This window comes from Xanthobacter albus (assembly GCF_043194895.2).
Taxonomy (GTDB): domain Bacteria; phylum Pseudomonadota; class Alphaproteobacteria; order Rhizobiales; family Xanthobacteraceae; genus Xanthobacter.
Genome location: NZ_CM195532.1, coordinates 3,686,889 through 3,798,524, shown reverse-complemented (window position 1 = coordinate 3,798,524; position 111,636 = coordinate 3,686,889). Strand labels below are relative to the sequence as shown.

General features: G+C 67.7%; 108 protein-coding genes, 2 tRNA genes and 2 riboswitches (2 of these 112 running past the window's edge). Of the genes, 57 read left to right on the top strand and 53 right to left on the bottom strand.

Going from position 1 to position 111,636, the window contains the following annotated elements; genetic code table 11:
* The 3 genes in view from V5F75_RS17110 to motA are tightly spaced (at most 4 nt apart) and all read right to left on the bottom strand, a layout consistent with a single transcriptional unit that may run on beyond the window.
* Positions 1 to 30, bottom strand: partial view of a hypothetical protein gene (locus tag V5F75_RS17110; RefSeq protein ID WP_394033989.1) — the beginning only. It extends 270 nt beyond the left edge of the window; 30 of the gene's 300 nt are visible here — the first part of the coding sequence; its start codon is at positions 28 to 30; the stop codon falls past the left edge of the window.
* Positions 11 to 937 carry a flagellar motor switch protein FliM gene (locus V5F75_RS17105; RefSeq protein ID WP_394033988.1) on the bottom strand — a complete coding sequence of 309 codons (927 nt, stop codon included), beginning with the start codon at positions 935 to 937 and terminating at the stop codon, positions 11 to 13. Before V5F75_RS17105 ends, V5F75_RS17110 begins: the two co-directional genes overlap by 20 nt.
* Before the next feature lie 4 nt (positions 938 to 941).
* A complete protein-coding gene (gene motA / locus V5F75_RS17100) occupies positions 942 to 1,832 on the bottom strand; it encodes a flagellar motor stator protein MotA (protein ID WP_394033987.1) in 891 nt (296 codons plus the stop codon).
* A gap of 198 nt (positions 1,833 to 2,030) precedes the next feature.
* On the opposite strand from motA, the gene flgF reads away from it, so the two are divergent.
* From flgF to V5F75_RS16995, 21 genes are all read left to right on the top strand, one after another.
* Complete coding sequence (gene flgF / locus V5F75_RS17095) at positions 2,031 to 2,756, top strand: flagellar basal-body rod protein FlgF (protein WP_394033986.1); 726 nt, start codon at positions 2,031 to 2,033, stop codon at positions 2,754 to 2,756.
* 32 nt (positions 2,757 to 2,788) lie between these two features.
* Positions 2,789 to 4,111, top strand: coding sequence for a flagellar protein export ATPase FliI (gene fliI / locus V5F75_RS17090; protein WP_394033985.1), 1,323 nt, complete (start codon positions 2,789 to 2,791; stop codon positions 4,109 to 4,111).
* Positions 4,112 to 4,198: 87 nt separating this feature from the next.
* Complete coding sequence (locus V5F75_RS17085) at positions 4,199 to 5,401, top strand: flagellar hook protein FlgE (RefSeq protein WP_394033984.1); 1,203 nt, start codon at positions 4,199 to 4,201, stop codon at positions 5,399 to 5,401.
* 25 nt (positions 5,402 to 5,426) lie between these two features.
* Positions 5,427 to 6,881, top strand: a complete 1,455-nt coding sequence (flgK, locus tag V5F75_RS17080; RefSeq protein WP_394033983.1) for a flagellar hook-associated protein FlgK — start codon at positions 5,427 to 5,429, stop codon at positions 6,879 to 6,881.
* 5 nt (positions 6,882 to 6,886) lie between these two features.
* Entirely contained in the window at positions 6,887 to 7,936 is a 1,050-nt protein-coding gene (locus V5F75_RS17075; RefSeq protein ID WP_394033982.1) for a flagellar hook-associated family protein, read from the top strand.
* Between the two features lie 20 nt (positions 7,937 to 7,956).
* A complete protein-coding gene (gene flaF / locus V5F75_RS17070) occupies positions 7,957 to 8,304 on the top strand; it encodes a flagellar biosynthesis regulator FlaF (protein WP_394033981.1) in 348 nt (115 codons plus the stop codon).
* An 8-nt stretch (positions 8,305 to 8,312) separates the two neighbouring features.
* Positions 8,313 to 8,720 (top strand): flagellar biosynthesis repressor FlbT, encoded by a 408-nt coding sequence (gene flbT / locus V5F75_RS17065; protein ID WP_394033980.1) that lies wholly within the window; start codon positions 8,313 to 8,315, stop codon positions 8,718 to 8,720.
* A 54-nt stretch (positions 8,721 to 8,774) separates the two neighbouring features.
* Positions 8,775 to 9,185: a flagellar hook assembly protein FlgD gene (gene flgD, locus V5F75_RS17060; protein ID WP_394033979.1), complete on the top strand. Its 411-nt coding sequence runs from the start codon at positions 8,775 to 8,777 to the stop codon at positions 9,183 to 9,185.
* On the top strand, positions 9,182 to 9,448 hold the full coding sequence (gene fliQ, locus V5F75_RS17055; RefSeq protein WP_394033978.1) for a flagellar biosynthesis protein FliQ: 267 nt from the start codon (positions 9,182 to 9,184) through the stop codon (positions 9,446 to 9,448). Before flgD ends, fliQ begins: the two co-directional genes overlap by 4 nt.
* 130 nt (positions 9,449 to 9,578) lie before the next feature.
* A complete protein-coding gene (gene flhA, locus V5F75_RS17050; protein WP_394033977.1) occupies positions 9,579 to 11,663 on the top strand; it encodes a flagellar biosynthesis protein FlhA in 2,085 nt (694 codons plus the stop codon).
* Positions 11,660 to 12,415, top strand: coding sequence for a flagellar biosynthetic protein FliR (locus V5F75_RS17045; RefSeq protein WP_394033976.1), 756 nt, complete (start codon positions 11,660 to 11,662; stop codon positions 12,413 to 12,415). The genes flhA and V5F75_RS17045 overlap by 4 nt, the downstream gene beginning before the upstream one ends.
* Before the next feature lie 7 nt (positions 12,416 to 12,422).
* Positions 12,423 to 12,821: a hypothetical protein gene (locus V5F75_RS17040; RefSeq protein WP_394033975.1), complete on the top strand. Its 399-nt coding sequence runs from the start codon at positions 12,423 to 12,425 to the stop codon at positions 12,819 to 12,821.
* Between the two features lie 50 nt (positions 12,822 to 12,871).
* Positions 12,872 to 13,447 (top strand): rod-binding protein, encoded by a 576-nt coding sequence (locus V5F75_RS17035; RefSeq protein WP_394033974.1) that lies wholly within the window; start codon positions 12,872 to 12,874, stop codon positions 13,445 to 13,447.
* Complete coding sequence (locus V5F75_RS17030) at positions 13,444 to 13,827, top strand: hypothetical protein (protein WP_394033973.1); 384 nt, start codon at positions 13,444 to 13,446, stop codon at positions 13,825 to 13,827. Before V5F75_RS17035 ends, V5F75_RS17030 begins: the two co-directional genes overlap by 4 nt.
* Entirely contained in the window at positions 13,824 to 14,318 is a 495-nt protein-coding gene (locus tag V5F75_RS17025; protein WP_394033972.1) for a hypothetical protein, read from the top strand. The genes V5F75_RS17030 and V5F75_RS17025 overlap by 4 nt, the downstream gene beginning before the upstream one ends.
* A gap of 33 nt (positions 14,319 to 14,351) precedes the next feature.
* Complete coding sequence (locus tag V5F75_RS17020) at positions 14,352 to 16,028, top strand: methyl-accepting chemotaxis protein (protein ID WP_394033971.1); 1,677 nt, start codon at positions 14,352 to 14,354, stop codon at positions 16,026 to 16,028.
* Between the two features lie 100 nt (positions 16,029 to 16,128).
* Positions 16,129 to 19,080 carry a hybrid sensor histidine kinase/response regulator gene (locus tag V5F75_RS17015; RefSeq protein ID WP_394033970.1) on the top strand — a complete coding sequence of 984 codons (2,952 nt, stop codon included), beginning with the start codon at positions 16,129 to 16,131 and terminating at the stop codon, positions 19,078 to 19,080.
* The gene (locus tag V5F75_RS17010) at positions 19,077 to 19,568 is read left to right on the top strand and encodes a chemotaxis protein CheW (protein ID WP_394033969.1); all 492 of its coding nucleotides are present in this window, start codon (positions 19,077 to 19,079) and stop codon (positions 19,566 to 19,568) included. Before V5F75_RS17015 ends, V5F75_RS17010 begins: the two co-directional genes overlap by 4 nt.
* Before the next feature lie 178 nt (positions 19,569 to 19,746).
* The gene (locus tag V5F75_RS17005; protein ID WP_394033968.1) at positions 19,747 to 20,127 is read left to right on the top strand and encodes a response regulator; all 381 of its coding nucleotides are present in this window, start codon (positions 19,747 to 19,749) and stop codon (positions 20,125 to 20,127) included.
* Positions 20,128 to 20,180: 53 nt separating this feature from the next.
* Positions 20,181 to 21,320, top strand: a complete 1,140-nt coding sequence (locus V5F75_RS17000) for a protein-glutamate methylesterase/protein-glutamine glutaminase (RefSeq protein WP_394034092.1) — start codon at positions 20,181 to 20,183, stop codon at positions 21,318 to 21,320.
* Entirely contained in the window at positions 21,320 to 22,180 is an 861-nt protein-coding gene (locus tag V5F75_RS16995) for a CheR family methyltransferase (RefSeq protein WP_394034091.1), read from the top strand. The genes V5F75_RS17000 and V5F75_RS16995 overlap by 1 nt, the downstream gene beginning before the upstream one ends.
* A gap of 225 nt (positions 22,181 to 22,405) precedes the next feature.
* On the opposite strand, the gene V5F75_RS16990 is transcribed toward V5F75_RS16995, so the two are convergent.
* On the bottom strand, positions 22,406 to 23,110 hold the full coding sequence (locus V5F75_RS16990) for a protein phosphatase CheZ (RefSeq protein ID WP_394033967.1): 705 nt from the start codon (positions 23,108 to 23,110) through the stop codon (positions 22,406 to 22,408).
* A 181-nt stretch (positions 23,111 to 23,291) separates the two neighbouring features.
* Here V5F75_RS16990 and V5F75_RS16985 point away from each other — a divergent pair, with 181 nt between their 5' ends.
* Together V5F75_RS16985 and V5F75_RS16980 are read left to right on the top strand one after the other, a co-directional pair.
* Positions 23,292 to 23,678 carry a response regulator gene (locus tag V5F75_RS16985; RefSeq protein ID WP_394033966.1) on the top strand — a complete coding sequence of 129 codons (387 nt, stop codon included), beginning with the start codon at positions 23,292 to 23,294 and terminating at the stop codon, positions 23,676 to 23,678.
* Between the two features lie 695 nt (positions 23,679 to 24,373).
* Positions 24,374 to 25,045: a response regulator transcription factor gene (locus tag V5F75_RS16980; RefSeq protein WP_394033965.1), complete on the top strand. Its 672-nt coding sequence runs from the start codon at positions 24,374 to 24,376 to the stop codon at positions 25,043 to 25,045.
* Between the two features lie 506 nt (positions 25,046 to 25,551).
* On the opposite strand, the gene V5F75_RS16975 is transcribed toward V5F75_RS16980, so the two are convergent.
* On the bottom strand, positions 25,552 to 27,627 hold the full coding sequence (locus V5F75_RS16975; protein WP_394033964.1) for an ATP-binding protein: 2,076 nt from the start codon (positions 27,625 to 27,627) through the stop codon (positions 25,552 to 25,554).
* A gap of 668 nt (positions 27,628 to 28,295) precedes the next feature.
* On the opposite strand from V5F75_RS16975, the gene V5F75_RS16970 reads away from it, so the two are divergent.
* Together V5F75_RS16970 and V5F75_RS16965 are read left to right on the top strand one after the other, a co-directional pair.
* Positions 28,296 to 29,078, top strand: coding sequence for a response regulator (locus V5F75_RS16970; protein ID WP_394033963.1), 783 nt, complete (start codon positions 28,296 to 28,298; stop codon positions 29,076 to 29,078).
* Positions 29,079 to 29,232: 154 nt separating this feature from the next.
* Complete coding sequence (locus V5F75_RS16965) at positions 29,233 to 30,051, top strand: DUF1217 domain-containing protein (RefSeq protein WP_394033962.1); 819 nt, start codon at positions 29,233 to 29,235, stop codon at positions 30,049 to 30,051.
* Here the strand turns inward: V5F75_RS16965 and V5F75_RS16960 are convergent.
* Positions 30,048 to 31,130 carry an AraC family transcriptional regulator gene (locus V5F75_RS16960; RefSeq protein ID WP_394033961.1) on the bottom strand — a complete coding sequence of 361 codons (1,083 nt, stop codon included), beginning with the start codon at positions 31,128 to 31,130 and terminating at the stop codon, positions 30,048 to 30,050. The genes V5F75_RS16965 and V5F75_RS16960 overlap by 4 nt on opposite strands.
* A 244-nt stretch (positions 31,131 to 31,374) precedes the next feature.
* Between V5F75_RS16960 and V5F75_RS16955 the strand changes: the two genes are divergently transcribed.
* Both V5F75_RS16955 and V5F75_RS16950 read left to right on the top strand, forming a co-directional pair.
* Positions 31,375 to 34,026: an arylsulfatase gene (locus V5F75_RS16955; RefSeq protein WP_394033960.1), complete on the top strand. Its 2,652-nt coding sequence runs from the start codon at positions 31,375 to 31,377 to the stop codon at positions 34,024 to 34,026.
* A gap of 198 nt (positions 34,027 to 34,224) precedes the next feature.
* Complete coding sequence (locus tag V5F75_RS16950; protein WP_394033959.1) at positions 34,225 to 35,094, top strand: hypothetical protein; 870 nt, start codon at positions 34,225 to 34,227, stop codon at positions 35,092 to 35,094.
* An 18-nt stretch (positions 35,095 to 35,112) separates the two neighbouring features.
* Here V5F75_RS16950 and scpB read toward each other — a convergent pair whose 3' ends face one another.
* Together scpB and V5F75_RS16940 are read right to left on the bottom strand one after the other, a co-directional pair.
* Positions 35,113 to 35,925, bottom strand: coding sequence for a methylmalonyl-CoA decarboxylase (scpB, locus tag V5F75_RS16945; RefSeq protein ID WP_394033958.1), 813 nt, complete (start codon positions 35,923 to 35,925; stop codon positions 35,113 to 35,115).
* A gap of 118 nt (positions 35,926 to 36,043) precedes the next feature.
* Entirely contained in the window at positions 36,044 to 37,231 is a 1,188-nt protein-coding gene (locus V5F75_RS16940; RefSeq protein WP_394033957.1) for a helix-turn-helix transcriptional regulator, read from the bottom strand.
* A 673-nt stretch (positions 37,232 to 37,904) separates the two neighbouring features.
* On the opposite strand from V5F75_RS16940, the gene V5F75_RS16935 reads away from it, so the two are divergent.
* The 7 genes from V5F75_RS16935 (at position 37,905) to V5F75_RS16905 (ending at position 51,031) form a co-directional block, all read left to right on the top strand.
* Positions 37,905 to 40,256 carry a DUF3141 domain-containing protein gene (locus tag V5F75_RS16935; RefSeq protein WP_394033956.1) on the top strand — a complete coding sequence of 784 codons (2,352 nt, stop codon included), beginning with the start codon at positions 37,905 to 37,907 and terminating at the stop codon, positions 40,254 to 40,256.
* Positions 40,257 to 40,484: 228 nt separating this feature from the next.
* On the top strand, positions 40,485 to 41,846 hold the full coding sequence (locus V5F75_RS16930; protein WP_394033955.1) for a bifunctional enoyl-CoA hydratase/phosphate acetyltransferase: 1,362 nt from the start codon (positions 40,485 to 40,487) through the stop codon (positions 41,844 to 41,846).
* Between the two features lie 60 nt (positions 41,847 to 41,906).
* Entirely contained in the window at positions 41,907 to 43,082 is a 1,176-nt protein-coding gene (locus V5F75_RS16925) for an acetate/propionate family kinase (RefSeq protein ID WP_394033954.1), read from the top strand.
* 73 nt (positions 43,083 to 43,155) lie between these two features.
* The gene (locus V5F75_RS16920) at positions 43,156 to 45,744 is read left to right on the top strand and encodes a plasma-membrane proton-efflux P-type ATPase (protein WP_394033953.1); all 2,589 of its coding nucleotides are present in this window, start codon (positions 43,156 to 43,158) and stop codon (positions 45,742 to 45,744) included.
* Positions 45,745 to 45,923: 179 nt separating this feature from the next.
* Entirely contained in the window at positions 45,924 to 46,769 is an 846-nt protein-coding gene (locus tag V5F75_RS16915) for a polyphosphate kinase 2 family protein (protein ID WP_394033952.1), read from the top strand.
* A gap of 219 nt (positions 46,770 to 46,988) precedes the next feature.
* Positions 46,989 to 48,239, top strand: a complete 1,251-nt coding sequence (locus V5F75_RS16910; RefSeq protein WP_394033951.1) for an ArsB/NhaD family transporter — start codon at positions 46,989 to 46,991, stop codon at positions 48,237 to 48,239.
* Between the two features lie 182 nt (positions 48,240 to 48,421).
* Positions 48,422 to 51,031 carry a plasma-membrane proton-efflux P-type ATPase gene (locus tag V5F75_RS16905; RefSeq protein WP_394033950.1) on the top strand — a complete coding sequence of 870 codons (2,610 nt, stop codon included), beginning with the start codon at positions 48,422 to 48,424 and terminating at the stop codon, positions 51,029 to 51,031.
* Between the two features lie 105 nt (positions 51,032 to 51,136).
* Here V5F75_RS16905 and V5F75_RS16900 read toward each other — a convergent pair whose 3' ends face one another.
* Entirely contained in the window at positions 51,137 to 53,377 is a 2,241-nt protein-coding gene (locus tag V5F75_RS16900; RefSeq protein ID WP_394033949.1) for a heavy metal translocating P-type ATPase, read from the bottom strand.
* A 78-nt stretch (positions 53,378 to 53,455) separates the two neighbouring features.
* Here V5F75_RS16900 and V5F75_RS16895 point away from each other — a divergent pair, with 78 nt between their 5' ends.
* Together V5F75_RS16895 and chrA are read left to right on the top strand one after the other, a co-directional pair.
* Positions 53,456 to 53,911 carry a MerR family transcriptional regulator gene (locus V5F75_RS16895; protein ID WP_394033948.1) on the top strand — a complete coding sequence of 152 codons (456 nt, stop codon included), beginning with the start codon at positions 53,456 to 53,458 and terminating at the stop codon, positions 53,909 to 53,911.
* Between the two features lie 138 nt (positions 53,912 to 54,049).
* Complete coding sequence (gene chrA, locus V5F75_RS16890; RefSeq protein ID WP_394033947.1) at positions 54,050 to 55,258, top strand: chromate efflux transporter; 1,209 nt, start codon at positions 54,050 to 54,052, stop codon at positions 55,256 to 55,258.
* Positions 55,259 to 55,397: 139 nt separating this feature from the next.
* Here chrA and V5F75_RS16885 read toward each other — a convergent pair whose 3' ends face one another.
* The 8 genes from V5F75_RS16885 to V5F75_RS16850 form a co-directional block, all read right to left on the bottom strand.
* Positions 55,398 to 56,108 (bottom strand): nitroreductase, encoded by a 711-nt coding sequence (locus V5F75_RS16885; protein ID WP_394033946.1) that lies wholly within the window; start codon positions 56,106 to 56,108, stop codon positions 55,398 to 55,400.
* Positions 56,109 to 56,233: 125 nt separating this feature from the next.
* Positions 56,234 to 57,070 carry a TrmB family transcriptional regulator gene (locus V5F75_RS16880; RefSeq protein ID WP_394033945.1) on the bottom strand — a complete coding sequence of 279 codons (837 nt, stop codon included), beginning with the start codon at positions 57,068 to 57,070 and terminating at the stop codon, positions 56,234 to 56,236.
* A 172-nt stretch (positions 57,071 to 57,242) separates the two neighbouring features.
* A complete protein-coding gene (locus V5F75_RS16875) occupies positions 57,243 to 58,169 on the bottom strand; it encodes a carbon-nitrogen hydrolase family protein (RefSeq protein WP_394033944.1) in 927 nt (308 codons plus the stop codon).
* 33 nt (positions 58,170 to 58,202) lie between these two features.
* On the bottom strand, positions 58,203 to 58,907 hold the full coding sequence (locus V5F75_RS16870) for an ABC transporter ATP-binding protein (protein ID WP_394033943.1): 705 nt from the start codon (positions 58,905 to 58,907) through the stop codon (positions 58,203 to 58,205).
* Positions 58,900 to 59,640 carry an ABC transporter ATP-binding protein gene (locus tag V5F75_RS16865; RefSeq protein ID WP_394033942.1) on the bottom strand — a complete coding sequence of 247 codons (741 nt, stop codon included), beginning with the start codon at positions 59,638 to 59,640 and terminating at the stop codon, positions 58,900 to 58,902. Before V5F75_RS16865 ends, V5F75_RS16870 begins: the two co-directional genes overlap by 8 nt.
* Before the next feature lie 3 nt (positions 59,641 to 59,643).
* Positions 59,644 to 60,624: a branched-chain amino acid ABC transporter permease gene (locus tag V5F75_RS16860; RefSeq protein WP_394033941.1), complete on the bottom strand. Its 981-nt coding sequence runs from the start codon at positions 60,622 to 60,624 to the stop codon at positions 59,644 to 59,646.
* A 2-nt stretch (positions 60,625 to 60,626) separates the two neighbouring features.
* Positions 60,627 to 61,478, bottom strand: coding sequence for a branched-chain amino acid ABC transporter permease (locus tag V5F75_RS16855; protein ID WP_394033940.1), 852 nt, complete (start codon positions 61,476 to 61,478; stop codon positions 60,627 to 60,629).
* 176 nt (positions 61,479 to 61,654) lie between these two features.
* Complete coding sequence (locus tag V5F75_RS16850) at positions 61,655 to 62,872, bottom strand: ABC transporter substrate-binding protein (protein ID WP_394033939.1); 1,218 nt, start codon at positions 62,870 to 62,872, stop codon at positions 61,655 to 61,657.
* A gap of 502 nt (positions 62,873 to 63,374) precedes the next feature.
* Here V5F75_RS16850 and zigA point away from each other — a divergent pair.
* Positions 63,375 to 64,595, top strand: coding sequence for a zinc metallochaperone GTPase ZigA (gene zigA, locus V5F75_RS16845; RefSeq protein WP_394033938.1), 1,221 nt, complete (start codon positions 63,375 to 63,377; stop codon positions 64,593 to 64,595).
* A 90-nt stretch (positions 64,596 to 64,685) separates the two neighbouring features.
* Here the strand turns inward: zigA and V5F75_RS16840 are convergent, their stop codons facing one another.
* The 4 genes from V5F75_RS16840 to V5F75_RS16825 form a co-directional block, all read right to left on the bottom strand.
* Positions 64,686 to 65,828, bottom strand: a complete 1,143-nt coding sequence (locus tag V5F75_RS16840; RefSeq protein WP_394033937.1) for a ribonucleotide-diphosphate reductase subunit beta — start codon at positions 65,826 to 65,828, stop codon at positions 64,686 to 64,688.
* Positions 65,829 to 65,848: 20 nt separating this feature from the next.
* Complete coding sequence (locus V5F75_RS16835) at positions 65,849 to 68,701, bottom strand: ribonucleoside-diphosphate reductase subunit alpha (RefSeq protein WP_394033936.1); 2,853 nt, start codon at positions 68,699 to 68,701, stop codon at positions 65,849 to 65,851.
* A gap of 108 nt (positions 68,702 to 68,809) precedes the next feature.
* A riboswitch (cobalamin riboswitch) is annotated at positions 68,810 to 69,004 on the bottom strand.
* Between the two features lie 121 nt (positions 69,005 to 69,125).
* Positions 69,126 to 71,474 (bottom strand): 5-methyltetrahydropteroyltriglutamate--homocysteine S-methyltransferase, encoded by a 2,349-nt coding sequence (gene metE / locus V5F75_RS16830; protein ID WP_394033935.1) that lies wholly within the window; start codon positions 71,472 to 71,474, stop codon positions 69,126 to 69,128.
* 106 nt (positions 71,475 to 71,580) lie between these two features.
* A riboswitch (cobalamin riboswitch) is annotated at positions 71,581 to 71,780 on the bottom strand.
* A 106-nt stretch (positions 71,781 to 71,886) separates the two neighbouring features.
* On the bottom strand, positions 71,887 to 73,296 hold the full coding sequence (locus V5F75_RS16825; protein WP_394033934.1) for a short-chain fatty acyl-CoA regulator family protein: 1,410 nt from the start codon (positions 73,294 to 73,296) through the stop codon (positions 71,887 to 71,889).
* Between the two features lie 171 nt (positions 73,297 to 73,467).
* On the opposite strand from V5F75_RS16825, the gene V5F75_RS16820 reads away from it, so the two are divergent.
* The 6 genes from V5F75_RS16820 (at position 73,468) to prpB (ending at position 79,895) form a co-directional block, all read left to right on the top strand.
* Positions 73,468 to 75,087: an isocitrate lyase gene (locus tag V5F75_RS16820; protein ID WP_394033933.1), complete on the top strand. Its 1,620-nt coding sequence runs from the start codon at positions 73,468 to 73,470 to the stop codon at positions 75,085 to 75,087.
* 197 nt (positions 75,088 to 75,284) lie between these two features.
* The gene (locus tag V5F75_RS16815) at positions 75,285 to 75,515 is read left to right on the top strand and encodes a hypothetical protein (RefSeq protein WP_394033932.1); all 231 of its coding nucleotides are present in this window, start codon (positions 75,285 to 75,287) and stop codon (positions 75,513 to 75,515) included.
* A gap of 1 nt (position 75,516) precedes the next feature.
* Entirely contained in the window at positions 75,517 to 75,966 is a 450-nt protein-coding gene (locus V5F75_RS16810) for an acyl-CoA thioesterase (RefSeq protein WP_394033931.1), read from the top strand.
* The gene (locus tag V5F75_RS16805) at positions 75,963 to 77,522 is read left to right on the top strand and encodes an MmgE/PrpD family protein (RefSeq protein ID WP_394033930.1); all 1,560 of its coding nucleotides are present in this window, start codon (positions 75,963 to 75,965) and stop codon (positions 77,520 to 77,522) included. The genes V5F75_RS16810 and V5F75_RS16805 overlap by 4 nt, the downstream gene beginning before the upstream one ends.
* 262 nt (positions 77,523 to 77,784) lie before the next feature.
* Positions 77,785 to 78,966, top strand: a complete 1,182-nt coding sequence (gene prpC / locus V5F75_RS16800) for a bifunctional 2-methylcitrate synthase/citrate synthase (protein ID WP_394033929.1) — start codon at positions 77,785 to 77,787, stop codon at positions 78,964 to 78,966.
* An 11-nt stretch (positions 78,967 to 78,977) separates the two neighbouring features.
* Positions 78,978 to 79,895: a methylisocitrate lyase gene (gene prpB / locus V5F75_RS16795; protein ID WP_394033928.1), complete on the top strand. Its 918-nt coding sequence runs from the start codon at positions 78,978 to 78,980 to the stop codon at positions 79,893 to 79,895.
* Positions 79,896 to 79,957: 62 nt separating this feature from the next.
* On the opposite strand, the gene V5F75_RS16790 is transcribed toward prpB, so the two are convergent.
* Entirely contained in the window at positions 79,958 to 81,415 is a 1,458-nt protein-coding gene (locus tag V5F75_RS16790; protein WP_509212101.1) for a diguanylate cyclase, read from the bottom strand.
* A gap of 1,177 nt (positions 81,416 to 82,592) precedes the next feature.
* Here V5F75_RS16790 and V5F75_RS16785 point away from each other — a divergent pair.
* Entirely contained in the window at positions 82,593 to 84,374 is a 1,782-nt protein-coding gene (locus V5F75_RS16785) for a methyl-accepting chemotaxis protein (protein WP_394033926.1), read from the top strand.
* A gap of 855 nt (positions 84,375 to 85,229) precedes the next feature.
* Here the strand turns inward: V5F75_RS16785 and V5F75_RS16780 are convergent.
* The 29 genes from V5F75_RS16780 to V5F75_RS16640 form a co-directional block, all read right to left on the bottom strand.
* Positions 85,230 to 85,305, bottom strand: a tRNA-Asn gene (locus V5F75_RS16780).
* Between the two features lie 125 nt (positions 85,306 to 85,430).
* Positions 85,431 to 87,260 (bottom strand): ABC transporter ATP-binding protein, encoded by a 1,830-nt coding sequence (locus V5F75_RS16775; protein WP_394033925.1) that lies wholly within the window; start codon positions 87,258 to 87,260, stop codon positions 85,431 to 85,433.
* 167 nt (positions 87,261 to 87,427) lie between these two features.
* Positions 87,428 to 87,501, bottom strand: a tRNA-Cys gene (locus tag V5F75_RS16770).
* Positions 87,502 to 87,608: 107 nt separating this feature from the next.
* Positions 87,609 to 88,760: a site-specific integrase gene (locus V5F75_RS16765; protein WP_394033924.1), complete on the bottom strand. Its 1,152-nt coding sequence runs from the start codon at positions 88,758 to 88,760 to the stop codon at positions 87,609 to 87,611.
* Positions 88,761 to 89,049: 289 nt separating this feature from the next.
* Positions 89,050 to 89,244, bottom strand: coding sequence for a hypothetical protein (locus V5F75_RS16760; protein WP_394033922.1), 195 nt, complete (start codon positions 89,242 to 89,244; stop codon positions 89,050 to 89,052).
* The gene (locus tag V5F75_RS16755; RefSeq protein WP_394033921.1) at positions 89,234 to 89,506 is read right to left on the bottom strand and encodes a hypothetical protein; all 273 of its coding nucleotides are present in this window, start codon (positions 89,504 to 89,506) and stop codon (positions 89,234 to 89,236) included. The genes V5F75_RS16760 and V5F75_RS16755 overlap by 11 nt, the downstream gene beginning before the upstream one ends.
* Positions 89,496 to 89,729 carry a hypothetical protein gene (locus V5F75_RS16750; protein WP_394033920.1) on the bottom strand — a complete coding sequence of 78 codons (234 nt, stop codon included), beginning with the start codon at positions 89,727 to 89,729 and terminating at the stop codon, positions 89,496 to 89,498. Before V5F75_RS16750 ends, V5F75_RS16755 begins: the two co-directional genes overlap by 11 nt.
* 2 nt (positions 89,730 to 89,731) lie before the next feature.
* On the bottom strand, positions 89,732 to 89,998 hold the full coding sequence (locus V5F75_RS16745) for a hypothetical protein (protein ID WP_394033919.1): 267 nt from the start codon (positions 89,996 to 89,998) through the stop codon (positions 89,732 to 89,734).
* 2 nt (positions 89,999 to 90,000) lie between these two features.
* The gene (locus V5F75_RS16740) at positions 90,001 to 90,645 is read right to left on the bottom strand and encodes a hypothetical protein (protein WP_394033918.1); all 645 of its coding nucleotides are present in this window, start codon (positions 90,643 to 90,645) and stop codon (positions 90,001 to 90,003) included.
* Complete coding sequence (locus tag V5F75_RS16735) at positions 90,642 to 91,463, bottom strand: hypothetical protein (protein ID WP_394033917.1); 822 nt, start codon at positions 91,461 to 91,463, stop codon at positions 90,642 to 90,644. The genes V5F75_RS16740 and V5F75_RS16735 overlap by 4 nt, the downstream gene beginning before the upstream one ends.
* Positions 91,456 to 91,683, bottom strand: coding sequence for a hypothetical protein (locus V5F75_RS16730; protein ID WP_394033916.1), 228 nt, complete (start codon positions 91,681 to 91,683; stop codon positions 91,456 to 91,458). Before V5F75_RS16730 ends, V5F75_RS16735 begins: the two co-directional genes overlap by 8 nt.
* Positions 91,676 to 92,092 carry a DUF968 domain-containing protein gene (locus tag V5F75_RS16725; protein WP_394033915.1) on the bottom strand — a complete coding sequence of 139 codons (417 nt, stop codon included), beginning with the start codon at positions 92,090 to 92,092 and terminating at the stop codon, positions 91,676 to 91,678. The genes V5F75_RS16730 and V5F75_RS16725 overlap by 8 nt, the downstream gene beginning before the upstream one ends.
* 8 nt (positions 92,093 to 92,100) lie before the next feature.
* On the bottom strand, positions 92,101 to 92,304 hold the full coding sequence (locus tag V5F75_RS16720) for a hypothetical protein (RefSeq protein WP_394033914.1): 204 nt from the start codon (positions 92,302 to 92,304) through the stop codon (positions 92,101 to 92,103).
* A complete protein-coding gene (locus tag V5F75_RS16715; RefSeq protein WP_394033913.1) occupies positions 92,301 to 92,894 on the bottom strand; it encodes a 3'-5' exonuclease in 594 nt (197 codons plus the stop codon). Before V5F75_RS16715 ends, V5F75_RS16720 begins: the two co-directional genes overlap by 4 nt.
* On the bottom strand, positions 92,891 to 93,190 hold the full coding sequence (locus tag V5F75_RS16710; protein WP_394033912.1) for a hypothetical protein: 300 nt from the start codon (positions 93,188 to 93,190) through the stop codon (positions 92,891 to 92,893). The genes V5F75_RS16715 and V5F75_RS16710 overlap by 4 nt, the downstream gene beginning before the upstream one ends.
* The gene (locus tag V5F75_RS16705) at positions 93,183 to 93,506 is read right to left on the bottom strand and encodes an XkdD/Y8K6 family phage-associated protein (protein WP_394033911.1); all 324 of its coding nucleotides are present in this window, start codon (positions 93,504 to 93,506) and stop codon (positions 93,183 to 93,185) included. Before V5F75_RS16705 ends, V5F75_RS16710 begins: the two co-directional genes overlap by 8 nt.
* Positions 93,503 to 94,753: a recombinase RecT gene (locus tag V5F75_RS16700; protein WP_394033910.1), complete on the bottom strand. Its 1,251-nt coding sequence runs from the start codon at positions 94,751 to 94,753 to the stop codon at positions 93,503 to 93,505. Before V5F75_RS16700 ends, V5F75_RS16705 begins: the two co-directional genes overlap by 4 nt.
* The gene (locus tag V5F75_RS16695; protein WP_394033909.1) at positions 94,750 to 95,664 is read right to left on the bottom strand and encodes a PD-(D/E)XK nuclease-like domain-containing protein; all 915 of its coding nucleotides are present in this window, start codon (positions 95,662 to 95,664) and stop codon (positions 94,750 to 94,752) included. The genes V5F75_RS16700 and V5F75_RS16695 overlap by 4 nt, the downstream gene beginning before the upstream one ends.
* Positions 95,664 to 96,419 (bottom strand): 3'-5' exonuclease, encoded by a 756-nt coding sequence (locus V5F75_RS16690; RefSeq protein WP_394033908.1) that lies wholly within the window; start codon positions 96,417 to 96,419, stop codon positions 95,664 to 95,666. The genes V5F75_RS16695 and V5F75_RS16690 overlap by 1 nt, the downstream gene beginning before the upstream one ends.
* On the bottom strand, positions 96,419 to 96,619 hold the full coding sequence (locus V5F75_RS16685; RefSeq protein WP_394033907.1) for a hypothetical protein: 201 nt from the start codon (positions 96,617 to 96,619) through the stop codon (positions 96,419 to 96,421). The genes V5F75_RS16690 and V5F75_RS16685 overlap by 1 nt, the downstream gene beginning before the upstream one ends.
* A 7-nt stretch (positions 96,620 to 96,626) precedes the next feature.
* Entirely contained in the window at positions 96,627 to 97,634 is a 1,008-nt protein-coding gene (locus V5F75_RS16680; RefSeq protein ID WP_394033906.1) for a hypothetical protein, read from the bottom strand.
* A 312-nt stretch (positions 97,635 to 97,946) separates the two neighbouring features.
* The gene (locus tag V5F75_RS16675; RefSeq protein WP_394033905.1) at positions 97,947 to 98,462 is read right to left on the bottom strand and encodes a hypothetical protein; all 516 of its coding nucleotides are present in this window, start codon (positions 98,460 to 98,462) and stop codon (positions 97,947 to 97,949) included.
* Positions 98,463 to 98,549: 87 nt separating this feature from the next.
* Positions 98,550 to 98,858 (bottom strand): XkdD/Y8K6 family phage-associated protein, encoded by a 309-nt coding sequence (locus V5F75_RS16670; RefSeq protein WP_394033904.1) that lies wholly within the window; start codon positions 98,856 to 98,858, stop codon positions 98,550 to 98,552.
* Positions 98,855 to 99,115: a hypothetical protein gene (locus tag V5F75_RS16665; RefSeq protein ID WP_394033903.1), complete on the bottom strand. Its 261-nt coding sequence runs from the start codon at positions 99,113 to 99,115 to the stop codon at positions 98,855 to 98,857. The genes V5F75_RS16670 and V5F75_RS16665 overlap by 4 nt, the downstream gene beginning before the upstream one ends.
* Positions 99,112 to 99,507, bottom strand: coding sequence for a hypothetical protein (locus tag V5F75_RS16660; RefSeq protein ID WP_394033902.1), 396 nt, complete (start codon positions 99,505 to 99,507; stop codon positions 99,112 to 99,114). Before V5F75_RS16660 ends, V5F75_RS16665 begins: the two co-directional genes overlap by 4 nt.
* Before the next feature lie 49 nt (positions 99,508 to 99,556).
* Positions 99,557 to 99,745, bottom strand: a complete 189-nt coding sequence (locus V5F75_RS16655; RefSeq protein ID WP_394033901.1) for a hypothetical protein — start codon at positions 99,743 to 99,745, stop codon at positions 99,557 to 99,559.
* Positions 99,729 to 100,019 (bottom strand): DUF6948 domain-containing protein, encoded by a 291-nt coding sequence (locus tag V5F75_RS16650; RefSeq protein ID WP_394033900.1) that lies wholly within the window; start codon positions 100,017 to 100,019, stop codon positions 99,729 to 99,731. The genes V5F75_RS16655 and V5F75_RS16650 overlap by 17 nt, the downstream gene beginning before the upstream one ends.
* An 894-nt stretch (positions 100,020 to 100,913) precedes the next feature.
* Entirely contained in the window at positions 100,914 to 101,174 is a 261-nt protein-coding gene (locus tag V5F75_RS16645; RefSeq protein ID WP_394033899.1) for a hypothetical protein, read from the bottom strand.
* Positions 101,175 to 101,507: 333 nt separating this feature from the next.
* Positions 101,508 to 102,218, bottom strand: a complete 711-nt coding sequence (locus V5F75_RS16640; RefSeq protein ID WP_394033898.1) for a helix-turn-helix domain-containing protein — start codon at positions 102,216 to 102,218, stop codon at positions 101,508 to 101,510.
* A gap of 85 nt (positions 102,219 to 102,303) precedes the next feature.
* Here V5F75_RS16640 and V5F75_RS16635 point away from each other — a divergent pair, with 85 nt between their 5' ends.
* A complete protein-coding gene (locus tag V5F75_RS16635; RefSeq protein ID WP_394033897.1) occupies positions 102,304 to 102,567 on the top strand; it encodes a YdaS family helix-turn-helix protein in 264 nt (87 codons plus the stop codon).
* Positions 102,564 to 102,923 carry a hypothetical protein gene (locus V5F75_RS16630; protein ID WP_394033896.1) on the top strand — a complete coding sequence of 120 codons (360 nt, stop codon included), beginning with the start codon at positions 102,564 to 102,566 and terminating at the stop codon, positions 102,921 to 102,923. Before V5F75_RS16635 ends, V5F75_RS16630 begins: the two co-directional genes overlap by 4 nt.
* Positions 102,924 to 102,927: 4 nt before the next feature.
* On the opposite strand, the gene V5F75_RS16625 is transcribed toward V5F75_RS16630, so the two are convergent.
* A complete protein-coding gene (locus V5F75_RS16625; protein WP_394033895.1) occupies positions 102,928 to 103,221 on the bottom strand; it encodes a hypothetical protein in 294 nt (97 codons plus the stop codon).
* 180 nt (positions 103,222 to 103,401) lie between these two features.
* Here V5F75_RS16625 and V5F75_RS16620 point away from each other — a divergent pair, with 180 nt between their 5' ends.
* The 10 genes from V5F75_RS16620 (at position 103,402) to V5F75_RS16575 (ending at position 110,850) form a co-directional block, all read left to right on the top strand.
* Positions 103,402 to 103,785 (top strand): hypothetical protein, encoded by a 384-nt coding sequence (locus V5F75_RS16620; RefSeq protein ID WP_394033894.1) that lies wholly within the window; start codon positions 103,402 to 103,404, stop codon positions 103,783 to 103,785.
* Between the two features lie 175 nt (positions 103,786 to 103,960).
* Positions 103,961 to 104,335 (top strand): LexA family protein, encoded by a 375-nt coding sequence (locus tag V5F75_RS16615; protein WP_394033893.1) that lies wholly within the window; start codon positions 103,961 to 103,963, stop codon positions 104,333 to 104,335.
* A complete protein-coding gene (locus V5F75_RS16610) occupies positions 104,332 to 104,847 on the top strand; it encodes a GcrA family cell cycle regulator (protein ID WP_394033892.1) in 516 nt (171 codons plus the stop codon). Before V5F75_RS16615 ends, V5F75_RS16610 begins: the two co-directional genes overlap by 4 nt.
* The gene (locus tag V5F75_RS16605; protein ID WP_394033891.1) at positions 104,844 to 105,410 is read left to right on the top strand and encodes an MT-A70 family methyltransferase; all 567 of its coding nucleotides are present in this window, start codon (positions 104,844 to 104,846) and stop codon (positions 105,408 to 105,410) included. The genes V5F75_RS16610 and V5F75_RS16605 overlap by 4 nt, the downstream gene beginning before the upstream one ends.
* Positions 105,411 to 105,420: 10 nt before the next feature.
* A complete protein-coding gene (locus V5F75_RS16600; RefSeq protein ID WP_394033890.1) occupies positions 105,421 to 106,029 on the top strand; it encodes a hypothetical protein in 609 nt (202 codons plus the stop codon).
* 3 nt (positions 106,030 to 106,032) lie between these two features.
* Entirely contained in the window at positions 106,033 to 106,656 is a 624-nt protein-coding gene (locus V5F75_RS16595; RefSeq protein ID WP_394033889.1) for a hypothetical protein, read from the top strand.
* A gap of 6 nt (positions 106,657 to 106,662) precedes the next feature.
* Positions 106,663 to 107,025, top strand: coding sequence for a winged helix-turn-helix domain-containing protein (locus tag V5F75_RS16590; protein ID WP_394033888.1), 363 nt, complete (start codon positions 106,663 to 106,665; stop codon positions 107,023 to 107,025).
* On the top strand, positions 107,022 to 108,134 hold the full coding sequence (locus tag V5F75_RS16585; RefSeq protein WP_394033887.1) for a DUF7146 domain-containing protein: 1,113 nt from the start codon (positions 107,022 to 107,024) through the stop codon (positions 108,132 to 108,134). The genes V5F75_RS16590 and V5F75_RS16585 overlap by 4 nt, the downstream gene beginning before the upstream one ends.
* Positions 108,131 to 109,936, top strand: coding sequence for a DNA cytosine methyltransferase (locus V5F75_RS16580; protein WP_394034090.1), 1,806 nt, complete (start codon positions 108,131 to 108,133; stop codon positions 109,934 to 109,936). The genes V5F75_RS16585 and V5F75_RS16580 overlap by 4 nt, the downstream gene beginning before the upstream one ends.
* A complete protein-coding gene (locus tag V5F75_RS16575) occupies positions 109,933 to 110,850 on the top strand; it encodes a hypothetical protein (protein WP_394033886.1) in 918 nt (305 codons plus the stop codon). The genes V5F75_RS16580 and V5F75_RS16575 overlap by 4 nt, the downstream gene beginning before the upstream one ends.
* A gap of 35 nt (positions 110,851 to 110,885) precedes the next feature.
* Here the strand turns inward: V5F75_RS16575 and V5F75_RS16570 are convergent, their stop codons facing one another.
* The gene (locus V5F75_RS16570) at positions 110,886 to 111,356 is read right to left on the bottom strand and encodes a hypothetical protein (protein WP_394033885.1); all 471 of its coding nucleotides are present in this window, start codon (positions 111,354 to 111,356) and stop codon (positions 110,886 to 110,888) included.
* Between the two features lie 107 nt (positions 111,357 to 111,463).
* Between V5F75_RS16570 and V5F75_RS16565 the strand changes: the two genes are divergently transcribed.
* On the top strand, positions 111,464 to 111,636 hold the beginning of the coding sequence (locus V5F75_RS16565; protein ID WP_394033884.1) for a replicative DNA helicase. 1,186 nt of this gene lie beyond the right edge of the window; the window shows 173 of its 1,359 coding nt (coding positions 1-173); the start codon lies at positions 111,464 to 111,466; its stop codon lies beyond the right edge, outside the window.

Here is a 111,636-nt window from a genome sequence, read left to right as displayed (position 1 = left end):
CAGGAGGATATCAACGGGGGAGGATATCATCGATGAAGTCCTGGTTCTGGCTGATCTGTTCCTCGACGCGGACGACATAGGCGCCGTCCGCCTGGCCCAGGCGGCACCAGAAAAGGGGCTGGGCCGCGCTTTCGAGCTTCACCCGGCTCGACGGCGTGGCGTTCAGCTTGATGACCTGGCCCACCTTGAAGTCCGCGACCTCGCCGAGGCTCACCTCGCGCTCCTCCAGGATGGCGCGCAGCTTGACCTCGGTGCGGTTGATCTCCTGCCGGATCTTCTGCGCCCACTGGGGATCGCGGTTGCTGGATTCGGTCACGGTGGTGTGGGCGAGCGCGCGGCGCAGCGGCGTCAGCGCCGACTGCGGGATGATGACGAACATCTCGCCGCCGCGGTTGAGGGCCTGGAGCAGGAACTTCGCCACCACGGCGAGGTTGTTGCGCCGGCCGATGACCGCGAAGTCCATGCGCGTTTCCTGGCGCTCGAACTGGAACGAGGTGTCGCTGACCAGCGCGAACGAGGCCCGCAGCGCCTTCGCCATCTGCTCGAACAGGAGCTGGGCCACCCGGCCCTCGATGTTGGTGAAGCTGCGCTCGTCCTCCACCGGCGGCTCGGAGCCGTCGGAGCCGAACAGCACCTCCACCATGGTGAAGATGAAGTCGCGGTCGAAGCCGACGATGAGCTGGCTGTCCCAAGAGGGCGCGCGGAAGATGCCGGCGATGGCCATGCCCTCGTAGGCTTCCAGCACTTCGCCGATGCGGCCGTTCTCGATGCTGAGGAACGAATAATAGGCCTGGGAGGCCGCGAACTGCCGCAGCCCGTCCGCGCAGGCGGTGGCCATGCGGTCGAACAGGACGTGGAGCATGGGCAGGCGGTCGAGCGAGAGCCCGGCCGCGTCCAGCAGCATGTCGCGGATGTCTTGGTGCTTGTGGCTATGCATGGGATCAGGCGGCCTGCTGCACGGGAGCGCCGGAGCTCGCCGGCGACGAATGGATGGCCTCGCTCTCCACCTCGTCGATGGTGGGGCGCTCGGCCGCCGCGATGGTCTTGCGCCCATGCTCCAGGGCGATGGGCGGGAGCGCGCCGTTCATGAAGGCGATCAGGGTCTGCTTGACGATGATGAAGGGCTGGCACTGCTTCTCGCGCGTCGTCTTAATCTTGGCGGCGAGCGGCCCGATGATGGCGTACGAGGAATAGATGCCGAGGAAGGTGCCGATGAGGGCCGAGCCGATGTAATGGCCGAGCACCTCCGGCGACTGGTCGATCGCGCCCATGGCCTTCACGATGCCGAGCACCGCCGCGCAGATGCCGAGCGCCGGCAGCGCCTCCGCCACCGTGCTCATGGCGCTGGACGGCTTGGTCTTGTGCTTCCTGATGGTGGAGATCTCCTGCTCCATCAGGCCCTCGATCTCATGGGACTTGGCGTTGCCGATGAGGATCAGGCGCGCGTAGTCGCAGATGTACTGCGTGAGCTCCTTGTCCCGCAGGATGGTGGGGAACTGCCCGAACAGCGGCGAGTTCTGCGGGTCGTCGATGTGCGCCTCCACCTCGTTGCGGGGCTTCTGCCGCATGTCGCGCATCAGCGCGTAGAGCAGGCTGAGGAGGGCGAGGAAATCCTTGCGCTTGGGCGCCACCCCGGTGGCCGCCTGCACGATCGCGGCCCCGGTGTCCTTGATGACCGCAAGGGGGTTCGCGATGATGAAGGTCGAGAAGGCGATGCCGCCGATGATCAGGTATTCGAACGGCTGCCACACCACGCTCAGGTGGCCGCCCATGGCGACGAAGCCCCCGAACGTGGCGCCGAGGCCGAGAATGATTCCAATGATGACCACCAAGGCGCCGTCCTCCGTCCGGGTAGAGGGGTATCCTTACTCAATTAGGTCAGCAGGATTGCGCGAGGCTGAAGTCGGAGCGCCGCTCACAGGCGCGAGAGCGGCGGGAGGCGGCAGGTTCACGCAAGCCTCGGCTGTGCATAGTCAGGGCCGCGATGGCGTAAGCCCGCCAATCCCCACCGGACAAGCTCGGGAGCTGACGTGTCGTCGAATCTCTACGTGGCCCTGTCGGCGCAAATGGCTGCGGACAAGCGTCTCGCCACCGTGGCCAACAACCTCGCCAACATGAACACGCCGGGGTACCGGGCCGAGCAGGTGCGCTTTGCCGAGCTGCTCTCGCAGGCCACCGCCGACAAGACCTCCTACGTGTCCGAGGGCGAGACCTTCACCTCCCTGCGGCCCGGCGCCATCTCGCAGACCGGCAACCCGCTCGACCTCGCGGTGGACGGCGGCGGCTGGTTCGCGGTGCGGACCGACGCCGGGGTCGGCTACACCCGCGACGGCCGCCTGCGCATGACCGCAGACGGCGCGCTGCAGACCATGAACGGGCGCGCCATGCTCGACGCCGGTGGTGCGCCGCTGATGGTCAATCCCAATGGCGGCGCGGTGCGGGTGGGGTCGGACGGCTCCATCTACCAGAACGGGCAGGTGGCCGGGCGCGTGGGCGTCTATGCCATGCCCGCGGGCGCCAACCTGACGCGCTATGACGGCTCCACCATGACCACCAACATGCCCCCGGCCCTGATCCAGGATTTCACCCGCAACAAGGTGCTCCAGGGCTATGTGGAGGGTGCCAATGTGGACCCGGTGATGGAGATGACCCGCCTCATCACCTTGCAGCGGGCCTTCGAGCAGGCGGCCAACGCCGTTTCCCAGAACGAGGATCTCACCACCAGCGCCATCCGGCAGCTGGGTCCGTCGAGCTGATCCGGCGCGGCGTCTTCCGGGGGTATTGAGGCATGAACGCGCTGGAGCGGCTGGCGGCCGCGGTGGAGGCGGGGCTCGAGGAGTGCCCTCCCGTGCGCGTGGGCGGCGTGGTGCGCCAGGTGACGCCGACTCATTTCGAGGTGTCCGGTCTGTCCCATGTTCTGCGGCTGGGAGAGCGCGTGGGGGTCGAGAGCGAGGGCGGGATGCGGCTCGGCGAAGTCGTGCGCATCGATGGCGCGGCGGCGGTGGTGAAGCCCTACGACGGCAACATGCAGGTGGGCCTGGGCGAGCGGGCGTTCCGCGTCGGTCCGCTCATGCTTCATCCGAGCGCGCAATGGCGGGGGCGCGTGATGAACGCGCTGGGCCAGCCGCTGGACGGGCAGGGGCCGCTGCCGCGCGGGCCGCAACCGATGCCGCTCGATCGCGACCCGCCGCCGGCCATGGCGCGGGCGCGGGTGGAGAAGCCGCTGCGCACCGGCGTGCGCGCCGTGGATATCTTCACGCCCCTCTGCCAGGGCCAGCGCATGGGCATCTTCGCCGGCTCCGGCGTCGGCAAGTCCACCCTTCTCTCCATGCTGGCGGGCTGCACCGGCTTCGATACCGTGGTGGTGGCCCTGGTGGGCGAGCGCGGGCGTGAGGTGCGCGAGTTTCTCGAAGGGCCCCTGGCGCCCAACCGGGACCGCTCGGTCGTGGTGGTCTCCACCTCCGACGAAAGCCCCATGATGCGGCGCATGGCACCCCAGGCGGCGCTGGCGGTGGCCGAGCATTTCCGCGACGCGGGCGAAAGCGTGCTGCTGATCGTCGATTCGGTGACCCGCTATGCCCATGCGGCGCGCGACGTGGCGCTGGCGGCGGGCGAGCCGGCGGTGGCGCGGGGCTATGCGCCGAGCGTGTTCTCCACTCTGCCCAAGCTGCTGGAGCGGGCGGGGCCGGGGGTGGAAGGCACGGGCTCCATCACCGGCGTGTTCTCGGTGCTGGTGGACGGCGACGACCACAACGATCCGGTGGCCGATGCCATCCGCGGCACCCTCGACGGCCATATCGTGCTCGACCGGGCCATCGCCGACCAGGGGCGTTTTCCGGCCATCAACGTGCTGCGCTCCATTTCCCGCCTGTCGGGCCTCGTCTGGAACGAGGGCGAGCAGGAACTGGTGCGGCGGCTGCGGGCCATGATCGCCCGCTTCGAGGACACGCGCGACCTGCGGCTCATGGGGGGCTATCAGGCCGGCAGCGACCCGGATCTGGACCAGTCCATCGCCGCGGTGCCGCGCATCTACGATGCCCTGCGGCAGGGGCCGGGAGGGCCGCCGAGCCGCGATCCTTTCGCGGATCTCGCCGCGGCGCTGCGGGCCTAATTCCGGCAGCTTCGCACAAGCCATTTCGAGTCAAATGTCACACCATGGGTCGCCTGACGCGGCCGCTGCCCTCGGGAGCCTAGCGAAATGAGCCTTTACGGTATGATGCGCACGAGCGTGTCCGGCATGGGCGCGCAGTCGAATCTCCTCAGCACGGTCGGCGACAACATCGCCAATGCGAGCACTACCGGCTACAAGGCGGCCGACGCCGAGTTCTCCTCGGTCATGCTCCAGTCGCAGGCGGGCAGCGGCGACTATCAGTCCGGCTCGGTGAAGACCACGGTGCGCTATGCCATCGATGCGCGCGGCGCGCTCGACTACGTGGGCAAGAGCAATACCGACCTCGCCGTCCAGGGTAACGGCTTCTTCCTGGTGACCGATACCTCGGGCCAGATCGCGATGACCCGCGCCGGTGACTTCCGAAAGGACGCCTCCACCGGCAACCTCGTGAACGGGGCGGGCTATACCCTCATGGGCTATCCTGTGCCGAGCACCGGCGCCGGCGGCACCGCCGCGCTCGTGCCCGTGAACATCAACAACGCGACCGTGACCGCCGCGGCGACCACGAGCGGGGTGTTCTCCGCCAACCTGCCGATCTCCGCCACCAGCACCACCGCCCCCTATGTGGTGTCGAAGACAGTCTATGACGCTGTCGGCGCGGAGCGGACCGTCAATCTCTCCTTCCAGAAGACGACGAACACCGGCGAGTGGACGTTGACCGTGAGCGGCGACGTGACCACGACCACCCAGACCTTGCAGTTCGACAGCTCCGGCAACATGACCTTGCCCGCTGCTCCGGCGAAGCTGTCGATCCCGGTGGTGAACTCGCAGGATCCGACCGTCACCACCACCATGTCGCTCGACCTGTCCGGCATGAAGCAGAAGGACATGGGCTTCACCATCCTCACGAACACGGAGGACGGGACTGCTGCCTCGGTGCTCACGGACGTGTCCATCGACACCGACGGCACCGTCTATGCGGTGAACGCCGATGGCGACAAGTTCGCGATCTTCACCGTCCCGCTCGGCTATGTGTCGAGCCCGAACAACCTGACGCCGCTGACCGGCAACGCCTACACCACCAACACCAAGTCCGGCGCCCTGCAGATCGCCAATGCGGAGCAGAACGGGCAGGGCTCCGTGATTTCCGGCGCGACCGAGAACTCGACGGTGGACACCGCCAACGAGCTCACCACCATGATCGTGGCGCAGCGCGACTACACGGCGAACTCCAAGGTCTTCCAGACCGGCGCGGAGCTTCTCGACGTGCTCATGAACCTCAAGCGTTGATCGACGAAGGTTTCGGGGGATCGCCATGAGCCTGAGCGCCGCGTTCAATACCGCCCGGACGTCGTTGCAGACGACGTCCACGCGGCTGTCGGTGTCGGCGAGCAACATCGCCGCGGCGGACAATTCTTCCGCGTCCAGGAAGATCGCCGTGGTGACGACCGCGAGCGACGGCAGCACGCGGGTGGTCAACATCACGCGTGCCTCAGATTCCGCTCTGTTCGACCGGATGCTATCCGCCACTTCGTCGAGTGCTCAGCTTTCGGCCGTCAACGACGGTCTCAAGACGCTTCACGAAACCGTTGGCGATACGAAGAGCGAATCGTCTCCGGCGGCGCTTCTCGGGGCCTTCTCCACGGCTCTGTCGGCGTCGGCCAACGCGCCCGACGATCAGGCGCTGGCGGGGGCCGCGGTAAGTGCCGCGCAGGATCTCGCGCAGTCCCTCAATGACGCGACCGACACGGTTCAGCAGGTGCGCGCGGATGCCGACACCGGCATCGCCACCTCGGTCTCCCACGTGAACGAGCTGCTGACGAAGTTCCAGGCGGCGAACGATGCCGTGGTGAGGGGCACCGCCACCGGCGCGGACGTCACCGGCTCCCTCGACGAGCGTGACGCCATCCTCGCCCAGTTGTCGCAGGAGATGGGGATCTCCACCCTCACCCGCGGCAACAACGATGTGGCCATCTACACGGACAGCGGCGTCACCCTGTTCGACAAGTCGGCGCGGACTGTGACCTTCTCGGCCACGCCCTCGTTCGATACGTCCACTTCCGGCAATGCCGTCTATGTGGATGGCGTCGCGGTGGCCGGGCCCGGCGCCAGCACCTCCATGGCGCTGAAGTCGGGCGCGATCGTCGGCTATGCCACGCTGCGCGACGATGTCGCCGTCACCTACCAGTCCCAGCTCGACGCGGTGGCCGGGGGGCTTGTTGACGCGTTCAAGGAAACCGACCAGAGCGGCGGTGGCCTGCCGGCGATGAACGGCCTGTTCACGGTCGATTCCGGGGCCAGCACCGGTTCCGGTGTCGCCGGCCGCATCATGGTGAATGCCGCGGCTGTCCCGAGCGAGGGCGGTTCCGCCTTCGCGCTGCGCGATGGCGGCATGAATGGCAGCAACTACCTCTATAATACTAATTCCGAGGCGAGCTATGCCGTGCGCCTTTCCGGCTTGGTCAGCAATCTGGCGGCGCCGCGGACCTACGCCGCGAGCACGCAGCTCGAGAGCGGCACGAGCCTCAAGAGCTTCGCATCGAACTCCGTGAGCTGGCTCGAAGGGCAGCGTTCGGCGACGTCCACCAAGCTCGACGCACAGAGCGCCATTCTTTCGCAGACCTCCACCGCTCTTTCGTCAGCCACCGGCGTCAATCTCGATAACGAGTATGCGCTGCAGCTCGAATTGGAGCGCAGCTACACGGCGTCCTCGAAGCTGATCGGCGTCGTGGACAATCTCTACAATCAGTTGTTCAGCGCGATTGGGTGACGCCGATGAAGAGCTCCTACATCTCCACCTTGTCCTGGACGACGAGCGCGCTGAGCACGATGTCGCGCCTTCAGGGCGAGATTTCCAAGACCACAGCCGAAGTCGCGACCGGTCGCCACGCGGATGTGGGCCTGACGCTCGGCCTCAAGACGGGCCAGAGCGTATCGCTATACGCCACCAAGGCGGCCATCGATGCGCAGCAGAATAGCAATACCTTCGCGTCCACGGTTGTGAAGGGCTCGCAGACCGTGCTCTCGCAGGTGCGGACCAATGCCAACAGCATCCTGCAGGAGCTCGTTACGGCCACGTCGTCCAGCGGAGACAACAAGAACGTCGTCTCGCAGGCGGGAGATGCCCTGTCGACCTTGATCGACAATTTGAACACCTCCGATGGTCAGCGTTACCTGTTCGCCGGCACGAACAGCTCCGTGGCGCCCATGGTGTCCTATGAGAATGGGCCGGAAGCGGCGGTCAAGGCGGCGTTCGCGACCGCTTTCGGCCTCAATCCCACGGACCCAGCGTCGGATCCCGCCGTCGTGAATATCACGGCGGACCAGATGAACACGTTCCTGGACGGGGCGTTCGCGAACCTGTTCGCGGATCCGGCCTGGGGCACGACCTGGTCGAATGCCTCGGACCAGCCGCTGACGAGCCAGGTTTCCAGCACCCAGCGGGCGAACATCTCCACCACCACGAACATCGATGCCGTCCGCAACCTCACCATGGCGCTTACCATGGTGTCGAAGCTGGGCCTGACCGGCATGGCGGCGGAGACGCAGCAGGCGGTGATCGAAAAGGCCAGGACCCTGACGGGCGCGTCGGTTTCGCAGCTCACGAGGGAGAGCGCCAGTCTGGGCGTGACTCAGAACCGCATTACCCAGTCGAATGAAGTTCTATCGAGCGCGAGCACGTTGGTCGACTCGAAAATAACTTCCCTCGAAGGTGTCGATACGGCTGAGGCCAAGACCAGGCTCGACAATATGACGACGCAGCTGCAGATGTCCTATTCGACGACAGCGAAGCTGATGCAGCTGTCCCTTCTCAATTACGTTTGATCCCACGCAAGAGGGTCGCCATGTACAAATTTGCATATGCGGAAATCCTCGACGAAGCTGGAACCGCGGGGCGCGATCGCGAACGCATGGCGTTCGATCAGGCGATCGATATGGTGCTCCAGGCGAAGGCGGGCGTGCCGAATTCGCCGGAAATGCGCTCCGCGCTGCTCGACATGCAGAAGCTCTGGCGCTTCTTCATCGCCGATCTTGCCGATTCCCAGAACGAGCTGCCGCAGGCGCTGAAGGTCAATCTGGCCTCGCTCGGACTCTGGATCATTCAGGAGGCGGACCGGATCCTCGTTGATCCTTCGCGGGACGTCTCCCTTCTGATCGATGTCAACCGCACCATCAGGGACGGGCTGAAATGAACAAGCCGATGCATATCTCGTTGAAGGCCGGCGAGCGGATGTACCTTAACGGCGCGGTGTTCTGCGCCGACCGCAAGGTCACCCTGGAACTGCTGAACGACGCGGTGTTCCTTCTTGAAGGCCACGTGATGCAGGTGCAGGACACCACCACGCCGCTGCGCCAGCTCTACTTCATCGTCCAGTCGGTCCTGACGGATCCGGTGAGCGCGGCCGAGGCACGGCGCTTGGCCGTGAACCATCTCACCGCGGTGATGCTCGCCTATTCCAACCAGGAAATGCTGGCGCACCTGAAGGCGCTGGACGGGCTGCTCCGCGAGGACCGCTGCTTCGACGCGCTGCGCCAGCTGCGCCAGCTGTTCGAGCTGGAAGACGCCATCATCGGCGGCGCTGCCGCGCCGCAGTCCGAAGTGGCCTGAGATGATCGAGTCCGATCTTCATGGTGCATGTGCGACGACGGGAAGGATGCCGCAATGACCACTGTCTCGAGCACCACCAGCACGACGAATACCTCCTCCACGACGAAGTCGTCGGCGGCGTCCGCGACCACGGTGGACTACAACGCCTTCCTGAAGCTCCTGGTGGCCCAGCTTCAGAATCAGGACCCGACGAATCCCATGGATTCCACGGCCTATCTGTCGCAGCTCGCCTCCTTCTCGCAGGTGGAGCAGCAGATCACCACCAACAGCAAGCTTGATGCGATGTTCACCGCCTCGGCTTTGCAGACGGCGGATTCCGCCATCGGCAAGACGCTCACGTCCGCTGACGGGACCGTGTCCGGGACCGTGTCCTCGGTGCAGATCACCAGCGACGGCGTGGTGGCGACGCTGAGCAGCGGCAAGACCGTGACCATCGAGTCCGGCGTGAAGCTGAGCGGATCGTGAACGAAGCGGACGCGCTGGATCTCGTCAACAGCGCCATCTGGACGGTGCTGGTCGCGGCCGGCCCGTCGGTCGCGATCGCGATGGCGGTCGGCCTGTTCGTGGCGCTGTTCCAGGCACTGACGCAGATCCAGGAAATGACGCTGACGTTCATTCCCAAGATCCTCGCGGTGCTGGCCGTCGCGGCGCTGACCGCCTCCTTCATGGGTTCGCATATCATGGCCTTCACGGAGGAGGTCTATGCCCGTATCGCGACGGGCTATTAAGGGCCTCGGCTTAGCCTGGGTCGCCCGGGGTCCCGGGTTTTCGCTTTGATTCATTCTCTCCGGCGCGAACAGGTGTTTATGCCGCGCAAGGACGTTTCAGGGGCCCCGGTTCCGGGCGGAGCTTGATCGCATGGCCGATATCCCCGCTTCCAACACTGCCGAGGTCAGGTCGCGCCGCGATATCGGGTTCGCCATGGGCATCGTGGCGATCCTCGGCGTTCTGTTCCTGCCGATTCCGCCGGTGCTCATCGACATCGGCCTCGCCATGTCCATCGCGCTGTCCGTGCTCATCCTCATGGTCGCGCTCTGGATCACGAAGCCGCTGGAATTCTCCGCCTTCCCCACGGTGCTGCTGATCGCGACGATGCTGCGCCTTGGTCTGGGCGTGGCGACCACGCGCCTCATCCTCGCGCACGGCAGCGACGGCGTGCATGCGGCGGGAGCTATCATCGCCGGCTTCTCGCAGCTCGTGATGAGCGGCGATTTCGTCATCGGCATCGTGGTGTTCACCATCCTCATCACGGTGAACTTCCTCGTCATCACCAAGGGCGCGACCCGTATCGCCGAGGTGGGCGCGCGCTTCACCCTCGATGCCATCCCCGGCAAGCAGATGGCCATCGACGCCGACCTCAACGCCGGCCTCATCGATGACCGCGAGGCGCAGCGCCGCCGCGCGGAGCTGGAGGAGGAAAGCGCCTTCTTCGGCTCCATGGACGGTGCGTCGAAGTTCGTGCGCGGCGAGGCGGTGGCGAGCCTCATCATCATCGCCGTGAACATTTTCGGCGGCATCATCATCGGCGTCACGCGCCATGGCATGCCCATCGGCGACGCGGCCAACATCTTCACCCGCCTGTCCGTGGGCGATGGCCTCGTGGCGCAGATTCCGGCGCTGATCGTCTCGCTCTCGGCGGGTCTTCTGGTGTCGAAGGGCGGCACGCGCGGGCGCGCCGAGGCGGCCGTGCTCGGCCAGCTCGGGGCGTATCCGCGCGCGTTGTTCGTGGCGGCGGGCCTCATGTTCTGCATGGCGGTGGTGCCGGGACTGCCGCTTCTGCCGTTCGCGCTGCTGGGCGGCATCATGGCGTTCGTGGGCTATTCCATCCCCAAGCAGCTCGCCAAGAAGCAGGCCGTCGAGGCGCAGAAGGCGGAGGCGGAGCGCCAGCAGAAGGAGCGGGAGGCGCGCGAATCCGTGAAGGAGAGCCTGCGTACCCCGGAGATCGAGGTGTGCGTGGGCAAGCAGCTCGCCGGACAAGTGCTGCGCACGCCCACCGAGCTCACCAACCGCATCGGCAAGATGCGGCGCAAGTTCGCCATGCGCTACGGCTTCGTGGTGCCGGAAATCCGCATGAGCGAGAGCCTGCAGGTTTCCACCAAGGGCTACCAGATCAAGATCCACGGCACGGTGGTGGCGGCGCAGGAGATGCGCATCGGCGAATCGCTCGTTGTGGTGGGCGACGGGCCCAAGCCCGACGTGCCGGGCGAGGAGGTGCGCGAGCCGGCCTTCGGCATGAAGGCGGTGTGGGTGGCCGAGGCCTACGGCGCGGAGGTGAGGCGCGAGGGCTTCACGCCGGTGGACAACCTCACCGTCATCCTCACCCACCTGTCCGAGGTGATCGCCAACAACCTGCCGCAGCTCCTCTCCTACAAGGACATGCGCGCGCTGCTGGATCGGCTCGACCCCGAGTACAAGAAGCTCATCGACGACATCTGCCCCTCGCAGATCTCCTCCTCCGGCCTGCAGGCGGTGCTGAAGCTGCTGCTGGCGGAGCGCGTCTCCATCCGCAACCTCAACCTCATCATGGAGGCGATCGCGGAGATCGTGCCCCATGCGCGGCGTTCGGAGCAGGTGGCCGAGCATGTGCGCATGCGCATGGCGCAGCAGATCTGCGGCGACCTTTCGGAGAACGGCGTGCTGAGCGTGCTGCGCCTCGGCAGCAAGTGGGATCTCGCCTTCCACCAGAGCCTCAAGCGCGACGCCAAGGGCGAGGTGGTGGAGTTCGACATCGATCCGCGCCTGGTGGAGCAGTTCGGAGCCGAGGCGGGCGCCGCCATCCGCGAGCGCATGAAGGCCGGCGGCTCCTTCGTGCTGGTGACGGCGCCGGACGCGCGGCCCTATGTGCGCATGATCGTGGAGCGCATGTTCCCGGCGCTGCCGGTGCTGTCCCATGTGGAGATCGCCCGCGGCGTCGAGATCAAGTCGCTCGGAACCATCTCATGAACGAGGCGGCGAGCCTCGCTGTGCTCGTCGCCGTGCTGGTCTTCTGCCGCATCGGCGCCTGCCTCATGATGCTGCCCGGCATCAGCGGCCGCAACATGCCGGCCCAGGTGCGCCTGTTCCTGGCGGTGGCGCTCAGCCTCGCCTTCGTGCCGGTGATGTATGGCACGGTGGCGCCCAGGGTGGCGCACGCCACGGTGGCGGGGCTTCTCGCGGCCATCTGCGCCGAGCTCCTCATGGGGGCGCTGCTGGGCTTCCTGGTGCGCATCTACGTCGCGGCGCTGGAGACGCTCATGAACTTCGCCGCCCAGGCGGTGGGCGTGGCGGGCATCGCGGGCATGTCGGTGGACGATGGCAACTCGCTGCCCTCGCTCACCACCTTCTTCACCTTCTGCGCCGTCGCCCTTTTCTTCATCTCCGACCTGCACCTGGAGCTGGTGCGCGGGCTGCTCGAAAGCTATCGCCGCCTGCCGCCGGGGGAGCTGTTCAGCTTCGGCGTGGCGCTGGCCAATGTGGTGGATCAGTTCACGCAGAGCTTCGTGGTGGCGCTTCGCATCGCCAGTCCGTTCGTGCTCTATTCGATCGGGATCAACATCGCGATCGGGCTCGTCAACAAGTTCACGCCGCAGATCGCCGTGTATTTCATCGCCACGCCGTTCATCACGGGGGCCGGGCTGTTCCTGCTGTACATGACCGTATCGCAGCTGCTCGCGCTGTTCATGATGGCATTCGGCACATGGCTGCGCTCGCAGTGAGGTGAGCATGCAGGAGCGTCTGAGGAAGGCCGAGCGGATCCGCGCCGTGCGCGAGCAGCTCCAGCGCGCCGCGGAGTGGCGGCTGGCGGCGGTCACGCGGGAGCGCGAGGTGCTCGAGGAGCAGCGCCGCGCGCTGCTGGCGACCCTCACCGACGACCTGTTCGGGCCCCTGCTGCTGGAGCAGGCGGCGCGTCACCTGAACCGGGTGGCAGTCCAGGCGGAGCAGGTGGAAGCCGCCCGGCAGGCGCAGGAGCAGCGGGTGAAGGAGGAGGCGCTGGCCGTGAAGCGGGCCGAGCACATGGAGGAAGGCGCGCGCCGCGACGCCCACGCCGCCGAGGAACGCAGCCTCACCGCCGAGATCGCGGAGACGAGCGCGCTGCGGCGGCGGGATGCAAGCCTCACATAAGCATAGCGCTTCAGCATTATTCAGTTCACGGTTCTACGGGAGCGGCCGTCATGGGCATCAGCCCGCCCACCGATCTTGTCGTCGATGTCATGAAGAACGCGGACACCTCGCGGGTCCGCCAGGTCGTCAACAAGCTGCAGGCGCTTTCCGCCGGCGGCGCGGCCGAGTTCAGCGCGACGATGACGAAGACGGGGGCCTCGGGCGGCGCCTCGAACGCCGGGGCGGCCGACAAGCCCGAAGGCGTCTCGGTGAGCGACGACGAGCAGGCGCGTGCGCGCGCTCTCTCCATGATTCCCGCTGGCCTCTCCTTTTCCGGCACCAGCCTGACGACGCTGCGCAATGCCCACGCCCTCAGCGGCCGTTCCGTGGACCAGTTCGCGACCGCGCAGCCGCAGGCGGCGGCGCTGAAGAAGTTCGAGGGCATGGTGCTCGCCAAGTTCCTCGACACCATGATGCCGGCCACCACCAGCGTGTTCGGCAAGGGCACCGCCGGCTCCACATGGAAGACCATGCTGACCGAGAAGATGGGTGAATCCATCGCCAATGCAGGCGGCATCGGCATCGCCGCCAACCTTGCCCGCGCCGCCGCCCGCAGGTCCGGCGGAGCGACCGGGGAGGGGTCATGAGCGTTTCGTCCCGCGACGCGGTGAGTCCCGCGGTCGCTACTCTGCTCAGTGCCATCGACCATCTGGAGGAAACCCTCGACGAGGAGATTTCAGCATTCGAGGCGCATGCGCCGTTCGACATGGCTGAGATCAACCGCCGCAAGAGCCGGTGTCTTCTGGAGCTGAGCCGCGCCGTCCGCGCGCTGCCGCCGGGCGGTGATCCCGACCTGGCCGAGCGGGTTGCGGGCCTGAAGAAGAAGCTGGAGCGCAACAGCTATCTCCTGTCCGTCCAGCTCTCGGCGGCGCAGGAGGTTGCGGCCATTCTCGATCGCGCCATGCGCGAGGCGGAGTCTGACGGCACCTATTCCGCAGCCCTCGGCTACGGTGAGAAGCGGACATGATTCGCTTCATCATCATCGGCGTGTGGGTGTGTGTCGTCGCGCTGGCCTCGACCTATGCCGCCGCCTATTGGGTGACGGGTACGGAGCATGGCAAGGCGGATGAGTCCTATCTCTCCGGCCTCGAATATCGCCGCCTCCCGGTGATCACGGTGCCGATGGTGATCGATGGGCAGGTGAAGGGCTACGTGCTCGCGAAATTGGTGTTCACGGCGGACGCCAGCCTCTTGCGCAAGATGTCCGTGGACCCGAGCATCTTCGCCGTGAACGCGGCGTTTCAGGACATTTACGTGAACGGTCGCATCGAGAGCGGCAAGATGTCCAAGTACAACCTGCCGGAGATGCTGGAGCGCATCCGGCAGGCCACCAACGCGCGGCTGAACGGGGATGTGGTGCGCGAGGTGCTGGTGGACTCCCTGAACTATGTCGACAAGACCGACCTGCGCAGCGGCCCGCCGCCGGGCGCGGCGGATGGGGAGCGCCAACGCAAATAGTACACAGACATAAAATATAAGGGGCGGGGGCAGATGAAGATCGCTGGGAAGATCCATTCCATCGTCGCGGTGCTGGGCGTGACGGCGGTGGCCATTTGCGCGGTGTCGATCATCGGGGTGCTGGCGGTGTCCAATGTCGCCGAGCGCCTCGATGCCGTGTGGCAGCGGGCGTTCCTCACGGAGCGGCTCAGCAAGGATGTGGCGATGACCACCGTGAACATTCGCGGGACCTATATCGCCAGATCCGACGCGGACGTGCGCGTGGCCGCGAACGAGGCCGAGAAGGCGTTCACCCAGCTCAGCAACGACCTCAACGCGCTGAAGGGCGTCACGCCGCCCGAGGCGATGGCGGACGTGCAGAAGCTGAGTGACGATATCCAGGCCTTCGTCGATCTTTGCCGGACCATCCTGCGCACGGTGCAGTCCGAGGGGCCGCAGGCGGCCTACACCGCAGGCGGCGGCCTCGCCGCCAACGTCGCGGTGCGCACCGCGCTCCAGAAGAGCCTCGAGCGGGTGACCTCGACGGTGCGCAACCAGCTCGAGCCGCTGCGCGAGGAACAGGCGCAGACCCGGCAGTGGACGCTCACCATGCTGCTCGCCTTCACGGTGGTCGGGCTGCTGGCGGGCGTGGGCGTCGCCCTCTACATCGGCACGCTGAAGCTCAGCCGCCCGATCCAGCAGGTGTCGACCGCCATCCAGAATCTCGCCGCCGGCGATCTCGGCGTCGCCCTCGCGCAGAAGCGCTCCAAGGACGAGATCGGCGACCTGTGGAATTCCACCGAGCGCCTGCGCGACGAGCTGCGCGCGGCCGAGGATCTGCGCAGCGAGCAGCAGGTGGCCGCCACCCGCTCGGGCGAGGAGAAGCGGGCGAGCATGCACCGTCTCGCGGAGGAGTTCGACCGCGCCGTGACCGGCGTCGTCCGGACGGTGTCGGACGCGGTGGGCGTGCTGGAGCGCAATGCCGGCTCCATGCGTGATTCGGCGGAGGAGACCTCTCGCCAGTCCACCGTGGTGGCGGCGGCCGCGGAGCAGGCCACCAGCAATGTGCAGACGGCGGCCTCGGCCGCCGAGGAGCTCGCGGCGTCGGTGCGGGAGATCTCCAGCCAGGTGACCACGTCGGCCAAGGTGGCCCGCGAGGCCACCTCCCAGGCCAACGGCACGGTGGAAGTGGTGCGCGGGCTCGCCACCAGCGCCGGGCGCATCGGCCAGGTGGTGAACCTCATCACCGACATTGCCTCGCAGACCAACCTGCTCGCCCTCAACGCCACCATCGAGGCGGCGCGGGCCGGGGATGCCGGCCGCGGTTTCGCGGTGGTGGCCCAGGAGGTGAAGAGCCTCGCCGAGCAGACCTCGAAGGCGACCGAGGAAATCTCCGGCCAGATCGGCGAGGTCCAGCGCGCCACCGACGAGGTGGTCCACGCCATCGAGGCGATCAGCGGCACCATCCGCAAGATCGACGAGATCTCGAGCGCCATCGCCGCCGCCATCGAGGAGCAGGGCACTGCCACCGGTGAAATCGCGCAGAACGTGCATCAGGCGGCGCAGGGCACGCAGGAGGTTTCCGCGTCCATCTCCGGCGTGAGCAGCGCGGCGGCGGATACGGGACGGGCTTCTGGCGATATCGTTAACGCGGCAAGCGACCTCTCGTCTCAGGCCACGCATTTGCGCAGTCAGGTCACGGCCTTTATCGAGAGAGTGCGCGCCGCCTGATCGGCGCGGACCTAGGGAACATGGCCTGCGCCGCGGGGGGCGGCGCAGGAAAATCGGCAAAGAGCGGGCAGGCCCCACCTGTCTTCCCGGAGTTGAGGCGATGGACGACCTGTTGCAGGAATTCCTGACGGAGACGAACGAAAGTCTCGACGTGGCCGACATGGAGCTGGTCAAGTTCGAGCAGGATCCGAACAATGCGGAAATCCTGAACAACATCTTCCGACTGGTGCACACCATCAAGGGCACCTGCGGCTTCATCGGCCTCTCGCGCCTTGCCACCTTGGCCCACGCCGCCGAGACCTTGATGGGCAAGTTCCGCGACGGCCGTCCGGTGACGTCCGAGGCGGTGAGCCTCGTGCTGGCCACCATCGATCGCATCAAGTGGATGCTGGGCGCCATCGAAGAGGCGAACGGACAGGAGCCGGAGGGCCACGACACCGACCTGATCGGTGAGCTGGAGGCCATGGCCGCGGCCGAGGTGCCGCCGCCGGAGCCGGAACCCGCGCCCGAGCCGCCGGTGTCCACGGTGGAAGCCGCGCCCCAGCAGCTCGAGCGGGAGCTGCTTCCCGGCGAGATTTCCCTCGACGAGCTGGAGCGCCTCTTCCAGGAGACGAAGGTGGAGCTGCCGGCGCGCGGCAAGGACAAGCCGAAGAAGGCTGCGTCGAAGCCCGCGGCTTCCGCGAAGCCCACCGCGCCTGCCAAGGCCGAGAGCGCCAAGGCCGAAGCGCCCAAGGCGGATGAGCCCAGGGCGGAGGTCACGAAGTCCGACGCCGCGAAGTCGGAGGGCGCCAAATCCTCCGGCGGCAAGTCGGCCGGAGCCGATGCGGGCGCGGCCCAGCCTACCGCATCGTCCGGCACCGCATCCGTCCCCGCGCCGGTGTCGGCCTCGGGCGCGGTCGCGGTGAAGGAAACCCATCCGCCGGCTGCGCCGCAGGGCGCGGCGGCGCGCCCGACCGGCGTTCCCACGGGCGCGGAGGAGGCACATGCCTCCGCTTTGTCGAACCAGACCATCCGCGTCAGCGTCGGGGTGCTGGAACAGCTCATGACCATGGTGTCGGAGCTGGTCCTGACCCGCAACCAGCTGATGGAGATCGCCCGGCAGGAGGGTGATTCGGAGTACAAGGTTTCCCTGCAGCGCCTCTCCAATGTCACCGGCGAGCTGCAGGACGCGGTGATGCGCGCCCGCATGCAGCCCATCGGCAACGCCTGGCAGAAGCTGCCGCGCATCGTGCGCGACCTCGGCCAGGAGCTGGGCAAGCACATCGAGCTGGAGCTGGTGGGCGCGGACACCGAGCTGGACCGGCAGGTGCTGGACCAGATCAAGGATCCGCTCACCCACATGGTCCGCAACTCTGCGGACCATGGCCTGGAGACCGCCGAGGAGCGCCGCGCCGCCGGCAAATCCGAGAAGGGCACGATCCGCCTGTCCGCCTATCACGAGGGCGGGCACGTGATCGTGGAGATCGCGGACGACGGGCGCGGCCTCAACGTGGCCCGCATCAAGTCCAAGATCGTGGAGAAGCGCCTGGCCACCGAGGCCGAGGTCGCGAAGATGACGGACGTCCAGGCGTTCCGCTACATCTTCCAGGCGGGCTTCTCCACCGCCGAGAAGGTGACGAGCGTGTCCGGCCGAGGCGTCGGCATGGATGTCGTGCGCACCAACATCGAGGCCATCGGCGGCACCATCGAGGTTCACTCGAAGGTGGGGCAGGGCTCCGCCTTCGTCATCAAGATCCCGCTCACCCTGGCCATCGTTCCCGCCCTCATCGTGCGGGCGGCGGAGGAGCGGTTCGCGCTGCCGCAGAGCGCGGTGGTGGAGCTGGTGCGGGTGCAGCCCGGCACCGACCATGCCGTGACCTGGTTCAACGACGTGCCGGTGCTGTGCCTGCGCGACAAGCTGCTGCCCATCGTCGCCCTCGGCTCGCTGCTCGGCCTCGCGACCGAGCGCGACGGCAAGCAGAACGACCAGTGGACGGACGCCCTGATCGTGGTGCTGCGCGTGGGCGGCGAGACCTTCGGCGTGGTGGTGGATGCGGTCTCCCACACGGAGGAGATCGTGGTGAAGCCCATGTCCTCCATCCTGCGGCAGGTGCCCATGGTTTCCGGCTGCACCATCCTGGGTGACGGGCGGGTGATCATGATCGTCGATCCGGCGGGCCTTGCCCAGGGCGCGGCCGCCCGCGGCGCGGAGACGTCGGAGATGGAGCTCAAGGCGACCGAGGAAACCCACCCCAAGGCGGTGGAGGAACGCACGTCGCTGCTGCTGTTCCGCGCCGGCTCGCGCGAGCCGAAGGCGGTGCCGCTGGGCCTCGTCACCCGCATCGAGGAGCTGGATGTGGCGGGCATCGAGCGGGTGAAGGGCTATCCGGTTATCCAGTATCGCGGCGCGCTCATCCCCGTGCTCTACGCCAACGAGGAGGTGGGCCGCGTGAAGGACGGCACCCAGCCCATGCTGGTGTTCTCGGCGGATGGCCGGGTCATGGGCCTTCTGGTGGACGAGATCGTCGACATCGTGGAAACGCCGCTCGACATGGAGCTCTCGCCTTCCGGCATGCCGGAGGTGCTCGGGGCGGCCGTGGTGGCCGGCCAGGCCACCGAGATCCTCGACGTGGGCTTCTACATCAATGTCGCCTTCGGCGAGCGGTTCGAGCAGCTCACGCGGGCGACCGCACGGCCGAAGCTGCTGCTGGTGGACGACAGCGCCTTCCACCGAGACCTGCTGGCGCCGGTGCTGAAGGGCAACGGCTACGACGTCACCACCTGCAGCTCGGCGCGTGAGGCGCTCGACCGTCTCAGCGACGAGCAGGACTTCGACGCCATCGTCAGCGACCTGGAGCTGCCGGACATGGACGGCTTCGCCCTCGCCGCCGCGGTGCGCGACGACCCGCGCAACCGCGACCTGCCCATCATCGCGGTCAGCGCGGCCCGCGACCGGGACACCATCGAGCGCGGACGCGCGGCGGGCTTCACCGATTATGTCGCGCGCTATGACCGTGCCGGCCTCATCGAGGCCCTGAAGGAATTCGCCGGACGACAGGGAGCCGCCGCATGAGCGAGCATGTTCCAGCCCTGGTCGGTGCCTCCGTGGGCACCCATCAGCAGTACGTCACGGTCCGGATCGCCTCGCAGCTGTTCGGGCTTCCCATCCAGATGGTGCACGAGGTGTTCGCTCCGGACGCCATCACCCGCGTGCCGCTGACGCCGCCCGCCATCGCCGGGGTGCTCAACCTGCGCGGGCGCATCGTCACCATGCTGAACATGCGCTCCCTGCTCGGCCTGCCGGCGGCGGAGGGCAAAGGCATGGCCGTTGGTATCGAGCATGACGGCGAGGCCTTCGGCCTCATGATCGACAATGTGGGCGAGGTGCTGGGGCTGGACGCCGCCAAGCGCGAGCCGAACCCCTCAAACCTCGATGCGCGCTGGGCGGCGGTGGCCGCCGGCGTCCACCGCCTGTCGGGGGAGCTGATGCTGATCCTGAACGTGGATTCCGTGCTGCGCGGCGCGGGCACCGTGCGGCCGGCGCTGGCCGCCAGCTACTGAGGTGACTGGCGACCCCGCGTCGCGCCGGGCGAGGGCGCGCGCGGGCTGGATGAGTTGGGAATAATTGTCTGTCTTCGGTTTCGGTCCGGCCCGCGGGGGGCGATCCATGCGGGCCGCCGTGTGTTCCCGCCGGCGGGTGGGGGCGCTCTCGCTCGAAGACGCTCGGGGAGCTTCACGCATGAAGACCTGTCTCGTGGTGGATGATTCCGGCCTCGTGCGAAAGATCGCGCGGCGGATCCTGGAACGTCTCGGGTTCCAGGTGGAGGAGGCGGTGGACGGCCAGAATGCCATCGACACCTGCGCCAAGGCGATGCCGGACGTCATCCTGCTCGACTGGGAAATGCCCGTGGTCAGCGGGATCGAGTTCCTGCGCCTGCTCCGGGCGCGCGAGGGCGGCGATGTTCCGAAGGTGATCTTCTGCACCAGCCTGAACGACATGGCCCATATCGCCGAGGCCCTGGAGGCCGGGGCGGACGAATACATCATGAAGCCGTTCGACGACGACATCCTGCATGAAAAGCTGGAAGCGGTGGGGATGGCGGAGAAGGATCTTCTGTGACTCCTGCGTCCTCTGCTCCCGAAACGCCGTCCTCCGGCCCCACCATCCGCGTCATGGTGGTGGATGATTCCGTGTTCGTGCGGGGCATCGTCTCACGCTGGCTCGGGGAGGATCCCACGCTCGACGTGGTGGCAACCCACGCCAATGGGCGGCGCGCGGTCGACGACCTCGATCGCTCCCGTCCCGATGTGGTCATTCTCGACCTCGAGATGCCCGAGATGGATGGGCTCACCGCCCTTCCGCTGATCCTGAAGCTGCGGCCCGGAACCATGGTGGTGGTGGCCTCCACCCTCACGCGGCGCGGGGCGGAGGTGAGCCTGAAGGCCCTGACCCTCGGTGCGGCGGACTATTTGCCGAAGCCCGAGGCCGGCGCGGGCATGTTCAACGCCGATGACTTCAAGCGCGAGCTTCTCGCGAAGGTCCGTAGCCTCGGGGCGAAAGCCCTGCGCCGGCGCGGCACGAGCGAGACGGCGCGGGCCACGGCGGCACCTGCGCCACGCCCGGTGGCGCGCCCGGCGCGCGCCGCATCCGGCGACGCGCCGGCAGCGGCGGCTGCGTCCTCGGCCTCTTCGGCGGCGCCTGCGCGCCTTCGGTCTTATTCCATGGCGCCGGTCACGGTGCTGGCGGTGGGCAGCTCCACCGGCGGGCCGCAGGCGCTCACCCGGCTGTTCACGGAAATCGGCCCCCATCTCAAGCACATTCCGGTTTTCATCACCCAGCACATGCCGCCCACCTTCACGGCGATTCTCGCGGAACACGTGGGCCGCGCGTCGGGCTTGCCGGCCGCCGAGGGCACGGATGGCGCGCAGGTGCTGCCCGGCCACATCTATGTGGCGCCGGGCGGGCTGCACATGCTGGTGGAGAAGACGGCGAGCGGGCCGGTCATCCGGCTTTCGGATGCTCCGCCCGTCAACTTCTGCAAGCCGGCGGTGGACCCCATGTTCGGCGCCATTTCCGCGGTTTACCGCCAGGGCGTGCTCGCGGTGGTGCTGACGGGAATGGGCAGCGACGGGGCGAAGGGCTCCGGCGTGGTGGCGGATGCCGGCGGCAGCGTGATCGTTCAGGACGAGGAAACCAGCGTGGTGTGGGGCATGCCCGGCGCCACCGCCGCGGCCGGAAACGCCTGTGAGGTCTTGCCCCTGGATGGCATCGGCCGCAAGGTGATCCGCTTGGTGGAGGGGGGACGGCGGTGATCAGCGCATCGGACTACGAGTTTTTCGCGCGCTTCCTGAAGCAGAAATCGGGCCTGCTGCTCACCGACGACAAGCATTACCTGCTCGAAAGTCGCCTGATGCCGCTGCTGCGGAAGTTCGATCTTCCGGATTTCGCCCGCCTCGCGGCTGTGCTGAAGGATGGTTCCGCGTCCCTCATCGCTGCGGCGGTGGTGGAGGCGATGACCACCAACGAGACCCTGTTCTTCCGCGACAAGGCGCCGTTCGAGGATTTCACGCGCACCATGCTGCCGACGCTCTGCGCCGCGCGGCCGACGGGGCATCGTCTGCGAATCTGGTGCGCCGCCGCTTCCAGCGGGCAGGAGCCCTATTCCCTCGCCATCCTGCTGCTGGAAAATCCCGGCATCGTGGGTCGCCGCGAGGTGGAGATCATCGGCACCGATCTGTCGAACGACGTGCTCGAACGGGCGCGCGCCGGGCGCTACAACCAGTTCGAAGTGCAGCGCGGCATGAGCGTGCAGATGCTGATGAAGTATTTCACCAAGGCGGGTGACCTGTGGGAGGTGAAAGAGCAGGTCCGCAAGATGGTGCAGTACCGCAAGTTCAATCTGCTCGATTCCTATGCCAGCATGGGCACCTTCGATATCGTCTTCTGCCGGAACGTGCTGATCTATTTCGATCCGCCGACAAAGGCGGACATTCTCTCGCGGCTTTCGCGCGCGCTCGCGCCCGATGGCTATCTCGTGCTCGGCGCGGCGGAGACGGTGATTGGTGTTGGCGATGCGTTCAAGCCGCTGCCCCAGCACCGCTGCACCTATGTGCCGAACGTTTCGACGCCGGACAAGGCAACGAAGGCACCTTCATTCGGCGTGCGGATCTGAGCTGCCGATTTAGAGATCTTTCCGCTTCCACGACTTGGCGGAAAGATCTCCAGGTTTTTGCATGAGCGCGCCTTTTCGCGACGACTGCCGGCTCTGCAGGAGGCCGGTCAAGGGCGATGCGAGGCTATGCGCACGCAGCCAGCCTCGCATCTTCGCCGCCATTTCAGCCTTCGCCATCAGAGCAGGGATGCCCGCGGCGCGGCTGGGCCGCGGGAGAAATGCTGCTCAGCTGAAGAGGCTGTCGATGTCGTCCTGGGACACGACATTGGTGTCGTGGGAAAGGGCCGGGCCGTTCAGCAGCGCGGTATCACCCTCGCGCTGCTCCATCTGCTTGGCGCGCTCGACCAGCTCGGAGCCACCCCAGATCTCCGTCATGCGCGTCACGCGCTCCTCGATGAAGACGAGCAGCTTCACCACCTTGCGGATGCGCTGGCCGGTGATGTCCTGGAAATTGCAGGCCTCGAACAGGCGCACCACCTCGTTCTGGATATTGCTCGCGAGCTCCAGGTCGCCCTCGGACAGCCGGTCCACCAGCTTCTGTGACAGATTGTCGATGGTTTCGGCAGCGGAGAGGATGGTCTCGGTGGCGCTTTCCGTGTCGTTCACCACGGCTTCGAGCTCGCTCGTGGCGTTGACGAGGCGCTCGCCGCGGGAGCCTTCCGTATGGATCGTCGCGATCTCGTGGCGGGTGTTGCGGATGGCGTCCTGAATCGTCTCGATCCCGGACCACAGAACGCTGCGGTCGCGCTCGCGGGCGAGGGCGGGATCGCGCTCCTGGAACTTGCGGATCTCCTCCCGCACTTCGCCGAGCTGGGTCAGGATGCTGTTGATCTGACTGTCAAATGTCGTCAGGGTATTCATCCCATCGGCGTCGCCGCTGCCGTTGCCTGTGGCGGTTTCGATGCGGAATGGACGACGCGCACCCGACATGCGACTCTCCCGGAACGCTGCACTATGGACCGCCGGTTTCTATACGGCGGATGGTGTCACCCCGGAAGCCCCCGTCGCGGTGGACTGCAAGCTTCGTGCAAGCTCCTGATTGCACAAGGACTTTGAAGAGGGCAAAGTCCGTCCCTGGCGAAGAGTTGCCTGTCCGTGTGCGGAGTGTGAGATGGCGATTGATCTTTCGATGCCGGTCCTCGTGGTTGACGATTACAAGACGATGGTTCGCATCATCCGCAATCTCCTGAAGCAGATCGGATTCGAGGATGTGGACGAGGCCGCTGACGGAACGGAAGCCCTCGCCAAACTGCGGGAGCGCAAGTACGGCCTCGTGATCTCCGACTGGAACATGGAGCCGATGACGGGATACGAGCTGCTCAAGCAGGTGCGCGGCGACGACGCCCTCAGCGAGATCCCCTTCATCATGATCACCGCCGAAGCGAAGTCGGAAAACGTGATCGCCGCCAAGAAGGCCGGCGTGAACAACTATATCGTCAAGCCGTTCAACGCCCAGACCCTGAAGGGCAAGATCGACACGGTGTTCGAGGGCGCCTGATCCGGCGCGATTCCCGCCGTGTGCGGCCTGCGCAGGTGGTCATTCTCGAAGCGGCGCGAGGGGCGGCTTTCCTGGAGGGGAGGGCTGCGGCGCGGCGCGTTTCGCCATGTGGAGCGCATCGTCGCGAGGCGCGGCGCACTTTCTTTCCGCGCCCGCAGTAAGGGGCGAAAGGCTCTCTTCGGGACGTGCGGTTGCTCCGAAGGCGGATTCAATAACGCGAATTCGCACATGCTCCTCGGTCTGTCCGCCGGTGGAGCCGCGAGGCGCTGTATTGGGAGGCTTGCGTAGCGGGATTCGCCAGCGGCAATGGGGCTTTGCCGTTCGGCGGGGCGTTTCGCGTGGCGTCAGGGCATGTGGCTGGCTAACCAGCCTGCGATGGGCGCGTCATAAGCACGAATCGCAGGTCTTGTCGAGATGGAAAAACGGCGGTTTTTAAAACCGCAGACCCGTCATCTCCTTGATCCAGATCAATAATGTCGCTCCGTTTGTTGCTTGTTCGCTCCATTTCCTGAGCAGTTTTGTGCAATGCGCACCAGTATGGAATTATTAATATCAGGTTAACGTATATGTGCGGATTGCCGCTGCGGGAATCGCGAATATGCTACCTTTCATCGTTGACGCCTCTGGGGGAACCGCCCCCTGCGCATAGCGCCGGGAGCGGGCAGAGCGCGTCGGACGTGAGTATGGAGGGTGGCATGTACGTGGTGGTGGACGAGCGAGCGTCCGTCGTCGAAAGCTATGTTGGGGCGTTTTCGCGCGAGGGGGTCGCTTCCCAGGGATTTACGCACAACGAGTTTCGCGACTGGATTCTGACGACCTGCGAGGAAGACCTGTGCGCGGTCGAGAGTTTCGTGGTGGGGGATGTGCACGACCGGGTCGGCTACCCTGATCTCATCCGCAGCTATTCGAGCGCACCCATTATCGCGCTCGAGGATGTCAAGTCGTTGACACACACCCTGGAGTTGTTCACTGCGGGCATCGACGACGTGGTGCGCAAGCCGGTCCACGTGAAGGAGATCATGGCGCGCGCGGATGCCGTTTGGCGTCGGGTGCGTGCCGGAGAGCCCCAGGCGGTGGAATGCGAGCGGCTGAAGGTGTTCTTCGACGGGCGCGACCCAGAGATCGACGGTGATCCGCTGGCCTTGCCGCGACGGGAGCGCCACATCCTCGAATACCTCGTGAAGAACAGTAAGCGCCGCGTGACGAAGACGCAGATTTTCAACACCATCTACGGCATCTTCAATGACGACGTGGACGAAAGCGTGATCGAAGGCCATATGAGCAAGCTGCGCAAGAAGCTGCGGCTGAAGCTCGGCTACGACGTGATCGACGCGAAGCGCTATCTCGGCTACCAGTTCGTCGCCTGAGTTCGTTCCCGATTTTCATCAAAATCCCCGCGACCGGCGTTGCGTCGGGTCGCGGGGAAGGGCCAGTGGCTCTGTGAGCCCGTCTGGCAGTGTGGACATTTTCCTGGCATCCATCGGACGCGTCGATCGTCCCTGTGTGGTGTCTCGCGCCTTGCGGTTCAGACGGCCCCCGGTTCTCGCGCCCTCTCAGCGCAGGCAGCTTTCGTCCGCTCATTATGCCGTCGCGCAGCGCTGCGTTGAAATCTCCAACCCTCTGACCTGATCGATCGCGGGCCGCCATCCAGGTCCCTGTGCGGTCGCATGCGCCATGTCGCCGACGGGGTTGGGCATGCTTTTCGCCCTTTCGCTGCGCGCCGCCAGAGCAATTTCGAGCAAAGTGGATTCCGGTCCGCATGAAGAAGGGGCTCGGTTTCAAGCACCGACGGCGATTGCCGCGCGTAAATGCGAGCGGCAATCGTTCAGGGCGAGCGGAACGGCTTCTGCGCGCGCGGCCTGCGCCCGTGCCCTCAGGCCCCGGCCGCGCGGCGTCGCTCCCTGGCCCGCGCCTCGGCGGGCAGGCGGATGGAGAAGACGGCCCCCTCACGATCATTGCGCACGCTGAGGCCGCCGCCGTGGTTGCGGATGATGCCGAAGCTGACCGAAAGCCCGAGCCCGGTGCCCTGACCCGGCGGCTTCGTGGTGAAAAACGGCTCGAAGACCCGGTCGATGATGGCGGGGGAGACGCCGCCGCCCTCGTCTCGCACGTCGATGCGCACGCAGGGCGGCGCGCCGGGCAGGTGCTCGGCGCTGGCGTCGATCCAGACGCGCCGGGCGTCGTCGCCCTCTGTTCCGGGCGCGGCGATCACCGCGTCGCGGGCGTTCTGCAGCAGGTTGATGAGGACCTGCTCGAGCTGGTCCTGGTGGCACAGCACCTGCGGCAGATCGGGTTCGATGCGGGTAATCACGCGGACGCCGTCGCGCCGGAAGAGGGGCCCCACCACCTCGAGCGCGCCTTCGACCGCCTCCGCCGGCGCGCAGGGCTGCATGTGCGCGTCGCTCTTGCGCCCGAACAGCCGCATGTGATCGACGATGCGTCGCATGCGCATCGCCTGCTGGACGATGCGCTCCAGCCTGATGACGAGCTGCTGGGCGGGCTGGCCGCGCTGGGCCGCCGTGAGCGCATTGGAGGCGGCGAGGCGGATGACGCTGAGCGGCTGGTTGATCTCATGGGCGAGACCGGTCGCGAGCTCGCCGAGGGAGGCGAGCTTCAGCACCTGGTGGAGCTTGTTTTCCTCCATGCGGCGGGCCGTCTGGTCCACAGCGAAGATGACGAGCTCGCGTCCGCTCCCGCCTGTGTCCACGTTCCAGAGCGGAGCGATCACCATTTCCACTTCCAGCGCCTCGGCCCCCTCCGCCAGTTGCTCGGAACGCACCACCGGCGCCGTGATCTCCCCGGCGATGGCCTGGAACCGCGCGCCCGCGAGGTAGCAGCCCATCATCCGCGCCAGCCGCGCGTCTCCCGGCGTGCCGATGGCGACGGGCCCGGCGGCCGTGAGATGCATGACGCTCACCCCCGGCACGCGGCTGATGGCGTTCAGCATCTCCGTCTCGCGGCGGCGCGCGGCCGCCTCCAGCTCGCGGGCCTCAAGGCGCTTCCTGATGCGCAGGTGCCGGCTGGCGAGAAGCCCCAGCAGCAGCAGCACGATGCCGAGCGCGGCGCCGGTGCCGAGAATGGCCGCCCTGAACTCGTCGCTGTGGGCGCGGACGAAGGCGAGAGAATAGGCGACCGTGACGTAGAACGGGTAGCGATCCGACTGGACCATGTAGCCCACGCGTTCGACACCATCGAGCGGGCTGGTGAACTCGTAGATGGACTGCTTGTTGTCCACCGCGCGCCGGAAGGCGGGGCTGCGGGAGACGTCGTCGCCGAAGCTGGTGTGCCTCGCCGCACGGGCGCGGATGATGCCGTCGAAGCCGACAAGGCTGATGAGCATGTCGTCGTCGGTCCGCAGGTTTCGATAGAAGTCGACGAAATCGGTGACCGCGTAGGAGGCCACCACCACGCCGAAGAAGCGCCCCTCCGCGTCCGTCAGCGGGCGCGTGAGCTGGACGGTCCACTGCCCGGAAACGCGGCCAAGCACGGGCTTGCTGATGAAGAGCCCGCCGGCGGGCGCGCCGCGATCGGCATGGACGCGGACATGCTCGCGGTCCGAGAGGTCCACAGCGGTGCCGGCCCCGCCCGCGTTGCTCGCGACCATGATGCCGTTCCGCCCCACCACCGCGAGCTGCACGATGGAGCGCGGCAGGCTGAAGGTGTTGAGGGAATGCTGGGTCTGCTCCGGGGTCCAGTCGCTGTCGAAGGCGCTGGCGAAGTTGAGCAGCAGCGCGTCGGCGGCGTCCACCGTCTGCTCGAAGTTCTTCAGCAGCAGCTCTGCCACCTTTTTGGCATTCGCTTCCTGCTGCTGCATGATCTGCCGGCTGTACATGGCATAGAGGCCAAGTGTCGCCAGGAAGGGCAGGCAGGCCATGAGGACCAGGAGCGCCGCCAGCAGCAGCGTGACCGGTCCGCTTCTTGCGCGCGCCGGCGTCGGTTCAGCTGCCATGCGCGCCCGTCTTCCTGCGTGCAGGCCCGGCGCGACAGGCAAGAGTGGGGCGGGGCCTCATCCCGCGTGCGCGCCTCTCCCCGGCGGCGGGGGGTGTGGAGCCCGTAACTCCGGTTCGCGCGTCGAGGCACCGCGGTTCGTCTTCAGCCATCAGCAAGCGACACGTTCTCCTACCGATATCGCCAGTGCCCCGCCTTCGCCTTGTGCGTGGAATTGGCGGTAATGGCGGCGGAAATGTCAAGGATGCGGAAGCCGGGGGCCTCTTGCCGCCGGGATCGGCCTGGCCCGGATCCGCCCTCCGCGCCTTGCGAAGCATTGAGGGACATAGCGAAAGGAGAAGCGGCGCGATTCGCAGCGTGTGGACGTATTTCGCTCTATTTCGTCTAGTGGTTGTTCTTTTGCGCGTAGACATGGCGGGCGCCAGATGCAATTTCGCCGCACTTGCAGCTTCCCGGGTCCGTATGGACGCCAAGGTGGTTGCGGAGGCTGTCAATGCCATGGCAGACGTGGGTTTTATGGGGCGTTGATTTCATCGGATGCGTGGGTCGATCTCGTTCGCAGCCGCCCGCTCGGGCTCGGGTCGGCGCGTGCTGGACGTATTTTTCGGCTGCGCGCGTCGGATGGCGCTTCGTGATGGACGCCCGGGGGGGGCGCTGGGGGAGTGGGGAATGGATGGGCAGGCGCAGGGCGGCCCTCGCGTGTTGCTGGTGGACGATGATCCCGATCTCCTGATCGAGCTGCAGGATGGCCTGGAGGTGATGGGCATTCCCGCGCTGACCGCGAGCACGGCGGCCGAGGCGCTGGGGCTGGTGCAGGAGCACGAGAGCATCCAGGTGGTGGTGACGGATCTTCAGCTCCCGCGCATCGACGGCATAGAGCTGCTGCAGAAACTCGCGTTGCGCCGGCGGCGGCGGCGCATCGCCGCCATCGTGGTGACGGGTCACGCCTCCCTCGACCGGGTGGTCGGGGCGCTGCGGCTTCAGGCCGTGGATTTCCTGCAGAAGCCGGTGAGCCCGGAGGAGGTGGCGAGCGCCATCGGCCGCGCCTTCGCCGTGGTGGATGGCGCCGGCCCGCAGGCCGCCACCGAGGCGCCCGGCACGGTCGACAGGGGTGACTACCTGCGAGCGCTGGTGGCGGCGCGCGCCGACCGTGCGGCGATCTTCGACGCCAACCTTTTTTCAGATCCCGCCTGGGAGATGATGCTGGACCTCGCGGTGGCCGAGGTCAGCAACCGCCCGATCTCGGTGACGAGCCTCTGCATTGCTTCCGGCGCGCCCACGACCACGGCGCTGCGGCGGATCGACGACCTGCGGGAGGCGGGGCTGGTGGACAAGATGCCCGACGCGCGGGACAAGCGGCGCATCGTCGTGCGGCTGACCCCGCTCGGCCGCGAGCGCATGGACACGTTCGTGCAGCGCCAGGCGGATCGCATCGGCCTCAAGCTCGATTGAACGGCCCGGCGCCTTCACCGCGCCGCGGCGTTCGCCTTGAACCGTTGGTGGTACTGGTCTATGCTCCGGCAACGGATCGGTCCACGTCGCCCATGTCAGATTCTGACGTGTCAGGCGCGCGGTGATCGACCTCGAAGCTGGACGGTGTTTCGCCATGGCCATCTATCTCGGTTCCACGTTCGCGACCTACAATTATTACGCGAACAACAGTGCCAAGGCCCTGGAAGTCCAGGCCGCCGATGGGCAGACGAAGACCGAGACGGCTTATTACGAAGCCAACATCGGCAAGGTGAAGACGGTCGACGATCTCGTCAGCAATTATCGCCTGTTTAACTATGCGATGACGGCCTACGGCCTCAGCGACATGGTCTACGCCAAGGCGTTCATGACCAAGGTGCTTACCAGCGACACCACGGACAAGACCAGCTTCGCCAACAAGCTCGCCGACAACCGTTTCACCAATTTCGCCAAGGCGTTCGCGAATCTGAATACGGACAGCGCGACGACGACCGACACGACGGCAAGCAGCGGCAGCACGGATACCAGCACCACGACCACCACCGGCGCTTCGACCGAGACCGTGGTGAACGCTTATCTTCAGCAGTCCATGGAAACCGAGCTGGGCCAGAGCGACCAGGGCGTTCAGCTGGCGCTCTACTTCAAGCGTAACGCCGCTTCGGTTTCGAGCGCTTACGGCCTGCTCGGCGACAGCGCCATGTGGAAGGTGATCTCCACCGTCTACGGCCTGCCGGCATCGCTCGGCAGCATGGATACCGATACGCAGAAGTCGGTGGTCGAATCCAAGATGGACATCACCGACCTGCAGGATTCCACGAAGGTGGACAAGCTGCTGCAGCGCTTCACCGCCATCTGGGATGCCACGGAGAACGTGGGTACCGATCCCATCCTCACACTGTTCGGCGGCGGCTCCAGCAACAGCAGCGCCGACGGTACCCTCGCGCTGTTCCTCTAGCACTCTGTCGGGGGTGGGCGGTACTCCGCTGTACACCCGGAGAGGGGCTCTGGCGGATTTTTGACGGGAGCCATCGAGGCGGGTGGGCCCGTCAGTCGCGTTCTGTTTGCTTCCATCCGCTGCTGCGCGCGCCTTGGGCCGCGCGCCATTCCGGCCGCGCGCCATTCCGGAGGGCTGGTGCCGGCCCAGCGCTGGAAGGCGTGGTTGAACGCGCTCGGCGTCGCGTAGGAAGGGGCGGTGGATATCTGCCCGACGGGCAGGCCCGTAAGGGACAGGAGGTCCCTGGCCACCGCAAAGCGCACGTCATCCTTGATGTCCTCGAAGGAGGTCTCCGCGACCGCGAGCCGGCGCGCGCAGGTGCGCCCATTCAGCCCCAGCTCGCGCGCCACTTCCGCCCTGTCGCCCTCGCCCAGCAGAAGGCGGGGCCGCAGGATGTGCTGGACCCGCGGGGCGATGTCGTCGATGTCGCTGCCCATCAGCTCGCGAATCCAGGCGATGAGGCGCCGGTGCTCGGCCGCATTCGCGCCCGGCGGGGGGCTGGTGGTCATGTCCGCGGCGGAGATCACGACGCCGGTTTGCTCCTGCTCGAAGGCGACCGGCACCTTGAGCAGGGAGAGGTCGGGCGCGGTTTCCGGCGGCGTGCTCGGCGAGAGCTGGCCGCGCGCGGCCAGCGCTCGGCCGCCCGTGAGGCTCCGCACGAAATTGCAGCCGGCCGCAGCGCCGAGGTCATAGAGCTGGAGCGAGTCGGGCGCGGCGCGGTCATACAGTCCGTAGCCGAGGATGTCGTCCGCGCCCATGGGCTGCAGGTAGACGGTGGCCCCACGCGAATAGCCGAGCTGCACCGCCACATAGTCGCGCAGGGCGTCGCCGAGGGTTTGGGCGTGGCTCATCATGGTGCCCACGAGGCCGAGCACGCGGTGGTCGCTCCTTGCGCCGACCAGCAGGCCGAGGTGAGGGCAGCCGGAAAGAGTGGCCGCGCGCTCCAAAAGTCGGAGCGCAGCGGAAACGGGCACGCGCGCCTCAGTCGTGAGGTCGTCCCGCCGGACCCCGGTGCCATCCAGGGCATCGCCCAAGCTCATGCCGAGTTCCCCGAGGATGTCCGGTAGCAGGGCGAGTGGGCCTATTCTTTGCATTGCGTGATTTTCGTTCAATAATGTCCTCTGTGTCCTCAAAAGGCAAGATTTCGCCGTCTTGGTGCGTTATGCGCGTGTGGTCCGGATGTTATCTGCCCCGTTGTGCCGGCACCGCAAGTCTACAATGAGGCGCGGAACGCGCCCAGGGTGCTACCTATATTCCTACCTCTCGCAATCGAGGAGGCAGATGATGTTCCGCGCGATAGCATTGAGGTTGGCGGTTGGAGGATTAATTCTCTCCGCGGGGCCGACACTTGCACAGCAGGTCGATGGAACGCCCGGCGCGCCGGATTCGACCATGGTGATCGACGGGCGGCAGCTGCCGGCGCCGCCGCAGCCCTTCGGCGGTGTCATCCGGGATCTGGCGCAGGATTCGAAGCCGTTCTGGCCGGCGCGCATTGTGCCGCCGCAGGGCGCGCCCAATGTCCTGCTCATCATGACCGACGACGTGGGCTTCGGCGCGCCCTCCACCTTCGGCGGCGTCATTCCCACGCCCAGCCTCGACCGCATCGCCAACAGCGGCCTGCGCTATACCAATTTTCACTCCACTTCCCTGTGCTCGCCCACGCGCGCCGCCTTGCTGACGGGGCGGAACCACCATTCGGCGGGCTTCGGCGTGGTCGCGGAAATGGCCACCGGCTTTCCGGGATATGACAGCGTCATCACGAAGGACAGGGCCACCATCGGCCGCATCCTGCTGGACAATGGCTACCGCACCTCCTGGTTCGGCAAGAACCACAACACGCCCGCCTTCGAGGCGCTCGCCACCGGCCCGTTCGACCAGTGGCCCACGGGCATGGGCTTCGAGTATTTCTATGGCTTCATGGGCGGCGACACCAACCAGTGGGAGCCCGGCAACCTCGCCCGCAACACCACCTACATCTACCCCTTCGTGGGCAAGCCCGGCTGGAACCTCACCACAGCCATGGCCGACGAGGCGGTGAACTACATCAACCAGGTGACCACCCTTCTGCCGGGCCGCCCGTTCCTCGTCTATTACGCGCCGGGCGGCACCCACGCGCCGCACCACCCCACGCCTGAATGGATCGAGAAGGCAGCCGGCCTGCATCTCTTCGACAAGGGCTGGAACGCACTGCGCGAGCAGATCTTCGAGAATCAGAAGGGGCTGGGCGTGATTCCGCCGAATGCGCGGCTCACGCCCTGGCCGGACGACCTGCTGAAGCGCTGGGAGCAGCTCTCGGACGACGAAAAGAAGATGTTCAAGCGGCAGGTTGAGGTCTACGCCGCCTACCTGATGTATACGGACCATGAGATCGGCCGGGTCATCCAGGCGGTGGCGGATGCCGGCCAGCTCGACAACACGCTCATCATCTACATCAGCGGCGACAACGGCTCCAGCGCCGAGGGCACGCTGATCGGCACCCCCAACGAGGTGGCCATGTTCAATGGCGTGGATGTGCCGGTGGAGGACCAGCTCAGGTATTTCTACGACGCATGGGGTTCCGACCGGACCTACAACCACATGGCCGTGGGCTGGACCTGGGCTTTCGACACGCCGTTCTCCTGGACCAAGCAGGTGGCCTCCCATTTCGGCGGCACCAGGCAGGGCATGGCCATCTCCTGGCCCAGGGTCATCACCGACAAGGGCGGCATCCGCACCCAGTTCCACCACGTCATAGACGTCCTGCCGACGGTGCTGGAGGCGGCCGGCATCCAGGCGCCGGAGGAGGTGGACGGCATTCGCCAGAAGCCCATCGAAGGCGTGAGCATGGTCTACACCTTCGATCAGGCCCACGCGAACGCGCCCTCGCGCCATGTCACCCAGTATTTCGAGATGATGGGCGATCATGCGCTCTATCACGACGGCTGGATGCTCTCCACCAAGGTCATGCGGCCGCCGTGGGTGACGCAGGGCGCGCTGCTGTTCGATCCCACAAAGTATCCCTGGGAGCTCTACAACATCGCGGACGACTGGACGCAGTATGAGGATGTGGCGGCCAAAAATCCGGACAAGGTGAAGGAGATGGCCGCCCTGTTCTGGGAAGAGGCGCGGAAATACCAGGTGCTGCCACTCGACTCGACCGTCGCCACCCGCCTCGTCACGCCGCGGCCCAGCGTCACCGCCGGACGGAACGTCTTCACCTGGACCGCGCCACTGGCCGGCACCCCCAATGGCGACGCCCCCTCGGTGCTGAACACCTCCTACACCTTCACGGCCGAGGTGGAGGTGCCCGAGGGCGGCGGCGAAGGTATGCTCATCACCCAGGGCGGGCGCTTCGCCGGCTACGGCTTCTACGTGCTGAATGGCCGGCCCACCTTCACCTGGAATCTCGTGGACCTGAAGCGCGTGAAGTGGCAGGGCGCGGAGGCGCTCTCGCCCGGCCGGCACACGCTGGTGTTCGATTTCAAGTATGACGGCCTCGGCGCCGGCACCCTGGCCTTCGGCTCCACCAGCGGCCTCGGCCGCGGTGGCACCGGCACGCTGAGCGTGGACGGCAAGGTGGTGGCGTCACAGAAGATGGAGCACACCATCCCCCTCATCCTGGCCTGGGACGAGAACCTGGACGTGGGCTCCGACACCGGCACGCCGGTGGACGACGCCGATTATCAGGTGCCCTTCGCCTTCACCGGGAAGATCGGCAGGATCACCCTCGCCATCGACCACCCCGAGCTGACGCCGGCGGACATCGCCCGGCTGCGCGACGCCCAGGCCAAGGCCGCAGACGGCCCGGCGCCGGGAGAAGCGGCGCTGAACCCGGTGGGCGGCGTCAGCCCGGTGGCGTCCCGCCTCGAAAAGCTCAAGGCCTGCCGCGAGCAGGCGCTCGCGAAGAATCTCGAGCTGTTCGACCGGATCAAGTTCATCGAGGGTTGCGCGCGCTGATCGGGCTGCGGGCCGGCGCGCGGGCGGCGGACCCGCTCCGGCCGTGGCGGCGGGCGCGGCATCGGCCCCGTCAGGGCGGGCGCCGGTGCCGCGCCCTGCTGCTCCAACGGCCGCCGACGGGGCTGAAGCCGACGACGAAGTCGCGCGGGGATCGTTCCACGGTGCGGCACCCGGCTTGGGGAGGGAGGTATGAAAGGCATGACCTGTCGCGATCCGAAGGCCCACGGCGGGCCGACTTTCGCCCGCGCGCGGCGGGCGCGCCACGCATCGGCGGCGGTGCTGGCGTGGGCGGGCCTCGCCTTCGTTTCCGTCGCCCACGCGGCCGATCTCCCGCCGCCCGTGCCCGTGCCCGTGCCGGTGCCGACGCCCGAGGCTCCTTGGCAGTTCGAGGCGGCCCTCTATGGCTGGGCGACGGGCATCAACGGCGACATCGGCATCCGCCGCCTGCCCACCTTCCCGGTCGATGCCTCCTTCGCCGACATCGTCTCCCACCTGGACGGCGCCTTCATGGGCAGCTTCCTGGCGAAGAAGGATGGCTGGCTTCTGCTCGGCGATATCGTCTGGTCCCGGCTCTCCGACGACGCGAACCTGAGCTGGGCTGGCCGGCCGCAGGTGGACGTCACGCAGAAGCTGCTCATCGTCAACGGCATCGCCGGCTATCGGCTCCCCATCGGCGGGCCGGGCTTCGACCTCAGCGCCACCGCCGGCTTCCGCTACCAGCGCCTCACCCTCGACGCGGCGCTCACCTCATTCCAGCCGCCGTTCGCCTATGCGGAGAGCGACGTCAAGGCATGGCTGGACCCGGTGTTCGGCCTCGCCCTGCAATACCGCATCGATGAGAAGTGGTTCGTGAACGCGCTGGCGGATATCGGCGGGTTCGGGGTGGGCTCCAAGCTCACCTCCCAGGGCTTCGTGGCGGTGGGTTACAATTGGAGCGCGGCCTGGTCCACCGCGCTCGGCTACCGGGCGCTCTACACGGATTACCAGTCGGTGACGGGGCCGGACGCGGATTTCCGCTACACCACCACCATCCACGGGCCGTTTCTCAGCGTGGCCTACCACTTCTGACGCGGCGGGGCCGGGGCCTTACACCCCCCGGAACACGGGCTTGCGCTTCTCCAGGAAGGCGGTGATCCCCTCCTCGTAATCGGCGCTTTCGAACACTTGCCGGCGCATGTCCTGGATGCGCTCGAACACCTGGGCGGGCACCGGCTGGTCATCGGTGAGCACGCGCAGCTGCTCCTTCACCACGGCGATGGCGAGCGGCGCCTTGGAGGCGATGAGTTCCGCGAGCGCGAAGGTCTCGGCCTCGATCTCGGCGGCGGGCACGAGCCGGTTGATGATGCCCCAGCGCGCGGCGGCGTCGGCTGCCAGCGGCTGGGCGGAGAAGAACATCTCCTTGATGAGGTTGACCGGCACCCGGTGGAGGAAGTGCAGCAGGCCGGTGGTGTTGTAGGGCAGGCTGAGGTTGGCGGGGGTGATGGCGAAGGAAGAGCTTTCGTCGGCGATGATCATGTCGCACGAGAGCACGAGGTCGAAGGCGCCGCCCCACACCGCGCCCTGCACCATGGCGATGACCGCCCCCGGATAGGTGCGGACGGCGCGCAGCACGCGTTCCAGCGGGTCGCGATAGGAGAGGGGGTCCTCGTGGCCGCGTGGCAGCTCGCGGATGTCGTGGCCGGCGGACCACGCCTTCGCGCCGGGCGCGGCCCGCAGCACCACTGCCCGCACGCCCTGGGCGCGGAAGGTGTCGAGGGCGGCGAGCAGCCCTTCCGTCAGCTCCCGGCTCAGGGCGTTGCACCTGGCGGGGTTGTCGAGGGTCAGGGTGCCCACCTGCCCCTCGGTGTGGCAGCCGACGAGAGGGGCCGGCGCGATTTTCTGCTGCTGGGAAACGCTCATGCCACCACTCCTGCGGGCCTCCGCCGCGGAACGCCCCGCGGCGGGCCTATCATCTTCCCGTTGCGTTCAGGAGACGGGGACGCCCGGCGCGGCGTTGCGCCGCTGCCCGTGCCGCCGCTCAGCCGGCGTGGCGGGCGAACAGGACGAGCTTGGACACCAGCTCCGCCTGCCGGCTCACTCCCAGCTTCTGGAACACGCGCTTCAGCACCACCCGCGCCGTGCCCTCGGTGATGCCGAGGGTGGAGGCGGCGTCCTTCAGGCTGTGGCCGGCGCCGAGCAGGGCGGCCAGCCGGGCCTCGCCGAGGGTGAGGTTGAAGGTATTGCGCAGCACGGCGGGATCGATGACGCGATCCTGCTCCAGCGGCTGCGCCAGCACCAGCACGTGGGCCTTGGAATCGGCGTTGTCCCGTGGGGCACCGGCGGGGGCGGCCGAGGCCGCGTTCGCGTCCGGGGTGGCGGGCAGGCCGAGCTGGTCCGCCGAGGCGCCGACCACGGGCAGGGTCCACACCACCAGCCGCGAGGAGCCGTCCTGGGCGGAGACGGTGGTGGGCTGGGGGGTGGCGCTGTCGTCCGGCGCGGTGGCGTGGGCATTCTGCACGGCCGCGCCGAAGGCGTCCTGCTCGTGGCGCTGCGCCGGCGCGAGACGCCCGTCGTCATGGGTGAAGTAGCGCCCGATCAGGCCCTGGGCCGGGCGGTTGATGAGCAGCGGCCGCTGCTGCCGGTCGAGCACGAAGGCGGCCCGGTCCAGGCTGTCGAACGCGGCGGCGGTGGAGCCGAGTTCCGTCCGCACGCCGGTGAAGCGGGAGGAGATGCGCAGCGATTGCTCCACATGGCGGGAGACGAGGCGCAGGGTGTTCATCTCCGGGGGCGCGTAGGGTCCCTTCGCCTTGGCCCGTTGCACCACCAGGGCGGTGGGCACGCCGAGATCGGACTGGATGGCGGCCGCCATCTGCCAGCCGAGACCCACCCGCGGCAGGAAGTCGGTGTAGTAGGGGGAGCCGTCCATCTCGTCTTCGGCGATGACATCCTGGTCGCAATAGACATCGCCGGCCCGGTAGCCCACCTCAACCGAGCGTTCGAGCCAGGGGTTCTGCTGCCACCACTGCTCGCTCCGGGAGACGCGGATGAACGCGTCGAGCTGCGGCGAGTGGGCGTCGACCTCCCATCGGCCGGTGGCGCTCTTCGCGCAGACGAAGGCGCCTTCCGAGCCCGAAAGGGCGGCGACGGCGTCCATCGCTTTCGGCCAGTGCTCCGGGCTGAGGGTCGCCTCATAGATGCGGTAGACCACGTCACTGAATTTCAGCAAGATTTACACTCGCTCAATGAGGATCAGCAAAGGAGGCGCAGGCGCGCGCATGTCGTCGTGTATAGCGGCGTCGAACCGAATAGTTCAAGCACACAGATGGTGCAATCATGCCGTAGAATATCTTGTTTGGGATATGACGCGGCGGCGCTTTCCGTGCGACACAGGAGAGGCATGAAGCGGGGAAAGGTGCAGGACGCTCCGTCACTTGCCGCATGGCGGCGGCGCGAGGATCGAGATGAAGGCGTCATGAAATGTGCGGTAGCATGAATAGTCTTCGTGAAGTGCTTCCGCCGGAACAATGCCCCTGTGCACGGGGCGGCGGCGTGCTTTCTGGCCTTTAGTTCCCTCTCCCCTCTCTCGCGCGGATGACGCGGACAAGAGGTGGTCCGCAGCCGAGGCTTCGCTGAGGGCGTCGTCGTGCGCGAGGGAGATGTGGATGCGTCACGCCATGCAGATCGAGGGCGGCGGAAGTGCTGCCGCTCGAAGCCGGGGCGTTTCCTTTCAGTCGAGTGGTGCTTGCCTTCCAAAGTCATCGAGCACGTGAAGATACGGGCTTGACGGGCAAGAGTTGTGGTTCCAGTTGTGCTTCTGCGAGAGTGCAACGCATCACGGGTGCTGGCAGTCTGGCTTGCGCGCCGTGGGCATCGGTCGGGTCGAGCTGAGCGAGGTATCCATGAGCAGCGAATCCACCACCTCCACGCCGTCGCCGTTCCTCGATCCGCGCGCCTGGGGCGCGGCGCCGCTGCCCTGGGCGAAGGCCATCGGCGCGGGCCCCGCCTCCGCTTCCGCCGCCACGGGGGCTTCGCCCTGGTGGCCGGCCGCGGGCGCGGCGGGCGGCCCGCTCGGCGAGTATCTGCTGGATTCCTGGCAGCGCTCGGTGCTGTTCCTCGACCTTCTGCGCAAGCGCGGCAACGAGCAGGAGGAGATCACCTCCCGCCCGCAGGCGACCGTCCTCAGCTTCGAGCACGAGGTGCTGGTGAGCGGGCGCGCCCTGCCGCGGCCCATCAACTACTCCCTGTCACGCATCGTGCCGCCGGCCGGCGTGGAGGTGGACCCGCGCAAGCGCCCGGTGGTGGTGGTGGACCCGCGGGCCGGGCAGGGGCCCGGCATCGGCGGCTTCAAGACCGAGAGCGAGATCGGCGAGGCGCTGCGCAACGGCCACCCGGTCTATTTCATCGGCTTCGCGGCGCAGCCCGAGCCGGGGCAGACCTTCCTCGACGTGGTGGAGGGGCAGGTCTCCTTCTTCGAGCGCATCGTGGAGATGCACCCGGAGGCGCCGCGCCCGTTCGCCATCGGCAATTGCCAGGCCGGCTACCAGACGCTGATGGTGGCCATGCTGCGGCCGGAGCTGTTCGGCCCCTGCATGGTGGCGGGCTCGCCCATGTCCTACTGGCAGGGCGAGCATGGCAAGAACCCCATGCGCTATTCCGGCGGCCTCCTGGGCGGCTCCTGGCTCACCGCTTTGGTCAGCGACCTCGGCCAGGGCAAGTTCGACGGTACCTGGCTGATCCTGAACTTCGACAACCTGAACCCCTCCAACTGGCTGTGGGGCAAGCAGTACGACGTGTATTCCAGCATCGACACCGGCGGTGAGCGCTATCTCGAGTTCGAGAAGTGGTGGGGCGACTTCATCACCCTCAACGGAGCCGAGATCCAGTTCCTGGTGGACGAGCTGTTCATCGGTGACAAGCTCACCCGCAACGAGGTGCGCTCCACCGACGGCAAGGTGTTCGACCTGCGCAACATCGCCTCTCCGGTGATCGTCTTCACCTCGCAGGGCGACAACATCTCTCCCCCGCCGCAGACGCTGGGCTGGATCCTCGATCTCTACAAGGACGTGGACGACATCCGCGCCGAGGGGCGCACCATCGTCTACTGCATGAACCAGAAGGTGGGGCATCTCGCCATCTTCGTGTCCTCCAAGGTGGGCGCGAAGGAGGATGAGGAGATGGTCCGCCTGATGGACCTCATCGATTGCCTGCCGCCCGGCCTCTACGAGCTGGTGATCGAGCCGGCCACCGCGGACGAGCTGAAGGCCGAGGGGGCCGAGGGCAAGACCCCCTGGCACAGCCGCTTCGAGGCGCGCTCGCTCGACGACATCCGTGCCTATGGCCGCAACAGCGTGGAGGACGACCGCGCCTTCGCCGCCGTGCGCCGGCTCTCGGAGATCAACCATTCCCTCTACCGCACCTTCCTTCAGCCCACGGTGCGCGCGCTCGCCACGCCGCAGCTCGCCGAGCTGATGTTCAAGGCCAATCCGCTGCGGACGAGCTACACCATCTTCGCGGACACCAACCCCTTCATGAAGGGCGTGGCCAAGGCGGCGGAAGAGGTGGCCAGTGCCCGCAAGGCGGCGGCGCCCACCAACCCCTTCCTGGTGGCCGAGAAGCTCATCTCCGACCAGCTCAACACCAGCCTCGACGCCTTCCGCGACGCGCGCGACCAGTGGGTGGAGAAGGCCTTCTTCGCCATCTACGGCTCGCCGGTGCTGCAGGGGGCGCTGGGCCTCAACATCGACGAGAAGGTGCGCCAGCTCCCCGCCAACAGCCCGCAGAAGGAGGCCTTCCGCGCCCGCCGGATCGAGGAGTTCCGCGCGCGCACGGCCGAGGGCGGCTTCAATGCGGCGCTGGTGCGGGCGGCGCTCTACGTCATCTCCGCGGTCCGCACCATGGACGAGAACGTGGCGCGCTCCCTCAACGACGCCCGCAAGCGCCTCACCCAGCTCTCCCTGGAGGAGTTCAAGGCCCTCGTCCGCGAGCAGTTCTACATCCTGCTGCTGGAGCGGGAGGCGGCGGTGGAGGCGATCGCCGGGCTGGTGAGCGATCCGGCGCAGCGCCAGGAGCTGACCAATGTGGTGGCGGCCATCGCCGCCGCCGACGGCGCCTACACCCTCGCCGAGCGGCAGCGGGTGGAGCGGCTTGCCGACATCCTCTCCGTGGCGGTGCCCAAGGCGCCGGCGCTGACCCTCGCGGCCGACAACACCGCGCCGGAGAACATCCGCCAGATCGGCCCCGCCACCCATTGAGGGGGCGCGGGCGGCCCCTCCGCCCACGCCCGCCACCCGTCGCGCCGTGCCCCCGGTCCGGACGGCAGCGACGGAAGCGCGCCGCGCGCGGGGGCCATGCCCCCGCTTTGTTCCCCCTAATCTTCGTGCCTCGCCGGACCCAAGCCGTTCTCCACCCGTGCCGCCCCTGCTCCGCGCAGGAGGTGCCTGCACTCCCACTTTCGATTTCCAGCACGGAGGCCGCGTTCGATGCCGATCATCGCGAACCGCCTGTTCGAGGACATCAAGCCGGGCGATGCCGCCTCGGCGGAGCGCACGGTCCACGCCACCGACCTTCGCGCGTGGGCCAGCGCCTTCGGCGATGCCGGGCTGGTGGCCGGCGCGGGCGCGGGGCAGGCGGCGGCCGGGGTCGCCGCCTCGCTGTTCGCGGCGCTGGTGGGCTCCGCCCTGCCGGGGCCGGGCGCGGCCATCCGGTCCAGCACCGTCGATCTCGCCGGCCCCCTGCCCACGGACGTGCCGCTCACCGTCGCCCTCACCGTGCGCGAGACGCGGGCGGCCGAGCGCGCCCTGGTGCTCGACGGCCGCCTTTCCGGGCCGGGCGGGAGCCTCGTCGCCACGGCGCAGATCACGGTTTCGGCCCCCGCCACGGCGGTGAAGGTGGATGTGCCGGAGCACCGGCTGGAGGGGCTGCTGGAGCGCTGCCGGGGCCTGAAGCCCCTGCCCACGGCGGTGGTGCATCCCCTGAGCCTCGACGCCTTGGAGGGCGCGCTCGACGCGGCGGCGGCGGGCCTCATCCTGCCCGTCCTGTTCGGCCCGGAGGCCGAGATCCGCCGCATCGCGGCGGTGGGCGGGCTCGACCTTTCGGGTGCGCGCATCGTCTCCACGGCGAACGAGGAGGAGGCCGCCGCCAAGGCCGCCGCCGCCGCCGGGGCGGGGGAGGTGGGGGCGCTCATGAAAGGCAGCCTCCACACGGATGTGCTGCTGCACGCGGTGGTGCAGAAGGAGGCGGGCCTGCGCACCGGCCGGCTGCTAAGCCATTGCGCCATGATGTCGGTGCCCACCTATGCCCGCCGGGTGGTGGTGACGGACGTCGCCCTCAACATCGCGCCCGACACCGATCAGAAGCGGGACATCTGCCAGAACGCCATCGGTTTCGCGCGGGCGCTGGGGGTGGAGACGCCCAAGGTGGCGGTGCTGGCGGCGGTGGAGATGGTGCGCACCCGCATGGCCGCGACCCTCGACGGGGCTATCCTCGCCAAGATGGCCGACCGGCGGCAGATCGTGGGCGGCATCGTCGACGGGCCGCTCGACCTCGACGCGGCGGTGGACGCCGAGGCGGCGAAGGTGAAGCACATCGTCTCGCCCGTGGCCGGCGCGGCGGATGTGCTGCTGGTGCCGAACATCGAGGCCGGCAACATGGTCTACAAGAACCTCGCCTTCATGTCCGATGCCCAGACCGCCGGCCTGGTGGTGGGCGCGCGGGTGCCGGTGATGCTGACGAGCCGCGCCGACAGCGCCGCCGCGCGGCGCTTCTCCGCCGCCGCCGCCGTGCTCTACGCCGATGCGCTGAAGCGCGAGCCCGAGGCCATCCTTCCCGTCACCGCCGACTGACCCCCGCCCGCGCGCCGGCGGCGCCCAGGCGCCGAAGCCGAGACAGGAGCAGACAGAGCCATGACCGATGCCGTTCTCGTGGTGAATTCCGGGTCCACCAGCCTCAAGTTCGCCGCCTACACCGCCGATGCGGCGGCGACCCTGCTGTGCCGCGGCGTGGTGGACGGCATGTCCTCCGATCCACACTTCGTGGCCAAGCAGCCCGACGGCAAGCCTATCGACGCCCACGAGTGGGGCGAGGGGCAGGTGCTGCACCACCGGGACGCGCTCAACTACATCATCACCTGGCTGGAGCAGCACGAGGCAAACATCAAGGTGGTGTCCGCCGGCCACCGCGTGGTGCTGGGCGGCAGCCGCTTCGACGGGCCGGCGCGCATCACCCCCGAGGTGCTCGACTATCTGGACGGGCTCGCCGTGATGGAGCCCTCCCATCAGGCCTACAATGTGCGCGGGGCGCGGGCCATCGCCGAGGATTTCCCCGGCCTGCCGCAGGTGGCGGTGTTCGACACCTCCTTCCACCGCACCATGCCCGAGGTGGCGCAGGTCTATGCCCTGCCCAGGGCGGCCCGCGACACCGGCGTGCGCCACTGGGGCTACCACGGCATTTCCTATGACTACATCAGCCGGCAGGTGCCGAAGCTCGCGCCCGATGCGCGGCGGGTGATCGCCTGCCACCTCGGCGGCGGGGCCTCGGTCTGCGCCATGCTCGATGGCAGGAGCATCGAGACCTCCATGGCGTTCGCCGGCCTCACCGGCCTGCCCATGGCCTCCCGCTCCGGCGACGTGCCGGCGGATGTGATCTTCTACCTGCTGCGCACCGGGGCCTACACCGAGGAGACCCTGGAAAAGGCGCTCTACGGCCAGTCCGGCCTGCTCGGCCTCTCCGGCATCAGCTCCGACATGAAGGTGCTGCAGGACAGCGCCGACCCGCGGGCGAAGCTTGCGGTGGATTATTTCGTCTACGCCTTGGTGAAGTTCATCGGCGCCTACACGGCGCTGCTGGGCGGGCTCGATGCGCTCGTTTTCACCGCCGGCATCGGCGAGAACTCGGCCGTGGTGCGCGCCAGGGTGCTGGAACGCCTGGAGTGGCTGGGGCTGACGCTCGACCCCGCCGCAAACGCCGCCAACGGCCCGCGCATCTCCACCGCGGACGGCAGGGCGGCGGCGTTCGTCATCCCCACCAACGAGGAACTGATGATCGCGCGCCACACCCTGGCGCTCGTCCCCCACGCCTGAGCGGGGACGGCGGGGGGCGCGCCGCCCCGGCCGTCCCATGTCGCGTCCGCATCGCTGAAAGGAGCAGTCCGCCGTGTCATCCACCTCTTCCACCCCAAGCCAGGACGCCGCCGCCAAGGCCGGCCCGGACCTGGAGAAGATGCCGCTGGACCAGGTGTTCCGCACCCTGGGCGTGAAGACCGACATGGGCCTTACCGCTCAGGAGGCGCAGAAGCGCCTCGAAACCTACGGGCCGAACGCCATCATCGCCAAGGAGCGCAGCCTCATCTCGCGGCTGTTCGGCTATTTCTCCGGGCCCATCGCCTACATGATCGAGGCGGCGGCCATCGTCTCGGCCATCCTTGGCCACTGGCAGGATTTCACGGTCATCGCGGCGCTGCTCGTCTTCAACGCGGCGCTCGACTTCTGGCAGGACAGCAAGGCCTCCAATGCGCTGGCGGCGCTGAAGAAGGGCCTCGCGCCCGAGGCCACGGCGCTGCGCGACGGCAAGTGGGCGAACGTGGACGCGGCCAAGCTCGTGCCCGGCGACGTGGTGAAGGTGCGCCTCGGCGCGGTGGTGCCGGCGGACCTGCGGCTGTTCGGCGCCGGCTTCGCGGCCATCGACCAGTCCGCGCTCACCGGTGAATCCCTGCCGGTGGCGAAGAAGGAGGGCGACGGGGCCTATTCCGGCTCGGTGGTGAAGCAGGGCGAGATGGCGGGCGTCGTCATCGGCACCGGCGGCAACACCTTCTTCGGCCGCACCGCCAAGCTGGTGGCCGGCGCGGGCGCGGTGAGCCACGCCCAGAAGGCCATGTTCGACATCGGCAACTTCCTTATCGCCGTGGCGGTGGTGCTGGCCCTCATCCTGGTGGCCGCCGAGGTGTGGCAGAAGGCGGTGGTGGCGCAGGACTGGAAGTGGGACGATGCCCTCGGCATCCTCCAGTTCGTGCTCATCCTGCTGGTGGCGTCCATTCCGGTGGCCATGCCGGCGGTGTTCTCGGTCACCATGGCGCTGGGCGCGCTGGCGCTCTCCAAGCAGAAGGCCATCGTCTCCCGCCTCGAATCCATCGAGGAGATGGCGGGCGTGGACGTGCTGTGCTCGGACAAGACGGGCACGCTGACCAAGAACCAGCTCAAGCTCGGCGAGCCCATCCTCATCGCCGCCACCGACGGGCAGGATGTGATCCTCGCCGGCGCCCTCGCCTCGCGGGCGGAGGACCACGACGCCATCGACACCGCCGTCATCGAGGGCCTGAAGGACCCGGCGGTGGTGAAGACCTACACCCAGACCGCCTTCGTGCCCTTCGATCCCGTCACCAAGCGCACCCAGGCGACCGTGAAGGACGCCAAGGGCAACCTCGTCAGCGTCGCCAAGGGCGCGCCGCAGGCCATCGTCGATCTCGCCAAGCCGGCCGCCGACATCGCCGCCAAGGTGAACGACACGGTGGCGGCGCTCGCCGCCAAGGGCAACCGCGCGCTCGCCGTCGCCCGTTCGGAGGATGGCGGCAACACCTGGTCGCTGCTCGGCATCCTGCCCATGTTCGACCCCCCGCGCGACGACAGCCGCGCCACGCTGGAGGCGGTGGGCGTCAAGGGCGTCCGGGTGAAGATGATCACCGGCGACGACACCGCCATCGCCATCGAGACCGCCCGCCAGCTCGGCATGGGCACCAACATCCTCACCGCCTCCGACGTGTTCCCGAAGGACATGGACCCGGACCACGTGCCGGCCAACATCTCCGACGCCATCGAGCGCGCGGACGGCTTCGCCCGCGTGTTCCCGGAGCACAAATACGCCATCGTGAAGTCGCTGCAGGCGCGCGGCCACATCGTCGCCATGACCGGCGACGGGGTGAACGACGCCCCCGCCCTGAAGCAGGCCGATTGCGGCACCGCGGTCTCGGGCGCCACCGATGCCGCCCGCGGCGCGGCGGCGCTCATCCTCACGGCGCCGGGCCTCTCGGTCATCAACAGCGCCATCGACGAGGCGCGCCGCATCTTCGGGCGCATCACCACCTACACCATCTACCGCGTGGCGCTGACCATGGACATCATGTTCCTGGTGGTGCTCTCGACCATCCTGCTCGGGTTCCAGCCGCTCACGGCGATCATGATCGTCATCATCTCGCTCCTGGACGACATCCCGATCATGACCATCGCCTACGACAACACGCCGGTGAGCCAGCAACCCATACGCTGGAAGATGCCGCGCATCCTCTCGGTCTCGGCGGCGCTGGGCTTCTTCTCTGTGGTGCAGTCGTTCGGGCTTCTGCTGGCCGGCATGTGGGCCATCAACAGCGCGGCGGGGCACGTCTACGGGCAGATGCTGGGCCTTGCGGACACCACCCACCTGCAGACGGTGATGTTCCTCCAGCTCGTCACCGGTGGCCACCTGCTGCTGTTCGTCACGCGCTCGGAGAAGTGGTTCTTCCTGCCGCCGTTCCCGGCCATGCCGCTGGTGGCGGCGCTGCTCTCCACCCAGGTGCTGGCCATGCTGATGTGCGCCTACGGCTGGTTCGTGCCGGCCATCTCGTGGGAGGCCGTCGGCGTCGTCATCGCCTATTGCGTGGTGTGGACCTTCATCCTGAGCGCGCTGCGCATCATGGTGGAGCGGCTCGTCAGCCATCGCACCGCTTCGCGCCTGCGGGCCATCCACTTCGTCACCCAGCGGCTGCGGGCCTGACCCCCGGCTTGGGGAAGCAATATTGACGCGAAAGCAGGGGCGCCTCGGTATTTCCGTGTATTGGAGCGGTGCCCTAAAGTGTTGAATCCGAGTTGGCCTCGTCCGCTTGCGTGGGCGAGGCCGTTTCCAGTGTCGCCCTCCGGCGCGGGTGGCGGCGTGTCACACAAGAGGAGAGCAGGATGGGCCTGCGCAAGAAGCTCGTCGTCGAACCCGGCACCCGCATTCGGCTGAAGGACGTGGACGCCGCCTTCCATGGCGATTACGCGTCCTCCGAACAGGCCAAGGAGGACCTCGCCAAGAACGTCGCGCGCCTCGCCGAGCTCCAGCAGAAGCTTTACGGCGAGAAGAAGCACGCGCTGCTGGTGGTGCTGCAGGGCATCGACGCCGCCGGCAAGGACGGCACCTGCTGGCACGTGATGGCGGCCATGAACCCGCAGGGCACCTATGTGCAGGGCTTCAAGCAGCCCACCGAGGAGGAGCGCCTGCACGACTTCCTGTGGCGGGTGCATCCCCACACGCCCGGCCTCGGCCAGGTGGGGGTGTTCAACCGCTCCCACTACGAGGACGTGCTGGTGGTGCGCGTGCACGATCTGGTGCCGCAGGAGGTGTGGTCCAAGCGCTACGACCTCATCAACGTCTTCGAGAAGATGCTGACCGACTCCGGCGTCACCATCCTCAAGTTCTTCCTCTACATCACGCCCGAGGAGCAGCTTGCCCGCTTCGCCCAGCGGCTGGACGACCCGGCGCGCCAGTGGAAGATCTCGGACGCCGACTACAAGGAACGCGCCTTCTGGGACAAGTACACCGCGGCCTATGAGGACATGCTGGAGAAATGCTCCACCAAGCATGCGCCGTGGTATGTGATCCCCTCCAACCACAAGTGGTTCCGCAACCTCGCCGTCTCCAAGATCATCGAGGAGACGCTGGACGAGATGAAGCTGAAGCTGCCCGCGCCGACCGTGGATCTCGACCAGATCCGGCGGGAGTATCACCAGGCCGTGCAGGCGGAGAAGGGCAAGGCCTGAGGGCGGCGCCCGCCGCCGGAGCGGCATTTCCGGCTCTGGCGAATCGTGAAACTGTCGCCCGCCCGCGGCGCCCGGCTAGAGCATTTTCAAGCGAAGTGGCTACCGGTTCGCGTGAAGAAAATGCGTAGTCTCGATAACCTGGAGCGGAAAATGCTCCAGGTGCCGCCGGCGGGCGTTTTTCGGTGCGGCCCGGAGCCCGCACCATCAGTGGCGGGGTCCATGGGCATCACCCTTCTCATCTTCCTCGTGGTCTATGTGGCGATGGGCTTCGGCAAGCTGCCGGGGTTCAAGGTGGACCGCACGGGCGCCGCCATCGTCGGCGCGCTGGCCATGATGGTGGCGGGCAGCATCAGCGCCAAGGCGGCGTGGGATTCCATCGATTACAGCTCGGTCGGCATGCTGTTCGGGCTGATGGTGGTGTCGGCGGCGTTCGTGGTCTCGGGCTTCTACGGCTGGACCGCGCAGAAGGTGGCGATGCTGCCCGTCAGCGCCCCCGCGCTTCTGGCGGTGCTGATCGCGGTGGGCGGCCTGCTCTCGGCGGTGCTCACCAACGACGTGGTGGTGGTGGCGATGACGCCGCTTCTGGTCTCGGTCACGCTGGCGCGGGGGCTGAACCCGGTGCCGTTCCTGCTGGCCTTCTGCTTCGCCGCCAACACCGGCTCCTCCGGCACGCTCATCGGCAGCCCGCAGAACATGATCGCGGCCCAGCAGCTCGGCCTGTCGTTCAACGGCTTCCTCATGGTGGCGGCGGTGCCGGCGCTGCTCTCGCTGCCCCTGGTCTGGCTCGTCGTCGTGTGGCTCTACCGCGGGCGATGGACGGCGCCGCAGCGGGAGGGGGAGCACCCCGTGGCCGCCACCCTCTCCGCGCCGACCCTGGACAAGGCGGAGACGCTGAAGGCGGCGCTCGCCACCTTCCTGGTGGTGCTGGCGTTCGTGGTCAGCGACTGGCCGCGCGACCTGATCGCCCTCGGCGCGGCCGGCGTGCTGCTCATCAACCGGCAGATCGCGTCGAGCGACATGCTGAAGCACGTGGACGGCAACCTTCTGCTGCTCATCATGGGCCTGTTCGTCGTCAATGCGGCCATGGCCTCGACCGGCCTGCCGCAGACCCTGCTGGACGGCATGCGCGAAGCCGGCGTCAATCTCAACGATCCGCTCTCGCTGTTCCTCGTCTCGGGGGTGCTCAGCAACATCGTGGGCAACAATCCGGCGGTGATGCTGCTGGTGCCGTTCCTGGATGCGGGCGGCAGCGCCGCCCGCGCCGACGCGCTCGGCGCCGCGCTGGCGCTGGGCACGGGCTTTTCCAGCAATCTCATCGTGTTCGGCAGCCTTGCCGGCATCATCGTGGTGGAGCAGGCGGCGGTCTGCGGCATCCGCATCTCGTTCGGCGAGTTCGCCCGCGCCGGCGTGCCGGTGGCGCTGGCCTGCATGGTGCTGGCGGCGGGCTGGATCATGCTGATCGGCATGTGACCCATCGTAATGATCCTGGATGGGATAGACGATGCGGGCTTCACTGCGCTCGAAAGGTGCCAATTATTGGCTCATCCGCATGTTTGCGGCTGGGCCTTTGCTGGATGTCAAATAAACGGTCCTGTGCTTGTCTCATCATGGGTTGCATGCGCGGCTGACGACGCGCGACAACGGGGGTGGACATGTCTCAGATGCAAGTGGCCGCGGCGGCGGCCGCGGGAGCGCCGCCGCAGGCGCAATCGGGCGAGAGATCTTCGTCCGGAGGCTCCGGGCCGCTGGACGCGGCGGCGCTGGCGGCGAAGTTCGCGGAACTCGGCAGCTCGCCGCAGGGCCTCTCCACCGATGAGGTGAAGACCCGGCAGGAGAAATACGGCCCCAACGCCATCGCCGCCCACGAAGAAAGCCGCTGGCAGAAGCTGCTGGGCTATTTCTGGGGCCCCATCCCGTGGATGATCGAGGCGGCGGCGCTGCTCTCGCTGCTGCGGTTCGACTGGCCCGATTTTGCGGTGGTGATGGGCCTGCTGCTGTACAACGCCCTCGTCGGCTTCTGGCAGGACAGCAAGGCGGCGAGCGCGCTGGCCGCCCTCAAGAAGGGCCTCGCGCTCAAGGCCCGCGTGCTGCGTGGCGGCCAGTGGGCGACCGTGGACACCGCCGAGCTGGTGCCCGGCGACGTGGTGAGCGTGGCCGGCGGCGACACCCTGCCGGCCGACGTGATCCTGACCGACGGCAAGTATCTCTCCGTGGACCAAGCGGCGCTGACGGGCGAATCCCTGCCCGTTTCCAAGCATGTGGGCGACAGCGGCTATTCCGGCTCCATCGTGCGCCAGGGCTCCATGACGGGCCTCGTCACCGCCACCGGCAACAACACCTTCTTCGGCCGCACCGCGAAGCTGGTGGCCGCCGCCGGCTCCAAGTCGCACGCCGAGAAGGCCGTGCTGCAGATGGGCGACTTCCTCATCGTGCTCTCGGTGATCCTGGCGCTGGTGCTGGTGTTCGCCCAGGTGCACCGCGACGTGGTCGCCGACGGGCATTGGGAATGGCAGCATGCCGGCTCCATCGTGCAGCTCGTGCTGGTGCTGCTGGTGGCCTCGGTGCCGGTGGCGACGCCGGCGGTGATGTCGGTGACCATGGCGCTCGGCGCGCTGGCGCTGTCGAAGCGGCAGGCCATCGTCTCGCGCCTGTCGGCCATCGAGGAACTGGCGGGCGTGGACGTGCTGTGCTCGGACAAGACCGGCACGCTCACCATGAACCAGCTCACCCTGCAGGCGCCCATCCCCTGGGCCGGGGCGGCGCCGGACGAGCTGATCCTCGGGGCGGCGCTCGCCTCGCAGAAGCAGAGCGACGACGCCATCGACAAGGCGGTGCTGGCGGCGGTGAAGGATCCCAAGGTCCTCGACCAGTACAAGCCGGTGGACTTCACGCCCTTCGATCCGGTGAACAAGAAGACGGCGGCCACGGTCACCACCCCGGCGGGCGAGACCGTGCACTACGCCAAGGGCGCGCCGCAGGTGATGGCGGCCCTGTGCGGCTTCTCCCCCGAGAGCGCGAAGGACTATTTCGCCGCCGTGGACAACCTCGCCCGCAGCGGCACCCGCGCGCTGGGCGTCGCCCGCTCGCAGGACGGGCAAACGTGGACGCTGCTCGGCCTCCTGCCCATGCTCGACCCGCCGCGCCCCGACGCTGCCGAGACCATCGCCCGCGCCAAGGAACTGGGCGTGAGCGTGAAGATGGTGACCGGCGACGACGTGGCCATCGGCAGCGAGATCTCCCGCCAGCTCGGCCTCGGCGACCGCCTGCTGGTGGCGAGCGACGTGTTCGGCAAGGATTCCAGCCCCGAGCACATCGCCATCGATGCCGCCCGCGCGGTGGAGGTGGCCGACGGCTTCGGCCGCGTGTTCCCCGAGCACAAGTTCCAGATCGTGAAGGCGCTCCAGGAGCGCGGCCACATCGTCGCCATGACCGGCGACGGCGTGAACGACGCCCCGGCCCTGAAGCAGGCGGACTGCGGTGTGGCGGTTTCCGGCGCCACCGATGCCGCCCGCAGCGCGGCGGCGCTCATCCTCACCGCGCCGGGCCTCTCGACCATCATCCACGCCATCATGGAGGCGCGGGCGATCTTCGAGCGGATCACGAGCTACATCTACTATCGCATCGCGATGACGCTCAACATCATGCTGGTCGTGGTGCTGACGTATCTCGTCTACAACTTCATGCCGCTCACCGCGATCATGATCGTCTTCCAGGCTCTACTGGATGACATCCCCATCATGACCATCGCCTATGACAACGTGAAGGTGCAGGACAAGCCGGTGCGGTGGAACATGCACCGCATCATCTCCTTCTCCACCGTCATGGGCATCATGGCGCTGGTGCAGAGCTTCGGCATCGTGATGCTGGGCATGTTCTGGATGCACAGCCCCGAGCTGAAGGCCATCCTGCCCATGGACCAGTCCCATGTGCAGACCATGCTGTTCCTGCAACTGGCGGCGGGCGGGCACCTGCTGTTCTTCGTCTCGCGCGTGCAGGGCACGCTGTTCCTGCCGCCCTATCCGAGCTGGCAGGTGCTGGCGGCGGTGATGGGCACGCAGGTGTTCGCCATTCTCATGTGCGCCTTCGGCTGGTTCATGCCGGCGCTGCCGTGGCTGCTGATCGGCGTGGTGTGGGCCTACTGCCTGGTGTGGATGCTCATCATGGACGTGGTGAAGCTGCTGTACTTCCGCATCGTCAATGCCCGCGACCGGGAGAGCAGCGTCATCGACGCCTCCATCGGGGCCATCGTGCCGGGCCGCTGACCGCGCTCTGATGGCCGAGAGGCCGGGAAACGGAAAGGCCGGCGGGAATCCCCGCCGGCCTTTCGCTTTTTCATCCGGGGCTTTTCACCCCTGGCCGGCGCTGCCTCATTCCGGGCGGAAGGAGAGGAGGCGCAGGGCGTTCAGCGTCACCAGCACGGTCGCGCCGGTATCGGCCAGGATGGCGGGCCACAGGCCGGTGATGCCCGCCACCGTCGTCACCAGGAACACCGCCTTGAGTCCGAGGGCGATGGCGATGTTCTGGTGGATGTTGCCCATGGTGCGGCGGGACAGCTCGATCATGTCGGGAATGTCCCGCACCCGCGCGTGAAGGGCCGCCGCGTCGGCGGTCTCCAGCGCCACGTCGGTGCCGCCGCCCATGGCGATGCCGATGTCCGCGGTGGCCAGCGCCGGGGCGTCGTTGATGCCGTCGCCCACCTTGGCCACCACGGCGCCGGCGGCCTTCAGCTCGCCGACGATGCGCTGCTTGTCGGCCGGCAGCAGCTCGGCCCTGACGGCGATGCCGAGGCGTGCACCCACCGCCTCCGCCGTGCGCCGGTTGTCGCCCGTGAGCATGAGGGTGGAGATGTGCCGGGCCTTCAGCGTCTGGAGCGCGGAGGCCGCGTCGGGGCGCGGCTCGTCGCGCAGGGCGAGGGCGCCGGCCAGAATCCCGTCCACCACCAGCAGCGAGACGGTCTTGCCCTCGTCGTTGAGGGTGGCGACGGCAAGGCCCACGGCCTCGTCGGCCGGCGCCAGTTCCTCCGCCGCCGCGGGCGAGCCGAGGAACACGGCGCGGCCTTCCACCCGCGCGCTCACGCCCTTGCCGCCCAGCGCCTTCGCCTCGTCGGCCGGCGGCACGGCGAGGCCGTCCGCCGCCGCCCGCTCCAGGATGGCGCGGGCGAGGGGGTGGCTCGATCCCGTCTCCAGCGCCGCAGCAAAGCGCAGAACCTCTTCCTTCGGCAAAGCGAGGGGCAGGATGTCCGTCACCTGCGGCTTGCCGGCGGTGAGGGTCCCGGTCTTGTCGAAGCAGACGGTAGTCACCTTGCGGAAGGTCTCCAGCACCGCGCCGCCCTTCATGAGCAGGCCGCGCCGGGCGCCCGCCGAGAGGCCGGCGGCGATGGCGGCGGGGGTGGAGATGACGAGGGCGCACGGGCAGCCGATGAGCAGGATGGCGAGGCCCTTGTAGATCCACTCGTCCCATCCCGCGCCGAAGGCGAGCGGCGGCACCACCGCCACCAGCGCGCCCACGGCGAGCACGGCCGGGGTGTAATAGCGCGCGAAGCGGTCGATGAAGCGCTCGGTGGGGGCCTTCTTCTCCTGCGCCTCCTCCACCAGCCGCACCACGCGGGCGATGGTGTTGTCGGCGGCGGCGGCGCTCACCCTCACGCGCAGGGCGGCATCGCCGTTGACCGTGCCGGCGAACACCGTGGCGTCCGTGCCCTTGCGCACGGGGATGCTCTCGCCGGTCACCGGCGCTTCGTCGATGGCGCTCTCGCCGGCCACGATGACGCCGTCGGCGGGAATGCGGTCGCCCGGCCGCACGAGGATGACCTCGCCGATGGCGAGGCTGTCCGCGCTCACCTCGCGCGTCGCGCCGTCGCGCTCCACCAGGGCGGTCTTGGGCACGAGATCGGTGAGCGAGGCGATGGAGGCGCGCGCCCGCCCCGCGGCGACGCCTTCCAGCAGCTCGCCCACCAGGAACAGGAACACCACCGCCGCCGCTTCCTCCGCCGCGCCGATAGCCACGGCGCCCACGGCCGCGATGGTCATGAGCATCTCGATGGTGAAGGGCATGCCGTCGCCCGCCGCCGCGAAGGCGCGCCGGGCGATGGGCACGAGCCCCACCAGCATGGCGAGGACGAACAGCGGCGTGCCGAGCTGCGGCAGCAGCATGCCCGCGCCGAAGGCGGCGCCGAGCGCGAGGCCGCTCGCCATGGTGAGCCGCGCCTTCGCCGAGCGCCACCAGGGCCCGTCGATCACCTCATGGCTGTGGCCGCCGTCCGCGTGCTCAGCGCCCGCGCCCGCACCGTGGTCATGGTCATGATCGTGGCTCGGTCCGTGATCGTGGCCGGAGCAGCAGGCATCGCCGTGGTCATGGTCGCGCGCCTCCGGACCGCCGGCCGGGGGCGCGAGCGGCGCGATGGTGTAGCCGAGCGCGCCGAGCTTCTCCTCCAGCCGGGCGAGATCCGCCTCCGGCGCGTGATGAAGCGTCATGGTGCCGGCCGTGACCGACACCGACACATCGGTGACGCCGGCGATGCGCCGGGCGGCGCCGTCGATCTTCGTGGCGCATGACGCGCAGTCCATGCCGGCAACGCGAAACCGGCTCTGCACGATGGGAGCGTTCATGATGCAGCCCTTTCCCTCAGGTCGCGTGCACCCTACATCCTCTAGCGACTAGAGGAGCAAGAGGGGGAGACCCGGAAAATGAGCGCGGGCGTATCCATCGGCGCTGCGGCGCAGGCGAGCGGCGTGAAGGTGCCCACCATCCGCTTCTACGAGCAGATCGGCCTCATGCCGCCCACCGCGCGCACCGAGGGCAACCGGCGCCTCTACGGGCCGGGGGACCTGAAGCGGCTCGCCTTCATCCGCCACGCGCGGGAGCTGGGGTTCGAGATCGAATCCATCCGCGAGCTGTTGCAGCTCCAGGATCGCCCAGACCACTCCTGCGCGGCGGCGGACGAGATCGCGCGCGGGCGGCTGGACGAGGTGCGCCGGCGCATCGCCGCCCTCAGGGCGCTGGAGGCGGAGCTGGAGCGCATGGTGGGCGAATGCAGCCACGGCCGGGTGGCCGAATGCCGCGTCATCGAGGTGCTGGCGGATCACGGCGCCTGCCGCTTCCACGCCCATGAGGGGGAGAGCGGCGCGGCGCCCGAGGCCTGAGCCCATCGCGGGGGAAGGAGGAGGCGGGGGCTTCCGGCGTGGACATCGATATCGGAAATCGATATCGAGATGCGATGAAAGCGGCAGCTCCGCCGTCCTTCCGTGTGGGCGGCGCCTGCCGGCCGGAGTTCCTCTTCGATGCGCACAGACAGCGCCATGCCCCGCCCCGCCGGCTCCGTGGCCGAGGTGTTCGGCGCCTTCCTGAAGCTGGGCCTCACCTCCTTCGGCGGACCCATCGCCCACATCGGTTATTTCCGCGACGAGCTGGTGCTCCGGCGCCGCTGGATCGACGAGGCCGGCTTCGCCGATCTCGTGGCCCTGTGCCAGTTCCTGCCGGGGCCGGCGTCGAGCCAGCTCGGCTTCACGCTCGGGCTGCTGCGCGGCGGCGGGCTGCTGGGCGGGCTCGCGGCCTGGTTCGCCTTCACCATGCCCTCGGCGGCGGTGCTGGTGCTCTTCGCCCTCGGCGCCGCGGCGTTGGAGGGGCCCCTGGCGGCGGGCGTGCTGCACGGGCTGAAGCTGGTGGCGGTGGCGGTGGTGGCGCAGGCGGTGTGGGGCATGGCCCGCACCCTGGCGCCGGACCGCACGCGGGCGGCCATCGCCCTTGCCGCCGTGCTGCTGGTGGTGTTCGCGGGGGGCGCGGTGGGGCAGATCGGCGCCATCGCCCTCGGCGCGCTGGCGGGCGCGCGGCTGTGCCGGAGCGAGGCGCTGGCGAGCGCCACGGCGTTGGCGGTGCCGGTATCGCGCCGCCTTGGCGTCGTGCTGCTCATGCTGTTCGCGCTCTTGCTTGCGGTGCCTCCGCTGCTGGCGGGGGGCGCGCACGCGGTGGCGGTGTTCGAGGCGTTCTACCGCTCCGGCGCGCTGGTGTTCGGCGGTGGCCATGTGGTGCTGCCGCTGCTCCAGGCGGCGGTGGTGGCGCCCGGCTGGGTGAGCCCGGAGACGTTCCTGGCGGGCTACGGGCTGGCCCAGGCGGTGCCGGGGCCGCTCTTCACTTTCGCCGCCTATCTCGGCGCCATCATGGGGCCGGCGCCCCACGGCATCGCCGGCGCGGCGCTGGCGCTGGTGGCGGTGTTCCTGCCCGGCCTGCTGCTGGTGACGGGGATGCTGCCCTTCTGGGACGGGCTTCGGGCGCGCCCGGCGGCGCAGGCGGCCATGCGCGGGGCCAATGCGGCGGTGGTCGGCATCCTCGGCGCCGCGCTCTACGATCCCGTGTGGACCGGCGCGGTGCACGCGCCGGCCGATTTCGCCCTGGCCCTCGCGGGCTTCCTGCTGCTCACGCGCTGGCAGGCGCCGCCGGTTCTGGTGGTGGCGCTGCTCGCCGGCATCGGCCTGCTGCGCGCGATGATGTGAGCGGCGCCGTCACGCCGGCGGCCCCGGCCTTCGACCGGCGCCGGACGGGTTCCGCCGGGATGCCGCGCGGCCTTGGCGTCATGCCGGCGGCCCGGCCTTCGACCGGTGCCGAGTGGGTCCGCTCAAGCGCCGCGCGGGCTTAACCAAAGGCCAGCGCCTCCACGAAGCGCGTGAAGCCCTCCACCGGCTCGCGCACGGTGGGGAAGGCGTTCACCGGGGCGCTCGGATCGGCGTGGCCGAGGGCCATGCCGCACACCAGCATGCGTTCCGGCGGAATGGCGAGCCGCTCGGCGATCACCCTGTTATAGCCGTTGAAGGCGCCCTGCGGGCAGGTGTCGAGCCCCAGGCCGCGCGCGGCGATCATGATGTTCTGCAGGAACATGCCGTAGTCCAGCCAGGAGCCGAGCTGCAGGTCGCGGTCGATGGTGAAGAAGAGGCCCACCGGGGCGTCGAAGAAGAGGAAGTTGCGGGCCTGCTGGAGGGCCATCTTCTCCTTCTCGCCGCGGGCGATGCCGACCGAGCCGTAGAGCGCCCAGCCCAGCGCGCGGCGGCGGCCGATATAGGGCTCACGCCAGGTGGGGGGGTAATAGGGATATTCCTCCTCCCCCGCGTCGCCGAAGAGGGCGAGGGCGTGCAACTCCTCCTTGAGCGCCTGCAGCGGCGCGCCATCAAGCGCCAGCACCTGCCAGGGCTGGATGTTGGACCCGCTGGGCGCGCGGGCCGCCAGCTCCAGGATGCGGGTGACCGTCTCCCGCGGCACCGGCGTGGGCAGGAAGGCGCGCACCGAGCGGCGGGTGCGGATGGCCTCCTCGGCCGAGAGCGGAAGGGCAGGCGGTATGGGGGCATTCATAAGGGGCGTTCCTCCGCGGGCGTCTTTCGGGCGGTGCGTGTTGCCGCGTCGCCCACATTGGCAAGTTCGCCGCCTGCGTTGAAGGGCCCCCGGCGCGCTTTTCCCGCGCGCCGCAACCCGTGTCCTCAGGCGATGCCCGCCGCGCGCTTGCCGCGCCGGGCCTTGAGCGCGGCCTTGGGCGCGGGGCCGGCGGGGGGCGCCGTGGCCTCGGCGTCCACCTCCGGCACCGCCGGGGTGGAGATGGCCCACAGGGTCTCGAACATCACCGATTGCAGGCGGGCGAACTCCTCGCTCTCGATGATGAGACCGTAATTCTCCTGCTTGGAGGAGATGATGGAGACCTTGTCGTCGTAGATATACTGGGTGATGCCGAGGGTGATGGGATCGGGCGTGTAGCGCAGCTCGCGCAGCTGCTCGTGGCCGGTGGGCCAGATCTTCTCCACGTCCTTGATGCGCGAGCGCAGCACCTTCAGCGTGATGCCCCGCTTCACCCGCTCGGAGATATAGACGTCCATCTCGCCGAGGCCGGGGGTCTCGATCAGCTCGTTCATGGAGAGGAAGCCGCACAGGGTCTTGCTCTGGCAGGTCAGGGTGTCCCAGAGCACGGTGTTGATGCCCTCCTCGCCCTCGTAAAAGCGGATCTGCGGCTTGCCCTTGGCGCGATTGTAGAGGGAGCGGATCTGCGGCATCACGTCCGAGATCACCTGGCGGCGCAGCTCCAGGCGCTGGAGCATGCCCACCGGGTCTTCCGCGACGACGAACCGGCGGCCGGCGCGCTCCTCGATGCGGATGAGCTCCTCCTGCTCCAGGCGCTGGAGCACGTCATAGGCGGTGGTGCGGGCGAGGCCGGCGCGGGCCGCCACCTCCTGCACCGGGGCCTCCCCCAGCTCCACGGCGGCGAGGTAGAGCTTGAAGAGCTTTCCGGTGATGCCGATCTTTGCGAGCTTGTCTTCCATGTCCATGATGCGCGTCTCTCGCGGCGCGGCCCCTCAGGTCCGAACCGCGAGAATGGTGGGATTCCGTCCCCGGCGCACTCCCTGATTGCGCGGCGGATGAGCCCAGGACGCGGGTTCATGCCGTCGGCCCCGGTGTTCGGCCGGCGCCGGGCGGCGTTCGCTCAGGCGCCGCGCGGTCTCAACCCTTGATGCTCACCGCCTTCTGAGGCGCCTCGTTCACGGTGAGGGTGAACACGTCCGGCCGGGCATAGTGGCCGGCGACATCGAAATCGAACTTGGCGCGGGCCAGCTCGTCCATGTCCAGCTCGGCGGTGAGCAGGCATTCCTCGTCGAATACCGGCCCCGCCACCACCCTGCCCAGGGGATCGATGATGGCCGCCCCGCCGCGCATTAGGGTGCTTTCTGGATCGTTGGAGACCGTGCAGCGGTAATCCTCGGGGAAGGCGGCGCGCGAGATCACCTGGCAGGTGGTGAGCACGAAGCAGCGGCCTTCCATCGCGATATGGCGCATGGTGGGCAGCCAGGTCTCGCGGTCGTCGGCGGTGGGGGCGCAATAGAGCGAGATGCCCTTGGCGTACATGGCCATGCGCAGCATGGGCATGTAGTTCTCCCAGCAGATCACGGCGCCGATCTTGCCGATGGGCGTGTCGAACACCGGCAGGGTGGAGCCGTCGCCGAAGCCCCAGGCGAGGCGCTCGCCGGCGGTGGGCATGAGCTTGCGGTGCTTGCCCAGCAGCGTGCCGTCCGGCCCGAAGAACAGGGCGGTGCAGTACATGGTGCCGAGGTCGCGCTCCATCACGCCGATCACCAGATAGGTGCCCGCCGCCGCCGCGGCCGCGCCGAGGCGCTCGGTCTCCGGGCCGGGCACGGTGATGGAAGCGTCGAAATAGCGGCGGAACTCCTCGCGCCCGCGCACGGTGCGCACGCCGATGGAGATGTCGAAGTCCGACCCCTTGGGGTAGACGGAGAGGAAGGCTTCCGGGAACACCACGATCTCGCAGCCCTCGGCGCCCGCCTTGGCGATCCAGGCTTCCGCCTTGGCGAGGGAGGCTTCCACGTCGAACGGCACCGCGCCCACCTGGGCCACGCCGGCTTTCACTTTCATGTCTGTCTCCTTGGAGCTTGGGGCGGCGCGCCGTCACACGCCGAGATAGGCGCGCTTCACGCCGGGATCGGCGGCGAGCGCCTGCGCGGTGCCGGAGAGCACCACGCGGCCCGCCTCCAGCACGTAGCCGCGATGGGCGACCGAGAGCGCCAGCACCGCGTTCTGCTCCACCAGCAGCACCGCGACCCCCTGGCGGTTGATCTCGCCGATGGCGGCGTGCAGCTCGTCCACCACGATGGGCGCGAGGCCGTGGCTCGGCTCGTCGAGCAGCAGCAGGCGCGGGTTGCCCATGAGCGCGCGGCCGATGGAAACCATCTGCTGCTCGCCGCCGGACATGGAGCCCGCCATCTGCGCCTGCCGCTCCCGCAGGCGGGGGAACAGGGTGAACACCCGCTCCATGCGCTCGGCGATGTCCTTGGCGCCGCGATGGAAGAAGGCGCCCATCTTGAGGTTGTCCAGCGTGGTCATGCGCGGGAACACGTGGCGCCCTTCCGGCACGTGGCCGATGCCCAGCACCGGGATGGTGTGGGCGGGGCGGCCGATGAGCTCGGCGCCCTCGAAGGCGATGTGCCCGCGCGCCTTGGCCACGAGGCCGGAGACGGCGCGCAGCAGCGTGGTCTTGCCGGCGGTGTTGGCGCCGAGCACGGCCACCGTCTCGCCCGCGTTCACGTCGAGGCTGACGGCGTGCAGCACGTCCGGCCCGCCATAGGCGGCGGAAAGCTCGCGGACCTCAAGCATGAGCGGCCTCCTTGCCGGCGGCGCCGTGGCCGAGATAGGCCTCGATCACCTGGGGGTGGGCGGCGACCTCGGCCGGCGCGCCATCGCAGATGAGGCGGCCGAAGTTCACCGCCAGCAGCCGGTCGCACAGGGCCATGATGGCCCGCATGTGGTGCTCCACCACCAGGAAGCTCAGGCCCTCGGCCTTCAGCGCGCGGATCACGTCCATCACCTCGTCCATCTCGGTGGGGGTCAGCGCCGCCATCACCTCGTCGAGCAGCAGCACGCGGGGCTCGGTGGCGAGCGCGCGGGCCATCTCCACCAGCGCCTTCTGGGGGAAGGTGAGGTCCGACACGTCGGCATCCGCGATGGGCATCAGGTCGAGCTTGGCGAGCACCGCGTCCGCCTTGGCGCGCGCGCCCTTCAGGTCGTGGCGCAGCAGGGCGGCGGTGGTCACGTTCTCCTTCACGCTCATGTCCGGGAACAGGGCGGCGTTCTGGAAGGTCTTGGTCATGCCCAGGCGCGCCACCTTGTGGGGCTTGAGGCCGGAGACGGTCTCCCCGCCCAGCCGCACGGCGCCCGAGGTGAGGGGCTGGAGCCCCACCAGGGCGTTGAACAGCGTGGTCTTGCCCGCGCCGTTGGGGCCGATGAGCCCGACGATCTCGCCGGCGCCGAGGGTGAAGGAGACGCCGTCCACCGCCTTGAGGCCGCCGAAGGTGACGCAGATGGCATCGGCTTGCAGGAGAGGCTGCATGGCTCAGGCTCCCGTCGCGGCGGCGCGGCGCGCCTTCGGCCGGAAGGCCATCAGCCCGCGCGGCTCGATGAGGATGGCGGCGATGAGGATGACGCCGAACGCGAACTGCGAGAGGCCCGCCGCCTCGGACGACAGCGCCGCGTTCGCCACTTCCTCCAGCGGGATCAGGAACAGCGCGCCCACCAGCGGCCCGCCCAGGGTGCCGAGCCCACCGACGATGGCGATCATGGCCATGCGCACCGAGATGCCCGACAGGGAGAAGATGGAATCGGGATCGAAGAAGAAGGTGAACTGCGCGAACACCGTGCCGCACATGGCGGTGAGCGCCGCCGAGATGATGCTGGCCGTGAGCTTCACGCGGAAGGTGTCCACGCCCGCGACCTCGGCCGCCGCCTCATTCTCCCGCACCGCGCGCAGGCGGTAGCCGATGGCGCCCGAGGCCAGCAGGTGGAACACCAGGCACACCACCGCCAGCAGCACCAGGATGACCCAGTAATAGGAGGCCACCGAGCGGAAGGCGAACAGCGCCGGCTGGCTGCCCATGAAGGGGATGGACAGGCCCACCGGCCCGCCGGTCACATCGGCCCAGCTGTTGGCGATCACGCGCATCACCTCGGCGAAAGCGAGGGTGGCGAGGGCGAAATAGTGCCCCTTCAGCCGGAAGGTGGGAATGGAGAGCGCCGCCGCCGCCACGCCCGCCACCACGGCGCCCGCGAGCATGCCGATCCAGGGCGAGACGCCGAGCTTCAGGAACAGCAGCGTGGAGGTGTAGGCCCCGAGGCCGAAGAAGGCGGCGTGGCCGAGCGAGATCTGGTTGGCGAGCCCGCCCACGATGTTCCACGACTGCGCCATGGCCGCGAACAGCAGCACCATGGCCGCCACCCGCAGGATGTGGCCGCGCGGGTCGAGCACCAGCGGCAGCAGGGCGGCGGCGAGGAAGAACAGCACCAGCGCCGCGCGGGAGGGGGAAAGAAGGTTCCGCATGCTCAGGCGCCCTTGATGAGGCCCTGCGGGCGCAGGGCGAGAACGGCGATGAAGATCACGAACAGGCACAGGTTCTGGAGCTGGATGGGGAACACGAGCGCCGACAGCGACTGCACGATGCCCACCATGATGCCGCCCGCGAGCGCCCCCGCCACCGAGCCGAGGCCGCCCAGCACCACCACCGTGAACATGAGCACCACGAACTGCCCGCCCACCGTGGGGCTGACCGTGATGTAGGGCAGAATGACCGCGCCGCCGAAGGCGGTGAGCGCCACGCCGAGGCCGAAGGCCATCGCATAGGTGCGCTTGGTGTCCACGCCCACCAGGGTCGCGGCCATGGGGTCCTGCGCCACGGCGCGGATGGCGCGGCCGGTCCAGGAGCGCTCCAGGAACAGCCACAGCGCGGCGGCGAGCACCACGGCGGCGGCGAACGCATAGAGATAGGGCGCGCCCACGAAGATGTCGCCGAGCCGGAAGCCCTCCACCTGGTAGGGCACGCTCACCGAGCGGTAATCGGAGCCGAACACCATCAGCGCCGCGTTCTCGATGACGATCATGAGGCCGACGGTGAGGAACACCTGAGCCGCCGGGGGCGCCTTCAGCACCCGCTGCACCAGCGTGCGCTGGACGAGGTAGCCCACCCCGAACACGATGACGAAGGAGAGCACCGACCCGAGCATGGGGTCGAGGCCGAGGTAGCGCCATGCGAACCAGGCCACGTACATGCCGAGCATGAGGAATTCGGCATGGGCAAAATTGACGACGCCGAGAACGCCGAAGACGAGCGACAGCCCCGTCGAGATGACGCCATAGACGCCGCCGAGCAGGATGCCGTCCACGAGAGCCTGGAACATGCGTGCCCTTGCTGCTGGAGGGAGAATCCCCGCGGTCGCGGGGGCGGTTTCTTTGGAGGCGGGGAGGGGCAGGGGGAGCCCTCTCCCCGCCGTTTCGCCCGGGGGGTGGCCCGGGCGGCGGCTGGCGGGGCGGCGGGATGTCGCCGTCCGGGTCGCCGGTCAGGTGCGCGACGGCGTCACTCCACCGTCTTGCCCCGCCAGATGGGCTTTTCCTTCGCCGCCTTGGGCGGATAGACGGTGACCGGCTGGTCGCCGCGCCACTGCACCATGACGGGGAAGGAAGACGTGTTGAGGCCGGTCTTGTCGAACTTGATGCAGCCGCCCGGCACGCCGGCGGCGAGGTCGCCGCAGTAATCCAGCGTGGCGAGGGCGTCGCGCACCTTCTGCGGGTCGGAGGACTTGGCCTTCTCCATGGCCTTGGCCACCGCATCGAGGGCCGCCGCGTGGATGAGCGCCTCGTGGGTGATGAAGGTGCCGTATTTCTCCTTGTACTTCTTGGCGAGGTCGGGGATCAGGTCGCCCGAGGCCGCCGCCACCGAGAGCACGCCTTCCGCATACTCGCCGAGGCCCTTCTTGAAGTCGGGGATGATGTAGCCGGCGGCGCCGCCGATCACCGGAATGTCGATGTTCTGCTGGCGCAGGGCGCGGATGATGAGCAGGCTGTCGTTGAGATAGGAGACGGGGAAGGCCATCTGGGCGCCGGAGGCGCGCAGCTTGTTCACCAGCGGCGACACGTCGGTGATGCCGAGCGGATAGGCCTCGTCCAGCACGATCTCGACGCCGGCCTTCTTGGCCGCTTCGCGCAGGCCCTTGGCCTGGGCGGTGCCATAGGCGGTGTCCTCGTAGAGGATGGCGATCTTGTCGATCTTCTCGCCCGCCGCCTTGGCGATGGCGGTGGCATAGTCGAACTGGGCCTCGCCGAACACGGTGCCCTTGGGCGAGACCTGGAACACGTAATCGTAGCCGCGGCCGGTGATCTGGTCGGCGAAGGCGAAGGTGACGAGCGGGATCTGCGCGCGCTCGGTGACCTCGGATGCGGCAAGGGTGGTGGAGGAGACGAAGGCCCCCACCACGGCGCTCACGCCGTTCTGGGAGATGAGGCGCTGGGTGGCGGCGGCGGCGGTGTTGGGGGTGGGCACGTCGGCGGCCACCAGCTTGATCTTGGCGCCGCCCAGGGCCTTGATGCCGCCCGCCGCGTTGATGATCTCGGCGGCAAGCTCGGTGCCGCGCTGGGAGCCGATGCCGAACTGGGCGTTGGGGCCGGAAAGCGGCTGGATCACGCCCACCAGCACGTCATCGGCGGCGCGGGCGGGGGAAGCGAGAAAGGCGAACGCGGCGGCCCCCGCGGCGAGCATCATGCCCGTCGCGCGGCGCCGGTCGAGAGGTGCGGACATCTGGAAGTCCCCTTCGGCTCTGGCTGCGATGGGGTGACGCTAGAGCCTGTCGGACTTTTCCGTCAACAGCCGGCAAACGCAAATTTTGTGCATGTCGCGCACGGTGCAGTGCGGAAGATCGTAAAATATTGAAAATACGTATTTTTATCTGCACAAAATTCGCTCATGCAGCATGATTTCAACGCGTTGCGGCGCGATTTTTATGTGTCGGATTTTTCGACGAATGGAAATTTGAGAGGCAGGCTTTGGCGCTGGCTGCCTGTCGGGTTTTTCCGACAAGCGCGCTCCTTCCGGCGGCGGTAAAGGGGGGCGCCGGGCCCGCGCGCCCAGGCCGGAGCCCCCGTGAGCACCATGCTGAAACCACCGGGCGTGCCCCGGTACGCTCCGGGCGCGCCCTGTGGCCGTCGTGGAGTAGCCCTTGCGAACCGCCCTCATCCTGATAATGATACAATATATCATATCATATGCGGCGTGGGTGCTCCCCCGCCGGGCAACAGGGAGAATGGGCGTGCTTGAGAACCGCCTTCCGGTCACGGTCCTGTCGGGCTTTCTGGGCTCGGGAAAGACGACGCTGCTGAACCACATCCTCGCCAACCGCGAGGGGCTCAAGGTGGCGGTGATCGTCAACGACATGAGCGAGGTGAATATCGATGCCGAGCTGGTGCGCGCCGTTGGCGCCAATCTCTCCCACACCCAGGAACGGCTGGTGGAGATGACCAACGGCTGCATCTGCTGCACGCTCCGCGACGACCTGCTGACGGAGGTGCGCCGCCTTTCCGACGAAGGCCGCTTCGATTACCTGCTCATCGAATCCACCGGCATCGCGGAGCCGCTGCCCATCGCCGCCACATTCGATTTCCGCGACGAGCAGGGCCTCTCCCTTTCCGACATCGCCCGGCTCGACACCATGGTGACGGTGGTGGACGCGGCCAATCTGCTCAAGGATTTCGGCTCCCGCGACTTCCTGCGCGACCGGGGCGAAACCGCGGGAGAGGAGGACAATCGCACCCTGGTGGATCTCCTCACCGACCAGATCGAGTTCGCCGACGTGATCGTGCTCAACAAGATTTCGGCGGTGGACGCGCAGAAGCTCGGCGCCGTGCGCGCGGTGGTGAAATCGCTCAATCCCGATGCCCGCCTGGTCGAGACGGATTATTCCAAGGTTCCGCTTGCCGAGGTGCTCGGCACGGGGCGCTTCGACTTCGCGAAGGCGAGCACGCATCCGGTCTGGTTCAAGGAGCTGAACGGCTTCAAGGACCATGTGCCGGAAACGGAGGAATACGGCGTCTCGAGCTTCGTCTATCGTTCCCGCCGGCCGTTTCATCCCGAGCGGTTCCACGATTTCCTGTGCGAGACGTGGCCGGGGCTGGTGCGGGCCAAGGGCCTGTTCTGGCTGGCGACCCGGCCGAGCCGCGTCGGCGAGATGAGCCTTGCCGGCGCCATTTGCCAGACCGGCAACATCGGACGCTGGTGGGCGAGCGTGCCGAAGGGCTATTGGCCCACCCAGCCCGATTGGCGCTCCTGGCTCCGCTCCCATTGGGTGCCCGGCTACGGCGACCGCCGGCAGGAGCTGGTCTTCATCGGCATGAATCTGGACGAGGGCGCCATCCGCGCGGCGCTCGATGCCTGCCTTGTGGGGCCGGCTGACCCCAAGCGCTTCGATCCCGAAAAGCTGATGCACCTGCCGGACCCGTTCCCGGCCTGGGAGGCGGCGCCGGCGTGATCCGCCGGCTTCGCCGCTCCTCTGCCGGTGGCCCTCCGGTGCGGCATTGGCCACCATGGCCCGTGAGCCAAGCTCACGGGCTTCGCGGCATCAGTCCCAGGCCAGCGCTCCGCCGTTCTGGTATTCGATGACGCGGGTCTCGAAGAAGTTCTTCTCCTTCTTCAGGTCCATGGCCTCGCTCATCCAGGGGAAGGGATTTTCCGTCTCGCCGAACACGGGCGCGAGGCCGAGCTGGGCGCAGCGGCGATCGGCGATGAAGCGCATGTATTGCGCGCACGAGGCCGCGTTCAGCCCCAGCAGGCCGTGGGGCATGGTGTCCCGCCCATAGGCCGCCTCCAGCTCCGCCGCCTCCTTCAGCATGGCGCGCACCTCTTCCTGGAAGGCGGGCGTCCACAGGTGCGGATTCTCGGCCTTGATCTGGTTGATGACGTCGATGCCGAAGTTGAGATGGATGCTCTCGTCGCGCAGGATGTATTGATACTGCTCGGCGATGCCCACCATCTTGTTGCGCCGGCCCAGCGAGAGGATCTGCGCGAAGCCGGTGTAGAACCACATGCCCTCGAACACCACGTAGAAGGCCACGAGATCGCGCAGGAAGGCGCGGTCGGCCTCCGGCGTGCCGGTGGCGAAGGCGGGGTCGGCGAGGTTCTGCGTGTAGGCGAGCGCCCAGGCCGCCTTGTCGGTGATGGAGGGCACCTCCCGGTACATGTTGAACAATTCGCCCTCGTCGAGGCCGAGGCTTTCCACGATGTATTGGAAGGTGTGAGTGTGCACCGCCTCCTCGAAGGCCTGTCGCAGCAGGTATTGCCGGCATTCGGGATTGGCGAGGTGGCGGTAGATGGCGAGCACGATATTGTTCGCCACCAGGCTTTCCGAGGCGGCGAAGAAGCCGAGGTTGCGCTTCACCATGCGCCGCTCGTCCTCGGTGAGGCCCTCGCGCGACTTCCACAGCGCGATGTCGGCCTGCATGGATACTTCGGTTGGCATCCAGTGATTGTTGCAGGCGGAAAGGTATTTCTCCCAGGCCCAGCCGTATTTCATGGGCAGGATCTGGTTCACGTCGGCGCGGGCGTTGAGCATGCGCTTCTCGTCCACGCTCACGCGGCCGGCGCCGCGGGCGATGGCGCCGAGGCCGGTGGTGTCGGCGCCATCGCCAATGGGCGGCTGGGCGATGGTGGCGGGGAGGGGCGGCGCGGGGCGCGGCGCCGGGGCGGGTTGGGACCAGTCGAGCATGGCTGTGCCTTCTCCTGCGCTCACTGGCAGGCTTCGCAGGTGGGGTCGGCGATGGAGCAGGCGCCCGGCCCCTCCGCCAGGATGGGGGTGACGGCGTTGAGCTTGCCGTCGGTGCCGCGCAGGGTGGATTTCTCCACATGGGTGGCCGAGCGCGCGCGCAGGTAATAGGTGGTCTTCAGCCCCAGCCGCCATGCCAGCCGATAGGCCTCGTCCAGCTTCCGACCCGAGGGCTCGGCCATGTAGAGGTTGAGCGACTGGGCCTGGTCGATCCACTTCTGTCGCCGCGCGGCGGCGCGGATGAGCCATTCGGGCGCGACCTCGAAGGCGGTGGCGTAGAGTGCCTTCAGGTCTTCCGGCACGCGGTCTATGGCGCTCACCATGCCGTCATAATACTTGAGATCGGAGATCATCACCTCGTCCCACAGGCCGCGGGCCTTCAGGTCCCGCACCAGATTGGCATTCACCACCGTGAAGTCGCCGGACATGTTGGCCTTCACGTAAAGCTGGCTGTAAGCCGGCTCGATGGACTGGGAGACACCGACGATGTTGGAGATGGTCGCCGTGGGGGCGATGGCCATGACATTGGAATTGCGCATGCCGGTGGAGATCACGCGGGCGCGCAGGGCCGCCCAGTCGAGGGTGGACGAACGGTCGAGGACGATGTTCCCCTCCCGCGCGTCCTCCAGCAGGGCGAGGCTGTCGATGGGCAGGATGCCCCTCGACCACAGCGAGCCCTCGAACGAGGCGTAGCGTCCCCGCTCGGCGGCGAGGTCCACCGAGGCCGAGATGGCGAAATGGCTCAGCGCCTCCATGGAGGTGTCCGCGAACGCCACCGCCTCCTCCGACGCGGTGGGCAGGCGCAGGGCCTCCAGCGCGTCCTGGAAGCCCATCAGCCCAAGGCCCACCGGCCGGTGCCGCAGGTTGGAACGGCGCGCTTCCGGGATGGTGTAGAAATTGATGTCCACCACATTGTCCAGCATCCGCATGGCGGTGGACACCGTGCGCCGCAGGCGGTCGAGGTCGAGGCCGGCCGCGCTGACATGAGCCACGAGGTTGATCGAGCCGAGGTTGCAGACCGCCACCTCGTCGGCGCTGGTGTTCAGCGTGATCTCGGTGCACAGGTTCGAGGAATGCACAACCCCGGCATGCTGCTGGGGTGAGCGCAGGTTGCAGGGGTCCTTGAAGGTGACCCAGGGGTGCCCGGTCTCGAACAGCATGGTCAGCATGCGCCGCCACAGGTCCACCGCCTTCACCCGGCGCCAGACCCGCATCTCGCCCCGCTCCGCCCGCGCCTCGCAGGCTTCATAGGCGGCCTTGAAGGGCTTTCCGTAGAGGTCGTGCAGCTCGGGCACCTCGTCGGGCGAGAACAGGGTCCATTCGGCACCCGCCTCGACCCGTTCCATGAAGAGGTCCGGCACCCAGTTGGCGGTGTTCATGTCGTGGGTGCGGCGGCGATCATCGCCGGTATTCTTCCGAAGATCGAGGAATTCCTCGATGTCGATGTGCCATGTCTCCAGGTAGGCGCACACCGCGCCCTTGCGCTTTCCGCCCTGGTTGACCGCAATGGCCGTGTCGTTCGCCACCTTCAGGAAGGGAACGACGCCCTGGCTCTCCCCATTCGTGCCCTTGATATGCGCGCCGAGGCCGCGAACCTGGGTCCAGTCATTCCCCAGGCCGCCGGAATACTTGGCGAGCAGGGCATTGTCCTTGATAGCCTTGAAGATGCCTTCGAGATCGTCGGAAACGGTGGTGAGGAAGCAGGAGGAAAGCTGCGGGCGCAGGGTGCCGGCATTGAACAGGGTCGGCGTCGAGGCCATGAAATCGAAGGAGGAAAGAAGATCGTAGAAGGCGATCGCCCGCCCCTCCCGGTCGATCTCCCGCAATGCGAGGCCCATGGCCACCCGCATGAAGAAGGCTTGCGGCAGCTCGAAGCGGGTTCCGCCCACATGCAGGAAGTAACGGTCATAGAGAGTCTGGAGGCCGAGATAGTCGAACTGAAGATCCCGCTCCGGCTTGAGCGCGGCGGCGAGGCGGGCAAGGTCGAAACGGCCGAGCTCAGGGTCGAGCAGGCCGGCTGAGATGCCGGTTTCCACATAGGCGGGAAAGTATTCGGCGTAGCGCTCCGCCATCTCCGCCTGGGTCGCCTCGTCCGGCCGGCGGTGCACAAAGGAGAGCGCCTCGCGCCGCAGGCTGTCGGTGAGCAGGCGGGCGGAAACCTTGGCATAGCCGGGCTCGGTCTCGATCAGCGTGCGGGCGGCCAGGATGGGCGCCTGGGCCAGCTCCGCCCGCGAGATGCCGTCATAGAGATTGCGCCGCGTTTCCACGAGAATCGGCTCTGCCGCCACCCCTTCGAGCCCGGCGCAGGCCTCGCGGATGAGCGCTTCGAGCCGGGCCGCGTCGAGCGGCGCCAGCGTGCCGTCGGCCGCCCGCATCCGCAAGGCTGGGGCGGCTTCGGCCTGCTCCTTCGCGGCCCGCGCGGCGGCGCGCTCCTTCGCCCGCTCCTCGCGATAGAGCACATAGGCGCGGGCCACCTTGTGGTGCTCGCCGCGCATCAGCGCCAGCTCCACCTGGTCCTGGACGTCCTCGATGTGGAAGGTGCGGCCGGCATCGGCCCGGCGGGTGAGGCCCGCCACCACCTGCTCGGTGAGGGCGGAGACGATCTCGTGCACCCGGCGGGAGGCAGCGGCTTGCCCGCCCTCAACCGCCAGGAACGCCTTGGTGAGCGCCACCGCGATCTTGGACGCATCGAACGGCGTGACCGCGCCGTTGCGGCGGATCACCTGATAGCCTGGCCCGGCCGCGTGCGTGGCCGGGGAGAGGCTCGCGGGCAGGCCCGCGGCGACGGGCTGGCCGGTCTGGATGGAAAGGGACATGCGCCTTGAACCCCAAGAAGTTGGGAGCAAAGGCCGAGCGGTCGCAAACGGGGCACGGGCGATGCCGCCGCGCCGAAGATGCGATCCACCGGGACACCCCGCCCGAGGACGATATGCGGTGTCACGGCAGGTCTCCTGGCTCGCGGGTCATCGCTATCGGTCCGCCTTCCCGGGCTTGCGCCCAGTGACATGCGTGGACCTCGGCTCGCCGCTCACAGTTGCGGGGGCAGCGCCGGCATCGCACCGGCTTCCCTCTTGGCTCTCGCTCTTTCGAGTCGAGAGACCGTGACCACAACATGTAGCGCCGTTTAGCCGACTGCTGTCAATATTTGGCGGGCGCTATCCTCCGTTCGGCACGTCTTGTGGAAAATGGCGCCACCGCCGGCAGGGCCTGCCGGCGGTGGGCTGGGGCCGGAGCGGAGCGTCAGCCCGCGGCGCGCAGGGCCTGGGCCGCGGCCACCATGTTGGCGAGGGCGGGGCGCACCTCCTCCCACCTGCGGGTCTTCAGGCCGCAGTCCGGGTTGATCCAGATCTGCGCGTCGTCGAGCCGGCGGCGGGCGAGGGAGAGGAGCTCCGTCATCTCCGCCACCGAGGGCACGCGCGGGGAGTGGATGTCATAGACGCCGGGGCCGATCTCGTTGGGATACTTGTAGGTCTTGAACGCGTCGAGCAGCTCCATCTTCGAGCGCGAGGTCTCGATGGAGATGACGTCCGCGTCCATGGCGGCGATGGCGTCGATGATGTCGTTGAACTCGGAGTAGCACATGTGGGTGTGCACCTGGGTCTCGTCGGCGACGCCCGAGGCGCACAGGCGGAAGCACTCCACCGCCCAGGCGAGATATTCGCCCCACTGGCCCCGGCGCAGCGGCAGCCCCTCGCGCAGGGCGGCCTCGTCGATCTGGATCATGGCGGTGCCCGCCCGCTCCAGGTCCTCGACCTCGTCGCGGATGGCGAGGGCGATCTGCCGGCAGGCGGCGGCGCGGGGGATGTCGTCACGCACGAATGACCAGTTGAGGATGGTCACCGGGCCGGTCAGCATGCCCTTCACCGGCTTCTGCGTGAGCGACTGGGCATAGCGCCACCACGCCACCGTCATGGGCGCGGGGCGGGAGACATCGCCGAACAGGACGGGCGGGCGCACGTAGCGCGAGCCGTAGCTCTGCACCCAGCCATGCTTGGTGAAGGCGAAACCGGAAAGCTGCTCGCCGAAATACTGCACCATGTCGTTGCGCTCGAACTCGCCGTGGACCAGCACGTCGAGGCCGATCTCCTCCTGCCAGCGCACGGCACGCGCCGTCTCCTCGCGCAGGAAGGTGGTGTAGGCGCCGTCGCTCAGCGTGCCCTTGGCGTGGGCGGCGCGGGCCTGACGCACTTCGGCGGTCTGCGGGAAGGACCCGATGGTGGTGGTGGGAAAGGCCGGCAGGCCGAAGCGCCGCCGCTGCAGCTCGGCGCGCGCGGCGAAGGGATTCTTCCGGCGGGCCATTTCGTCCGTGACCATGGCGATGCGGGCGGCGACGGCGGCATTGTGCACCTTGGGCGAGGTCCGGCGGGCTGCCGCCGCAGCGGCGGAGGCCTCGAGCGCGACCTTCACCGTGTCACTCGCGCCGGAGAGCGCTGCGGCGAGCACGCGCAGCTCGTCCATCTTCTGCAGCGAGAAGGACAGCCAGGACTTCAGCTCCGGGTCGAGACCGGTCTCCTGGTCCAGATCGATGGGGACATGGAGGAGCGAGCAGGAGGGCGCGATCTGCACATGATCGGTGCCGCGCCGCGCCACCACGTCCTTCAGACGCTCCGCCAGGGCCGGCAGGTCGGCGCGCCAGATGTTGCGCCCGTCGATGACGCCGAGCGAGAGCACAAGGCCCTTCGGCGCCCGCGCCGCCACCGTTTCGAGCTGCTCCGGCGCGCGGGCGAGATCGAGGTGCAGGCCAGCCACCGGCAGGGAGAGGGCGGTGTCCAGGTTATCGTCGAGCGCGCTGAAATAGGTGGCGAGCATGATCTTGAGGTTTGGCAGCGCGCGGGCGAAGGCGCCGTAGGCACGGCGCAGGGCGTCGCGGGCGGTCTCGTCGAGGTCGAGCACCAGGCAGGGCTCGTCCACCTGCACCCATTCCGCGCCGTTGGCGACGAGGCGGCGCAGCATGTCGGTGTAGACCGGCAGCAGGTTTCCGAGCAGGGAGAGGGGATCGAAGTCCGCCGCCTTGGACTTGGCGAGCTTCAGGAAGGTGACGGGGCCGAGCAGCACGGGGCGCGTCTCGAAGCCCAGGGCCTTGGCCTCGCGATACTCTTCCACGGCCTTGAGGGAGGCGAGCTCGAAGCGCTGGCCGGGCGCGAGCTCGGGCACCATGTAGTGGTAGTTCGTGTCGAACCACTTCGTCATTTCCTGCGCGGGCGCGCCGGTGCCCGCGTGGTGAACATGGCCGCAGGCGCCTGCCGCCGCCCCGCCGCTGCCGCGCGCCATGGCGAAATAGGTGGCGAGCGGCACCTTGCCGCCGCTCCAGCCGTAGGCCTCGGGAATGGCGCCCACCATCACGCTGGTGTCCAGCACCTGATCGTAGAGCGAGAAGTCGTTGGAGGGGATGACGGTGATGCCCCGCGCCTTCTGCCGCGCCCAGTTCTGCGCGCGCAGGGCGGCGGCGGCGGCGAGCAGCTCCGCTTCGGAGGTCTTGCCGGCCCAATGGCTTTCGAGCGCGGCCTTCAGCTCGCGGCGCGGGCCGATGCGGGGCGTGCCCAGGGTGGCGACGGGGATGGCGGAACGGGAACTGGCGGAGGCGGTCACGGCGTGAAGCCCTTCTGCTGTGGGCGGGCCGTGAGGGCAGGCGTCGAGCCCCCGCGCGGCGGGAGCCGGCGGAGCTTGAGCGCACCACCGGGACACCCCGCCCGAGGACGTTTCTGTTGCCGGGGCAGGTCTCCTGGCTCACGGGTCACGGCCTTGCGTCCGCCTTCCCGGGCTCGCGCCCAGTGGCATGGATGGAGCTTGGCTCGCCGCTGACAGTTGCGGGGGCAGTGCCGGCTTCGCACCGGCTTCCCTCTTAGCCGCGGCACCGGAAAACCGGACCGCGGAACCTCGACGCCGACCAGTCTGTCCGTGGGCGGCGGTTCTGTCAAGCATCATATAAGGATATGCTTATGTCGTGATTCCAATTGGGGGCGTTGATGTCGCGGCCCGCGCGGTGGTGCGCGGGCGCTACTCAGCCCGCCGCATAGGGCGTGAACGCGCTGCGATTTTCATCCACGGCCAGTGGGCGGCCGATGAGAGGGAAGGCGCGCTGGGGGCAGGCGGGGCGCTCGCACACCTTGCACCCGGCGCCGATGGGCGTGGCCGCCGCCGGGTCGTCCAGGGCGAGTCCGCGCGAATAGACCAGCCGGCCGGCATGGCGAATGTCGCAGCCGAGGCCGATGGCGAAGGTCTTGCCGGGATCGCCATAGCCGCCGGCGGCGTGGTGCACGGTGCGGGCGATCCAGAGATAGGTGCGCCCGTCCGGCATCTGCGCCTGCTGGGTGAGGATGCGGCCGGGCTGGGCGAAGGCCTCGTAGACGTTCCACAGCGGGCAGGTGCCGCCCACGCGCGAGAAGTGGAAATCGGTGGCCGACTGGCGCTTGGAGATGTTGCCCGCCCGGTCCACGCGGATGAAGAAGAACGGCACCCCCAGCGCGCCCGGCCGCTGGAGGGACGAGAGTCGATGGCAGATGGTCTCGTAGCCGACCCCGAAGCGGGCGCCGAGCCGCTCGATGTCGTAGCGTTCCGCCTCGGCCGCTTTGAGGAAGGCGTCGTAGGGCATCAGCAGCGCGCCGGCGAAATAATTGGCGAGGCCGATGCGGGCGAGGGCGTGGCTTTCCCGCGCCCCCTGGGCGGCCGCTCCGGCGAGGCGGGCGATGGTCTCGCCGGCTTCCAGGAAGGCGAGCTGGGTGGCGATCTGGAATGCACGCTGGCCGCCGTCGAGCCGGCGGGAAAGGCGCAGCACGCGCTCGCCGGGCAGGAAGCGGCGCTGGCTCTCGCCCTCTGTGCGCGCCACGCGCACGCCGTGGCGGGTTTCGAGATGGCGGGCGAGGCCCTCGGCCATGTCTCCGGGTGCCAGATCCGCGTTTTGCGCCAGCTTTTCGGCGGCCTCATCCAGCTCCGCGAAGTAGTTGTGGTGGGCGTAGAAGAAATCGCGCACCTGCTCGTAAGGCATCAGCGCCGCCGGGGCGGCGATGCCGCCTGAGCCGAGGCCGAGCTCTCCGGCCATGGCGTCGGCGCGCTCCAGCGCGTGGCGCCAGCGCCGGTGCAGGGCCGCCACGGCGCGCCCGAGCGCGGGCATGGCGGAGGCCACCTCCTTCATCTCCGCGAGGCTCACCTGCTCGCCGTTGAGGGGATCGGCGAACACCTCCCGCAGGTCCGCCACCAGCCGCCCCTCGTCTCCCTCCGAGAACAGCTGCACGTCCACGCCGAAGATGGCGTTGATCTTGAGCAGCACGGGCACGGTGAGGGGGCGCTGGTTCTTCTCCAATTGGTTGAGATAGCTGGCGGAGAGGCCGAGCGCCTGGGCCAGCGCCGCCTGGGTGAGGCCCCGTTCTTCCCGCAGCCGCTTCAGCCGCACGCCCACGAAGGTCTTCTTCATGCCTGGCTCCGAGATTCGCAACATTTGCAAATCAGCGCTCTACGCCTCGCAAATCCACGCATTTTCAGTCATTCCGCGCTGTCTCGTCGGCAAATATTGTGAGGAAACGATCCGGCCGCAAGACAAATCGCAGCCGGCGCGCAGCAGCCGAAACGCGAAGAGGAAGACCCCATGGGCCAGCGCAAGAGCTACGCCGAACTCGCCGCCGAACTGAAGGCGCGGTTCCCCGATGGCGTGGCGCCCGGCGGCGTGAGCGTGGACGACATCGTCCAGCTCCGCCTCCAGAACACGTTCGACACCCATCTCGACATCGCCCGCGCCATGGCCAAGGTGATGCGCGCCGACATGGCGGCCTATGACGCCGACGCCTCCCGCTTCACCCAGTCGCTGGGCTGCTGGTCCGGCTTCCACGCGCAGCAGATGATCAAGTCGGTGAAGCGCCTCAAGGGCACGGCGAAGGGCGCCTATGTCTATCTTTCCGGCTGGATGGTGGCGGGCCTGCGCAACCGCTTCGGCCACCTGCCGGACCAGTCCATGCACGAGAAGACCTCGGTGGCGGACCTGATCGAGGAGATCTACGTCTCCCTGCGCCAGGCGGACGAGGTGGCGATCAACGACCTGTTCAAGGCGCTCAAGGCCGCGCGCGCCAAGGGCGACCGGGCCGCCGAGGCCGAGGCCATCGCCGCCATCGACAGTTTCGAGACCCATGTGGTGCCGATCATCGCCGACATCGACGCCGGCTTCGGCAACGAGCACGCCACCTACCTGCTCGCCAAGGAGATGATCAAGGCCGGGGCCTGCTGCCTCCAGATCGAGAACCAGGTGTCCGACGCCAAACAGTGCGGGCACCAGGACGGCAAGGTGACGGTGCCGCGCGAGGACTTCATCGAGAAGCTGCGCGCCTGCCGCCTCGCCTTCGAGGAGCTGGGTGTGGAGGACGGTGTCATCGTCGCCCGCACCGACAGCCTCGGCGCCGGCCTCACCCAGAAGATCCCCGTGAGCCGCGCGCCGGGCGACCTCGCCAGCCAGTACAACAAGTGGCTGAAGACCTCGCCCGTCACGCTCTCCGATCCGCTGAGCGAAGGCGAGCTCGCCATGGTGCTCGACGGCGCGCTGGTGCGCCCGGAGCGGCTCGCCAACGGCCTGTTCGCGTTCAAGGAGGGCACCGGCCGCGCCCGCGTGATCGAGGATTGCATCGCCTCCCTCACCCACGGCGGCGCCGACCTGCTGTGGATCGAGACCGACACGCCCAGCGTGAAGGAGATCGCCGGCATGGTGGCCGAGATCCGCGCGGCGGTGCCGCACGCCAAGCTCACCTACAACAACTCACCCTCCTTCAACTGGACCCTCAACCTGCGCAAGCAGGTGCGCGCCGAATGGATCGCCCAGGGCCGCGCCGGCGCGGAGAGCTATCCGGACGGGCTCCAGCTCATGTCCGCGAAGCTCGACGGCGACGAACTGGGGCAGGAGGCGGACCGGCGCCTCGCGCAGTTCCAGGCGGACATCTCGGCCGAGGCCGGCGTGTTCCACAATCTCATCACGCTGCCGACCTTCCACCTCACCGCCAAGAGCATGGACGAGCTGAGCCACGGCTATTTCGGCGCCGACCGCATGAAGGCCTATGTGAACACGGTTCAGCGCGAGGAGATCCGGCGCGGTGTCTCGGCGGTGAAGCACCAGCACGAGGTGGGGTCCGATCTCGGCGACACCTTCAAGGAGATGGTGGGCGGCGAACGGGCGCTGAAGGCCGGCGGGCACGCCAACACCATGAACCAGTTCGCGGCGGAGTGACCTCCCGCCCCGTTCCCTCTCTCGGCGTGGAAGGCGGCACCTCCCCCGCGTGCCGGCCGGCGGGCCGTGGCAGCCTGCCTGCCGGATGAGAGAGGGCAAGGGTGAGGGGTCGCCCGCCCGCGGTTCAGGGCTTCGCCGGAAGGCAGTGCCCCTCACCCGTCTTTTCCTTGCCGTTCCCAGCTTGAGGAGGATCGAGGATGAATGCCGAATTCAAGGCCGTCGTGGCGCAGGAGCGTCCGGAGCAGGAGAAGGCCATCAACCGTGTCGCCGATGCGGTGCACCGGGTGAACGAGGCCATCCAGCGCGCGGTCGCCGCCGGGGTCTCGGTGGAGCTGGTGCGCGTCTCGCGCCACCACGACGGCGCCGGCGCGTGGGGGGACCAGATGATCCCCCTGGTGCGCGGGCCCTCCGCCCCCGGAGGGGCTTGAGATGACCGCGCCCGCGGCCGTCCTCCCGCGCGCGGCCGGCGCGGGCGCCGCCCCCGGTCCGGACCAGACTTCCTTCGTGGAGATGGTGTTTCCGGAGCAGGCCAACCATTACGGCACCCTGTTCGGCGGCAACGCCCTCTCCCTCATGGGCAAGGCGGCCTTCGTGGCCGCCACCCGCCGCGCCCGCGCGCCGGTCGTCATGGCGCGCGCGGAGAAGACCGATTTCCACGAGCCGGTGCGGGTGGGCGAGATCGTGGAGGTCAACGCCCGCGTCATCCGCGTGGGGCGCGCCTCCATGACGGTGGAGGTAGAGATGACGGCCGAGGCCCTCGTCTCCGGTGCCCGCCGGCTCGCGGTGCGCGGGGCCTTCGAGATGGTGGCGGTGGATGCCGCCGGCCGCCCGGTGCCCGTGCCTTCCCCCATTCATCAAGACGAGGATCAACGCCCGTGAAGCAGCACCACGTCCACACCTACAAGTCCGCCGAGCCCCTGGCGCGCGCAGACCAGCTCGCCTGGAAGATCGCGGCGGTGGCGACCGATCCGGTGGAGGTGGAAGCCGATGTGGCCGAGATGATCGGCAACCGCATCATCGACAATGCGGCGGTGGCGGCGGCCTCCCTCACGCGGCGCCCGGTGGCGAGCGCGCGGGCGCAGGCCCTGGCCCACCCCTACCAGCCCGGCGCCACCGTGTTCGGCCTTTCCCAGCACCGGCGCGTTTCGCCAGAGTGGGCGGCGTGGGCCAACGGAGTCGCCGTGCGCGAGCTCGACTTCCACGACACCTTCCTCGCCGCCGAATACTCCCACCCCGGCGACAATATCCCCCCGGTGCTGGCCGTGGCCCAGCACTGTGGGCTCGATGGCGCGGCGCTGGTACGCGGCCTCGCGGCGGCCTACGAGATCCAGGTGGACCTCGTGAAGGGCATCTGCCTGCACGAGCACAAGATCGACCATATCGCCCATCTCGGCCCCTCCGCCGCCGCCGGCATCGGCGCGGCGCTCGGTCTGCCCACCGAAACGGTCTACCAGGCGGTGCAGCAGGCGCTGCATGTCACCACCACCACCCGCCAGTCGCGCAAGGGCGAGATTTCCAGCTGGAAGGCCTACGCTCCTGCCTTCGCCGGAAAGATGGCGGTGGAAGCCGTGGACCGCGTGATGCGCGGGGAGGGCGCGCCCTCGCCGGCGTGGGAGGGCGAGGACGGCTTCATCGCCTGGATGCTGGGCGGCCCGAAGGCGGAATACCTCGTGCCCCTGCCCGAGGCGGGTGAGGCCAAGCGCGCCATCCTCGACACCTACACCAAGGAGCATTCGGCCGAATACCAGAGCCAGGCGCTCATCGACCTCGCCCGCCGGCTGGGGCCGAAGATCCGGGAGGCGGCGGGCGACCTCTCGCAGGTGGTGTCCATCGTCATCCACACCAGCCATCACACCCATTATGTGATCGGCACCGGCGCCAACGACCCGCAGAAGATGGACCCCGGGGCGAGCCGCGAGACCCTCGACCATTCCATCATGTACATCTTCGCGGTGGCGCTGGAGGACGGCGCCTGGCACCACGCGCGTTCCTACGCGCCGGAGCGGGCGGGTCGTCCCTCCACGGTCGCGCTGTGGCGCAAGGTCTCCACGGTGGAGGACCCCGAGTGGACCCGCCGCTACCATAGCCGCGATCCGAGGGAGAAAGCCTTCGGCGGCCGCGTGGTGGTGACGCTGCAGGACGGCCGGGTGATCGAGGACGAGCTCGCCATCGCCGACGCCCACCCCCTCGGTGCCCGCCCGTTCGGGCGGCGCGAGTACATCGCGAAGTTCCGCGAGCTGGCGCAGGGCGTGGTGGCTCCGGCCGAGCAAGAGCGCTTCCTGGGCACGGTGGAACGCCTGACCAAGCTGAAGGCGGACGACCTTGCCGGCCTGACCTTCCAGGTCGATCCGGCCCTGCTCGGCGCCACCCGTGCCACCGGCATCTTCGATTGGCGTGGCCACGCTGCGCCCGAGCTGTCCGTCGTCTCGGGCTGATCGGCTTCTCGCGCCCGGTCGAACCCTCTCCCGCTCGCGGGGGAGGGCAGGGAGGGGGAAAGCGCGGCTCACAACGCGCCTGACGGCACCCGCCCGCGTCCCGTCCCCTCGCCGCGGATGTCCGCCCCTCCCCAGCCCTCCCCCGCAAGCGGGAGAGGGCGCTGCGCGCCGCCCGGTGGACTCTCCGCGCGGTCGCGGCCAGCGATCCGCTTTTTCACCCGTGGCCCTGCGCCATGTCCAACCGGTCTTCGTGGAGGATCAGATGTCCGAGCATCAGCCGAGCGCGGTGAAGAGCGCGCCGAAGAAGTCCGTTTCCCTTTCCGGCGTCGTGGCCGGCAACACCGCTTTGTGCACCGTCGGCCGCTCCGGCAACGACCTGCACTATCGCGGCTATGACATCCTCGACGTGGCGGAGAGCTGCACCTTCGAGGAGATCGCTTACCTGCTGGTACACGGCAGCCTGCCCGCGCTGGCCGAGCTTTCCGCCTACAAGGCGAAGCTCGCCAGCCTGCGCGGCCTGCCCGCCGCCGTGCGCCGCACGCTGGAGGAGCTGCCCGCCGCCGCCCACCCCATGGATGTGATGCGTTCCGGCGTCTCTGCCCTCGGCTGCGTGCTGCCGGAGGCGGCCGACCACAACCATGCCGGCGCCCGCGACATCGCCGACCGGCTGCTCGCGTCCCTCGGCTCCATGCTGCTCTACTGGCACCATTTCTCGCAGAACGGGCGGCGTATCGAGGTGGAGACGGACGACGATTCCATCGGCGGCCACTTCCTGCACCTGCTCCATGGCCGAACGCCCCTGGAGAGCCATGTGCGGGCCATGCACACCTCGCTGATCCTCTATGCGGAGCACGAGTTCAACGCCTCCACCTTCACCGCCCGCTCCATCGCCGGCACGGGGGCGGATTTCTACTCGGCCATCACCGGGGCCATCGGCGCCCTGCGCGGGCCCAGGCACGGCGGCGCCAATGAAGTGGCGTTCGAGATCCAGAAGCGCTACGCCGACCCGGACGAAGCCGAGCAGGACATCCGCCGCCGGGTCGCCGCCAAGGAGGTGGTGATCGGCTTCGGCCACCCCGTCTACACGGTGGCGGACCCGCGCAACGCGGTCATCCGCGAGGTGGCCCGGCGCCTCTCGCAGGAGGCGGGCTCCACCCGCATGTTCGACATCGCGGGCCGTATCGAAGGGGTGATGGGCGAGACCAAGAAGATGTTCGCCAACCTCGACTGGTTCAGCGCCGTCTCCTACCACATGATGGGCGTGCCCACGGCCTTGTTCACGCCGCTGTTCGTCATCGCCCGCACCTCCGGGTGGAGCGCGCACATCATCGAGCAGCGGACCGACAACAAGATCATCCGTCCCTCGGCCAACTATGTGGGGCCGGAAAACCAGCCGTTCGTGCCGCTGGAGGCGCGGGGCCGCGCCGCTATCCGCGCCGCGTGAAGGAGAGAACGATGCCCTATCTCGTCGCATCCGACCTGCCGCAGGAGCCCGCCGGCGTCCGTTTCCGGGCGCTGGTGGAGCAGGGCGGCATCCTCAAGCTGCCCGGCGCGCACAACGGCATGGCCGCGCTGCAGGCGCGCGCCGCCGGCTTTTCGGGGCTCTACCTCTCCGGCGCCGCCATGACCGCCTCCATGGGCCTGCCGGACCTCGGTATCATCACCGTGGACGAGGTGGCCTTCTTCATCCGCCAGATCACGCGCGCCAGCGGCCTGCCGCTGCTGGTGGACGGCGACACCGGCTATGGCGAGGCCCTCAACGTGATGCATATGGTGCGCACGTTCGAGGATGCGGGGGCGGGCGCCGTCCATATCGAGGATCAGCTGCTGCCGAAGAAATGCGGCCACCTGAACGACAAGAAGCTGGCCGACGCGCGCGACATGGCGGCCAAGGTGGCCGCCGCCGCCAGGGCGCGGCGCCACCTCTACCTCATCGCCCGCACGGACGCCGCGGCGAGCGAGGGGATCGAGGGCGCGGTGGCCCGCGCGAAGCTCTATGTGGAGGCCGGCGCCGACGCCATCTTCCCCGAGGCCCTCAACGACGCGGAGATGTTCCGCGAGTTCGCCCGCCGCCTGCCCGGCGTGCCGCTGCTCGCCAACATGACGGAGTTCGGCCGGACACCGTTCTTCACCGCCGCGGAGTTCGAGGCCATGGGCTATCGGCTGGTGATCTGGCCCGTCTCCTCCCTGCGCGTCGCCAACAAGGCGCAGGAGAAGCTCTACGCGACCCTCGCCCGCGACGGCTCCACCGAGGCGATGGTGGACGAGATGCAGACCCGCGCCGAGCTTTACGACACCATCGGCCTCAAGGCGTTCGAGGCGCTGGACGCGTCCATCGTCGCGACCGTGGTGCCGACGCTCGCGGCCGAATAGGCGGGTGCGCGGCGGGCCCCTCCCGCCGCCGCCTCTGGCCCATGGCCGCGCGCCGCGGGGAGTCAGGCGGCGCTCGGCCTGGGTGTCTCGCCCGCCATCACGCGGTTTCGCCCCGCGGCCTTGGCGGCATAGAGCGCTTCGTCGGCGATGCGCAGCAGGTCAGGCCCGTCGAGCGCGTCCGTGGCCCGCAGGGAGGAGACGCCGATGCTCACCGTCACCTGGCGCAGCTCCGGGGCGCTGGGGTTCGGCGTCATGGTCATGATGGCGCGGCGGATCTTCTCGGCGATCGCCTGCGCGCCAGCGGCGTCCGTGGACGGCAGCAGCACCACGAACTCCTCCCCGCCGTAGCGCGCGGCGAAATCGCCCGGCCGGCGGATCGAGGCCGCCACCTGCCCGGCAAGCCGGCTCAGCACCTCGTCTCCCACGGAATGGCCGTGAACGTCGTTGACCCGCTTGAAGTGGTCCACGTCGATCATCAGGACCGAGAGGTCGTTGCCCATGCGGGCGGCTCGCCGCAGCTCGTTGGGGAAGGCCATGTCGAAAGCGCGGCGATTGGGGATGCCGGTGAGCGCGTCGGTGACGGCCATGGCCTCCAGCTGCTCCTCCATCTCCTGGCTGCGCATCAGCGCTACCCGCAGGGCCCGGAACAGCACAGCGATGAGGATACAGACGGCGAGAGTGATGGCGGCCGTGGCGAGCGCGCGCTCGTGCCATTCCTTCATGGCGGCGCTTTTCGAGATGCCCACCGCCAGCAGCAGCGGAAAATCCCCGATCCGCATGCTCACGTAATAGCGGCGCACGCCGTCGATGACGGAGCGCTCGGTCACGGGCTCGCCGGGGTGGCGCAGGAGCTTCTGGAAGACGGAGGATGAGGCGATGTCGGTGCCGCTCTGGACATCGTGCCCGGCGGGGGGCTGGCGGAACAGCAATATTCCGTCCGTCCGCATCAGGCCCACAACGCTGTCCGGGCCGAGGTTGACCTGCTGGACGAGGTCGCGGAAGAACGCCATGCGGATGGAGCCGATGGCGGCGCCGGCGAAGCTGCCGTCGGGCTGCGAGATGCGCCGGCTTATGGCGATGCTCGGGTCTCCATTGCCGATGCGGCTGGCGAAGGGCTTGCTGATGAATGTGCCGCGCCCTGGCTCGACCTGGGCCTGAAAGTAATCCCGATCGGCGAAGTTGCCGTTCCGCGGGGGGATGGCGCCGGAATCGAACCGGATGCTGCCCTCCGGGTTCAGCACGAGGAGCGCGCCGAGGTAGCGGGCGCTGGCCGCGCGGTCGAACAGCAGCATGTTGCGCATCTGCGGGTTCAGTTCGTCGAGGCCGTCGAGCTGCGAGGCCGCCTCCAGCCCGATCAGGGACAGCTCGATGATGTCGAGGTTGCGCTTGATGTTGGCCGCGATCGTGCGCAGGACGTTTTCCTCGGAGCGCGTCGCGAGCAGCCAGGTCGCCTGGTAGGACGTATAGAGAATGTAGCCCTGGACCGACACGATGGTGGTGATGAGCATTGCCACCACCATCGGGAAGATGGGGCCTCCCACAATGCGCTTCCATCCATGGCCCATGCGGCATTCCCTTTGGGAGGTCGCTGTGCTTCCTCCTTTGCCGCTTCAGCAATGAGGAAAGAGGGCGGATCTTTCAATCGCCCATCTCCATTTCCCATGGTTCACTTGCGTGAAAATTGCTTAGCGGAGCGGATATGTTTTCATCCAAAGCGGAGGGTTCCCTCATTGAGGGGTGAGGGATACACGGGCTGCAACCAGGAGTGCTGGCGCCGCGCTTGTAACTTCATGGCAAGGCAAGTGCTCCGGGGCACCGGCCGCCGGCTCGAAGGGTGCTGGAGGCGTCATGTCGGCGCCGAAGCCTGGGGCTCATGGCCATGTCGAAGTCTCCCCTTGAGCAGATCGCGAGGGCAGGCGAAGCGGGGGCAGAACAGGGCCGCCTCATCCGGCCGGGCGCCGGTCCGAGGCGCGCCGGGGGGCAACATCGATCCCCACCGTCGCCGTCGCCTGACGCGGGGGCTGTGGATACCATGCGGGCTCGCGGTGCTGTTCTGTCGCCTCCCGGGCGTGGGCCGACGGCTAAGATGCCTTCGGACGCGGCGTACGGGCATGCCGGTGCCATCACGGCCGAGCCGCGCGCGACAGGCGCCGGTCCCCGCTCAATATCATATAGTGCATTGTAATATATGAAATATTCAAACCTGGGCGAACCCCGCTTCCTGTGCGCTGGCGCCACGGGAAGGTGGCTTGCGTCCTGTCGAGGGCGCGCGCCCGAAGTTGCGGCAGGGCGCCCGGCATTTGGTCAAACTACTGAGATTTCAGGTTAAAGCTGTTCTGAAAGAAAATGCACGGTTTAGCAATAAGTTGAATTTGCTTGAGTTTCCTCCGGGGCGATGATCTTATCCCATATGGGGGCGGTGGGAGTAGCGTCAGGGATGCGTAAAGTCTGGTAAAGAGGCTAGTCCGAGCGCAAGTTTTGAAGGAAGTGGGCAGGAAATCCGTGTGCAGCGGTAATTGATGTGAGGGCGGCATGGTGACAATCACATCTATGGGCGATGTGGAACCCTTGCCGGCGGAATGAGAGCTTCGCATCACCCGCTCACGGTATGGATAACTTAAAATAATACCCCCACGTCAAGCAAGGGTTGCAAGGTGCAGCCTGTGATTTCAATCGGCTGATCAGTGAGGGTCTTCAATGTCCATAACCAACGATGCCCTTTCCATGGGGGCCTATGTCGGTGCCTCACAGGCAGGTGGCGGTCGCGGTGCCGGCTTCCTGGCGCGGTTCAAGATCTTCACGAAAATCCTGATGGTGGTCGGTGTGCTTTCGCTCGCCGCGCTTGCGATCACGGCCATCGGCGTGCGATCGCTCAGCACCCTCAATTCCACCGCCCAGTCCATGAGCGAGGTGTCGGAATCCGCGCTGAACGGCGCCCGGCTCTCCATCGGCATCACCATGCTCAGCCGTGGCGAATACCGCGTCGCCATCGATCCGAGCGAGCAGGCCCGCAAGGACATCATGCGGCAGGTGGAGGTGGAGCGCGCCAGCTTCTACAAGAACCTGGATACCCTTTCCTCCGCCCTGACCTCTTCCGACGACAAAGCGCAGCTGGACGAGATCCGCGCGTTGTTCGACACCTACATGGAACAGATGGCCGCGACCGTGCGGACCGCCGAAACCATGCAGGATCACGAGGTCAGCGAATCCACCGCAGTGCTGCGTGAATCCGCCCTCAAGGGGCGCGCCGCGGCTGAAAACGTACGCAAGAGCGTCGCCGCCCTGGTCCGCGCGCTCGACCTGCGCATGAGCCAGTCGGTTGCGAGCGCCGACGCGGAGTATCGGCAAGCATCCTCGGTGATGATGGGCGGTGCCGCCATCGGCATCCTGGTGTCGCTGGCCCTCGGCTACTTCATCGGACATTACGGCATCGCCCGACCCATCCGCGGCATCGTCAACGTGCTGCAGCAGATCGCGCGGGGGGACTACAACGCCGTCGTCGCCGGCACCGATCGCGCCGATGAGGTGGGCGAGGTGGCCAAGTGCGCCCTGGTCTTCAAGGAAAGCGGCCAGGAGAAGGTGCGCCTGGAGCGCGAGGCCGAGGAGGCCAAGATCCAGGCCGAGGCCGAGAAGCGCGCCGCCCTGGCGCAGCTCGCCGAGAGCTTCGAGGCCTCCGTGGGTGGCATCGTGGACATCGTTTCCTCCGCCGCGACCGAGCTCGAGGCGTCCGCCCAGACCCTGACCGCTTCCACCGAGGAGACCTCCGCCCAGAGCAGCGCCATGGCGGCGGCCTCCGAGCAGGCCTCCGCGAATGTGGAGACCGTGGCCGCCGCCGCCGAGGAGCTGGCCGGCTCCATCGCCGAGATCGGCCGTCAGGTGGAGGAATCCGCGCGCATGGCCCAGGCCGCCGCGGCCAATGCCGATGCCGCCACGGCCAAGATGCAGGCCCTTTCCACCTCCGCGACCAGCATCGCGGCGGTGGTGGACCTCATCAGCGCCATCGCCCAGCAGACCAACCTGCTCGCCCTCAATGCCACCATCGAGGCCGCGCGGGCCGGGGATGCGGGCCGTGGCTTCGCGGTGGTGGCCTCCGAGGTGAAAAGCCTCGCGGAGCAGACCGGCAAGGCGACGCAGCAGATCGCGGACCAGATCAACGCCATCCAGTCCTCCACCCACGATTCCGTGGAGGCCATGGCTGCGATCAACAAGGCGATCGAGGACATCAACGGCGTCTCCGGCATGATCGCTGCCGCCGTGACCCAGCAGATGGCGGCCACCGGCGAGATCGCCCGCAACGTGCAGCAGGCGGCCGTGGGCACCAAGCAGGTGTCCGAGAATATCGAGAGCGTCAGCGTCGCGGCTCGCGACTCGGGGGCGGCATCCACCCAGGTGCTTGCCTCCGCGGAGGAGCTGGCCCGGCAGTCCGAACGCCTGCGCGGCGAAGTCGATGGCTTCCTCGCCAACGTGCGGGCGGCCTGACGCGCGAACCTCGAACCGTCCAGGCCCCCGCCCGCGTGGGTGGGGGCTCCCGGCCGGCGGGTCGTCTCCCGCCGGCGTTGCGGCATCTCCAGCATTGGGCGTGCAGCCATCGGCCCGAGAGGCAGGCTTTGCCGGCAAAATCGCCGGATGGCCGCGCGGACATCCGCGCGCGGGCCGGCGACATGGGCTGGCCGATTCCTCTCTTCTGCCGACGCAGCCTGGTGGCGCCGAGGCGTTCCCCCGTCACTGGCGCGGATGCCCCGCCGATCACTCTTCAATCTGTTGGAGGTCGGCCGCACCTCCATGGCTTCCTTATAAGGGATCGCCGGCGCGGATTTGCCCTTCAGCGGGCGCGATCGTGCGGGCCGCTTGGCATGCCGTTGGCCGGGCTGCCGTGCCGCTGTCGTCTGCGCATCGCGCTTCGGCTGACATGGGGCACCCTGATGCGGCGGGTTCAGGCCCGTGAGCGGCGGCGTTGAAGTTGCGCTCAAGGACGCGCGCGGGCCTCTGTGAAGGCGCGCGAGTCGTCCTCACAGACGTGAGGCGCGGTGCGCGGGTCCGCCGCCGCCGACACGCCCGTTGTCATGTGCCGATTTCTGCGAGGTGCTGCCTGAAGCAGAGCGCGCCGGGCGCGGGATTGCCGAGGCAGGGCCGGGAGAGATGCGTATTGAGCGCTCCGCCTAGGGGGAGAGCTACGTGTGCAACGGGCGCTCTGAGCAGCGCACGACGCGATCGCACGCTTGGCAGGATTGGTGTCGGGGGATCATCCAGTTTAGCGCATGCCCGCGAGGCGCGGGACCCTCAGGCGTTGCGGCGCCACGGTGCCTGCTTCGTGCTCAGATTTTTGGAAGAAGATGGCTCCCCGAGCAGGACTCGAACCTGCGACCATTCGATTAACAGTCGAACGCTCTACCAACTGAGCTATCGGGGAACAGGTCGTTGCCGACCGAGGAGGGCGATATAGCAACCGGTTTGCCGCTTGTGAAGCCCTAACATGAGGCTGGCGGCGCTTACCTGTGGAAATCCCCCGGCCGTGGCGGCCGGGGGAGGATATCGTCACGCGCGCAGGAGGTTCTGCGCTCCGGCGTCCGCCTCGGGCTCCTTGTGCTCGTGGGCGAACTGGAGATGGTAGAAGCCATAGTAGCGGCCGCGCTTGGCGAGCAGCTCCTCGTGGGTTCCGGCCTCCACCACGCGTCCGCCGTCGACCACGCAGATCTTGTCGGCGCGCACCACGGTCTGCAGGCGGTGGGCGATGACGATGGTGGTGCGCTCGCGCTGGAGCGCGTGCAGCGCCTTCTGAACCGCGGCCTCGGATTCGCTGTCGAGCGCGGCGGTCGCCTCGTCGAGCAGGAGGATGGGGGCATCCTTCAGGAAGGCGCGGGCGATGGCGATGCGCTGGCGCTGGCCGCCGGAAAGCTGCGCGCCGTGCTCGCCCACATGGGTATCGTAGCCGTGCTCGAAGCCCATGATGAAGTCGTGCGCATGGGCGGCGCGGGCCGCGGCCATGATCTCGTCCTCGGTGGCGCCAGCCCGCCCGAAGCCGATGTTCTCGCGGATGGAGCCGGAGAACAGGTAGACGTCCTGGCTCACCAGCGCGACGGCGGCGCGCACGGAGCGGCGCGTCACCGTGCGGGTGTCCACCCCGTCGAAGCTCACGACGCCCGACTGCGGGTCGTAGAAGCGCTCGATGAGGTTGATGACGGTGGTCTTGCCGCCGCCGGACTGGCCCACCAGAGCGGTGGTCTGCCCGGGCTCGGCCAGGAAGTCGATTTCCCGCAGCACCGGCTCGGTGGGGCGGTAGCCGAACACGACCTTGCTGAACTCCACCCGTCCGCGCGGACGGGGCAGGTCCGGCGTGCCCGCCGGCTCCGCCTCGGGGGCGTGCGAATCGAGCAGGGCGAAGAGCATGCGCGCGCCCATCACCTGGCTCACCAGCTCCACATGCAGCCTGGAGAGGCGCTTGGCGGGCTCGTAGGCGAGCAGCAGCGCGGTGAGCACCGAGAAGAACTGGCCCGGCGAGCGCCCCGCCACGATCACGTTGTAGCCGGCGTAGAGGATGACGCCGCCGATGGCGAGCCCGCCCAGCGTCTCCATGAGGGGGCTGGACTTGGCCTGGGTGCGCACGAGGCGGTTGGTGTTCAGCTCCAGGTCGTCGATGAAGGCGCGGGTGCGCTCGCGCATTTCCGGTTCAAGCGTGTAGGCCTTCACCGTGCGGATGCCCTGGAACACCTCCAGCGCGATGGACGAGAGCTTCACGCCCGACTGGAAGCCGGTGGCGAACAGCTTCTTCGCCCGGCGGATGAGCTTGCGCGTGCCCAGCACCGCGGTCGGCATCACCACCAGGGCGATCACGGCCAGGAACGGGTCCTGCATGATGGCGACGGAGGCCAGCATGACGAGCGACACCAGGTCGCGGCCAATGGAGGAGATCACGAGCTCCAGCGTGCCCCGGGCGCCGGTGGCGCCCATGTTGAACCGCATGGAGATCTCGGCCGTGTGCGACTTCGAGTAGAAGGACACGTCCTGCTGCATCAGCTTTTCGAAGGCGCGCTTCTGGTTGTCGGCGACGATGCGGTTGCCGACCCGCGCCATGGTGATGGTCTGGCCGTAGGCCGAGATACCCTTGATGATGGAGAGCGCCATCACCGCGCCCGTCACCAGCCACACCGCTTCCGGCGTGGGGTGCACGAAGATGGCGTTGACCGCGTCGTTCATGAGATAGGCGAGGGTGGCCGTGCAGCCGCCCATCATCGCCATGAAGACGAAGGCGAGGGCATAGCCCTTCCAGTGGAGCTTCCCGTCGGAGAGCAGGAGCCGCCGCACGACGGACAGCGTCTCTTCGCTGCTGACGCGCTCCTTCGGCGGGTTGACCGTATTTGCGTTCATGCGGTTCTCCAGCGGAGGGCGAGGGGCCGACCGCTTCGCGTGCTGTTCAAGCGCCATGGCCGCGGCAAGTCAATTGCGCAAGACGCCCCGCAGGCGATCAAAGCAGAGGGCGGGCTCGGCCGCGCGCGCGGGAAGGTAGCCCGCAAAGGCATGCTTGGCATGCCGAATGGAGGCCACGGAGGGAATCGAACCCCCGTACACGGATTTGCAGTCCGCTGCGTAACCACTCCGCCACGTGGCCTCACGAAGTGCGCTTCTTACGGTGCCGGAAGGTGCCGCGCAAGGGTCCGGGTGTGGATATCCCTGCGCATTTCGAAATTCACTCCGCGTACCGTTTCGAAATTGCGTTCACGCGCTGTTCGCGATCCGATGGGCATGCCTCTTGCGCGTCGCATTCAGCGCCCGGTCGTATGTGCGTTTCGCATACCTATCGTAGGCTCGGCTGCGGTGCGCAGATAGGGCACGCCCTTGGCCGTCGGTAAGGCCGGCCTCTTCTAGCTCGGTCATGCCGCCGTGCCGGCAGGCGTCGAGGGTGAAGGTCTCGGGCAGCTCCAGGGCGGCGCGGACCTTGCGCACGATCCGCGCCATCTGGAAGATGGTGAATGGTTCGGCAGCCCCATCAGCTCGTGACTTCAGAATCATGGGCACACCGCGGCGGGGCAGGGCGCGTAGCACCTCTTCCGCCTCAGCATAGAAAAGCTCAACGCCACCGGCATCGTCGGGCCCATCCAGTGGATGGAGGACAGCTTCTCCGGTTTTATGGTGCTCGATCTTGATTGCTTGTGGCGCCGATGGCGACCGATAGTCGCTCCAGCGAACGTAGCCGGCGAGGACGTTCTCGGGCCTTTGCAGCCACTCAAAGCAGATGACGGCGGCTGCGGCCGCTTCCGGGTGTCCCAGGTCGATGGCGCCCCAGGCGAAGGTATACACGTCATCACGTGTCACCGCCGCCTTGATGCCTTTCACCCGGCGCTTGATGGCGACGCCGTCCCATGGGTTTGGGGTGGATTGGTCGAACAGGTTGGGGTGAAGACGGCGCACGATGGCCCAGGCCTTCTTAGCGATGGTCACCATCTTCTCACCCTGGCGCAGCCGCTCCCGGCCATCCTCTCCGCCGGTCACCTGAGCGTAGATCGCGTCGGCTGCGGCTGGCGAGACAGCCGAGATCTGGCGCTCTCCGATCTTCGGACCGCCTTTCGGCGGCTGGCACTCGGTGATGAGCCGGATGACCCGCTCGTAGTCGGGGCGCGAGCGCGGGGAGACCTTCTCCAGGTAGGCCTTGGATGCCTTGTAGGTGCGGAAGAGCCAACCGACCGTGCCGTACCTATCGATCGGAGCGGGCGCGGACCCGCGCCGGTTATCATCCCACTCGTCGAAGTGCGCGTTGAGGGTTGCCGCCTTGCCGCCTTTCCCATCCGGCCCGCAGGCGACGGCGTAATCACTGCCCAGAGGCTCGTTGGGAATGTCGCACCCAATGCGGCGGTAATATGTGGGCACCACCCAATAGAATCCGGTCCCGCCTTTGGCGAGTTCGCGCCGAACCACAAAACGCGGCAGAGGCAGTGCAACCGTCAGAAGTCCGCGGCGGCGTCCCGCACCCTTTGCGTTTCGGGCGGGAGGATGGCCTGATCCAGATCGTCCTTGAGCCACAGCTTGCGGCGCCCTTCGCTAATGCATGGATGGGGATACTCGTGGCCAACGCGAATCATGAAAGACTCGACGCTGGGCTCTCCGCAATAGCCGGCGGCGAGTTCTGCGGGCATGCGGCGGGGCCATGAGCCAGAGGGGATTATCGACGGTCGCATGCGTCACCTCCCGCCACGCGCGCCAAGGGCGCCCACGAGACCGCCTCTTCATGAGCGTGGGCCGTAGCCCCCTCGATCAGCGTGTCGATTTTCGCGCCGTCTCCTTTCGCTGCCATGGCGACGGTGAGCCCGAGAGATGTCGCGAGGCGCTCCGCCAGATCTTTCACGTCAGCGGTCATTGGCGCCTCCTTCGGCGAGCTTGATCTCGTGGTCGATCATGGCGGTAAACACCGAGCCGTAGAGACAATCATCCGGACCTTGCTGGCGCCGCGTAGCGGCATCGCGCATCCCAAACGTCGGTTCCCGCATCGCCTTCAGGACAGCAAGAGCCTCCGCGCGATGACGCTCCTTCTTGTATAGGGATAACCCCTCCCATGTGCCGGTACGCCGGTTTGCGCTGTAGATCGCCCGCGCGATCCGCTCCACCATCTCACTGCTCATGGGAGGCTCCTTCGGCGAGAGCGGCACGGCCGGCATCAGTGATACGCCAGCACCGTCCGATGCGCTCAACCAGACCCCGATTGGAAAGGGTGCGTAGGCGGCCCGCCGCCCATGGCGTGTCATAGGCGTGACCGCAACCCTCAGCGATCCATTGGGCGTATGCGCTTTGGCCGTCATCCAGGAAGCGCAGGATCAGCATGTGCTCGTCCGTCAGCTTCGCCATGCTCACCCCTCCTTCCAGGTGATAGCGGCGCGGCCGGCGTCGGTAAGCGACCACATGGTGTCTCGGCCCACGCGGGAGAATGTGGCCCAGCCCTTCCGACGCCAGCGCTGCATGATCTTGTCGGCCTCGCGGCCATGCTTATAGGTGGGGCGGTCATGCGCGCCGTCCTGGCGCATCTCAATCTCTGACATCTCGCCGTAGGTGTATGGCTCAGCCTGGAGGGCGCGGGCGATCATTGCGGTTTCGACGGCCTTGCCGAAGATCTCCATGCTCACCCCTCCTTCTTCGGGAGGGGGAGGGCGCCTTGCCGCGCCAGTTCGATAATCGTGTGAGCGTGAGCGACGATTTGGTCGATCCGTAACCGCAAGGTCATTTCCCGATCTGCCGCCCCGCGCTCGAAGTCGTCGGGATGGGCGGGCGGGGCAAAACGCGCCAACCTACGTGCGATCAAGTCGGCGGGAGGCCCATCAGCGGGAGACGGGCCCAGGTTCCATTCGGCCACCATGTCAGCGATGGATACTGCGGCTCGCGCGAGCCATTCAGGGTCAGCCACCGGCTCCACCTTGCCGGCGCTGGCCGAGGCCGGAGGCTGTGGGGCGGCAAGGTCTTTGGCCAGGAGGTCGAGCACCTGGGCCACGATGGTCTTATGCCCGTTTCTGTCCAACGTGATCGCACTGAGGCATGCCTCGCTACGCCCCGGAGCTTGGATGCGTAACCACGTCCGTCCGTCGCTCTCACGTACCGACAGTTTCCAGCCGGGCGGGATGGCGCCCGTGTCGAGCGCGGCGCGGGCTTGCCATGCAGCCCATGCGGCAGCAACGGATACGTCGTGCTGGACAGGATCGGATGGCGCCATCCACTCCCACGCCTCGAAGCGCTCCCGCTCCTGCGCGGTCTTGTCGGTGTCAGTGGTCATGCTGCCTCCTGGATGGTGGCCGGCAAGGTGTCGATGTTGCCGAGGCGCGGCGCGAAGGTGTACGCGGCGACCCAGCTGTTGGCCTCCCATGCGCCGGGGCCGTTGAGGCTGTCCCAAAGAGATCGGTAGCTGTCCCGCGCGGTAGAGCAGCATTGCGATTGCGGCATCAGGTAGTCTCGCCACCCATCGCTGTCGCACTCGACGCCTTCAGCGATAGCATCCGCCTCGCTGATGTCCTGCAGCCGCTCCACCCGCACCTCGGATACGTAGAGCGTGAGGCGGCTGGCCCAGCGGGGCATGTGGATGGAGGGGCGCCACCTCGAACCGTTGATCTCTACAGCTTCAAGATCGCATCCCGACATCAGCCGGATGTGTTCGCGAAAATCATCAATGCTGTCGTGACCATCAGCGCGATACCCGGCGAGGCCATCAGACACCTCGCTGAACGCGCCGCCATGGGTTCGGCGGATATGATTGATGGTGTGGTAGTGAGCCCACGTCTCTCTCACCCACAGGCGGTCTCCCGCTTGGTGCGGTGTGACAATGCCCACGCCTGTCGTGCGGTGCCACATCCCGACCATTTCCGGCACCGGTATCTGCAGGCCGTCAGGGCCACATGTGAAGCACTTGCCGCCCCCGTGTGTCGTAGGCTCCCATCCGCCCATGTCGGGGCGCTCATAGATGGGGCCGCCGCTTGCCGTCCGTGTCGGCAGTCTCATGATCCGACGGGTCTGCGTCTTACCCGTTCCGGGCGCCGAGATCTCCCGGATGAGGGCGCGGATCATCGGCGCGGTGAAGAGGATGGGGCGGTCAGCCATGTTGGGCCTCATTGCATTTCGGGCACGGCACGCCGCGCCGGACCTCGCTGTCCTGCATGTCGAAGAGCCAGCCGGCGTCGTGTCCGCAGCGGCGGCATTGGAAGTGGGCGCCCTTGCTGGTGCGCCAGCCGGGCATCATCCCAGGGGCCTCCCCGTGGTCGACCGCGTGCATCATCACGCGGCGGGAGGCGGCGGGCCGGGTGCCGAAGAGGTCATCCATGCTCTCCTCCCGGCCGGGCTCTGGTCTCGTTGATGATCGCCTCTGCCCTGTCCTCGTCCCCGGTGGCGCACCAGAGGGCGAGCGCCAACATGAACGGGTCGATGCCGTGGAGAGCCCAGAAGGCTTCCTCGCCGATGCGGTGCTGGGCGTCGGGCGCATCCTGGTGGTGGTGCCGGCAGAGCGGCAGCGCCCATTCATCGGACGGACGCTCTCCACCACCGGTTTCCCGCTTGCCGTGGACGGCGGAGCCCATGCGAATGTGCGCGGCCTCAACGAAACTGTGGGACCCACAGACGCAGCAGGGCAGCGATCGGATGAACTTCAGATGCTGCTGGTGCAACTGGCGGGGCCGGCGCTTGCCCTTGGCCGGGGCAGCGGAGAAAGCCGTGGCCGGACGGACGATGCGCATGGGGCGGCTCACTTGGCGCCTCCATCGTCGATGACGGCGTCCACCAGATCGTCCCGCAGGACGAATTGGACGATGGACGAGAGCAGCTCGACGGGGGCCCGGCCGCGCCGCTTGGCGTGGTCGAGCAGGGTCTGCGCGAGGTCGCCGCGGAGGGTGAGCTCCACGTCGAGCACGACGTCGTCGGGGATCTGGCGGCGTGTGATCTTGTTCATGCGGCCGTCTCCCAGGCGCCGTGCGCAGCGAGCCAATCATGGAGATCGCGAACAAGCTGAAGGTCCTCCCAGGCATCGTGGTGCCCGCGCTCTTCCTTCCGCTCCAGCAGGATCTCAGCCGCCTCGGATAGGCTCGGCCATTTGATGCTGCCATCCTCCCGCGCGATCCGGCAGAAGGGCGTGGCCGCCTTCATGGTGTCGACGAATTCCAGGCCCGGCCGGGTCCACAGCTTGGTGTCCTTGCCCCGGCGCAGCAGCAGCCCCTCGACGATCCGGCGGTCGAAGTCGACGCCGTGGCCCACCACGCGCTCCGCCTGCGCGGCCAGTCCGCAGAGCACGCCCAACGCCGCCACCTCCGACAGCCCGCGCTTGGACGCGGCACGGGTGGAGATGCCGTGCACCGCCTCCGCGCCGGCGCGCACCTGCCGGCCCTCCGCCTTGATGTGCAGGTGGAAGAAGTCGCCGGAGACACCGTCCACCACCAGCTCGGCGGCGATGCTTACTGCCCAGGGCTGCGCCGGATCGTCGAGGGGGAGGTTCTCCTTCAGGAGGTCGCTCGATTCCGTGTCGATGAAGAGGATGGCGGTCATGACCGCTCCCCCCGCGCCTTGAGCATGGCGTCGGCGTGTATGAAGCGGACGCGGGCGTCTGCATCTATCCACCAGCGTATGCAATTCAGCTCGTTGCCGGGCTCCCACTTCGGAGGGGCCTCCCCCATCACGACGGCGGCCCATGATTCGGACAACTCCGTGGTGGGGTAGTGGGTGGCGAACCAGTCGCGCAGGTTCATACCCCGTTCGACGAAGGAGAACTTCACGCCATACTCGTTCGTGTCGTCCCAGGCGTTCGGGAAGGCGGCACCGCCATCGTTGCTCTGGTCAGTCATCGTTGCGGCCCTCCGCTTTGGCGATGGTCGCCTTGGTGTCGGCCAGTAGCTCGGCTTTCTCGGCGGCATGGCGCTCGACGTTCCACGCGCCGCCGTCGAGGGCGGCCCAGCGCTTCGCGATGCTCAGGAGGTCGGGCGCCGCGTCGATCAGGCGGAAGTTTGCATCGGCCTCTTCAGGGAGAGGGCGCCGATGGGTATCCACGGGGAGAGGATTCGGGAGGTGCGCCACGAGCGTCTTCCCATCCGCGGCGAAGCACCCGCCGCGATTCTCGAATGCATTGAACGAGGACCACGGTCCCGGGCTGTGCGCGCTCATGCTCCTGCCAGCTCCCTGACTTGGAGGCCAACGTCCTCAATGGTGATCTCGCCCTTGAGCCGGCGCTGGTGGAGCGCGTAGATCTCGCGCAGCACCTCCAGGTCCTCGTCCGCCGGTTGGCCGGAAATCTTGTCCATGAAGGCCTTGTGCAGGGTCTTGAGGCTGCTGGCCTGGGCCGCGCGGGCGAGCGCCTGGGAGTAGGCCTGGCAGTCCGCAGCGGCGAGGGTGACGGTGTCGGAGGACGGGCCGGCATTCTGGGGGGCGGATGACGCCGGCCCGTCCTCCTGCTCGCCCTGCGACTGGGGCGAGGTCTCGGTGGCAGCCTCGGTGGGGAGGTCACCGGGGAAGTCGTCGGTGGTGGTCGGTGGCGCGGCCGAGGTGGCGGACTGTTCAGAGGCAGGGACGCCAACAGCGGTGTCCACTTGGCTCGTCTCGCGCTCGACATGCGCGATGGAGAAGCCTGGGGCCGACCCCGAGCCCTTGAGGCGGGACGCGAGGCTCGGCCGATCCGGCGTCACGTCGCGAATGTCGCGATAGTCGGCCTCGTCCTCGATGCGCAGTGCGTCCGCCAGCTCGGGGGACGCCGGCATGCGCTTCATGAGGCGGCGGATGACGGTCTTCTTCGCCATCTCGCCCTCATCCGTCCCCCAGGGGGTGGACTTGATCTTGCCGGCCTTAAACGCCTTCCAGCCGTCAGAGCGGTCTCGGATCTTGTGGATGTCCCGGAGGGTCATGACCTCGAAGTCGGTCTCGCCGCCCGCCAGCTTCACCACGGCATAGTAGGCATAGGCCTCGCCACGATCCTGTGCGAGATTCGGCTTGTGGTGGAGGCGCTTTTCATCGCCCAGCACGCACTCGAACTCGTCGCGTTCGCACACCTCGTGGGCGTAGGATGAGGTGATCTCGCCCGACTGCCGGCCGAGCTTAATCAGCCCTCGATAACCTACGCGGAGCTGCGGTTCGGCTCTGTTCTCCCGCGCATTCCAGCCGGTGATGAGGTAGGCCTCGCCAAGCTGAGGATCGAGCAGCAGTCCGAGCGCGGCGGCCTTGGACACTTCGTTGAAGACCGCCTCGGGCTGGCATTTCAGCAGGTTGGGATGTTGCCGAAGCGCGATTGCGAGATTGCGTTCGAACCGCTCGGGCTTCACATGGGCCGGGAGCGTCGCGAACAGGGACTGCGCACGCTCCGGCGGCAGCACCTCCGCCTTGAAGGCGTCGTAGGGGGAGATGGAGGTGACTTGGTTCACGCTGCGTCCTCCTGAGGCAGGAGGCCCACGTCCGTCTCGGCATCGAGGCGCTTGCGCAGCCACTCGGGGATATAGGCCTTGGCCTCACCCTCAAATGCCGGCCATTCGCCGGTCTCCAGGCACTTGGCGAAGGTGTCGATGCCGCGCCGGACTTGCCGTCGGGCATAGTCCAGCCAGACCCCATCCACCTCGATGATGGACACGGCATACGGCGGCACCTTTTCGACCGCCACCAGCACGAAGGCCGCCATCTCGATGCCGCAGACGGCCTTGAGCGCCATGCCGGTGAGTGCGCCCTGCATCGCATAGCCACGATCCAGGATAGCGCGCTCCATGGCGCGCGGCGCGGCGTCGGCGGCGGTCTTGAGGTCTACCACCACGCCGTCGCTGACCGGGAGCACGTCCGGCCGGCTCTTGAGCCACACGCCGGTGTGGTCGCGCCAGAGCAGAGATCGTTCGACTTCACCCTGAAGCAGCCCGGCTTTGATGAGCGGGTGCCGGGCGAGCGAGGCGGCGATCCCCTTGATGTGCTGCACCTGTTCCGGCGTCAGCACCGTCTTGCCGGCGTCGCGCTGGGTGTCGCGCCACTCCCGCGCCGCCTTGGTGCGATAGTCTGGAAAGTCGTCGGGCCGAACCGCGAAGTGCTCGCGGAAGCCGGTCTCTCCGAGTAGCAGCGTGTGCGCTGCCTGTCCGAAATCGAGCGCGTCGCTTGGATCGTTGGCGACACGGAGTGGGTTCAAGTAGCTGTCCACGAAATAGTGGGCCGGGCTCTGGAGCTCGATCTTGCGCAACCCGGATGAGCTGATGCTCGGGCCGGTGCAGCAGTCGCCGTGATAGAGCTCAATGTCGATGGCGTAGACGCCGGGCTCGCTGACCTTGGCGTTGGCGGGAAGCTTTCGAACGGGGATCATCAAAACACCTCCTCGTCGTCATAAGTGCCGGCTTCGGCTGCGCGCCGTTCGATCTCGTGACGTGCGGTGAAAAGCACGTCGTCATCGAAGTCCCGGACGGCGATCCATTCGAGGAAGCCGAGGTCCACCTCGGACCAGAGGTGGCCGCGCCACTTGCCGATGTGGCAGCGCACCTGGAGCGCGGGCTCGTTGGTCCAGCGGATCAGGTCGTCGAGAGGGGCGAGGGCGAGCAGGTCCCGCAGGTGAAAGGCGGTGACGTAGGCGTCGGGGTAGGCGCGATGCGACACAGCGGCTTCGGAGCGGTCGAGGCCGGCCGGGCGCCGCCAGTAACGCAGTGCCTGATTGGAATGGGCGGGGGCGTCGCGCCATAGGCGGAGGGCCGCCTTGTACGTACAAATCCACGGCACTCCGCCGGTCAGATCATCGGTGCACCACTGGCGCTCCATCTTCGCGCTGTGGGCGGCGAAGGCGATGGGGGCCACGGGGCTGGGCCGAAGGATTGCGGCGGCGGCCACCTCCCAGGTCGGAGCATCGGCTACGTCCTCATCGACGATGTGATGGATGGCCGAGGTCTCAGGCGGGATCGGCCGGCCGGGGTTCACCAGCTCGTTTCCGCCGCCGGTGACACGCCATTGGAGTAAGCCGGTGGTCGGGTCCGCGACATCCGCATGGACATCGCACCAGCCGATCTCGCAGACGGCGTGCTCGGGCGGCTCAAAGCCGGTGGTTTCCAGGTCGATAATTCGGATGAACATCACACCAGCTCCCGTTCTACGGCCAGCCACTCGGGCACATCGACCACCCAAGATTCGCCGTCGTCGGCTCGGGTGATCTCGATAAGGGCGATGGGCAGCCACACGAGGCGGCCGGTCCCGTGATCGCGGACATGGACAGCGCGATCAGTGCGCGCGATCAGGTCCACGTTGAGCTCGATGAGTTCCACGGCGGTGGTCATCGCGGCCTCAGTAAGTGATCGAGACGTTCGGGACAGATCGGGCGGCGATCAGGTCGATGGCCCTCTCCGCGGCGTCCTGCGGCACTCCACCGGCCACCAGCGCAGAGATCGCGGTGCGATGGACGTTGTTGCGCCGGCGGGTGTTGGCCTCGCGACGCGCCGCCTCCGCAGATGCCGCGGACTTGGCTTCCTCCGCCTCGCGCCGCAAGCGTTCCTCGGTCTCGCGCGCGCGCCGTTCCGCGTCCTCGGCCTGGCGTCTCAGCGCCTGCTCGCGCTCCTCGGCCGCCTCCCGCTCGCGCCGCACCGCTTCCTCGGCGCGACGAGCCTCGGCGGCAGCCCTCTCTTCGACCTCGCGCCGGGCGCGTTCGGCCGCATCGCGGGCGATCTGCTCCTCGTGGTCCTTCTTCGCGCGCGCCTCGGCGGCGGCGCGCAGAGCCGAGAGCTCAGCCTGCTCGGCTTCATACCGCTCGCGGGCCTCGATCCCGGCTTCGAGCTGGAACAGGGCGATGTCCTTGGCCCGGCCGTAGGCGGCCTCGAACTCCTCGCACCAGGGGCCGATGGCGACGGCCTTCACTTCGGCGAGGGCGTCGCGCATATAGCCGGAGGGGATCTGGAGCTCGCCCTTGGCGCCGAGGTCTTCCATGCGGGTAATCGCTGCCTTGTGGTCGGCGATACGCTTCTCTTCGGCCTGCTCCCAGTCGGTGAGCGGCTGGCGTACCTCTTCCGCCCACCCGTCGAGCGTGTCGCGCACGTGCTTCCTGGCCGCGTCGATCTTCTTCGGGATTTCCTTCTGAACATCGTTGAGTGCCTTGCCGGCGCCGTCCAGGTAGGTCTTCACCTTGGTGATCTTGAATGCGAAGGACTTGATCTCAGCCCGCCCCTTGGTGGTGGAGATGTCGGGCCGGAAGGCGTCGATCTCCTGCCGGACCTTGGACAGGTATGGGTCGAGCGCCGCGGGGGTGGTGAACACCGAGAGCGCGTTCTGCGGCTCGATGGTGATGAGTTCCAAATCCATGCGTTGACCCCTTGGGATGTCTGCGAGCACGCGGGTCGCGGCGTCGCCGAGAGAGGTGAAGTTCGGGGGCAGGGGGCCGGTCACAGCCGGTTCCTCCTGCGATTTCGGACCCAGCGCGCCGCGTCAGCGAGCAGCACGCCGAATGCGATGGCGAGTGAGAGCCAGATGGCGCAGGCGGCGAGGATCTGGAGCATCAGGCGCTCCAAGTAGAGAGGGCTTGAGCCGCCGCACCCTGGTCAGGGCCTGCGGGAGGGCGCGGCGGCTCATGCGTCGCCACGACGGCGGCGCTTGTCGTGTGAACGGCGGGCATGCTCATGCCTCAGCCCGGGTGCCCTGGGTGGCGAGCACAAAGCTCACGCGGGCCAGGACATAAACGAGTGTCGGGATGGCGAGGCCCAGCGCTGCCGCTGCGGCGAGCCGCCAGTCCGTCGCCGCATGGGCGAACGCCAATGCATTCAGGCAGCCGCTGATGGCCAGGAGCACCATCACAGCGGGATGGGCCCACCGCCCGACAGCTCGCCTGACGGCCTCGGTCGCCGCGCAAAGCAACGCCACCTCGAAGGCGAGAAACCCTAGGTCCACGCCGACGGCGAGCGCCCAGCACTCCCAAGCCGCCGCCCCGGTCACCAGCTCGATCCCGTGGGCGAGGTGAGACAGGGACAAGCCGGTAAGCACCACGGCGACGCCCCCGGTAGATCCGGCGGCAAGGTATTGGCGCCTCAGCCGCCGCGGGTTCGCGGTAGAGACTTTCGGCATCGGTCCGCGCACGGGTTGCACTGGCCGGGAGGTGCGCGGCTTTGACGATGGATGGGTGACAACGTCGGACATGTCACCACCCCATCCAATCGAGAGCGGGGGAGCGGACCAGGGCGCGGAGCCATGTCCAGGCGAGGGAGAGGGCGGAAAGGATGAGGATCATTCCGCGGCCTCCGCCTTGGCGATGGCGGCGAGAGCGTCCGCGAGGTCTGTATTGTCGAGGTGCGTCTGGACAGCCTCTTTGCCGTGATTGGCGACGATGGCCCTGAGCAACGCCAGCATCTCCGGCGCAGCAGCTATCAGGCGGGCGTTGGCTTCGATCTCCTCCCAGCTACGCTTCTTCCTGAGGATGCTGTCCTGGAAGAATGTCGCCGGATCTACGCTGCAAATGTCCTGAATGTAGTCGTTATCGATTTCGACCATGCCGCCGACCGCGTACCACGGCCCCTGCGTGTGCTTGCTGGTCATTCCGCGGCCTCCGGATAGAGCGCCCGCTCATGAGCGGAGATGGCGCGGGAGCACCAGTCGCGGATGGCCATCACGTCCTCGACGGTGACGGGGCGAGCGATCTCCATACGGGAACCGTACAGGACCAGCTCAAAGGGCCGTTCCAGGCGCCCGTTGCGGGGGCGCGAGACAAGCTTGAGGCCGAGGATATGGCCCTCTTGCCGCACCACGCCCGCGGGGAAATTCATCGGCGGCACCTGGAGATCGGGATAGGTCATGCTGCGGGCTCCAATGCGAGGGCGGCCAGCTCATCGTCGATGCGTGCCAGTTCGGCGGTCACACATGCGGCGCCGCCGCGCGCGAAGAGGATGCTGTCCGGGCAGGTGAGCGGGCTCGCCACGCGGGCCCGATACGCGAGGAGGTCTTCGCGGCGACGCTGGACATCGGAGAGCCGGGCGCGGCGGGTGCGCTCCACGGCAAGGCCGAGGTCGGCTTCGGCGCGGGCCTGGGCATATGCGCGGGCCTGCCGGATGAGGTGGATGTCCGCCGGCCGCCGCGCCGCCGGCCGCTTCGCCCAAAAGGCGCGGCTCGACAGGTATTGCCGGTTCGCGAGCGCAGCGACGGCGGCGGCATCGATCTCCAGGTCAGCGGTGATGAGCTGGCGGTTCATCAGGTTCCTCATCGTGAGAGGGGCGGGCATGGCCCGCCCCTCGGGGCGGTCAATCGCCGTAGCCGTAGCCGTAGCCGGAGCCGGAGCCGGAGCCGGAGCCGTAGCCGGAGCCGTCGCCGTAGCCGGAGCCGTCGCCGGAGCCGTCGCCGGAGCCGGAGCCGTCGCCGGAGCCGTCGCCGTAGCCGGAGCCGGAGCCGTAGCCGGAGCCGGAGCCGGTGCTATCAGCCGCGGTAGACACTGGCGGCCTCCCACTTCTCGACGGCCGCCTCGGTCACCGGGGCCACCGCGGTGATCTTGCGCAGCGTGATGTCCGCCTGGGCACCGATGCTCGCGCCCGTCGCGGGGCCCTCGGCCGCGAGGCCCATGAAGCCGCCCTGGCCGCTCGGCCAGTAGATGCAGTTGCGGGCACGCTTGAGCTCGATCACGTCGCCACTGGTGTCGGTGGCGTAGCCGAAGAACACGCCGCGGTATTCGGTCGTCACGAGCACAGGCTTTTCGGTCGCGTCGGTCATGTCTGGTCCTCTTTCTGGGGTGGTGAAGGGGAAGGTGGGACGGGCTCGCTGCCCGCCCCGTTGGCTCAGGCCGCCTTGGGCGTCTGGAGGGTGGCCAGTGCCGCGGCGACATCGTTCGGCCACTTGGCGGCGAGCCGGACCAGCAGGTCGCGGGGGGCGCTGGCGCTGAGGGAAAGCGCATAGGCCGGGTTATCTGCGGCCCGGAGCGCATCTTCGAGGATCCTCTTGAGGACCTCGGCTTCGGTGGTGGTCTAGTTGGTCATGTCATCCGCTCCCGTTTCGATGAGCAGAAGCTACAAGCAAGCTAGTCGTCACGTCAACTAGGTATCTAGTAATTTTCTTTAGGCCGGGCTAATGTCCATCTCTGCCGCCGCCGATCCCGCGTCGCGAGGAGCCGCGGAATTGAGCGGTGGCAACGATCCCCTGAGGAGGGTCCCGGCTGAGTAGGCGGGGGGTCGTCTGGCGGATTACCGAGGCGCCGGGTGAAAGAGGGAGTTGGTCACAATCCACGCCGAACCGAAGCGGCGGACCACGACGCAGGGCACTGCGGACGAATACGGAGGCAGGTTGCGGCGAAGCGCCCTATGAGGCCGCAACTCGCATGCGAGACGTGGGGGTGTCCAAAGCCTCCCCTCGGCCAGCATGCAGGGAACCCAGTTCGTGCGACGACCGGCCGGCCCACGATGGCCCGCTGGCGGAAGGCCGCAGAGCCGCGCACGCGCTGGGAGACCCTGCATGTTCAAAGGGCTGTGTTGGGGGATAGGGTAGGGATAGAACCTAACCGATAGAGCAGCATCTGTTTAAATGAGAAATATATCTCACTACATTTCAGATGTTATTCTTGTCACATACGTTTTAGGTTGAGAGGTGCGCGCGTTCACGACCGCATGGGTGTTATTCCACCCCTCCAGCTTCATCGAATTCCTCTGGAATCGATCCGAACCGCGCAAGCTCGACCGGAGGTCCCCAGTCTCCGAGGTCCGGGTTAGGGGATGTCCGCGACCACGCGACCACTCCGAGCTTGGTGCTCTTCAGCAACTGGGCCTTGGCTCGTGCCTGAGTTGCGCTTTGGCAAGCGATCGGCTCTTCGGCCACAGGGAACCCATCGATATCAACGAATGCCTGGACGACGTGGATGGTGACCGGCGCGCTCATGCCGCGGCTCCTTCGCGGGCGGGGAAAATCTCGACCGTGACCGCCCGCCCGTCGGCGCCTCGGCTTCGGCATGGCGCACACCGGAAGCGGCGGGTCATCTGGCCAGCGGGTGCTAGGGGAGGAACGCCCCAGCGCCGGAAGTGCTCCGGGAAAAATACCCCCGCGTGGCCGCAGTCGCGGCAGACGATCAGAACCGAAGAAACGTGTGATACCAAGCATTCTGAATGTGCCCCCGCCATTCTCCAGCCTCGCATGTTCCTCATTTGTTCCATTTATGAGCAAGGTTGTGCTGAGAGTCGAATCGTTTCTCTCGGCTGTGAATTGTGGTGAGAATCAGCCGCGACTGGCGCCCCAGATCACATGCACGGTGAGCACGCGATCGGCCGGGAAACGCAAAATGCTGTCCTCGCCTTCTGGTGGGTTGAGCTGTTCCAGCACCAGTTCTTTGGCATTCCGAGACACGAAGCGCTTCACGTAACCGTAGGGCGGGTCGCCATCGTCGCCGGTGATCTGTACGAGCACATAGTCGCCGCGCTTGACGGGCAGGCTGGGGTGGATCGTGAGCAGGTCGCCCGGCTCGTAGCGCGGGAGCATGGATTCGCCGGTGTGATAGACGGCATAGGCGCCGGCGACTGTTTCCAGGGCCGGCGGGCACAGCACGTCCGCGATCTTCGAGCCGTTCAGGATGAACTTGCCGTCCTCGTTCATGCCGCCCGCCGCATGGCCGTACACTGGGATGGTCTTGTGTGAGAACCGAAGTGGGACTGGGTGCGAGGCATCCGGAGAGGGAAGGGACGTCGGCGCTTCAGATGCGGGCTCGGGTATGACCTCCGTGCCGACATCGCTGAGCATATAAGTGGGGTCGAGATCGGTCACCGTCACCCCCAAGGCTCGGGCGAGATTGGGGAGTTTCTTCGTCGTGAGGTCTTTGCCGTTTTCAAGCCGGGAAATGAGCTGCTGGCTCACACCGGCCGCTTTAGCGAGCTTCGGCTGAGACAGCTTCATCTCCTCACGGAGGCGCTTCAGGTTCTCGGCAAGGGTCATGCGAAAGCCCTACCAGAACCCTTGTAGATCGCCACACAAGAGTGCTAGTTGACGACCGCGTTTCAATCTACTAGTTTCCTTGTTCATGAGCGATTTTCGTCACCTTGTCGTCCGCGCCGTTGAGATTGCGGGTTCCCAGCAGAAGCTGGCCCAGGCGGCAGCATGCTCACAGCAGCAGATCTCGTATTTGCTCACGCGGGCGCCGAGCATTTCCGTCGAAATGGCGCTCAAGCTGGAGCGCGCCACTGGGGGCATCATCTCCCGGAATGAACTGCGCCCGGATATCTTCGGGGCAGCCGAAGTACGCGCGCCTGCCTCGACGGAACCGGCTGAAGGGAGCGCGGCATGAGCGTCCCCCTTACCGAAATCTTCGCGGAGGCCCTGGCGGCGAAGCCTGTACCACGCCGTCCGCCCAACGGCGGAACGAAGCTGTGGCGCGAGTGGCTGCATGACTACGGCCAGCTCGCGTTCGCCCGCGTCCACAGCGATGCCTCGCGTCGTTGGTACCGCCGCAGCCGCGAACTGACCTATGGCGTCGCGCTGAGTGATCCCCGGCGGGCCGTGTGGCGCGCCGAGTTCCGTGCACATCTCGCGCGGGTGCTCCGCTGGTATCGCCATGCCACGCCGGTCAGCCGGCGCCCAAGCCGGTGCCATGCTTTCGCGATGGAGGCGGAGCGCATCCGCATCTTCGGGGAGGACGCGTGATGCGTCATTCGTCCGGGGGGCCGAACACACGGCGCCGCTCTGCGATGGCTGCTTCATGGCGGCGCATCGCTTCCTGCAAGCTGATCGGGCTTCGTTCGGTGCCCGGCTGCGGGAAGATCGCATCGATCTGGCCCACCACATACTCGACGGACGGGGCGTCGCCTTCTCCGTGCGCGCCCGACACGATGACCTCCAAGTCCTCGGCGCTGATGATCTCCGAGAAATCGAGGCGGCGGATCAGCGCGATCACCAGCCGCTCCAGCACCACCACCCGCGCTTCCAGTTCTGTGCGGTTCATTCCGTTCTCCTTTTTCTGCGGCCACGACTCGCGCCTGCCAGCCCTGGATCGTGCCGCCTTCAACCCATCCAGTCACCTGCGGCGCGCCTGCCAGCATGTCGGGGATGACCGGACCAAAGTTCATCGTTCTAACCTCTCCTGAACTCCTCAAGCATCCACACGATGCACCAGGAGTTTGGCATGGTCATCCGCAATCGGGGGATAGTTATGTCAGCGGCGGCGTATGTTGACCGAGCGGCCAGGAGGGGTGTCCGGCTGCGTGACATCCTTGCCAACAGGCTTGGTCTTCCGGCCAGGGAGGCGGCGCCGCTGGCCGCCCATCGCGTGAAGGTGGGTGCAGGAACCTTCGACAATATCTGCCGTGGCCGGCTCAAAGGCATTGAGGCGCACATCAATGACACCCTCAAGGACGCCCTGGCGCGCGAGCTATGCGTCGAGATCGAGCGCCACGCGAACGAGCTCGCGCAGCTTCTGGCCGATGGTGCGGACGCTGATAGCCGCGAAGTTCGGGAGATTTCGTCGATGGTTGCGCGGCTGCGTTCCGCGCTGGGATCGGAGGCGTGACCGATGTTGAGCCCCGATGAGCTCCGCCGGATGCACAACGCTCTCAAGGTGGTGCTCAACACCTGCATCCGGGACCGCCGGGCCCTTACGCGCAAAGACGCGGACCACCTGCGCGCTGACCTGGAAGCCCTCCATCAGCATTTGGATGCCGCTGCCAATAAGAGGGGAGGGCCTCATGAATAAGAGTGTCCAGTTTTCCCGGAACCGGATGTTCCGGGCCCGGGAGAAACAGGAGGCAGTTCTGGCGTACGTAGCGGCATTCATCATGGAGCATCGGGCTGCGCCAACATATCGGCAGATCGCGGCAGCCACAGGTGTTGCTCTTAGCTCGGTCGGGCGGCAGATCGCTGCCCTGCGGTCGCGTGGCGCCCTCTCCGGTGATGCCGGGAAGCACAAATCCCTGTCGCTCCCGAACCGCGACATGGGCTTGCACCTGCATCTCCATCCTGAGGTCGTCGGGGAGCTCGTGATGTTCGCCACGCGCCAGGGCATCTCGGTGGAGACCGCCGCTGCCGAAGCGATCCGCGCCTATGTTGGAGCTGCAGCATGAGCACGTGGCATGAAGCGGAGCTCGCCATCGTCAAGCGCATGTGGGAGGCGGGCGAGAGCGCGCGGGAAACGGCCCGTGCCTTGGCTGAGGCCGGATTCGTCCGCAGCCGCAATGCCGTGATCGGCGCCGCCTTTCGGATGGGTTATCGGCGACCGGTGATCGTGGCGCCTGTCGAGCGCGCTGCGACCGTCGAGAAGAAGCCGCGCCGGCCGCGCGCGAAGCCTGCGCCGAAGATCGAAAGCCCTCGCTCGCCGGAGGAGCCGGAGCCCGAGCTGGTCCCTGCGGCGCCGTCGTGCCTGGTGTCGCCCGCCGGCGGCGTCGCCCTGGTGGATCTTGAGCATTGGCACTGCCGCTTCGTGGTGTCGGAGAGGCCATCACGATTCTGCGGGCGACCCAAGGCCTTCGGTACGTCCTATTGCATCGACTGCGTCCATCGCGTGTTCACCCCCGAGGGGGTCGAGCGTCTCAAGGCCGGCAAGAAGCCGCCGCAGCATGTGAAGGCGGCGGCATGACTTGGCCCTTCGGCGATCTCCGCCCGCTCTCTTATGGCCTGATCATGGTCGACTTCCCTTGGCGCTTTGCCAACTGGTCGGCCAAGGGCGAGGTGAAGAACCCGGTCTCCCACTACGCGTGCATGACGCTTGACCAGATGAAGGCGTTGCCGGTGGCCGAACTGGCTGCGCCGGATTGCCTGCTTTGGATGTGGGCGACCAATCCCATGCTGCCGCAGGCCTTCGAGGTCATGTCGGGGCTGGGGTTCACCTTCAAGACGGCCGGCCATTGGGCGAAGCGGACGGTGCACGGGAAGCTGGCGTTTGGCACGGGCTATGTGCTGCGCAGCGCGGGCGAGCCGTTCCTGATCGGCACCATCGGCAAGCCGGCCACCTCCCGCTCCGTCCGGTCGGTCATCGAAGGGCCGGTGCGCGAGCATTCTCGCAAGCCTGACGAGGCGTATGCCGCCGCCGAGGCGCTGGTGCCGGGCGCGATCCGGCGCGCTGACCTGTTTTCGCGAGAGGCGAGGCCCGGCTGGGACACCTGGGGATGGGAAGCCGGGAAATTCAACACCGCAGCATAGGAGCCCGAAAATGGCACGTCCTCGTGGGTCGAAGAACAAGCCGAAGATCGTCGAAGCCGCCGGTGCACCGCCTGCGGCCGGGCACAACCAGCTCACCGAGGAACAGCGCGAGGCGCTCTTCTTCCAGCACAAGAAGAAATACGAGCAATTCCTCGCCGCCAAGAAAAAAGCGGACGCGGAGCTGAAAAACGCCTGCAAGCTCGCCAAATCCGAGGTCGGCGACGATGCAGTGGAGCGCATCAAATACGCCATTGAGCTTGAGAGCGAAGAAGGCGAGGCCCGGTTGAAGGAGCGCATCGCCCGCCAAATGGAAGTGGCGCGCTGGATGGGCTTGCCCGTCGGCGCTCAATCCGAGCTGTTCGGCGACGACCGCACGCCCGCCGAGGACAAGGCCTATGCCGAGGGCAAGCGCGCTGGCATGGCTGGCAACGAGCGGCGGCCACCGAACTATGACGCCTCCTCTCCCCAGGCGCAGGCATGGCTGCGCGGCTACGACGCCGGGCAGGAGGTGAACCGCTCCCTCATGGCCGATGCCATCCGGCCGCTGTCCACCGTGCCGGAGCCCACGCGCGATCCCTTCGACGACGCCCTCGACGCGGCCGAGACCGAGGACGCCTGACCCATGCGCATCGCCGGTCTCGACATCGCCACCAACACAGGCATCGGCCTCATCCTGGGGGAGGAGGTGCGCGCCGCGTCGTTCCGTCCCCGGGAGAAGCGACCCTTCGGCCTCGGGGCCGGAGAGCTGGACTTCGCCTACGAGGGCCGCATCGCCCGCGAGTTCCGGGACTGGCTGCGCCCGCTGCTGGTGGCCGAGTGCATTGAGGCGGTGGGCATCGAAAAGCCGCTCCCTCCGAACGTCACCTATCGCAAGCCCATCGTGGATCGGTCCACCGAGTGGGCAGGGACAGCGATCCGCTACGAGGAGATGGGCGCAACGAACATGGGCACCATCTTCCGGATCTACAGCTTCGTGGGCGAGGCCTGCGAGCTGTGCGCGCGGCTGAACATCCCCGTGCACGTGTTCTCGCAGGATGCGTGGCGCAAGAGCTTCCTCGGCTTTTCGAAGGCGCCGAAGGGTACCAGCGACGGGTCGAAGTGGCTGAAGGATCAGGCCAAGGCACAGTGCGCCCGGATCGGGGTCGAGGTGAAGAACTCCGACGCCGCCGATGCGGTGGGCGTGGTGTGGCACCTGCGCGGGCTGCTCGATCCGCTCCGACAGGGGCTGTTCGCCGCGGCGGAGTGATCCGCCGTGGCCAGCGAAGTCGAACGGCTGCGGGATGAGAACGAGCTGCTCCGCCTGCGGGTGGAGGAGCTGGAGGCGATCCTGCTGCGAGCTCACACGCCAACGTCGCTCCGGCTGTCGACGACGCAGGGGAAGATGCTGTCGCTCCTGATGGCGCGGCCCATCGTGGCGCGGGGCGACTTCATGGCGGCGCTCTACAGCCTGGAGGTGGATGAGCCGCCGGACGACAGCATCATCAACGTCTTCGTGTTCCAGCTCCGCCAGAAGCTGGCGCGGCATGGGGTGGGCATACAGAGCAAGGTCGGCCGCGGTGCGCCGGGCTGGTGGCTGACCAAGGACGACAAGGCGAAATTGAGGGATTTGCCATGAGGGACGACGATTCCGAAGTCATCGCCGCGGGCCTGACTGCGCGCATTGAGCAGGTGCTCGACGCATATGCGCCGGGCTGGGTGGCGCATCGCGGCGCCGCATACCTGACGGCGAAAGGGCCGAAGGACTTGGGGTCCTTCAAGGTGAACTTGACCGGCCAGCACCGGGGCCAGTTCTACCGCTTCTCGCAGCAGATCGGGGGCGGCGTCATCAAGCTCTTAGCGTATTTGCTGAACGGCACCGTCGGCGAGCCGTCGCGCGAGGACTTTCGCCGCGCCTTCGAGGAAGCCCGCATCTTCCTCGGGATGCGTTCGGAGACGGCCGAGGCCGGCGCAGACCGCCGCCAGCGCCTGGAGAAGGCGGCGCAGGAAGCGCGTTCGCGCCGGGCCGAAGCGGAGCGTAAGGAGCTGCAGCGCCGGGCTCGCCGGGCAGAGACGGCCGGCGAGATGTGGGAGCAATGCGCCCCCATCGCCGGCACGCTGGCGGAGCGCTACTTGAACGGTCGTGGCATCCCGACCCCGCCCATGGGGTGGCCCGACGTACTCGGCTTTCATCCCGGCCTCGAATACGAGCTGGAAGCCGAGTGGGAGGGCGGGCGGAAGGTGCGCGAGGGGCGGGTGTTCCCGTGCCTCGTGGCGCGGGTGCAGGACATGATGGGCGCCACCATCGCAGTGTGGCGCATCTTCCTCGATCCGTCGACGGCCGGCAAGGCGCCGGTGGCGAACCCGAAGGTGGGCTTCGGGCCGGCCAAGGGCGGCGCGGTGCGCATTGGCGGGCTCGCGGAGATGATCGGGGGTGGGGAGGGATTGGAGAGCACGCTCGGGGCCTGGAGCCTCGAACGCTTCCGCTTCCCAATCTGGTCCACCTTGTCCACCTCGGGAATGAAGAATTTCGAGCCGCCGATCGAGGTGCAGCGTCTCAGCATCTATCCAGATGGCGACTTGCCGCCACGGCGCCCGGACGGGTCCATTGGAACGCCTCCCGGGATCGATGCGGCCCAGAAGCTGCGCGACCGCATGGTCCCGGCCGGCATCCCGACGGCGATCAACCCGCCGCCGTTCAATGGGGACTTCCTGGACGTGTGGAACTCGGTGCGGGGGGCGGCATGAGGCGTAAGATGCTCGTCGCCGATCTCCTGTGTGGTGCCGGCGGCTCGTCCACCGGCGCGCAGCGCGCGCTGGAGGCTCTCGGGCTCGAAATGGAGCTGGTGTGCATCAACCATTGGGGCGTTGCCATCGAGACGCACCGGCGGAACCACCCGGAGGCCCGCCACTATGTGCAGGACATCGCCACCGTGCGCCCGCACATCCTGGTGCCCGAGGGCTATCTCGACCTGCTGATGGCCTCGCCCACCTGCACGCATCACTCGGTGGCTCGCGGGGGCAAGCCCACCAGCGACCAGCAGCGCAGCGACCCCTGGCACATCATCACCTGGCTCACCGAATTGAGGGTGAAACGGATCATCATCGAGAACGTGTGGGAGTTCATCGGCTGGGGCCCGGTGGACCCGCGCACGGGCAAGCCCATCGCCTCGCGCAAGGGCGAGTATTTCCACGCCTGGATCGAGACCATCAAGCGCCTGGGCTTCGAGCCGGAATGGCGGAAGCTGAACGCCGCCGACTATGGCGACGCCACCACGCGCCAGCGGTTCATCCTGATGGCGCGCTCGGACGGGCGGAAGGTGTGCTGGCCCATGCCAACGCACCGCAAGCGCGCTGAGATTGCCGATGACCTGTTCGCCGGACAGAAGCCCTGGCGGCCGGCGCGCGAGATCATCGATTGGAAGATCAGGGGCCGGTCGATCTTCAACCGGAAGAAGCCCCTGGCGCCAAAGACGCTGGCGCGCATCTATGCCGGTGCGGTGAAGTTTGGCTGGCCGGAGCCGTTCCTTGTTGTGCTCCGCAACCACATGTCGGCGCAGACGCTCGACTGCCCGTTGCCGACGATCGCAACCGGTGGATTGCATATCGGTATCGCCGAGCCGGTCATCGTCAATATGAAAGGTAAATCGACCGCGTCGAGTTCGGCAGAGCCCTTGCCGACGCAGACAGCGCACGCTCCGCACCTGTTCTCGGCGGAGCCGGTCATCATCAATGGCCGCAAGGGCAACAAGGCGCAGGGTGTCTCCGAAGCCCCGATCCCGACCCTCGACACCAAGGGCGGGGTGTGGCTGGCCGAGCCTTTTGTGCTCTCCCAGGCCTCTGGTGGCGCGCCGCGCTCGGTGGGTGAGCCCATCCCCACCGCGACCACGGGCGGAAATGGCGCGGCGCACGCGCTGATCTCACCCTACTACGGCTCGGGCTCCGGCGAGACATGCGCCAGCGCTGATGACCCACTCCCCACCGTCACCAGCAAAGGCCGGTTCGGGATGGTCGTGCCCGTGACCCAATCCGGCGGCGGTGCGGGCGCCCGTGACGTTGCGGACCCCATTCCGACGCTCACGACAGCGAAGGGTGGCGAGTTCGCCATCGTGATGCCGGTCACCCACCACGACGGGAGCGACCGAGTGCGAGACGCCGGAGAGCCCCTGCCTACGGTGACCGGCGCGAACCGGGGCGAGCTGGCGTTCGTTGCCGCGCAGTTCGGCGAGCGCAATGGGCAGGCGCCGCGCGTCCACGACATTGCGGACCCGGCCCCAACCATCTGCGCGACCGGCCGCGTCAACCTCGTGGAGGCAACAGAGCAGTTCGACATCTTGTTCCGCATGTTGGAGCCGCATGAGCTGGCGGCCGCCATGGGCTTCATCGGCGAGGATGCGACCTACGAGTTCGCCGGCACCAAGACCGAGCAGATCAAGCAGATCGGCAACGCCGTCTCGGTGGCGAAGATGAAGGCCTGCGTCGGCGCCATCATGGCCGATGCCGCGCCCAAGCAGCGGGCTCCCGTCGAGTTCAAGGAGGCCGCCGAGTGACCGAACTCGTCCTCACCTCTCCCGCCTCGCCGTCCCGCCCCCGCGTCCGCCGTGGCGGCTGGTCCTGGGGGCCGGTCGAAGGCGCCCGGCTCCGCGTGCTGTCGCTCGGCGCCGGCATCCAGTCCACCACCATCCTGCTGATGGTGGCCCACGGCGAACTGCCGGCGCCCGACCTCGTGATTTTTGCCGATACCGGCGCAGAACCGCCCACCGTCTATGAGCACCTGCGCTGGCTATCCTCGCCGCAAGTGCAGGTGCTCCCGATTATCACGGTGACCGCCGGAGATATCCTGCACGACCTGCGGGAGCAGGTATCCGGGCGGGCGGGGGCAGTGGGCGGGCGGGCCCCCTCCGCGCCGTTCTTCGCGCGCGGCCGAGACGGCGGCGCTGCGCCGATTCGGCGCCAATGCACGGGCCACTACAAGATCGCGCCGATCAACGCCGAGGTGCGGCGGACGCTCGGCTATAAGCCCAGACAGCGCATACCGGCGGGATCGGCCGAGGTGTGGATCGGCATCAGCACCGATGAGGTGATCCGGGCGGGCGCGGCCCACGAAAGCTGGATTGTCAACCGCTATCCCCTCCTTGAGATGAGGATGTCGCGCGGCGACTGCGAAGAGTGGCTGCGCCGGAACGACTATCCGGTGCCGCCAAAATCTGCTTGCGTGTTTTGCCCCTATCGCAGCGACGGCGAATGGCGCCGACTGCGCGAGCGCGACCCGGAGGCGTGGGCCGTCGCCGTGGAGATCGACGGGTTGATCCGGGGTGGCATCGTGCGGAACGAGCGAGGCACGTCCACAGGCGCGCTCTTCCTGCACCGCACCCTCCAACCCCTCGACCAGGTGGACCTGCGCACCGATGAGGAGGCAGGCCAGGGCATGCTCATGGTCTGCGATGCGGGGTGCGGGCTATGAGCATAGACAACGCCATATTTTATTGGGGCGGAGGGCTAGCTCATGCCATCCAGTTCAGTAGTCTTCTCTTTATGAAGCCGCTCCATGCTTATAATTTGAGCGCGGACGCCACGCCATGTCAGTGTGGAAACAATCAATGCGGTGATGGCGCTCCCAATGGCGCTCATGAATGCCGCGTAAAATATTGCCTTTGTTTGAAAGTCTGCGTTATTGAACTCTTCAGAAAATATAAACGTAAATGCGAAGAATGCGAATGCTATTCCTCCAAATATCATGAATATGTGCTCTCGTTTTGTGAGCAGAAATTCACTAAATTTGGAATTAGTTTCAGGGTTATTTGCATTGTCCATAATATGGATGGACAGCAGGACCGCAGTAACCAGAGCTGTCAGTGCTGCTACTGGATAGTTTGGGTTTTTCCAGAAATTATCGATGCTCAGGCCGATGATGATGCCAAATGCCGTGCCCGCGGAGAGGAGTATCGTTGGGTTCATGTATTCGCTCATGGGGTTGCCAGTGCTGTGCGCCCTTTACGTGTGCGCCGCGCCCATCACTTTGCATGGTTGTTCACGGCCCGCGATATGACATGGCGTAGCAGGACTGGGGAGCCGCAATGACCTCCCACCGCGAACTCCCCCATAACCCCGCCGCCGAGCGCGCGGTCCTGGGCGCCTGCCTCAAGAGCGAGCAGGCGTTCTGGCAGATTGCCGACACCCTGCGCGCGGACCAGTTCTACGCCCCGCTCCACCAGCAGATTTTCGGCGTGGTCCGGGACATCTGCACCGA

Bases quoted from the DNA above. Each gene is read 5' to 3' on its own strand.
- V5F75_RS17105 (WP_394033988.1), bottom strand. From the start codon at position 937: ATGCATAGCCACAAGCACCAAGACATCCGCGACATGCTGCTGGACGCG.
- fliI (WP_394033985.1), top strand. From the start codon at position 2,789: ATGAACGCGCTGGAGCGGCTGGCGGCCGCGGTGGAGGCGGGGCTCGAG.
- V5F75_RS17085 (WP_394033984.1), top strand. From the start codon at position 4,199: ATGAGCCTTTACGGTATGATGCGCACGAGCGTGTCCGGCATGGGCGCG.
- flgK (WP_394033983.1), top strand. From the start codon at position 5,427: ATGAGCCTGAGCGCCGCGTTCAATACCGCCCGGACGTCGTTGCAGACG.
- V5F75_RS17075 (WP_394033982.1), top strand. From the start codon at position 6,887: ATGAAGAGCTCCTACATCTCCACCTTGTCCTGGACGACGAGCGCGCTG.
- flaF (WP_394033981.1), top strand. From the start codon at position 7,957: ATGTACAAATTTGCATATGCGGAAATCCTCGACGAAGCTGGAACCGCG.
- flbT (WP_394033980.1), top strand. From the start codon at position 8,313: ATGCATATCTCGTTGAAGGCCGGCGAGCGGATGTACCTTAACGGCGCG.
- flgD (WP_394033979.1), top strand. From the start codon at position 8,775: ATGACCACTGTCTCGAGCACCACCAGCACGACGAATACCTCCTCCACG.
- flhA (WP_394033977.1), top strand. From the start codon at position 9,579: ATGGCCGATATCCCCGCTTCCAACACTGCCGAGGTCAGGTCGCGCCGC.
- V5F75_RS17045 (WP_394033976.1), top strand. From the start codon at position 11,660: ATGAACGAGGCGGCGAGCCTCGCTGTGCTCGTCGCCGTGCTGGTCTTC.
- V5F75_RS17040 (WP_394033975.1), top strand. From the start codon at position 12,423: ATGCAGGAGCGTCTGAGGAAGGCCGAGCGGATCCGCGCCGTGCGCGAG.
- V5F75_RS17035 (WP_394033974.1), top strand. From the start codon at position 12,872: ATGGGCATCAGCCCGCCCACCGATCTTGTCGTCGATGTCATGAAGAAC.
- V5F75_RS17030 (WP_394033973.1), top strand. From the start codon at position 13,444: ATGAGCGTTTCGTCCCGCGACGCGGTGAGTCCCGCGGTCGCTACTCTG.
- V5F75_RS17025 (WP_394033972.1), top strand. From the start codon at position 13,824: ATGATTCGCTTCATCATCATCGGCGTGTGGGTGTGTGTCGTCGCGCTG.
- V5F75_RS17020 (WP_394033971.1), top strand. From the start codon at position 14,352: ATGAAGATCGCTGGGAAGATCCATTCCATCGTCGCGGTGCTGGGCGTG.
- V5F75_RS17015 (WP_394033970.1), top strand. From the start codon at position 16,129: ATGGACGACCTGTTGCAGGAATTCCTGACGGAGACGAACGAAAGTCTC.
- V5F75_RS17010 (WP_394033969.1), top strand. From the start codon at position 19,077: ATGAGCGAGCATGTTCCAGCCCTGGTCGGTGCCTCCGTGGGCACCCAT.
- V5F75_RS17005 (WP_394033968.1), top strand. From the start codon at position 19,747: ATGAAGACCTGTCTCGTGGTGGATGATTCCGGCCTCGTGCGAAAGATC.
- V5F75_RS17000 (WP_394034092.1), top strand. From the start codon at position 20,181: ATGGTGGTGGATGATTCCGTGTTCGTGCGGGGCATCGTCTCACGCTGG.
- V5F75_RS16990 (WP_394033967.1), bottom strand. From the start codon at position 23,110: ATGTCGGGTGCGCGTCGTCCATTCCGCATCGAAACCGCCACAGGCAAC.
- V5F75_RS16985 (WP_394033966.1), top strand. From the start codon at position 23,292: ATGGCGATTGATCTTTCGATGCCGGTCCTCGTGGTTGACGATTACAAG.
- V5F75_RS16980 (WP_394033965.1), top strand. From the start codon at position 24,374: ATGTACGTGGTGGTGGACGAGCGAGCGTCCGTCGTCGAAAGCTATGTT.
- V5F75_RS16975 (WP_394033964.1), bottom strand. From the start codon at position 27,627: ATGGCAGCTGAACCGACGCCGGCGCGCGCAAGAAGCGGACCGGTCACG.
- V5F75_RS16970 (WP_394033963.1), top strand. From the start codon at position 28,296: ATGGATGGGCAGGCGCAGGGCGGCCCTCGCGTGTTGCTGGTGGACGAT.
- V5F75_RS16965 (WP_394033962.1), top strand. From the start codon at position 29,233: ATGGCCATCTATCTCGGTTCCACGTTCGCGACCTACAATTATTACGCG.
- V5F75_RS16960 (WP_394033961.1), bottom strand. From the start codon at position 31,130: ATGAGCTTGGGCGATGCCCTGGATGGCACCGGGGTCCGGCGGGACGAC.
- V5F75_RS16955 (WP_394033960.1), top strand. From the start codon at position 31,375: ATGTTCCGCGCGATAGCATTGAGGTTGGCGGTTGGAGGATTAATTCTC.
- V5F75_RS16950 (WP_394033959.1), top strand. From the start codon at position 34,225: ATGACCTGTCGCGATCCGAAGGCCCACGGCGGGCCGACTTTCGCCCGC.
- scpB (WP_394033958.1), bottom strand. From the start codon at position 35,925: ATGAGCGTTTCCCAGCAGCAGAAAATCGCGCCGGCCCCTCTCGTCGGC.
- V5F75_RS16935 (WP_394033956.1), top strand. From the start codon at position 37,905: ATGAGCAGCGAATCCACCACCTCCACGCCGTCGCCGTTCCTCGATCCG.
- V5F75_RS16930 (WP_394033955.1), top strand. From the start codon at position 40,485: ATGCCGATCATCGCGAACCGCCTGTTCGAGGACATCAAGCCGGGCGAT.
- V5F75_RS16925 (WP_394033954.1), top strand. From the start codon at position 41,907: ATGACCGATGCCGTTCTCGTGGTGAATTCCGGGTCCACCAGCCTCAAG.
- V5F75_RS16915 (WP_394033952.1), top strand. From the start codon at position 45,924: ATGGGCCTGCGCAAGAAGCTCGTCGTCGAACCCGGCACCCGCATTCGG.
- V5F75_RS16910 (WP_394033951.1), top strand. From the start codon at position 46,989: ATGGGCATCACCCTTCTCATCTTCCTCGTGGTCTATGTGGCGATGGGC.
- V5F75_RS16905 (WP_394033950.1), top strand. From the start codon at position 48,422: ATGTCTCAGATGCAAGTGGCCGCGGCGGCGGCCGCGGGAGCGCCGCCG.
- V5F75_RS16900 (WP_394033949.1), bottom strand. From the start codon at position 53,377: ATGAACGCTCCCATCGTGCAGAGCCGGTTTCGCGTTGCCGGCATGGAC.
- V5F75_RS16895 (WP_394033948.1), top strand. From the start codon at position 53,456: ATGAGCGCGGGCGTATCCATCGGCGCTGCGGCGCAGGCGAGCGGCGTG.
- chrA (WP_394033947.1), top strand. From the start codon at position 54,050: ATGCGCACAGACAGCGCCATGCCCCGCCCCGCCGGCTCCGTGGCCGAG.
- V5F75_RS16885 (WP_394033946.1), bottom strand. From the start codon at position 56,108: ATGAATGCCCCCATACCGCCTGCCCTTCCGCTCTCGGCCGAGGAGGCC.
- V5F75_RS16880 (WP_394033945.1), bottom strand. From the start codon at position 57,070: ATGGACATGGAAGACAAGCTCGCAAAGATCGGCATCACCGGAAAGCTC.
- V5F75_RS16875 (WP_394033944.1), bottom strand. From the start codon at position 58,169: ATGAAAGTGAAAGCCGGCGTGGCCCAGGTGGGCGCGGTGCCGTTCGAC.
- V5F75_RS16870 (WP_394033943.1), bottom strand. From the start codon at position 58,907: ATGCTTGAGGTCCGCGAGCTTTCCGCCGCCTATGGCGGGCCGGACGTG.
- V5F75_RS16865 (WP_394033942.1), bottom strand. From the start codon at position 59,640: ATGCAGCCTCTCCTGCAAGCCGATGCCATCTGCGTCACCTTCGGCGGC.
- V5F75_RS16860 (WP_394033941.1), bottom strand. From the start codon at position 60,624: ATGCGGAACCTTCTTTCCCCCTCCCGCGCGGCGCTGGTGCTGTTCTTC.
- V5F75_RS16855 (WP_394033940.1), bottom strand. From the start codon at position 61,478: ATGTTCCAGGCTCTCGTGGACGGCATCCTGCTCGGCGGCGTCTATGGC.
- V5F75_RS16850 (WP_394033939.1), bottom strand. From the start codon at position 62,872: ATGTCCGCACCTCTCGACCGGCGCCGCGCGACGGGCATGATGCTCGCC.
- zigA (WP_394033938.1), top strand. From the start codon at position 63,375: ATGGGCGTGCTTGAGAACCGCCTTCCGGTCACGGTCCTGTCGGGCTTT.
- V5F75_RS16840 (WP_394033937.1), bottom strand. From the start codon at position 65,828: ATGCTCGACTGGTCCCAACCCGCCCCGGCGCCGCGCCCCGCGCCGCCC.
- V5F75_RS16835 (WP_394033936.1), bottom strand. From the start codon at position 68,701: ATGTCCCTTTCCATCCAGACCGGCCAGCCCGTCGCCGCGGGCCTGCCC.
- V5F75_RS16825 (WP_394033934.1), bottom strand. From the start codon at position 73,296: ATGAAGAAGACCTTCGTGGGCGTGCGGCTGAAGCGGCTGCGGGAAGAA.
- V5F75_RS16820 (WP_394033933.1), top strand. From the start codon at position 73,468: ATGGGCCAGCGCAAGAGCTACGCCGAACTCGCCGCCGAACTGAAGGCG.
- V5F75_RS16815 (WP_394033932.1), top strand. From the start codon at position 75,285: ATGAATGCCGAATTCAAGGCCGTCGTGGCGCAGGAGCGTCCGGAGCAG.
- V5F75_RS16810 (WP_394033931.1), top strand. From the start codon at position 75,517: ATGACCGCGCCCGCGGCCGTCCTCCCGCGCGCGGCCGGCGCGGGCGCC.
- prpC (WP_394033929.1), top strand. From the start codon at position 77,785: ATGTCCGAGCATCAGCCGAGCGCGGTGAAGAGCGCGCCGAAGAAGTCC.
- prpB (WP_394033928.1), top strand. From the start codon at position 78,978: ATGCCCTATCTCGTCGCATCCGACCTGCCGCAGGAGCCCGCCGGCGTC.
- V5F75_RS16790 (WP_509212101.1), bottom strand. From the start codon at position 81,415: ATGGTGGTGGCAATGCTCATCACCACCATCGTGTCGGTCCAGGGCTAC.
- V5F75_RS16785 (WP_394033926.1), top strand. From the start codon at position 82,593: ATGTCCATAACCAACGATGCCCTTTCCATGGGGGCCTATGTCGGTGCC.
- V5F75_RS16775 (WP_394033925.1), bottom strand. From the start codon at position 87,260: ATGAACGCAAATACGGTCAACCCGCCGAAGGAGCGCGTCAGCAGCGAA.
- V5F75_RS16760 (WP_394033922.1), bottom strand. From the start codon at position 89,244: ATGACCGCTGACGTGAAAGATCTGGCGGAGCGCCTCGCGACATCTCTC.
- V5F75_RS16755 (WP_394033921.1), bottom strand. From the start codon at position 89,506: ATGAGCAGTGAGATGGTGGAGCGGATCGCGCGGGCGATCTACAGCGCA.
- V5F75_RS16750 (WP_394033920.1), bottom strand. From the start codon at position 89,729: ATGGCGAAGCTGACGGACGAGCACATGCTGATCCTGCGCTTCCTGGAT.
- V5F75_RS16745 (WP_394033919.1), bottom strand. From the start codon at position 89,998: ATGGAGATCTTCGGCAAGGCCGTCGAAACCGCAATGATCGCCCGCGCC.
- V5F75_RS16740 (WP_394033918.1), bottom strand. From the start codon at position 90,645: ATGACCACTGACACCGACAAGACCGCGCAGGAGCGGGAGCGCTTCGAG.
- V5F75_RS16735 (WP_394033917.1), bottom strand. From the start codon at position 91,463: ATGGCTGACCGCCCCATCCTCTTCACCGCGCCGATGATCCGCGCCCTC.
- V5F75_RS16730 (WP_394033916.1), bottom strand. From the start codon at position 91,683: ATGGATGACCTCTTCGGCACCCGGCCCGCCGCCTCCCGCCGCGTGATG.
- V5F75_RS16725 (WP_394033915.1), bottom strand. From the start codon at position 92,092: ATGCGCATCGTCCGTCCGGCCACGGCTTTCTCCGCTGCCCCGGCCAAG.
- V5F75_RS16720 (WP_394033914.1), bottom strand. From the start codon at position 92,304: ATGAACAAGATCACACGCCGCCAGATCCCCGACGACGTCGTGCTCGAC.
- V5F75_RS16715 (WP_394033913.1), bottom strand. From the start codon at position 92,894: ATGACCGCCATCCTCTTCATCGACACGGAATCGAGCGACCTCCTGAAG.
- V5F75_RS16710 (WP_394033912.1), bottom strand. From the start codon at position 93,190: ATGACTGACCAGAGCAACGATGGCGGTGCCGCCTTCCCGAACGCCTGG.
- V5F75_RS16705 (WP_394033911.1), bottom strand. From the start codon at position 93,506: ATGAGCGCGCACAGCCCGGGACCGTGGTCCTCGTTCAATGCATTCGAG.
- V5F75_RS16695 (WP_394033909.1), bottom strand. From the start codon at position 95,664: ATGATCCCCGTTCGAAAGCTTCCCGCCAACGCCAAGGTCAGCGAGCCC.
- V5F75_RS16690 (WP_394033908.1), bottom strand. From the start codon at position 96,419: ATGTTCATCCGAATTATCGACCTGGAAACCACCGGCTTTGAGCCGCCC.
- V5F75_RS16685 (WP_394033907.1), bottom strand. From the start codon at position 96,619: ATGACCACCGCCGTGGAACTCATCGAGCTCAACGTGGACCTGATCGCG.
- V5F75_RS16680 (WP_394033906.1), bottom strand. From the start codon at position 97,634: ATGGATTTGGAACTCATCACCATCGAGCCGCAGAACGCGCTCTCGGTG.
- V5F75_RS16675 (WP_394033905.1), bottom strand. From the start codon at position 98,462: ATGTCCGACGTTGTCACCCATCCATCGTCAAAGCCGCGCACCTCCCGG.
- V5F75_RS16670 (WP_394033904.1), bottom strand. From the start codon at position 98,858: ATGACCAGCAAGCACACGCAGGGGCCGTGGTACGCGGTCGGCGGCATG.
- V5F75_RS16665 (WP_394033903.1), bottom strand. From the start codon at position 99,115: ATGACCTATCCCGATCTCCAGGTGCCGCCGATGAATTTCCCCGCGGGC.
- V5F75_RS16660 (WP_394033902.1), bottom strand. From the start codon at position 99,507: ATGAACCGCCAGCTCATCACCGCTGACCTGGAGATCGATGCCGCCGCC.
- V5F75_RS16650 (WP_394033900.1), bottom strand. From the start codon at position 100,019: ATGACCGACGCGACCGAAAAGCCTGTGCTCGTGACGACCGAATACCGC.
- V5F75_RS16645 (WP_394033899.1), bottom strand. From the start codon at position 101,174: ATGAGCGCGCCGGTCACCATCCACGTCGTCCAGGCATTCGTTGATATC.
- V5F75_RS16640 (WP_394033898.1), bottom strand. From the start codon at position 102,218: ATGACCCTTGCCGAGAACCTGAAGCGCCTCCGTGAGGAGATGAAGCTG.
- V5F75_RS16635 (WP_394033897.1), top strand. From the start codon at position 102,304: ATGAGCGATTTTCGTCACCTTGTCGTCCGCGCCGTTGAGATTGCGGGT.
- V5F75_RS16630 (WP_394033896.1), top strand. From the start codon at position 102,564: ATGAGCGTCCCCCTTACCGAAATCTTCGCGGAGGCCCTGGCGGCGAAG.
- V5F75_RS16625 (WP_394033895.1), bottom strand. From the start codon at position 103,221: ATGAACCGCACAGAACTGGAAGCGCGGGTGGTGGTGCTGGAGCGGCTG.
- V5F75_RS16620 (WP_394033894.1), top strand. From the start codon at position 103,402: ATGGTCATCCGCAATCGGGGGATAGTTATGTCAGCGGCGGCGTATGTT.
- V5F75_RS16615 (WP_394033893.1), top strand. From the start codon at position 103,961: ATGAATAAGAGTGTCCAGTTTTCCCGGAACCGGATGTTCCGGGCCCGG.
- V5F75_RS16610 (WP_394033892.1), top strand. From the start codon at position 104,332: ATGAGCACGTGGCATGAAGCGGAGCTCGCCATCGTCAAGCGCATGTGG.
- V5F75_RS16605 (WP_394033891.1), top strand. From the start codon at position 104,844: ATGACTTGGCCCTTCGGCGATCTCCGCCCGCTCTCTTATGGCCTGATC.
- V5F75_RS16600 (WP_394033890.1), top strand. From the start codon at position 105,421: ATGGCACGTCCTCGTGGGTCGAAGAACAAGCCGAAGATCGTCGAAGCC.
- V5F75_RS16595 (WP_394033889.1), top strand. From the start codon at position 106,033: ATGCGCATCGCCGGTCTCGACATCGCCACCAACACAGGCATCGGCCTC.
- V5F75_RS16585 (WP_394033887.1), top strand. From the start codon at position 107,022: ATGAGGGACGACGATTCCGAAGTCATCGCCGCGGGCCTGACTGCGCGC.
- V5F75_RS16580 (WP_394034090.1), top strand. From the start codon at position 108,131: ATGAGGCGTAAGATGCTCGTCGCCGATCTCCTGTGTGGTGCCGGCGGC.
- V5F75_RS16570 (WP_394033885.1), bottom strand. From the start codon at position 111,356: ATGAGCGAATACATGAACCCAACGATACTCCTCTCCGCGGGCACGGCA.